The following is a 115,343-nucleotide window of genomic DNA, read 5'->3' as shown; positions in this document are numbered from 1 at the left end:
CCTGCGCCAACTGAATGAAGAACTTGGCCTGGCCTGGAACGCCTTGAACAACGCCAACACCCAGATACCGATTGCCCAGCAGTATGTGGACCGCAGCGCCAGCGTGCGCAATGCTTACCAGAAGCAGTTCAGCCTTGGCGAGCGGACCCTGCTCGATCTGCTCGACAGTGAAAATGAGCTGTTCAGCGCTTCGCGTCGCCTGGCGGAAATCAAGAACGTGCAGCTGTTCACCCAATACCGAATCAAGGCAACCATGGGCCAGTTACTCAAAAGCCAGGGTGTAGTCGCGCCGTTGGCATCCGTTGTGCAGACTGACGTGAAACCCAAGGTCCAGTTGCCTGGGATGAATTGAGTCATCCATCCAGTTTGATCAGTAAAGAGTGCAGAGCGTGGAATCAGAAGTCAGTCGAGTCGAACTAGTCCATGACCCGCGCACGCTGCACGACGACCCGTTGCTGGACGGGTTGCTGGCACTCTGCATGCTGCATCAGAAGCCCGCCAGCGCGGCGATGCTCACCACCGGCCTGCCGCTGCCCAAGCAGCGGCTGAGCGTCGAATTATTGTCGCGCGCGGCGGCCCGGGCTGGTTTGCAGGGGCGGGTACTGCAACGCCGGCTCGAGCAGATTCCGGCCATTGCGATGCCTGCGCTTTTGCTTCTCAAAGAAGGCCGTAGCGCCGTGCTGCTGGGCTGGACGGAGGATGATCGGGCGCGGTTGCTGCTCAGTGAAAGCGACGGTGGCGAAGTGACGGTCAGCCGTGAGCTGCTGGCGGATGACTACAGCGGCAAGGTTTTCTTCGCCCAGCCGCAACATAAATTTGACGTGAACCACGGCACGCTCATCCCCCGGGCGCGCTCCTGGTTCCGTGACACCCTCAAGCGTTCCCGCTGGCTGTACGCCGATGCCATCGCCGCCAGCCTGCTCATCAACATCATCGCCATGGCCGCGCCGCTGTTCGTGATGAACGTCTATGACCGCGTGGTACCGAACCAGGCCGAGGCGACCCTGTGGGTGTTGGCCATCGGCATCACGGGCGCCTACGTGTTCGACCTGATCCTGAAAATGTTGCGCAGCCTGTGCCTGGACCTGGCCGGCAAGAAAACCGACCTGATCATTTCGGCAACGCTGTTCGAGCGGATCGTCGGCATGGCCATGAAATACCGACCGGCGCGGGTCGGCAGCTTTGCCCAGAACATCCATGAGTTCCAGAGCCTGCGGGATTTCCTCGCGTCGCTGACCCTCACCAGCCTGATCGACCTGCCGTTCACGCTGTTGATCCTGATGGTCATTGCGATCATCGGCGGACACCTGGTGTGGATTCCGGTCGTGGCGTTCCCGCTGGCCCTGTTGATCGGCTACGCCTTGCAGAAGCCCCTGGTGGCAACCATGGAGCGGACCATGGCCCTGGGCGCCGAGCGCCAGTCCAGCCTGATCGAGACCCTGGCCGGCCTGGATGCGGTAAAGGTCAACAACGCCGAGAGCGAGCGTCAGTATCAGTGGGAGCAGACCATCGGCACCCTCAGCCGCCTCGAACTGCGGGTGAAGATGCTGTCCGGGCTGGCGATGAACATCACGTTGCTGATCCAGCAGTTGGCCGGCGTGGTCATGATCGTCTTCGGCGTCTACCTGATCATCGCCGGTAACCTGAGCATGGGTGGGCTGGTGGCCTGCTACATGCTCAGCGGCCGCGCCCTCAGCCCGTTGGCTTCGCTGTCGGGCCTGCTGACCCGCTACCAGCAGGCGCGGGTGACCATGACTTCCGTCGATCAGATGATGGAGCTGCCTCAGGAGCGCAATTTCGACGAGCGTCCGTTGAGTCGCAACGTCCTGCAGGGCGCCATCGAATGCCGCCAGTTGAGTTTCACCTACCCGAATCAGCAGAACGCTGCGCTGAAGAACATCAACCTGGTGATCAAGCCCGGCGAGAAGATCGGCATCATCGGCCGCAGCGGCTCGGGCAAGAGCTCCCTGGCCAAGTTGCTCGTGGGCCTTTACCAGCCGGACGACGGCGCCTTGCTGGTGGACGGCGTGGACATCCGCCAGATCGATGTCAGCGAATTGCGCTACAACGTCGGCTACGTGCCCCAGGACATCCAGCTGCTGGCCGGTACCCTGCGGGACAACCTGACCTCCGGTGCCCGTTACGTCGAGGATGAGCTGGTGCTCCAGGCGGCGGAGTTGGCGGGTGTGCATGAGTTCGCACGGCTGCATCCGCAGGGCTATGAACTGCAAGTGGGTGAGCGCGGGCAGAACCTGTCCGGCGGCCAGCGTCAGAACGTCGCCCTGGCTCGTGCGCTGCTGCTCAATCCGCCCATCCTGTTGCTGGATGAACCCACCAGCGCCATGGACAACACCGGTGAGGAACGTTTGAAACAACGCCTGGCTGCCGTGGTGGAAAACAAGACGGTGCTGCTGGTGACGCACCGGGCATCCCTGCTGTCGCTGGTGGACCGTCTGCTGGTGGTCGACCGTGGGCAGATCCTGGCCGACGGCCCGAAAGCTGCCGTAATGGAAGCGTTGAAGAAGGGGCAGATCAGTGTTGCTTAAGTCGGGTTTCAAGGGGGCCGTAGGCCGTTACTTCAAAGGCTCCGACTCGCTGCACGGCCAGCCGCTGCCCGAGGTCAACAAAGCCTTGATCGAGGATGCTCCCCGTGTGGTGCGTCTGACGATCTGGGGCATCATTGGCTTCTTCGTGTTCCTGGTGCTGTGGGCCAATTTCGCCGTGGTCGACGAAGTGACCAAGGGCGACGGCAAGGCGATTCCCTCGTCCAAGATCCAGAAAATCCAAAACCTGGAAGGCGGTATCGTCGCCGAGCTGTTCGTCAAGGAAGGGCAGATCGTCGAGGCCGGTGCGCCGTTGATTCGCCTGGACGACACGCGGTTTGTCTCCAACGTCGGGGAAACCGAGGCCGACCGCCTTTCCATGCTGTTGCGGGTCGAGCGCCTGAGCGCCGAGGTCGAGGACCGGCCACTGAATTTCCCGGCCGATGTGCTCAAGGCCGTACCGGGCCAGGCGGCCAGCGAAGAGTCGCTGTACATCAGTCGTCGCCAACAACTGCACGATGAAATCGGCGGGTTGCAGGAACAGTTGGTCCAGCGCCAGCAGGAATTGCGCGAATTCGTTTCCAAGCAGGCGCAATACCGTTCCGGCCTGGCGTTGCAACGCCAGGAAATCAACATGTCCGAACCGCTGGTGGCCCAGGGCGCGGTTTCGCCGGTGGAAGTGCTGCGACTCAAGCGCGCTGAAGTCGAAACCCGTGGACAACTGGACGCCACGACGCTGGCGATCCCCCGTGCCGAATCGGCGATCAAGGAGGTGCAACGCAAGATCGACGAAACCCGCGGCAAATTCCGCAGCGAAGCCCTGACACAGCTCAACGAGGCACGCACCGATCTGAATAAGGCCCAGGCCACTGGCAAGGCCCTCGAAGATCGGGTGAGTCGCACCCTGGTCACCTCGCCGGTGCGGGGTATCGTCAACAAGATGCTGGTGAACACCATCGGCGGGGTGATCCAGCCCGGCAGCGACCTGGTGGAAATCGTGCCGTTGGACGATACGATTCTGGTAGAAGCGAAAATTCGTCCCCAGGACATCGCCTTCCTGCACCCCGGCCAGGACGCCACGGTGAAATTCACCGCCTATGACTACACCATCTACGGTGGACTGAGGGCCAAGCTGGAACAGATCGGCGCCGACACCATCACCGACGAAGACAAGAAAACCACTTACTACATCATCAAGCTGCGCACGGAGCGTAGCCACTTGGGCACTGATGAAAAACCGCTGCTGATCATCCCTGGCATGGTGGCCTCGGTGGACATCATCACCGGCAAGAAAACCGTGCTCAGCTACCTGCTCAAACCGATCATCAAGGCACGGGCCGAGGCACTGCACGAGCGATAAGGCTGCGCCTCATCCTGTGGGAGCGGTGATCCCCCCGTGGGAGCGGTACCCCCTGTGGGAGCAAGGCTTGCCCGCGATGGCGGTGAGTCAGCGACAGATAGGTGTCTGATCTGGCGCTATCGCGAGCAGGCTCGCTCCCACATCAGGTTCTTCATTTTCAGGCTGAAAATCATATATATATTCCTTATCGGTATTTAATTTAATGTTCTTATATCGATAAAGTCATCCCCCTGCGTACCTGCCGACCAATCGGCGCGCCGCACGACCTGAACCCTAACGGCATCGCCGTCAGTTTTGATCGATGCGCGCCCGTGAAGCGTGCGTGGGAGTGATGTATGCCAGCCGTCTCTTATTCTCCAGATCCAAGCGCCGTCGCGCCGCAATCCTTCGAAATCCGCCCGTTCAACGGCGCCGTCGGTGCCGAGATCGTCGGCCTGGACCTGTCCCGGCCAGTCAACGATCAGGATTTTTCCCGTATCCATCGCGCTCATCTGGACCACCACGTACTGGTGTTCCGCAACCAGCGCATCACCCCCGAACAACATATCGCCTTCAGCCGCCGCTTTGGCGTGTTGCAGATTCATGTGCTCAAGCAATTCCTGCTGGCCGGGCATCCGGAAATCCTCATCGTTTCCAACATCATCGAGAACGGCCAGTCCATCGGCCTGGGCGATGCCGGCAAGTTCTGGCATTCCGATCTCTCCTACAAGCCACTGCCCAGCCTGGGTTCGATGCTGCACGCCCAGGAACTGCCGAGCGAAGGCGGTGACACGCTGTTCGCCGACATGCACAAGGCCTGGGATGGCCTGCCCGAGGCGCTGCGCAAAGCGGTCGAAGGTCGATTGGCGGCGCATTCCTATACGGCGCGCTACAGCGAAAGCAAATTTGAAGGCAACTGGCGACCGACGCTGACCCCGGAACAGTTGGCCCAGGTCGCTGAAGTCGTGCACCCGATCGTGCGCACCCATCCGGAAACCGGGCGCAAGGCGTTGTTCGTCAGTGAAGGCTTCACCACCCGCATTCTCGGTCTGCCGGAGGACGAGAGCCAGGCGCTGTTGGCCGAGTTATATGCCCACAGCGCGCTTCCCCAGAACATCTATCGCCATCAATGGCAGCCCCACGACCTGGTGTTCTGGGACAACCGCTCGCTGATCCACCTGGCCGCCGGTTGCCCGAGTCATCTGCGCCGCAAGCTGTACCGCACCACCATCCAGGGCGACGCCCCTTTCTGATCGGCTGCGCCTCGCGCAAAGAGCCCGGAGAATCATCATGTCCAAACGCATTGCCTTTGCACCTTTGGCCGCCGCCATCGGCCTGGGATTCAGCCTGCTGGCCGGCAGCCTCGTTGCCCCCGCCGGCGCCCACGCCGAAGGCGAGATTCGTATTGCCGAGCAATTCGGGATCGTTTACCTGCTGCTCAATGTCGTGCGCGACCAGCAGTTGATCGAGAAACATGGCAAACAGGAAGGGATCGACATCAAGGTCGACTGGACCCAGTTGTCCGGCGGTGCGGCGGTCAACGACGCGCTGCTCTCGGGGTCCATCGACATTGCCGGGGCCGGTGTCGGGCCACTGCTGACGATCTGGGATCGCACCCGTGGCAAGCAGAACGTCAAGGGAGTGGCTTCCCTGGGTAACTTTCCCTACTACCTGTTGAGCAACAACCCCAAGGTCAAGACCATTGCCGATTTCACCGAGCAGGACCGTATCGCGGTACCGGCGGTAGGCGTTTCGGTGCAGTCGCGTTTCCTGCAATACGCCGCTGCGAAGCAATGGGGCGACAAGGAATTCAACCGCCTGGACAAGTACACCCTCGCCGTCCCTCACCCTGACGCCACGGCTGCCTTGATTGCCGGTGGCACGGAGCTGACCGGGCATTTCTCCAATCCACCGTTCCAGGACCAGGCTCTGCAAAACCCGAGCGTTCATGTGGTACTCAATTCCTATGATGTGCTGGGGCCGAATTCGCCCACGGTGCTGTTCGCCACCGAAAAATTCCGCAACGAAAACCCGAAAACCTACAAGGCGTTCGTCGAGGCGCTGACCGAAGCGGCCGAGTTTGCCCAGAAGGACAAGGGCGCGGCGGTGGATACCTATCTGCGAGTGACTAAGGCCAAGATCGACCGGGCCACTTTGCTGAAGATCGTCGACAATCCGCAGATCGAATTCACCGTCACGCCGAAAAACACCTACCCGCTGGCCGAATTCCTGTACCGCGTCGGCGCGATCAAGAACAAGCCGGCAACCTGGGAAGACTATTTCTTCCAGGACGCCAAGCCGTTGCAGGGGAGCTGAGCGCCATGAACGCGACAGTGCAAGGCCACGCGGCCAGCAGGTTCGCCAGCGTCGATACGGCGCTGTTGTCGGTGGATAACGTCAGCCTGGAATACCGCACCCCACAGCGTGTGGTGCGGGCCACTCACCGGGTGAGTTTCGAGGTCGATCCGGCGGACCGTTTCGTGTTGCTCGGCCCATCCGGTTGCGGCAAGTCCACCTTGCTCAAGGCCGTTGGCGGTTTCATCACCCCCTGCGAGGGTGAGATTCGCCTGCAAGGGCAAACCGTTCGCGCACCGGGGCCAGACCGGGTCGTGGTGTTCCAGGAGTTCGACCAGCTACCGCCCTGGAAAACCGTCAAGCAAAACGTGACGTTCGCGCTGCTGGCTTCGCGCACCCTCAAGCGCCAGGAAGCCGAGGAGCGTGCGCTGCACTATCTGGACAAGGTCGGTCTGGCAGCGTTTGCCGATGCCTACCCTCACACCTTGTCCGGCGGTATGAAGGCCCGTGTCGCCATTGCCCGGGCATTGGCGATGCAACCGAAAATCCTGCTGATGGACGAACCCTTCGCCGCCCTCGATGCCCTGACCCGGCGCAAGATGCAGGAAGAATTGCTGCTGCTGTGGGAAGAGGTGCGCTTCACGCTGTTGTTCGTCACCCATTCCATCGAAGAGGCGTTGGTGGTGGGCAATCGCATCCTCTTGCTGTCGCCGCATCCGGGGCGTGTACGGGCGGAAGTCCACAGCCATCAATACGGTTTGCACAGCCTCGGAGGCGAGGCGTTCCAGCACACGGCACGGCGCATCCATGGGCTGCTGTTCAATGACGACCTGACGGCGCAAACCGAGCCTGAGCTGGATTTCACCGACATTCGTATCGCGTACTGAGGGGGAGTTTTTCATGAGCCAGTTATCGCCCGTGCGCGAAGAATACGAAGTCGACCTGCAACCCCTGGCCCACGTGTCGCTGGAGCGGGCACTGCCCCTGAGGCAGCGCCTCTGGCAACAAGGCTGGCTGCGCAAAAGCCTGATCCTGTTACTGCTGGCGCTCTTGTGGGAAGCGGTGGCGCGTTATCAGAACAACGACCTGCTGCTGCCGGGGTTCCTGCAAACGACCACCGCGTTGTACGACGGTTTGCTCAGCGGTGAATTACTGGGCAAGGTCTGGCTTTCCCTGGTGGTGCTGCTCAAGGGGTATCTGCTGGGGATTGTCCTGGCGTTCGGCCTGACCACGCTTGCGGTGTCGACGCAGTTGGGCCGCGATCTGCTCAGCACCCTGACCTCGATGTTCAACCCGCTGCCCGCCATCGCCCTGTTGCCATTGGCCTTGCTGTGGTTCGGCCTGGGGCAGAACAGCCTGATTTTTGTGCTGGTGCATTCGGTGCTGTGGGCGCTGGCGTTGAATATGTATGCGGGCTTTCTCGGCGTCTCCGACACGCTGCGCATGGCCGGGCGCAACTATGGGCTCAAGGGCCTGCGCTTCGTGTCGTTCATCCTGATCCCGGCGGCGCTGCCGTCGATTCTCGCCGGTTTGAAGATCGGCTGGGCCTTTGCCTGGCGCACGTTGATCGCGGCCGAACTGGTGTTCGGTGCTACCAGCGGCAAGGGGGGGCTGGGCTGGTACATCTTCCAGAACCGCAACGAGCTGTACACCGACAAGGTGTTCGCGGGGTTGGCGGTGGTGATCCTGATCGGGTTGTTGGTGGAGAACCTGGTGTTCGACAGTTTGGAGCGGGTGACGGTGAAGCGGTGGGGGATGCAGCGGTAATGGTGCGGTGTCAGGGCGGACGCCATCGCGAGCAGGCTCGCTCCCGCAGTGGATGGGTGTCGCTGCGAATAGTGCATTTAACACCGAACCCTGTGGGAGCGAGCCTGCTCGCGATAGCGGTAGCCAATTTACTGCAAGAACATCAGCCCGACGCCTGAACCTCAAGACGATCCATCGCCCGCTCCACCAGCAAATGCCCGCCATCGGCGATTCGACTGATCGCCAGGATTACGCTGCGGCGCGTGCCGTCGACATCATCGGCCAGGTCGGCGGCGATGGCGCTGATGGAGCGCAAGTCTTCGGAGGCATTGGCCAGCAGGGTTTCGATGTCGATGTCCGGGGCGACCCTGAAGAGATGGGATGTGTCCGCGGTTTTTTCATCGGTGGGCTTGGGGTTGAGGTAGTAATCGAGGGCGCGTTCGGCGGCTTCGTCGAGCTTCTTGGCTTTTGCGGATTTGTCGGAGACGTTGCCAGGGCTTTCTGGCGGATTCGGGGTAACCTTGAACATATTGTGTCGCTCCATCTGTAGTGGTGGAACTGACACCGTTCGCTTGCACGCGAAGGAGGTGGCAGTTGTACGTAGGTGTGCAAGACCGGGCAGACGGAACCCCGGCAGATTTCTCCTTGCGGAAAAACCTCCCACGCACAACCGCCATAAAAAGAGATGATCAAGAATTGATCGATCCTGATAGCAGTGTGCGTCGTCTTTTACCCGGACTTGCACGTCCGTGTCACCGTTTTTTCAGTGACAAACCCAGACTAGCGGTGGGCCCGAAGCCGGACAAGTTCACCAAAACCGCTACAACTTGAAGGAAATCTCCTAGGACGCTGCTGGCCGCAATTAGCCCGGTAAAACCGCTTCCTTTTCCATTAGACTTGCAGCCCTCAAGCACGTCTCCAGGACACGGAATGCCAATCCCTCCCAACCCGCTGCGCAAAGCCTTGGTCGTTTGGCTCTATGCCGCCGCCCTGGTGCATCTGCTCGTTGGTATCACGTTGAGCTGGGCAGGCCAGTCGGGATTGCTCGATGCGGGATTGCTCGATGGTTATCTGCAAACCCTCGAACAGGTTTTCTGGGGCGTCGATGGGGCACCCGCAGCCGCCCGTGCGCAACAGGTCTGGTGGCTGGCCTTGTTCGGGGCCACGTTACAAAGTTATTCGCTGTACATGCTGGCCCTCGTGCATATCGGCCATCGGCTGAGGCGTGCCATGCCGTGGGGCTGGTTGATCGCCGGCATCGTGCTCTGGGCGCCCCAGGACATGCTGATCTCGGCCCAGATGCGGGTCTGGTCCCATCTGGCGTTCGACGCCTTCGCCCTGTTGACGTTACTGCCGCCGCTGTTCTGGCTCTATTGCCATGATCGTCGCCATTTTCCCGATAACGCCTTGAGTCCATCGAACCATGCCTGAGATTTCTCCTCTCGACTGGGCCATTACCCTGTTGATTGCCCAAGCCATCCTGGGTGCGCTGGACACCCTGTATCACCATGAACTCACTGTCGCGCTGCCTTATCGCCACAGTGCCCGCCTGGAGCTGTCGATTCACGCGTTGCGTTCGTGCTTCTACGGGATTCTGTTCCTGGGCATCGCGCATCTGGCGTTCCAGGGCACATGGGCCATTGTGATTGCGTTGCTGTTCGCGCTGGAGATCGGCCTGACGCTGTGGGATTTCGTGGTGGAGGATCGCAGCCGCAAACTGCCGGCTATCGAGCGGATCATGCACACGGTGCTGGCGGTCAACGGCGGGGCCTTCTTCGCGTTGTACGGGGTGCAACTGGCGCAGTGGGCGAGTTTGCCGACCGGCCTGGGTTCGATCGACCTGGGCTGGCGCGGTTGGCTGCTGACGCTGTTCGCCATCGGCGTCAGCGCATCGGGCATTCGCGACGGGTTGGCGGCGCTGCGCATGCAACGCAAAGGCATGCCGGCCAATCCGTTTGCCGGCGGTGCCTATAAACGCGTGCTGGTGACAGGTGGGACCGGGTTCATCGGTGAAGCCTTGGTCAACCAGATGCTGGACGCCGGGCATACCGTCAGCGTGTTGGCCCGCGATCCATTGAGAGCGGCCTACCTGTTCGACGGTCGCGCCCGTTGCCTGCGTTCGCTGAGCAAGCTGGGCCACAATGAAGCCTTCGATGTCGTGATCAACCTGGCTGGCGCGCCGGTAGCCGGCCCGCGCTGGAGTCCAAAGCGCCAGGCACAACTGCTGGCCAGCCGGGTCAACACCACCGAAGCGCTGATGACCTGGTTGAAGAATGCTCGGAACAAGCCGGCGTTGTGGGTCCAGGCCTCGGCCATCGGTTTCTATGGAGTGCGCGATGCCAGTGAGAGCCTGGATGAGCATGCCGCCAAGGGCGACGGCTTCATGGCCGAACTCTGTGCCCGCTGGGAAGCCTCGGCGCTGCCCGCCACTGAGCTGGGCGTGCGTCAGGTGGTGATGCGCCTGGGCGTGGTATTCGGTCCGGGCGGTGCGCTGTTGCCGTTGCTGATTCCGTTTCGCCTGGGGTTTGGCGGGCGGATGGGCGATGGCCGGCAGATCATGAGCTGGGTGCACCGCGACGATGTGATTGCCGTCATCGCACGGGCCTTCGACGACGACAATCTCAGTGGAACCTACAATCTCGTGGCGCCGGAGACCGTCAGCCAGGCCGTGTTCGCCGAGCGCGTCGGCAAGGTCCTCAAGCGCCCGGTGTGGTTCCACATTCCTGCCGCGCCGGTACGCGCCCTGGCGGGCGAGATGGCCCAGTTGTTTTTCGATGGCCAGCGGGTGGTGCCGAACCGTCTGATCGAGGCCGGCTATGTATTCCGTTACCCGGCACTCGATGCAGCCCTGCGCGACCTGGCTTGAGGAGCGTCCATGAGCAAGCCGCTGATGTACCTGTTGGCTGGCAATGGCAGCGCCGCCGATTGGTGGGACGACGTGTTGCCGCACTTCGAAGATCACGAAGTGGTGCCGCTGGAGCTGCCCGGCTTCGGCAATCATCCGGACGCACCCTGCGAAGACCTGGCCGCCTACGCTCAGGCGCTGCTGGCGATGACGGTCAAGGGCAGTGCGATCGTCGCAGTCGGGGTGAGCGCGTTGCTGGTGCTGCATGCCTTGCAACGTCGACCGGGGCACTTTTGCCGCAGTGTGTTGCTGGCGCCGGTGGGCGCCTTCCTGTGGCAGCGACGGCTTCCGGCATTGATGTCGCCGCTGCCGGTTCGCAAGAGCATTCATTGGTTGTTGGCGAACTCGCCGACGCTGTTTGCCCGCAAGTTTTCCAACCAGACCTGGACGCCTGAGCAATACCAGCGCATGGGCGCCGGCTATGCCCGCTGCCGCGCCTTTGTGCCGCTCTGGGATCTGCTGCGTGCGGACACCGCGTTGCCGTTGCTGGAATGGATCACTGATCCGGTCGAGTTGGTCTGGGGTGATCAGGACAACCTGCTGGGCATCGAGCAGGCGGCCGCCTGGTCCGCCATTCTCGCCCGGGCCGACCTGACCATCAGCCTCAAACCCGGCTGGGGTCACTACCCCTGGATCGACGCGCCGGCCGAGTTCGCTGCGTGGCTGGAGTCGGGTGAGCTTGGGTTCGTCGCCCATACCAAGGGTGGTCGCTTGCAGCTGGCCGCATTGGCCGGACAGGCGGTGCCCCCCGCGCTGACGCTCAACGCGGCTGACGATCCGCGCCTGCCGGCATTTCTCGACAATCAACCGGACGCGAGCTGGGCGGTGCGCTCTTCCAGTTATGGTGAGGATCAGGCCGACGCGGCGAATGCCGGCTTGAGCAGCACCTTCCTGCGAGAACCGACCGGCAACGTGCCGGCGCGTATCGCCGAGTTGACGGCGGCGGGTGTCGAGGAAGTGGTGGTGCAGCGGTTCATCACACCGGTGCTGTCCGGGATCGCTTTTGTGCGTCACGTGTCAGTCGAGCTGGAGTGGGTCGAAGGTCATCTCGAGTCCTTGGCCGATGGTCAGGTGACCCCGGAACGCGCGATCATTTCCCGCCTCGGCGATTCCTGGAGCAGCGGCACGTTCAGGCCATCCCATGGCCTGACTGCCGACGTACTGTGGCGTTTCCTGCAGGGTGTGTTGCGGGTTTTCCACTACGTGCCCGGTGACGTCGAATGGGCCTGGGACGGTGCCCGGCTCTGGTTGTTGCAGTACCGGCCGATCAGCGATTACGGCTGGCGTCGACACCTGACCGCCGCCAACATCGCCGAGATCCTGCCGCCGCAACCCAGCGTAATGGTGGAATACGCCCAGCGGCGGGCAGCGGCGAGCATTCCGGCGGTCATGGCCCGTTGGGACTGCCGGGTGTTGCAGGACAACGAACCTTTCACGGCGGTGTTTGGCGGGGCTTCGTACATCAACAATGACTTGTTTCTTGCACGACTGGCAGATTGGGGCATCAGCTCCATCAACTACTCGGGTGAGGTTGGCGGTGCCACGCCGAATTTGCCTTGGCGACCGCTGCGCCTGATTCGTTCGCTGCCGTTGTTCCTGCGCATGCAGCGCGTAGCGCGCGGGCATCTGTCGACGCTCGAAAAAGGCTTGCGACGTTTCGATCGGGAGCTGACTGAGTTGATCGGGCAGGGCGCTGACGGACAACAATTGGCCGACTGGTTCACCCGGTTCTACGTGTTCGTAGTGCAGGGCAACCTGTGCATCGCCACCGCGCTGGCGAGCAGTGGCGGTGACGCATTGGGGCGGCCTCCGACCGCGTATGACAATCTGCAAGCCGCTCCTCATCGCCTGCCCTGGGAAACCGACCCGGCGACGCCGCGCCCGGCGCGGACCGAACTGCCCTTGCAGGCTTTTCCGCGTTGGCCCCTGGCGGTTCGCCTCGCCCATTCAGCCGGCCTGCCGGGTCTGCGCGGTTACTATTTGCAAGTGCGCGAGTGGTATCGCGACAACCTGATGCGAATGTTCTTTCGCTTGCATCACGCCATGCCGACGGATGATCGGGCCCACTGGTTCGCTCCGCACCCGGACATCCGTACGCGTGAGGGCAGCTTCTGGCAGGATGGTCGCGAAGGCACCGAGCAGGCCAGTGGATTCCTGATCTATCCGGGCCAGGCCCAAGGCATCCTCGGTGACGACATTCTTTTGGAGGACACCCTCGACCCCGGTCGTCATGCCCACTATCAGCAGGCTCGGGCGGTGATTGCGCGTATGGGCGGACGCCTGTCCCACGGTTCGACCTTGCTGCGTGAATTGCGCAAGCCTTCGGCGGTATTGCCTCAGGTGAACGTGGGCTGGCTGGGACGGGAAGTGGTGTATCGCGATGGTGAACTGACGCTGGTGGAGTAGGCGTGTTCGAAATTTGATCTGATAGGATTGCGCCTGGATCAATCCTGATTGAATACGAGTGCTCACTATGCAACTCCCGGACATGAACCTGCTGGTCGCCCTCGACGCGCTGCTCGATGAGGGCAGCGTGGTCGGTGCCGCGCGGAGGATGAACCTCAGCCCCGCCGCCATGAGCCGCACCCTGACGCGAATCCGCGACGCCATCGGCGACCCGATCCTGGTGCGCGCCGGTCGCGGGCTGGTGCCCACGCCCAAGGCGCTGGCCTTGCGCGAGCAGGTGCGCGACGTAGTGGAACAGGCGGCGCTGGTGTTTCGCTCGGCCGATGCCGTGGACCTGAGCACCTTGCGGCGACGCTTCAGCATTCGCGCCAACGATTTTTTTGTCGGTGTGTATGGCGGCAAGCTGTTCGACACCCTGGAGCGCCAGGCCCCCCATTGCGAGTTGCGTTATGTTCCGGAGGGCGACGGTGACGATGAGGCCCTGCGCGAGGGGCGTATCGACCTGAGCATCAGCAACACCCGGCCGGTGATGCCAGAGGTGAAGGTGCAGAACCTGTTTTCCACGCATTTCGTTGGCCTGGTGCGCGAAGACCATCCGCTGCTCGATGGCGAGATCACCGCCGAGCGATTCGCCGGTTTTTCCCATATCAGCATGTCACGGCGCGGTATCGCCCGCGGTCCCATAGACACTGCGCTCAATGCCCTTGGCCTGGAGCGGCGGGTGGCGGTCATTGCGCCGAGTTTCCATGCGGCGATGTTCACCTTGCCCGATTCAGACCTGATCCTGCCGGTGCCCAAGGAAGCCTTGCTGAGCGTCAAGCGCCTGGGGTTGCGCCTGCGTTCGTTTACCCTGCCGATCCCGCTGCCAACGCTGATGCTGACCCAGGCCTGGCACCCGCGCTACGACAACGACCCCGCCCACCGCTGGCTTCGGGAAACCCTCAAGGCCTGTTGCGAGGAGACGTGGACGGCGGCGCAGCCTGAATCAAACGCAGCCCAGTGAATCCTGTGGGAGCGGGCTTGCTCGCGAATGCGGTGTGTCAGACGCCATTGTTGTTGTCTGACACACCGCATTCGCGAGCAAGCCCGCTCCCACAAGGGGATTCATTGCTGCGCAGAACGCATTTATAAACTGCCAATAAGTCACTTTTTGTCAGTCCTCCCGCTTTTTAAACTGCTCCGGTATTCTTCCGGAGTTTTCCAATCCATGACCTCCCTCACGACCACGGCACTCCCCGCGGCAACCGCCGCGCCGTCGGCGTTCGGTCCGCGAGTCGTCATCGGCTTGGTGGGTGTGTTGCTGGCGGTGCTCGTTTCGGGGTTGAACGAGATGGTGACCAAGGTCGCCCTGGCGGATATCCGTGGCGCGATGGCCATCGGGTATGACGAAGGCACTTGGCTGGTGGGGTGTTATACCGCTACCTCGGTGGCCGCCATGGCCTTCGCGCCTTGGTGCTCGGTGACCTTTTCGCTGCGCCGCTTCACGCTGTGGGCCATCGGCTTGTTCGCCCTCCTGGGCGTGCTGTGTCCGTTGGCGCCGAACTACCAAAGCCTGCTGCTGATGCGGACCTTGCAAGGTCTGGCCGGCGGCGCGTTGCCGCCGATGCTGATGACCGTCGCCCTGCGTTTCTTGCCGCCCGGCGTAAAACTTTATGGCCTGGCCGGTTATGCCCTGACCGCCACGTTCGGTCCAGGCCTGGGTACACCCCTGGCAGGCTTGTGGACCGAATACGTCGGTTGGCAATGGACCTTCTGGCAAATCATCGTGCCCTGTCTGATCGCCATGGCTGCAGTGGCCTACGGCCTGCCTCAGGACCCGCTGCGCCTGGAACGCCTCAAACAGTTCAACTGGCGTGGCCTGCTGCTGGGTTTCCCGGCGATCTGCATGCTGGTGATCGGCGTGCTGCAAGGCAACCGGCTGGATTGGTTCGAGTCGAACCTGATCTGTACCTTGCTGGGTGGCGGCGTGGTGCTGCTGGTGCTGTTCATGATCAACGAATGGTCGCAGCCGGTGCCTTTCTTCAACTTGCAGATGTTGGGCATACGCAACCTGACGTTTGCACTGGTGACGCTGGCCGGTGTGTTGGTGGTACTGCTGGCGGTGATCATCATTCCGTCCAGTTACCTGGCCCAGGTCCAGGGATATCGGCCGGTGCAGACGGCGCCAGTGATGCTGTTGATGGCATTGCCGCAGGTGATTGCACTGCCGCTGGTGGCGGCGTTGTGCAATCTGCGTTGGGTCGATTGTCGCTGGGTGCTGGGGATCGGCCTGGGCATGCTGGCGTTGTCCTGCATCGGCAGTTCGCAGTTGACCTCTGCGTGGATTCGCGATGATTTCTACGGTTGGCAACTGCTGCAGATCTTCGGCCAGCCAATGGCGGTGCTGCCGTTGCTGATGCTCTCCACCGGCAGCATCTCGCCAATGGACGGCCCGTTCGCTTCGGCCTGGTTCAACACGGTCAAGGGCCTTGCCGCCGTGATCGCTACCGGTGTGCTGGATGCGCTGACCACATCGCGCCTGCATTTCCACTCCACGATGCTGGTGGACAGCCTCGGTAACTCACCGTTGGTCGACACCGACTCCGCCTCGCTCGCCCATCGCCTTCACGAGCAGGCCGTGGTGCTGACGTTCTCCGATCTTTACCTGTGCATGGCAGGCGTTGCGCTCGTCCTGATCCTGCTCATTTTCTGGCTGCCGACGCGGATCTACCCGCCTGGCGCGCCACGTTGAATCCGGGAGCTCCCATGAAGACTCAAGTGAAAAAACCAGTTGTGCTCGCCGTTGCCGCGGCGATTGCGCTTGGTGCGTTGGTTTACCTGCTGGCCCCTGGTAAACGTGTGCAGCAGAGCACCAACGATGCGTTCGTTTCGGCTGACTACACCCTGGTGGTACCGCGTGTGGCGGGTTTCATCAAGGAGGTGCTGGTGGAAGATCACCAGCAGGTGAAGGCTGGGCAATTGCTCGCGCTGATCGACGACCGAGATCTGCGCGCCGCGGCCCAGGCCGCCGACGCACAGACCCTGGTGGCGCGTGCCCAGCTGGAAAACGCCCGGGCAACCCTGGAGCGTCAGGCTTCGGTGATCGCCCAGGCCCAGGCCACGGTGGTCGCCGCCAAGGCGGAGATGGCCTTTGCCGAGCATGAGCGCAATCGTTACCAGCACCTGGCCGGCGTGGGTGCCGGGACGGTGCAGAATGCCCAGCAGGCCCAGACCCGGATCGACCAGGCCACTGCGCGGCTGGCCAATGCTACGGCGGTGCTGGCCGCCGAACGTAAGCAAGTGGAGATCCTGACGGCCCAGCGTGACGCTGCCGAAGGCGGATTGAAGAAGGCTCAGGCCGCGCTGGAAATCGCCAGTTACGAGCTGTCGTACACCCGCATCGTCGCGCCCCAGGATGGCATGGTCGGCGAGCGGGCTGTGCGGGTCGGCGCCTACGTGACGCCGGGCAGCAAGCTGCTGGCGGTGGTGCCGCTGGCCCAGGCCTATGTGGTCGGCAATTTCCAGGAAACCCAACTCACCGATGTGCAACCGGGCCAGCGGGTAGATGTACGCGTCGACACGTTCGGCGGTGAAACGCTGCATGGTCGCGTGCAGAGCATCGCCCCGGCGACTGGCGTGACCTTCGCTTCGGTCAAGCCGGACAATGCCACCGGTAATTTCACCAAGGTCGTGCAGCGCATACCGGTGAAGATTGTCCTGGATCCCGGCCAGCCCCTGGCCGAGCGGCTGCGAGTGGGGATGTCGGTGGAGGCGCGGATCGATACCGCCAGCATGGGGAGTGATGGGCGTGAGGTGACGCAGCGATGAAAAGATGGGTTGGCTGGTCGGGCCTCATCGCGAGCAGGCTCGCTCCCACACTGGATCTGCGCCATGCAGGAAGTTCGGAGCCAAGTCAGAATTCCCTGTGGGAGCGAGCCTGCTCGCGATGGTGCCAGTGGCGTCTCACACCTGCCAGTGCCTTGCTCATGATCAGCCTGTCAGCCTGCACCGTCGGTCCGGATTTCCACCGGCCCGAGCCGCTGCAGGTGACCCAATGGTCCAAGCCCGCCAACGCGGCCGTCAGCCAGGTGATTCCCACCGACATGAACGAACACTGGTGGGAGGTTTTCAATGACCCGACCTTGACCGCGCTGACCCGTCGCGCCTTGGCCGGTAATCTTGACTTGAAGCTCGCCGACAGTCGATTGCAACAGAGCCGTGCCGCTCGGCAGGTGATCACCTCGGCGCAGTATCCGAACAGCGCCGCCACTGGCGGTTATGGCCGTAAGCGCAACAGCGGCGAGGGGCTGAATGACCCGTCGGGGAACAATGGTGACGCGGCTTTTAACCTGTGGGAGGCAGGTGTCTCTGCGTCGTGGGAACTGGACATGTGGGGCCGTGTGCGCCGTGAAGCCGAAGCGGCGGACGCCCATCTGGAAGTCGCCCGCAATGACCGTCGTGGTGTGCTGGTGGCGGTGCTCGCCGAGACTGCCCAGGATTATCTGCAACTGCGCGGTGTACAAAGCACCCGTGCCGTCACCGAGCAGAACCTGGAGGTGGCGCGCCACAGTCTGAGGCTTACGCAACTGCGGCTGGCCGATGGTGTTGCCACGGACCTGGACGTGGCCGAAGCGGCAGCTCAGGTTGCGACCATCGAAGCCCGATTGCCCGCATTGCAACAACGCCAGTCGCAGCTGATCAACGCTCTAAGCTTGTTGCTGGGCCAGCCACCGCAGGCGTTGCAAGCCGAACTGTCGGACGACGCACCCGTGCCCCAGGCCCCGCGCCAGGTCGCCATCGGCCTGCCGTCACAGCTGGCCGAGCGTCGACCGGACATTCGTGAGGCCGAGGCCCGGCTGCACGCCGCCACGGCCACTATCGGCGTAGCAAAGGGGGATTTTTATCCGCGCATCACCTTGTCGGGCAACGTCGGTTCCCAGGCCCTGCAACTGGGTGATTTCGGCTCCTGGGGCTCGCGGGCGTTCGGCATCGGTCCGCAATTCAGCCTGCCGCTGTTCGACGGTGGGCGCCTGCGGGGTGTGCTGCATCTGCGCGAGGCCCAGCAACAGGAAGCGGCGATCGCCTATCAGCAGACCGTGCTCAAGGCCTGGCATGAAATCGACGATCAGCTGAGTGCCTACAATGCGAGCCAGCTGCGCCGCGACAGCCTCGCCGAAGCCGTGCGCCAGAACCGGATCGCCTTGCGTACCGCACAACAACAATACGTGGAAGGCGTGGTGGACTTTGTCACCGTCCTCACGGTGCAAGGCGCGTTGCTGGCCACCCAGGAACAACTGGTGGAAAGCTCCACTGGCGTTTCCCTGGCCATGGTGGGGTTGTACAAGGCGCTGGGCGGTGGTTGGGAATCGGTGTATCCGGCGGCGGAAGTGCTTACCAATAATCCGGTTTGATGGCGGGTGCCTTGTGGGTGGGAACCCGATTGGGAAATTGATGGGATTGGAGCTCGTCGCAGGTGACGACGCGGCGCATCCAGTGGGCGCACTCTTTTAAAGAACCTGGCGCCAGTCGTTTGGAGTCGGTTCGATAAGGGAGTACTACGCCGACTTTCAAATGAGGAAAATCCTCTCGAATCGCCCTCAATGCTGGAGCCATATCGGTGTCGCCGGAGACTAGCACGAGCTGCTCGATACGCTCTTCCCGCGATTTTGCTTCTTGTCTAGAAGCAGTTCGATACATGCTGATTGCAATGTGGACGTCGGTTTCCTTTTCTTCGAGCTTCCAGATAGGAACCGTATCCTGACGTGAAGCGCCGATCGTTCTGCTTACAAAACGGGGCGCGTTTGCGCGTTCGAGCTGATGACGTCCATAGTGAACGTTGACTTTGTTGGCCTTCAATGCGCGGACGTAGGCGTCTTGGGCTTCCTTGGATGCGACTCCTCGCGTTGCCAGCTCCGGCTTGACGGAGGACGTGAAGTAATCGACGGAGACGAGCGAACTCTTGGGATTCTCGACCCGGGCGATGTGCGTCAATAACTGCGTCAGGTTTAGCTACTTATAGGGTGTGCCGGCAAGCAGTCCATAAAAAACGTTATACCCGTCAACGAAAAAAGCGGTGCGCACAAACTCAATCCCCAAAAACGAAAAAACCGGCCGAAGCCGGTGTTTTCACCCCAACGGCCAGAGAACTTAATCTCTGCGTACGAGGTTGAGCAGTGAGAGGATCCTAATCCTGGAAAGATTCCGCGTCAACCGTGGACGATCTGGCTCTGGCACCGGCAAGACGAGTTTTGTGCGTCTTCACAACTGATGGTCAAGCTGTTCTGGAGCCAATGTGTGAGAACGTATTTCAATGGCCTTCCATAGCGTTGGTGGTTGCTGAGGGGCTTGGATTGTCCATCGTCCCTGGTTGATCAAGACGAGCGGATCTACCGAGATATTTGTGGGATTTGATCCCAGCCTCTGTCAGAAAAAACCAAGCGGTGTTTGAGCCCACTCATGGCTTTTTGAAACAAGAGTTTTCCACTCGCTTTTCCCGACTCCCTTGACGCTTCCCACTGCTGTCGTAGACTCCGCCCATCCGTCAGGGAGTAGCGGTTATGTTGCGTTTGGGTAGTTGGGTAATGGGATTGGCCTTCGTAGCGTGTGGCGTCCAGGCGCAGACGCCTGCAGCGGACGATCCGCTGCTGGAGAACAATGTCACCGCGAGTGCACCGGGTGGCAGCGAGGCGCGGGGGGTGCTTCGGGCGCGGGACCAGGCGGTGCTGGCCAGCGAGTTGGCCGGGCGTATCGTGGAGTTGCCGTTCAGTGAGGGCGAGTCGTTCAAGAAGGGCGATACGCTGGCGCGTTTCGATTGTTCGGCCTATCAGGCCCAGCTCAATGCGGCCCAGGCGGCGGCCCGGGGGGCCAGTGAAGAGTTGGCCCATAACCGCCAGTTGGCGTCGTTGAAATCGGTTGGGCGTTTTGAAGTGTCGCGGGCCGAGGCCCGGGTCAGCGAGGCGCAGGCGCAATCCCAGGTTTACCAAGTCCAGGTCAAGCGCTGCAGTGTCGTTGCGCCGTTCGACGGGCAGGTCGTATCGCGCAAGGTCCAGCGTTATGAAAGCGTGGCGGCCGGTGCGCCGTTGCTGGATGTGGTGGATAACCGCACCCTGGAAATCCATCTGCTGGTGCCGTCCCGCTGGATGGGCAGGCTCAAGCCGGGTCAATCCTTTACGTTCATTCCCGATGAAACCGGCAAGCCGCTGCAAGCGACGGTCAAACGGCTGGGCGCACGTATTGACGAGGGCAGCCAGACCCTATTGTTGGTGGCCAGCCTGCCCGACGCCAATGGTCTGTTGTCCGGCATGAGCGGTACGGCACGTTTCGCGGAGCCCAAGTGAACGCGACGCTGACGGGCAGCACCGAGCAGGTCTTCGCCCGCTTCCTCGACCTGGAACGCCAGACGCGAGCCGCGCGTACTCCGGCGCAATTGAGCTACAGCCTGGTCAATGATGGGCAGGCATTGTTCGGGTTTCGCCACGCTGCGTTATTGATCGCTGGCAAGGTGCAGGCGGTGACCGGCGTCAGCGCCGTGGAGCCTAATGCGCCGTTCGTGGCGTTTGTCGAGCAGGCAGTAGCGCAGTTGTTCAAGCAGGGCCTGCTCGACCAGGCCCGGGTGATCGCCGCCGATGGGGTGAGCGAAGCCGTCCGGGCGGACTGGGCAAGCCTGTCGGCCGGACAGGTGTTCTGGTTGCCATTGATCGATCAGCAGGGCCAGGTCTTCGGCGGATTGTGGCTGGCCCGTGACCTGCCATGGACTCCCCCCGAACAGGTGCTGCTGTCCCAGCTGGGCGATACCTACAGCCATGCCTGGCTCGCGTTGCAACCGCGCAAACCCTGGCGCCTGCGCTGGACGCGCAAGCGCCAGGTCGCATTGGCGGTGGTGCTGTTGCTGGGGTTGCTGATTCCGGTGCGCCAGTCGGTATTGGCGCCGGCCGAGGTGGTGCCTCTGGGTGGACAGGTCGTGGCGGCGCCGCTGGATGGCGTGATCGCCGAGTTCTTGGTCAAGCCCAACCAGACCGTCAAGAACGGCGAGTTGCTGCTGCGCTTCGAAAGCACCAGCCTCAAGGCCCAGGCCGATGTGGCCGAGCGTGCCCTGGGTGTGGCCGAGGCAGAGCTCAAGGCCAATTCCCAACGCTCATTCGCCGATGCCGAATCGAGCTCCAAGATCGATCTGCTGGCCGCCCGCGTCGAACAGAAACGCGCCGAGCGCAACTACGCCATCGAGCTGCTCAAGCGCAGCGAAGTGCGTGCCGAGCGAGATGGAATCGCGGTCTTTCCCGATGCCGAGCGCTGGCTTGGCAAGCCCGTGCAGACCGGTGAGCGGTTGATGGAGATTGCCGACCCGAACCAGGCCGAGTTGCGTATCGAATTGGCGGTGGGCGATGCGATTGCATTGACCCCCGGTGCGCAGGTAGCGCTGTTTCTCGACAGCGATCCGTTGCAGCGGCACCTGGCCTGGCTGGAACGCTCGGCCTACGAAGCGCAGCCCACTGCCGCCGGACAACTGGCGTATCGCCTGGATGCGCGTTTCGATGCGGCGGCGCCGCGTATCGGCTTGCGGGGCACGGCGAAGATCTTCGGTGACCGCGCGCCCCTGGCGCTGTACCTGTTGCGGCGGCCCCTGGCCGGCCTGCGCCAGAGCGTAGGCTTGTAGCATGAGCCTGCCGAGCCTGCGACCGGACCTGCAGTTGTCCCCGGCGGCTCCGGACCCGGACGGGTCCCCTCAATGGACCTTGGCCGATCCGGTGCGCGGTCGTTATTTCAAGCTCGGCGCGGCAGCGATGCGCATGCTGCGGCATTGGTCCCTGGGCGATCCGGAGCAGGTGCTGCACGCGGCGAATCGGGAGCCGGGCCTGCCGCTTACCCAGGAGTCGCTGGAGCAACTGCTGGGTTTTCTGCGCGGGCACGACCTGATCAGTGCGATGGATCCGCAACAGCGCGACAGCTACCTGTTCAAGCAGGTCGCCCAGCGCCAGAGCCTCTGGCAGATCCTGCTGCATCAGTACCTGTTTTTCCGCATCCCACTGTGGCGCCCGGATGCCTTTCTCAATCGGGCCTGGCCGTGGCTCGCGCGATTCGGTCCTGGCTTGCTGCGTTATGGCCTGCCCCTGACCCTGGGGCTGGGCATTTTCCTGGTTTCGCGGGACTGGCAGCGGTTCGTGGCGACCTTCCCGCATCTGTTCAGCCTCGGTGGTGCGCTGGCATTCGGCGTAGCATTGTTGTTCGCCAAACTGTGCCATGAGTTCGGCCATGCCTTCATGGCCAAGCGAGCCGGGTGTCGCGTGCAAAGCATGGGCGTGGCATTCATGGTGCTGCTGCCGATGTTCTATACCGACGTCAGCGATGCCTGGCGGATCAATGACCGCCGGGCCCGCTTGCTGATCGGTGCCGGCGGGGTCCTGGCGGAGTTGTTACTGGCGTGCATCGCATTGCTGGCCTGGTCGTTGCTGGGTGACGGGCCGGCGCGTACGGCGGCGTTCATGCTGGCCAGTGCCACCTGGATCACCACGCTTCTCATCAACCTGAACCCGTTCATGCGTTTCGACGGTTATTTCCTGCTCAGTGATTTCTGGGCGGTGGATAACCTCCAGGGCCGTGCGTTCGCCCTGTGCCGCTGGCGTCTGCGCGAAGCCTTGTTCGGTTACGGAGCGTCGGCGCCGGAACCCTGGTCGCCGAAGATGCGTCGTCGCTTGCTGGTGTGGGGGTACGGCGCCTGGTTGTGGCGGGCGGCGTTGTTCCTGGGTATCGCCCTGGCGGTCTATCACCTGTTCTTCAAGGTGCTGGGCATTTTCCTGATGATGGTGGAATTGGTGTGGTTCATTTTTATGCCCATCGTGAATGAATGGCGACAATGGTGGAGCCGTCGCGAACAGGCCCATGGTCCACGGGTGCTGCTGACCGGCCTGGTGTTGGCGGGGGTGGTCCTGCTGCTGTTGTTGCCATGGCGCAGCGCCGTGGACGTGCCGGCCATGCTGGAGGCCGGTCGCACCAGTGCCTTGCATGCCCCGGTGGCGGCGCGGGTCAAGCAGGTGAATGTGCACGACGGCCAGACCGTTGCCCAAGGCGATGTCCTGATTGAGCTGGAGTCGCCGGACATGGCCTCGCGCCTGGCCATCGTGCGTCGGGAAATCGAGATCCAGCAGCTGCAGATGCGCCGCCAGGCCGGGCGTAGCGAAACCGCTGCCGACGCTGGCATTGTCGAACAGCAATTGGCTGAAGCAGTGGCCGAATACCGAGGCCTGGTCGCTCAGCGCGAGCGTCTGTTATTGCGGGCACCGCACGCCGGCCAAGTGCGCGATCTGTTGCCACAATTGTCGGTGGGGCGCTGGCTGGCGCCGACACAGGTTCTGGCGCGGGTGGTGCAAACCGATTCACGATTGCGCGGCTACCTGACCGAAGCCGAGCTCTGGCGGGTCGAGAGCGGCGCGACAGGGCGCTTCATTGCCGATGATCCGGTGCACGCCTCGATAGCCGTACGCCTGGATGAAATCGACACCAATGGCGCGGCCTGGGTCGAGCAGCAGGCGTTGACGTCCGATCATCATGGGCCGATAGCCGTACGCCGTGATGCGCAGCAACGGGCCGAGCCGGTGCAGGCTCAATACGGTGTGCGTTTGAGTGCCATCGAGGCTACGAACGCGCCGGTACAGCCGCTGCGCGGTGTCGTGGTGTTGCAAGGGCAGGGCGAGTCGGTACTGGGAGCGGCCTGGCGACGCTTGGCGGCGCTGGGCGTCAGGGAAAGCGGATTCTAAGGAGCGGGCATGGAATCAGTCGCGGCAGAAGGATTGGTGATACGACCATCGCGGTTCAGCGACGGGCCGTTCTTGCAAAGTCTGTATCAGGCGGCGCGGCCGGATCTGCAATGGATCGATGGCGACCCCGAGCAGGTGCGGCAGGTCATCGACCAGCAGTTTCAGGTGCAGGAACAAGGGTTGGGGGAGAACTTTCCTGACGCCATGCATTACGTCGTGGAAAAGCTCGGCACGGCCATCGGCGCCCTGAGCACCGATTTCGGGCCCAACGAGATCCGAGTGCTGTACCTGGCTTTCATCCCCCAGGCTCGCGGCCAGGGTTACGGTCGTGCGGTGCTGCAGGGGGTGCAGAAAGCCGCGCAACAGATCCGCTGTCCGGTGGCGACGGTGGTCTGGACCCATAATCCCCACGCTCGTCGGCATTACCTGGCAATGGGTTTCGAAGTCCAGGAAAGCAACCTGGCGGCAGAGCGTTTGGTCTGGTATCCGAAAGGCAACTGAGCAGTTGCTGTCGACTGCGGGGGCGAGCTTGCCGGTGATGAGGGTGGGCCATTGGACATGGATGCAAACTGACCCTCCGCCATCGCGGGCATGTTCGCTCCCGCAGGGCATCAGCCTCGTTCAGTTGAATGCGATGTGGAAGTAGCCCACCGTCGGATCCCGACCTGCAGCGGGTACCCTCGACACGAACACCCCTTCGAGCGTGCCCAGCCCGGGCATCTCCAGGTCACAGAGTCCATCCACGAACTCGGTGCTTTCCAGACTGTTGAGTTCCACGTTGAACGGCATCCGTTCGGCGTTCGGCATCCTGGCCCGGGGTGTTTCTTCCAGATGTTCGATCCGCACCGGCAAGCGACTGCCGTCCGGCAGGACCAGGCTTCGGGTCTGGCCCAGCAGCGGCTGGAAATGGTGGCTATGAACCTTTTGCAGCATGTCGTCACTCCACAAGGCCGGAGGGCCGTGGCCCTCCGGTGGGTCGTCAGTTGCGGGAAGGGAAGATACCTTCGAGGGCGATGCTGAAGTTGATCGCCAGGAATGGGTTCATGATCGGCAGGGGCAAGCCGGCTCCGGCGGGAGAAACCGTACCGCTGACGGTCGTGCTCACGCCCTGCAGCGGCACCGGCGAGGCGCCTATCTGGTCGGAATAGATCGCCGCCGAACCTGGCCCTGTACCCGAGGTGCCGATGAATGAGTTGGTGGCCGTGGGTGTGTTCACCGGATTGCTGGCCGGGTTCGCCAATTGCAGGGTAGTCGAGGCGGTAAGGCCGGTGAGTGTGTGGGTGTGGGCAGGCAGGTTGTTCAGCGTCGGGGTGACGTTTTCGGTGCCGGAGACTTCACCGATCACACGGGGAGTCAGGCCCAGGCCGTTGCCCATGCCCATGAGCATGCGCCCTTGCAGGTTGGGCAGCATGAAGGTGGTCTGGCCGTTGCCCCCGTAAGTCACGCCGAGCAAGGAAAACAGCGCCGAGTTTTGCGCGATGCTGATGGTCTGCCCGTTGCACAGCGCCCAGCCACGGGGAGCGAAATTAAAGGCGAACGGCTGGATGGTACCCATGAATACTTCCATAAAATCCTCATCCCTCAGGTTATTGGTCTGGCGGTACCTGGCGGATACGACGAGTAAGATGCGATCAGTCCGACTCCTCACTTCCAGGCCTGGTCACGCACGGCTGAGCGTAGACGGGGATGTTTCGTTCTGCCGGGCCAAGGCGCCGAAAAAAGCAGCCGTGCGGCTTAAACGATTCAGGTTTCCCGGCGCTCCCTACCGTCCATCTTTTTTACGGTTTCAGGTGGATTTGATATCAAAGTACTACTAGGCGACATTTGTTTCCTCGGCTACGCTTTGCGCTACAAAGGGACTACAAATGGTGAAGGGATTTGTCGCAGTTTCACTTTATCTCCGGCCTGCCACGCTCGGGCTCGACCCTCCTCTCCGCGATTCTGCTGCAGAATCCACGCTTCCATGCCGGCATGACCAGTCCCGTTGGCTCACTGTTCAGTGGCGTCCTGCAACAATGCAGCGCCGGCAGTGAGTTTGGCTCGGTGATCGACACCGAGCAGCGTCGGCGTCTGTTGCGTGGACTGTTCGACTCGTACTACGCCGACAAGGCCGACAAGCCTGTCATCTTCGATACCAACCGCCATTGGTGCGCCCGGCTGCCGGCCTTGCAGGATCTTTTCCCTCAGGCCAAGACCATCGCGTGCGTGCGCAACGTCGCCTGGATTCTCGACAGCCTGGAGCGGCTCTATCGCGCCAACCCGTTCGAGAACACCAAGCTGTTCAACGACGATGACGAGCGCAACACCGTCTACAGCCGCTGCGAAACCCTGGCCCAGCGTAATCGCCTGGTGGGGTTTGCCTGGACAGCGCTCAAGGAAGCCTATTACGGGGAAAACGCCGAATCGCTGCTGATCGTTGATTACGACCTGCTGAGCCAGGCCCCCGAGCGAGTGATGCGGCTGGTCTACGAATTCATCGGCGAGCCGTGGTTCGAGCACGATTTCAATCACTTGACCTACGACGCGCCAGCCTTCGACCAGGCCCTGGGCGTGGCCGGGCTGCACAAGGTCAAGCCCAGGGTCGCGCCGCAGGCCCGGCGCACGCTGCTGCCGCCGGATCTGTTTGAAAAATATGCCGAGTTGTCGTTCTGGCGCGACGGGTCCGCCAGCGCTGCCAATGTCATCCGTGTGAAAACCGACGCCGCGATCAGCTGATCGCGGTTTTCTTTCATTCGCGTATTCAAGAAGTTCGAGTCCAGGTGATCGTCATGTGGTGGAGCAAAGGTAAATCGCGGGTAACCGAGGGCGCACAGGCCCTGGCATCGCCAATGATCATGTCCCTGGAGCCGCGAATGTTGTTCGACGGCGCGGTGGCCGCCACCGTGGCCGACGCGGCGCAGCCGGACGCCCAGCCCACGGCCGAAGCCGCCAAGACGCCCACCGCCGATCAGTCGGCCGATAGCAGCCATGCGCCCCAGGGGCAGGTGGATGCCACCCAGGCCGCCGTTCCGGGCAAGTCCGTGGTGTTTGTCGACTCACGGGTCAAGGATGCCGCCAACCTGCTCGAGGGCGTGGCGCCCGGTACCGAGGTGGTGCAACTGGATGCCACCAAGGATGGCCTGCAACAAATCGCCGATTACCTGGACACCCACCAGGGCATCAGCTCGGTGCAGATCATCGCCCACGGTAACGCCGGGGACCTGTGGCTGGGCAACAGCTATTTGTCGGCGGACAACGTCCAGGCCCGCAGCGAAGTGCTGGCGCAGATCGGCCAGGACATGAATGTTGGCGGCGATATCCTGATCTATGGCTGCTACACCGCCGAAGGTGATCGCGGCCTGAGCCTGGTGGATTCCCTGGCGCAGTTGACCGGCCGTGACGTGGCGGCATCCAACGACCGCACGGGCCTGGGCGGTGACTGGGAACTGGAAATCGCCACCGGCAACATCGAAAGCGCCAATGTGCTATCGGCCAAGGCCATGAGCGAGTACCAGTGGGGCCTGGCCACCTGGACCGCCACCAACAATGCCAATTCCGGCGTGGGCTCCTTGCGCGCGGCCTTGGGTTCTGCGCAGAACGGCGACATCGTCACATTCAACAGCAGCATGACCGTCGCCCTGACCCAGGTACTGGTGGTGAACAGGAACGTCACCATCGATGGCGACCTCAACAATGACAACGTTGCCGATGTCACCCTGGATGGCCAGTTCCGTACCCAGGTCATCAGCGTGTCGTCCGGTACCACGGCCACCCTCGACGGCCTGGTGATTACCCGTGGCATCGTCTCGGGTAATGGCGGTAATGGCGGCGACGATGCGCTGGTGGCCAAGGGCGGCGGGATCTATAACGCCGGCACCTTGACCCTGCGTAACGTCACGGTCACTGCCAACGTGGCGGCAGGCGGCGGTGGCGGTGGCGGTGTGACGCCGGAATACGCCGGTGGTGGCGGCGGCGGTGGTGGCGCGATCGGCGGAGGGATCGGCGGTCGCGGTGGCGATACGCTCAACTCCTCGGGCTCCCTTGGCTCGACCAACCAGGGCGGTGCCGGTGGTGGCTTCTTCAATATCGGTGGCCGTGGCGGCTCCTCTACCGGCGGTGCCGGCGGCGCTGCCTATCCCGGCTACAGCACCGGTTCTGCCGGTGGCTCGGCCTCCAGCGCCGGGTTATCCATTGGTGGCGGTGGCGGCGGCGACGGCTATAACGACATCGGCGGTGCCGGCGGTGGCGCAGTCGGCGGTATCTACAACGACACCGGCGCGACCCTGCGGATCATCGGCAACTCGGTCATCTCCAACAACGTCGGCGCAGGCGGCGGTGGTGGCGGTGGTGGTGCCGGCGGGGGCTACACCCAGGCGGGCGGCGCGGGCGGTGTCGGTGTCGGCGCGATCTGGAACAAGGGGGCGGTGCTGATCACCGCCGCCAACTTCGCGGCAATGAGTGGCAACGCCGGCGGCAGCGGTATTGGTGGGACGAGTGCCGGCACGGCCGGTGTCACTCCGGCGTCAGTGGCCAATGTCTATGGTGACGGCGGTACCATCAATACCAACTATGTACCGGACGAAACCCCACCTACCGCGACCATCGTGGTTGCTAACACCAGCTTGAACTCCGGCGCCACGTCGCTGGTGACCATTACCTTCTCCGAAGCCGTGACGGGCCTGAGTGCCTCGGATCTGACGGTGCAGAACGGCACCATCGGTACGCTGACCAGCGGCGACGGCGGTGTCACCTGGACCGGCACCCTGACCGCGGCCAGCAATATCACCGATACCACCAACCTCATCACCCTGAACAACACCGGGGTCTCCGACCTGGCCGGCAACGCCGGCGTGGGCACCACCGATTCGAACAACTACGCGGTCAACGACACCGTGCTTCCCACCGCCTCCATCGTGGTGTCCGACACCGCACTCAGGGCTGGTGAAACCTCCCTGGTGACCATCACCTTCAGCGAAGCGGTAACCGGTCTCACCACTGCCGACCTGACGGTCGCCAACGGCACGCTCACCGGCCTGAGCAGTGCCGACGGCGGTATCACCTGGACGGCCACCCTGACCCCGGACGCCAGCGTCACTGACACCAGCAACCTGGTGACCCTGGACAATACCGGCGTTGCGGACCTGTCCGGCAACGCCGGTACGGGAACGACCAACTCGAACAACTATGCCATCGACACCGCCCGTCCAACGGCCACTATCGTGGTGGCGGATACAGCGCTGAGCGTTGGTGAAACCTCCCTGGTGACCATTACCTTCAGCGAGGCCGTGACCGGCTTCACCACCGCCGACCTGACTGTCGCCAACGGCACGATCACCGGCCTGAGCAGCGCCGACGGCGGCATCACCTGGACCGGGACATTGACTCCGAGCGCCAGCATCAGCGACACCACGAACCTGGTCTCGTTGAACAGTGGCAGCATTGCCGACCTGTCCGGGAACGTGAATACCGGCACGACCGACTCCAACAACTATGCGATCGATACGCTGCGCCCGACGGCTACCATCGTAGTGGCCGATACGGCGTTGAGCGCCGGCGAAACGTCCCTGGTGACCATCACCTTCAGCGAGGCCGTGACCGGTTTCACCCTGGCCGACCTGACGGTTGCCAACGGCTCCCTGAGTGGCCTGAGCAGCAGCGACGGCGGCATCACCTGGACCGCCACTCTGACGCCGAGCGCCAGCGTCACTGATGCGACCAATCTGATCATCCTGGCCAATACCGGTGTACTGGACGCGGCCGGCAACGCCGGCACCGGCACCACCAACTCCAACAACTACGCGATCGACACCCAGCGCCCGATTGCAACCATCGTGGTCGCCGATACGGTACTGAGCGTGGGTGAAACCTCGCTGGTGACCATCACATTCAACGAAGCCGTGACGGGCCTGACCACCGCCGACCTGACGGTCGCCAACGGCACGGTCACCGGTCTGAGCAGTGGCGACGGCGGCATTACCTGGACGGGAACCTTTACACCGACGGCGGGCATCAGCGATACCACGAACCTGATCACCCTGAACAACACCGGGGTGGCTGACGCCGCGGGCAACGCCGGCAGCGGGACCACCGATTCCAACAACTACGCCATCGACAACGTGCGTCCGACCGCCACCATCGTGGTCGCCGACAGCACGCTGAGCGCGGGCGAAACGTCGGTGGTCACCATTACCTTCAGCGAAGCCGTCACCGGTTTCACCCTGGCCGACCTGACCGCGGCCAACGGTGTGCTGAGCGGGCTGAGCACCAGCGACAACATCACCTACACCGCGACGTTCACCCCATCGGCCGGCATTTCCGATACCAGCAACCTGATCACCCTGGATAACACCGGCGTCACGGACGGAGCGGGCAACGCGGGCAGCGGCACCACCAATTCCAACAATTACGCGGTCGATACCCAGCGCCCGACCGCCACCATCGTCGTGGCCGATACGGCGTTGAGTGTCGGTGAAACATCATTGGTGACCATCACCTTCAGCGAGGCGGTCAGTGGCTTCGACAATTCTGACCTGACCGTCGCCAACGGCACGCTGAGTGCAGTCAGCAGCAGCGATGGCGGCATTACCTGGACCGCTACCTTTACCCCTGCCCTGGGCGTCGTCGACACCACCAACGTGATCGTGCTGAACAACGCCGGCATCAACGACGCGGCGGGCAACACCGGTACCGGCACCACCAGTTCGAACAACTACCAGGTCGACACCAACGTGCCGACGGCGACCGTGGTCATCGCCGACTCGTCGCTGAGCATCGGTGAAACCACGACGGTGACCATCACTTTCAACGAAGCGGTGAATGGGTTCGACAACAGCGACCTGACGATCCGCAACGGGACGCTGAGCAATGTCTCATCCATCGACGGAGGCGTTACCTGGACCGCGACTTTCACCCCGAGCGTCGGTATCTCCGATACCAGCAACGTCATCACCCTGGACAACACCGGGGTGCGCAATGGCGCGAACAACGCCGGCGTAGGCACCACCGACTCCAACAACTATGCGGTCGATACCGTGCGCCCCACCGCGACTATCGTCGTCGCCGACACGGCCATTGCCGCTGGCGAGACCTCGCTGGTGACCATCACTTTCAGCGAGGCGGTGACCGGTTTCACCAGCGCCGACCTGACGGTCGCCAACGGTTCGATCTCCGGACTGAGCAGCAGCGATGGCGGCATCACGTGGACGGCCACGTTCACGCCGACCGGTGGTATCACCGACACCAGCAACGTCATCACTCTCGCCAATGGCGGCGTCGCCGACCTGGCCGGCAACGTGGGCAGCGGCACGACGGACTCCAACAACTACAGCGTCGACAGCCAACGCCCGGTCGCCACCATTGTGGTGGCCGATTCCAACTTGAGTGTCGGCGAAACGTCATTGGTGACCATTACCTTCAGCGAAGCGGTGACTGGCTTCACAAATGACGACCTGAGCGTTGCCAACGGAACCCTGAGCGCCGTCAGCAGCAGCGACGGCGGCATCACCTGGACGGCCACGTTCACCCCGGCTCCCGGTACCCGGGATGCGACCAACCTGATTACCCTGGACAACAGCGGTGTGAGCGATGCGGCTGGCAATGCGGGTACTGGCACCACCAATTCCGGTAACTATGCCATTGATACCCAGGTGCCGACCGCGACCATTGTGGTAGCCGATACTTCCCTGAGCATCGGCGAGACGTCGCTGGTGACCATCACCTTCAACGAAGCGGTGAGTGGTTTCGACAACAGTGACCTGACCATCAGCAACGGGACGCTGAGTAACGTTTCGTCTTCCGATGGCGGCGTCACCTGGACGGCGACCTTCACCCCGAGCGTCGGCGTTTCCGATACCAGCAACCTGATCACCCTGGACAATACCGGGGTGCGCAACGTTTCGAACAACGCCGGCGTCGGCACGACCGATTCCAACAACTATGCCGTCGATACCGTGCGTCCCACCGCGACTATCGTCGTCGCCGACACGGCCATTGCCGCTGGCGAGACCTCGCTGGTGACCATCACTTTCAGCGAGGCGGTGACCGGTTTCACCAGCGCCGACCTGACGGTCGCCAACGGTTCGATCTCCGGACTGAGCAGCAGCGATGGCGGCATCACGTGGACGGCCACGTTCACGCCGACCGGTGGTATCACCGACACCAGCAACGTCATCACCCTCGCCAATGGCGGCGTCGCCGACCTGGCCGGCAACGTGGGCAGCGGCACGACGGACTCCAACAACTACAGCGTCGACAGCCAACGCCCGGTTGCCACGATTGTGATGAGCGATTCGACGTTGAGACCGGGTGAAACCGCACAGGTGACCATCACCTTCAGCGAGGCGGTGACCGGTTTCACCAACGACGACCTCAGCGTTGCCAACGGCACCCTGAGCGCTGTCAGCAGCAGTGACGGTGGCATCACCTGGACAGCCACCTTCACGCCGACCGTGGGTCTGAGCGACGCCACCAACCTCATTACGCTGGACAATGCCGGCGTGAGCGACGCGGCCGGCAATGCGGGGACCGGTACCACCAATTCGACCAACTATGCGGTCGAGACCCGAGTGCCGACGGCCACTGTCGTGGTTGCGGACAGCTCGCTCACAGTGGGCGAAACCTCCCTGGTGACCATCACCTTCTCGGAAGCGGTCAGCGGTTTCGACAATTCGGACCTGAGCGTTGCCAACGGCACGTTGAGCAACGTTTCGTCTTCCGATGGCGGAGTGACCTGGACCGCCACCTTCACGCCGGCAACCAGTGTCAGCGACACCAGCAACCTGATCAGCCTGGACACCAGCGGCGTGACCAACGTATCGGGCAACAGCGGCGTCGGCGTGGTGGACTCCAACAACTACGCAGTCGACACAGTGCGTCCGGGCGCCACCGTCGTGGTGGGCGACAACACCCTGGGCATCGGCCAGACCACTACCGTGACCATCAGCTTCACAGAGGCGGTGACCGGGTTCGACCTGTCAGACCTCAGCGTTGCCAATGGCGTGTTGTCCAATCTGTCCAGCAGTGACGGCGGCCTGACCTGGACCGCGACCTTGACGCCGACAGCGGGCGTCAGCGACACCACCAACCTGATCCTGCTCGATGCCAGCACGGTGCAGGACGTCGCCGGCAATGCCGGCGTGGGTATCGCCATCTCCGGCAACTATGCGCTCGACGCCACCCGGCCGACCGCGACCATCGTCGTCGCCAATCCGAATCTGGGCGTCGGCCAGACGACCCAGGTGACGTTCACCTTCAGCGAAGCGGTGACCGATTTCGACCTGTCGGACCTCAGCGTCACCAACGGTGAACTGACCAACCTGACCACCAGCGATGGCGGCAGGACCTGGACCGCGACGTTCACCCCGACGGTGAACCTGACTGACCCGAGCAACTTCATCGCCCTGGATACCAGCAATGTCAGTGACCTGACAGGCAACGCCGGGGCCAGCGTGGCGGTGTCCAACAATTATGCAATCGACACCGTGGTGCCTAACGACGTGAAGCCACCACCGGAGTTTTTGACAACGGACCCGATTACGGTCGTTCCACCGTCCGACGTGCCGTTGCAGCCGATCATCTTTAACCCGCCGACAGGCGACCTGGGATCGCCGTTGGGCTTCCCTCCGTTGTTTGAGCAGCGGGATGTGGGCGGCGGCCTGCGGCCGATAGGCGACATCTTCATCAACCGTGGCGAACTGGCGCCGAGCTATATTGCCCAGGTCTTCAGCAACGACGCCGGCGGCGATGGCTCGGGGCATGGGTTCCTGGGCTTTGGGGGCGGCGATGGCGGTGTGTTTGGCATCAGCACGATCTCGAGCCTGTTCAATCAGGACTCCGGTTCCGAAAGCGAGTCGCTGGACGCCTTCGACAACCCGTCGATGCAGGGCGGGGATGTGTCCCAGGGGATACGGGGAATGTTCGGGGCACCGACGCTGGGCCAGCAATTGCAGCACCTCAAGGACACTGAACAGCGTCAGGTCGACAGCCTGGCAACGGCTCTACAACAGGTGGGTATCAGTCGGGTACTGGCCTGAAGAATTCAAAAAAAATTGTGCGGCAGCCAGGGGCAATCCAGGGAATGAATAGAAGTCAGAAGTTATTCGGTATGAGTCTGCTGGCGTTGGTGGTCAGCGGGTGTGCAGTCACCAGTGAACCGATCGATCGCAGCGCCAGTGAACAACGCGCCAAGACCGACTTGCAGAACATGTACAAGGATCAGGAACCCCTCAGTGGTCCGCTGACCCTGCACCAGGCCATGGCCCGGGCAGTGAAGTACAACCTGGAAGGCCGCCTGAAGGTCATGGAAGAGGCCCTGGCCAAGCGGCAACTGGACCTGGCCAGTTTCGACATGCTGCCGCGCATGGCGCTGGACGCGGGTTATGTCGGTCGTAACAACGTCAACGCCTCCAGTAGCCAGAGCGTCGAGACCGGCACCCAGTCCCTGGAACCGTCGACCTCCCAGGACCGCGACCGTGAAGTGGCGGACCTGACCATGGTCTGGAACGTGCTCGACTTCGGTGTCAGCTACATTAGCGCCAAGCAGGCCGGCGACCAGCGCCTGATCGTACAGGAGCGCCGGCGCAAGGTGATCAACACCATCGTCCAGGACGTGCGCTCGGCCTACTGGCGAGCCATGGCCGCCGAGCGGTTGCTCAAGCAGATCGACAGCCTGATGGCCCGTGTCGAGGCGGCGCGCAACAACAGCCAGAGCATGAGCGAGCAGCGCATCGGTGACCCGGTGCAAGCCTTGGGTTACCAGCGTTCGCTGATCCAGGCGACCCGCCAGCTCGAAGAGCAACGGCGTGCGTTGTCCCTGGCCAAGACCGAACTGGCGACCCTGATCAACTTGCCGCTGGGCACCGAACTGACCTTGGCGACGCCGGATGAATACGAGATCCCGGAACTCAAGGTCGACATGGCCCGCCTGGAACAGGAAGCCCTGACCAGCCGCCCTGAACTGCGCGAGCAGGACTACCAGACACGTATCACTGCCGCCGAGACCCGCAAGGCCATGCTGCGCTTGTTGCCGGGGCTGGAGTTTTCTGCCGGCGGGCATTACGACAGCAACTCGTTCCTGGTGGAGCAGGGCTGGGCCGACTATGGCGTGAAAGTCACCTGGAACCTGTTCAATGTGATCTCCGCGCCGGCGGCCATCGACGTGGCCAAGGCCGGTGAAGAAGTGGCGGCGGCGCGTCGCCAGGCGATGTCGATTGCGGTGCTGGCGCAACTGTATGTCGCCAATGCCAACTATCGTGATGCGCTGCGCCAGTTCAAGACCAACCAGCAACTGTCGGACATCGACGGGCAAATCGTCGGTCAATTGCGCAGCCGTCATCAGGCCGCCGGCATCGGTGAGCTGGACCTGATCCAGGGCGAGCTCAACACCTTGCAGGCCGATCTGCGGCGGGACCTGTCCTATGCCGACCTGCGCAACGCCTATGGCCAGATCTTCGCCAGCGCTGGCCTCGACCCGTTGCCCGACGAAGTGAAATCCACCGAGGTGCAGTCGATTGCCACGGCGCTGGCCAATCGTGAAGCCGCCTGGGCACAGGGCGACATCACGGTTCCCAAGGCAGCGGTGACGCCCTGACAGGGCGCTGCCATGACGCGCCCTGCGTTCTCACGGCTGCCGGTGGCGGTGAACCTGCCCTTGCTATTGCAAGCACTGGCGGCCATTGAAGACGAGTGCTGGCAGGGGCATTTCAACAATGCCTACCACACCGGCGACTGGAGTGGCGTGGCGCTGGTTTCGGCTGCCGATGCGTTGACCGAATTGTCACCCGGACGCGGCCAGCCCTTGTTCCGGGCGCCCTGGACAGCTGACGGTCGTTGGCAGGAAGCGTTGCGTGATTGGCCTCTGGATATCGTCTCGGCCCGATTGCTGCGACTCGGGCCCGGCGGACGGATTCACGAGCACCGTGACTATGACTTGGGTGGGCCGGACGGTGACCTGCGTCTGCACATCCCCTTGCTCAGTCCGCCTGAAGTGGATTTCTGGCTGGATGGACAACGCATTCCGATGAAGGCCGGAGAGTGCTGGTTCCTCGACTTGTCGCGGCCCCATCGCGTGGATAATCGAGATGCGTTGCCAAGGGTTCATCTGGTACTCGATTGCCGTCCTGACCCATGGCTGGAGCAGCAGATTGTCCAAGGGCTACCTGCCACACCGGCCGCTGGCACCGGCCAAAGCGACTTGATGCGTTTTCAGCAGCAGGTGCAAACCGATCTGCAACTTGCCCGGACCCTGCGAGGGTTGCACGACGTAGAGGCTTTCGCCGAACGTGTCATCGAGTCGGCTGCCCGGTGCGGGCTGCATGTCACTCGCGAAGAACTGCGCGCGGCCATGCGCAACGGCCGTCGGCAGGGGCGTGAGCAATGGAAGGCCTGAGCCTGGACGGCTGGCTGCCGATCCGCGTATGGCAGGAGAGCGGGCAGTGGAAGGTCGATTGGTGCTGGTTCGGGGATCGACGATTGTCGCAGCCGTTTTTCGGCGACGCGGTGGAGCAGGCCATGCGCTTGCCATTCAACCAGGTGTTTCGTCGTCAGACGCCTTTGAGCAGCCTGGCGCAATGGCAACGGCAAAGTCCTGGTCTTGATCCCGGTGTGTTCATTTTCCACGCCTCCCGATGCGGTTCGACATTGGTCAGCCAGATGCTTGCACAACTGCAAGACCACATCGTCATCTCCGAGCCTGCGCCGCTGGATACCCTTCTGCGTTGCGAGTTGCCGCACGCTGAGCGGTGCCTGGCACTCAAAGGGTTGTTGTCGGCCTACGGGCAACGCCGACGAGGTATCGAGCAGCGGCTGGTAGTCAAACTCGACGCCTGGAATATCGGTGAATTGCCACTGCTGCGCGAGTGCTTTCCCGATACCCCCTGGCTGTTCGTGTATCGCGATCCCGTGGAAATCGCCGTTTCTCACTTGCGCCGTCCCGGCATGCACATGGTGCCCGGTATGATCGGAGCGAGTGTGCTGGACGATGAATTGCCATTCGCCGGGCAGGAAGATTTCATCCCGCGACGACTGGGGCGTCTGCTGCAAACAGGCGTGGAGCACTGCCGGGCGTTTGCCGGAAGGGTGGTCAACTACGGCGAATTACCCGGGGCGATGGCGGGCAGGCTGGCGGATTTTTTCCGGCTGGATGATGCACAACTCAAACAGGCTTTTGCTGCAGTCGGACAACACGCCAAACAACCGTTTCAGGCATTTACCGGTGATAGCGAGGACAAGCGTCGGGAGGCTTCGCCGCTGTTGCGCGAGCGGGTGATGCATTGGGCTCAGGAGCCCTACGAGGCGCTTGAGCGCCTGAGAAAATCCTGAGGCCACAGGGATGGGCGTACTTTAGGCTCAGTTTTAAAAAGTCTTGAGACGAAGGTCAGGCAAGGCGAAAACCGGCGAGGAAGCGCAGTTTACTGGAGTAAATGAGCATTCCGAGCCGGTTATCAACGCAGCATGAACGAGTATCAAGGCTTTTCAGACAGAGCCTAAGGCTTGTTGGGCGACAGCTCTGCCATCCCCTTGAGCAATTCGATCGGCAGTGGAAACACGATGGTAGAGCTCTTGTCCCCGGCAATGGACCCCAGCGTCTGCATGTAGCGCAGTTGCATGGCACCCGGCTGGCGCCCGAGCATTTCGGCGGCCTGCATGAGTTTTTCCGAAGCTTGCAATTCGCCTTCGGCGTGGATCACTTTGGCCCGTCGCTCCCGTTCGGCTTCGGCTTGCCGGGCGATGGCGCGGATCATCGATTCGTTGAGGTCCACATGTTTGATCTCGACGTTCGCCACCTTGATACCCCAGGCGTCGGTCTGGGCGTCAAGCACCTGTTGGATGTCGCCGTTCAACTGCTCGCGTTCGGCCAGTAATTGATCCAGGTCGTGTTTACCGAGGACGGCGCGCAGGGTGGTCTGGGCCAGTTGGCTGGTGGCCATGAGGAAATTTTCCACCTGGATAATTGCCTTCTGCGGGTCGAGTACTCGGAAATACAGCACCGCGTTGACCTTCACCGAGACGTTGTCGCGGGTGATCACGTCCTGAGGCGGTACGTCGAGCACAATGGTGCGCAGATCGACGCGGATCATTTGCTGGACCACCGGAATCAGCAGGATCAGCCCCGGTCCTTTGACTTGCCAGAACCGCCCCAGTTGGAACACTACCGCCCGTTCGTATTCGCGCAGGATCCGGAATGTGGACGCCGCCAGCGCGATCAACAGTATCAGCAGCAGCGTAAAACCGATTTGCATACCCATCTCATGCTCCTTGTGAATCGGCGGGGGCCACTTCCAGCAGCAGCCCCTTTCGAGCGATGACGCGTACCGCTTGCCCGATTCGCAGCGACGTCGCACAAGCCACCTGCCAACGCTCGCCTTCCAACCGGACCCAGCCATGGTGATGATTACCGGCCTGCAGCTCAGTCACCGTGACGACGCTGCCCAACAAGGCGGAATCGCCGCTGACAGGTTGGCGCGGGTGGGTCTTCAATGCACGAACCAACAGGACGATCAGCAACAAGGCGCTGACCAGCCCCAACCCGATCATCAAGGGTACAGGCACGTCGGCGTTGGTCAGGATGATCGCGCCGATGACACACGAGACAATGCCCCCCAGCCCGGCCACGCCGTAATTGGGCAAGGCCGCTTCAACGACCAGCAGTGCCGCGCCCAGGGCAATCAACCAAAACCCCATCGAGTTGGCGGCCGCCAGCCCGAGGTCCTCGGCGCCGAACGCAGGTGTGCTCATGACCAGCAAGGCGACCAACACGAAGCGAATGTTCACCGGACCCTCCACAGCACCGACTCGGGTGGCTTCACTTACAGTCTAGCCGAGTCATGGATTGATCGAACTCCGAACAGTCTGGCGGTCATTCAAGGGCTAGACTACCAAGAGACTAAACTGCCAAGAGACTAAACTGCCAAGAGAAAAACGCGTCCTGCCATCCTTGAAGTCCAGGAGCCCCCATGGAAAAGCCAGTCCACAACCTCCCTGCGTTGTTCAAGCAACTGGGTCTGCCCGACGATGCCGAGAGTATCGATAAGTTCATGGTCAGCCATTCACCCCTCAAGCCCGGCCTGCACCTGGCCGACGCCTTTTTCTGGAGCGAGGGCCAGCGGCAGTTGCTTCGGGAGGAAATTCTCGAGGACGCGGATTGGGCGGTGCTGGTGGATCAGTTGGATGTGTTGCTCAGGAAAGGGCGTGAGGGGTGATTCGTATTGACTAATATTTTGGTTATTAATAAATAGCTTCTTATTCCTTAAAGAATATAACTCTCCTGCCTATACTCGTGCCTGAACTGACACGCAGGAGAGCACCCATGCGCAACGAATCGATTCGCTACCTGATTGTGCCGGGCTGGCAAGGATCGCCGGAAAATCATTGGCAAACCCACTGGCAGAACAGCCTGCCCAACAGCGTCCGGGTCGAGCAGGCCGATTGGTTGACGCCCCGGCGCGAAGACTGGGTCGCCGCACTGGCCGAAGCCATCGCCGCCGACAGCACGCCAGTGATCCTCATCGCCCATAGCCTGGGTTGCATCACGGTTGCCCATTGGGCCGCCACTGCGCCGTTGCAACTTCTCAGGCAGGTGCGTGGGGCGTTGCTGGTGGCGCCCGCAGATGTCGAGCGCCCGGCCTGCGCTCCGGCGTTGCGCAATTTCGCGCCGATTCCCTGCGACCTGTTGCCATTCCCAAGCCAAGTGGTCAGTTCCGACAACGACCCTGCCATCAGCGCCCCCCGTGCGCTGGAACTGGCGCGCCGCTGGGGAGCCGAGGCCGGGATCCTGTCGGGGGCGGGACACATCAATGTGAAGTCCGGCCACCATCGTTGGGAGCAGGGTTTCGCGTATCTCTACCGGCTGCAAAACCGCCTGGAGCACCATGCCCTGCGTCGCGCGTGAACCGCCCGTGAATATAAGTGCCCTCCCGTCTTGCCGACGGTGCAGGGCTGGAGTCTGCCATGAGTTCGCATGAGCATTTCGGTCAGTCATTGCTGACCTTTCCCGATGCGGAAAAAAGCCCCCTGAGCATCCGCGCCAAGGCGCTGGTGTTTGTCGACCCGCGTTCGCGGCAGTTGCGCCAGGAATTGGAAACATTGGCACCGCGCTCGGTCTCGGTGTTGATCCGCGGTGAAACCGGTACCGGCAAGGAATTGCTGGCCCGTCACATCCATCGCGAGAGCAATCGCGGTGGGTTGTTTGTGTCAGTCAATTGCGGCGCCATCAGCCCGACCTATGCCGACGCCGAATTGTTCGGTTATGCCGCCGGCAGCCATAGCGGCTCAGCCAGCAGCCGGGCCGGGTGGTTCGGCTCGGCCAATGGCGGCACGCTGTACCTGGATGAGATCGGCGATCTGCCGCTGCCGATCCAGGTCAAATTGCTGGCCGCCCTGGAAAATCACGAAGTCACCCGTGTGGGCGCCCATCAACCCAGCCCCGTGGACGTGCGACTGGTCGCCGCCACCAGCATCGACCTGGCGCAAGCAGTGGCCGCCGGGAAATTTCATGACCGGCTGTATCACTACCTGAGTGAAGGCCGGCTCGAGTTGCCGCCCTTGCGCGAACGGGTCGGCGATATCCTGTCCCTGGCCGAATATTTTTTGGGCATCTACAGCCAGCGCCTTGGCCTGGCCGTGCCGCTGATCAGCGAAGCGGCGCAACGTGCGCTTGAACGGCACAGTTGGCCCGGCAACACCCGCGAGTTGGAGAACGTCATTCATTTTGCGTTGTTGGTGAGCATTGGGGATTACATATTGCCGGAACATCTTAATTTGCCGCGTTTAACGGAAGCTCGGATATCCGATTCGCATGTCTAGCAGGAGCAGAGGGCACCATATAAATTATTGATATATGTGAATCTATAAAAGATATTGTTAAGGAATAAAAAATATCGGTATCTTCCGTACCACGCCAGCGATAGCACTTCGCTGGCACCTTCACATAGGCCGTCGTCAATGACGACAGTGATATTCGATAAGGACACTGCATGAAAAAGGTTCTGTTGTTCACCGCATTGGCGGCAGCCCTGACCTCGGGCCTGACCCAGGCGGCGGATAAACTGGTGGTGGCGGCGACTCCGGTGCCCCACGCTGAAATCCTCGAACTGATCAAGCCGGCCCTGGCCAAGGAAGGCGTCGACCTGCAGGTCAAGGTCTTCACCGACTACGTCCAGCCCAACGTACAGGTAGACCAGAAGCGCCTGGACGCCAACTACTTCCAGACCTTGCCCTACCTGAAGAACTTCAACGAAGGCAAAGGTACGAATCTGGTGACTGTGATCGGCGTTCACGTCGAACCGTTCGGTGGCTATTCGAAGAAGTACAAGAACCTGGCCGATCTGCCAAACGGCGCGACCATCGCGCTGCCTAACGAAGGTAGCAATAGTGGGCGTGCTCTGCTTCTGCTGCAGAAGGCTGGCCTGATCGAGCTCAAGGATCCGAAAAACGCCCTGGCAACGCCGAAAGACATCGCCAAGAACCCGCACAACTTCAAGTTCAAGGAACTGGAATCGGCCATGCTGCCACGGGTCCTGGACCAGGTTGACCTGGATCTGATCAACACCAACTATGCCTTGGAAGCAGGTCTTAACCCAGCCAAGGACGCTCTGGTGATCGAAGGTTCGGATTCGCCCTACGTGAACTTCCTGGTAGCCCGTCCTGACAACAAGGACAACCCGGCCATTCAGAAACTGGCCAAGGCCCTGACCAGTCCTGAAGTGAAGGCGTTCATCGAGAAGAAATACAGCGGCGCGGTATTGCCGGCGTTCTGATCGGACTACGCGTGCTTGAAACCTTCAACGCCGACGGCTTGCCAGCGTCGGCGTTTTTTATTGCCTGGATTCCTCTATGCAGGCCGTGTCTTCAATGCCCGGCGCAAGGCCATCAACAGTTTGACGATATCTTGTGGGTCCAGGGGTTGCGGAGCTTTCACGTTAGCCATTTTTATCGTCCTTGTGATGGAAGCCATGGAGTCTGGCCTTGAGCTGTGATTCCTTGGAGAGGTTGCTAGAAAATTAGACCCATCCTACAGCGCAAAGGAAAATAGCCTTCTTACTCGGCCTCTGCAAATACCGTCAGTCAATCCGGCCAGTTCCACGCAGGAGCATCCAGCATGCCCTGGCCCACTACGCCGGTCTGGCCCAGGTCTTTCTCCAGCATGATGCAGTTGCAATCGTCGTCCTGCTGCAAGGCGGCGATCAGGCGCGTGGCGTGGGATACGACCCAGACCTGGCAATTGGCCGAAGCCCGGATGATCAGCCGCGCCAAGGCAGGCAACAGGTCCGGGTGCAGGCTGGTTTCCGGCTCGTTGAGCACCATCAGCGAGGGCGGTCGCGGCGTGAGCAGGGCGGCCACCAGCAGCAGATATCGCAGGGTGCCGTCCGACAGCTCGGCGGCGGATAGCGGACGCAGCAGGCCATGCTGCTGGAATGCGATGGCGAAACGTCCGCCCTGGAGTTTTTCGATGTCCAGGCGGGCGCCGGGAAATGCATCGCCGATGGCGGCATGCAGCGCCTCGACGTCGCCGATTTCAAGGATGGTCTGCAGGGCGGCCGCCAGGTCGCGGCCGTCGTGGTGCAGCACCGGCGTGCGGGTGCCCAGTTGCGGCTGGCGCACCGGAGCCTCGGCGTCGCTGCGAAAATGATCATAGAAACGCCAGCGACGGATGAACTCGCGCATCTGCAAGACCTCCGGGGACGTGCGCAGGCTGCCAACCTGGTCGAACAGACTGTCGAAGGTGCTGGTGTGCTGGGTCAGGACATCCCATGAGCGGCCCTCCCGGGCGCGCACCATCGGCCCGTTGCGGTCCACCAGCAGGCTGGCGGGACGAAAGACCGGCCCGGCCCAGATGGTTTCGCGCTTGATCTGCGGATCCAGCGAAAACGCCGAGCGACTGGGTTCCGGCAGGCCCAGGGCGATCGAATAGGAAAAATCTTCGGCGGCGAATCCCAGGCGCAGGCGTTTTCTGGCCTGGCGTACGTTGCCCTGGACGGGGACCTCGCCGTTGCGCATGCGTCGGCTGATGTGTTCCGGCCCGGCCCAGAAGGTCGAATCCAGTCCGCCTTCACGAGCCAGGGCGTTGACGACCCCGCCTTGGGCCGTCTCCGCCAACAGCCGCAGGGCGCGATACAGGTTGGATTTTCCGCTGCCGTTGGGACCGGTGATCAGGTTCAGGCGGCCGAGGGGAATGACCAGTTCATTGATGGATCGGTAGTTGGCCACCGCAAGGGTCTTGAGCATGAGAGATTGTCCTGCTGGCTGGACTTGCAGGCGCCGACTCGCTTGGCTTGCCATTGCCTGCGCAAAAAAAGAGCAGTTTGCCTGATTGCTTCTGCATTGTGATTCTGTGCAACCACTGAACCCTGCTCTAAGCTCACAGTCGTATCGTCACTGGCACGTCCGTACAACGCAAAGGAGTCTGCATGGCTGGTCCCCGCATCAAACTGGTAGTTGGCCTGGGCTTGTGTGCGTTGTTGGTGGGGTGTGGTGATAAAAAGCCCGAGGAAAAAGCATTGCCACGGGTGTTCGTACAGCAGGCCATGCCCACCGAGTATGCGGCCTCGGTGACCCTGACCGGCGACGTCCAGGCTCGGGTGAAGACAGACCTGTCGTTCCGCGTGGGCGGCAAGATCATCGAGCGCAAGGTCGACGTGGGCGACCGTGTCTCGGCCCGGCAGGTACTGGCCCGACTCGACCCGCGGGACTTGCAGACCAATGTCGACTCCGCCGAGGCCCAGGTGGCCGCCGAGCAGGCGCGGGTCAAGCAGAGTGCGGCGGCGTTCGTGCGCCAACAGAAGCTCTTGCCCAAGGGCTACACCAGCCAGAGCGAATACGACGCGGCCCAGGCGCAACTGCGCAGCAGCCAAAGTGCGTTGACGGCTGCCCAGGCTCAACTGGCCAACGCGCGGGAGCAATTGAGTTACACCGCATTGATTGCCGACGCCCCGGGTATCATCACGGCGCGGCAGGCGGAGGTTGGTCAGGTGGTACAGGCCACGGAGCCGATTTTCAGCCTGGCCCGCGATGGCGAGCGCGATGCGGTGTTCAACATCTACGAATCCTTGCTGAGCGAGCCACCCTCTGATCCGGCGATCGTCATCAGTCTGTTGGACAACCCCGCGATCCAGACCACCGGCAAGGTGCGCGAGATCACCCCGGCGGTGTCCGCCGAGACCGGCACCGTGCAGGTCAAGGTCACCCTCGACGATCTGCCCGAAGGCATGCGCCTGGGATCGGTGGTCAGTGCCACCGCCAAGTCCGCCGGCAGGACAGCGGTGGAGCTGCCATGGTCGGCCCTGACCAAGGACCTTCGCGAGCCGGCCGTGTGGCTGGTGGACGACGAGGGCAGGGCACGGTTGCGAACCGTCACCGTCGGCCGCTACCTGACCGGCAAGGTCATCATCAGCGACGGCCTCAAGGGCGGCGAAAAAGTGGTCACCGCCGGCGGGCAATTGCTGCACCCCGGCGTACGGGTCGAGATTGCCGAAAATACCTATGAAAAACCCCCGACGGGAGTCCAGCCATGAAGCGCTTATGGATGATCTCGGTCGGATTGTTGCTCGCGGCCTGTTCGAAAGAAGAAGTGCCGCCGGAGCCGGTGCGCCCGGTATTGTCGGTTGAGGTCCGGGCCTTGGATCAACAGGCGCTGGGGCGGTTTGCCGGCAATATCCTGGCGCGTTATGAAAGCAACGTCGGTTTCCGTGTGCCGGGACGGATCGCCAGCCGCAACGTCGATGTCGGTGCCGAAGTGAAGAAGGGCGATTTGCTCGCCACCCTCGACCCCACTGATCAGCAGAACCAGTTGCGCGCCGCCCAGGGCGACCTGGCGCGGATCGAGGCGCAGTACATCAATGCCCAGGCCAATGCCCGTCGGCAACAGCAGCTGTTCGACCGGGGCGTCGGTGCCCAGGCGCAGTTGGATATGGCTCAGACCGAGTTGAAAACCACCGGCGCCTCCCTGGAACAGGCCCGGGCCTCGGTGGAGCAGGCCCGCGACCAACTCAACTACAGCGAACTGCGGACCGACCACGACGCTGTCGTTACCGCCTGGAACGCCGAGGCCGGGCAAGTGGTGACAGCCGGCCAGCAAGTGGTGACCCTGGCGCGACCGGACGTCAAGGAGGCGGTGATCGACCTGCCGGCCGGGCTGGCCGAGCGTCTGCCCGAGGACGTGGTATTCGAAGTCACCGCGCAACTGGACCCGGCCACCCGCACCACCGCCATCGTGCGCGAGATCGAGCCCCAGGCTCAGAGCGCCACCCGCACCCGCCGGGCGCGCCTGACCCTCACTGATACCCCGCCGGGCCTGCGCCTGGGCACGGCCATCAGCGTGACCCTGAGCTCGGCCATCGAGCCACGGATCGAACTGCCGCTCAGTGCCTTGCAAGAGGTCGATGGCAAAGCTCGGATCTGGCTCGTTGACCCGCAGAACCAGACCGTCTCGCCCCGTGATGTGCGCATCCTTGAGCGAACGGCCGACACGGTGCTGGTGGCCAACGGTATCAAGCCCGGCGACCGCGTGGTCAGCGCCGGTGTGAACAGCCTTCAGCCGGGGCAGAAAGTGAAACTTGACGAGGACGTACGATGAAAGGGCCCTTTAACCTCTCCGAATGGGCCCTGCGGCATCAGTCATTCGTCTGGTACCTGATGTTCGTTGCGCTGTTGATGGGCGTGTTTTCCTACATGAACCTGGGGCGCGAGGAAGACCCGTCGTTCACCATCAAGACCATGATCATCCAGACGCGCTGGCCCGGCGCGACCCAGGAGGAAACCCTCAGGCAGGTCACCGACCGCATCGAGAAGAAACTCGAGGAGCTCGATTCCCTCGATTATGTGAAAAGCTACACCCGGCCCGGGGAGTCGACGGTGTTCGTGTATCTGCTCGATACCACCAGTGCCAAGGACATTCCCGAGATCTGGTACCAGGTGCGCAAGAAGATCAACGACATTCGCGGTGACTTTCCCGAGGGCTTGCAAGGCCCTGGGTTCAACGACGAGTTCGGTGACGTCTATGGTTCGGTGTATGCCTTTACCGGCGATGGCCTGTCGATGCGCCAGTTGCGTGACTACGTGGAGCAAGTGCGCGCCGAGATCCGCGATGTGCCCGGCCTGGGCAAGGTAGAAATGATCGGTGAGCAGGACGAGGTGTTGTACCTGAACTTCTCCACTCGCAAGCTCGCCGCCCTGGGCATCGACCAGCGCCAGGTGGTGCAGAGCCTGCAATCGCAGAACGCGGTGACCCCCGCCGGAGTGATCGATGCCGGCCCCGAGCGTATTTCCGTGCGCACCTCGGGGCAGTTCCAGTCGGAGAAAGACCTGGCCAACGTCAACTTGCGGCTCAATGACCGCTTCTATCGACTGGCCGACATCGCCGAGATCAGCCGCGGTTACGTCGACCCCGCCACGCCGATGTTTCGTTTCAATGGCACACCGGCGATTGGCCTGGCCATCGCCATGAAGAAGGGCGGCAACATCCAGGATTTCGGCAAGGCCCTGCATGCGCGCATGAACGAACTGACCGCCGATCTGCCGGTGGGCGTAGGCGTGCACACGGTGTCGGATCAGGCCGAAGTGGTGAAGGAAGCAGTGGGCGGCTTCACCAGTGCCTTGTTCGAGGCGGTGGTGATCGTACTGGTGGTCAGTTTCATCAGTCTGGGCATCCGAGCCGGACTGGTGGTGGCCTGCTCGATTCCGCTGGTGTTGGCGATGGTCTTTTTGTTCATGGAGTACAGCGGCATCACCATGCAGCGAATCTCCCTCGGCGCGTTGATCATCGCCCTCGGCCTGCTGGTGGACGACGCGATGATCACCGTGGAGATGATGGTCACCCGCCTTGAAAAAGGCGAAACCAAGGAACAGGCCGCGACGTTCGCCTATACCTCTACCGCGTTTCCGATGCTCACCGGGACCCTGGTGACCGTGGCGGGTTTCGTGCCTATCGGCCTGAACGCCAGCTCCGCCGGCGAGTACACCTTTACCCTGTTTGCCGTGATCGCCGTGGCGATGCTGGTGTCATGGGTCGTCGCGGTGCTGTTCGCCCCGGTGATCGGCGTGCATATCCTCAGCACCAACGTAAAACCCCACGACAATGAACCGGGACGGATCGGTCGGGCGTTCAACGGTGGTCTGTTATGGGCGATGCGCAACCGCTGGTGGGCCATCGGCATCACCGTGCTGCTGTTCGTGCTGGCGGTGTTCTGTATGCGTTTCGTGCAGAACCAGTTCTTTCCCTCTTCGGACCGGCCGGAGATCCTGGTGGACCTCAACCTGCCGCAAAACGCTTCGATGGATGAAACCCGCAAGGCCGTCGACCGCCTGGAAGCGACCCTCAAGGACGATCCGGACATCGCGCGCTGGAGCACCTACATCGGTGAGGGCGCGATTCGTTTCTACCTGCCGCTGGACCAGCAATTGCAGAACCCGTACTACGCGCAGTTGGTGATCGTCAGCAAGGGCCTGGAGTCGCGCACGGCACTCACCGAGCGTTTGCAAAAGCGTCTGCGCGAAGACTTCGTCGGCATCGGCAGCTACGTGCAGTCACTGGAAATGGGACCTCCGGTGGGACGGCCTATCCAGTACCGGGTCAGCGGCAAGGACATCGACCAGGTGCGCAAGCACGCCATCGAACTGGCTACCGAGCTGGACAAGAACTCGCACATCGGCGAAATCATTTACGACTGGAACGAGCCGGGCAAGGTGCTGCGCGTCGACATCGCCCAGGATAAGGCTCGGCAACTGGGCTTGTCTTCCGAGGACGTCGCCCGGTTGATGAACAGCATCGTCAGTGGGTCGCCGGTGACTCAGGTCAATGATGATATCTACCTGATCAATGTAGTCGGGCGTGCTGAGGATGCTGAACGTGGGTCGCCGGAAACCCTGCAGAACCTGCAGATCGTCACCCCAAGTGGTACCTCGATTCCGCTGCTGGCATTCGCCACCGTGCGCTATGAACTGGAGCAACCCTTGGTGTGGCGGCGCGACCGCAAGCCGACCATCACCATCAAGGCCGCCGTGCGCGATGAAATCCAACCCACCGACCTGGTGAAGCAACTGCAACCGGACATCGATAAATTCGCCGCCGGCTTGCCGGTGGGCTACAAGGTCGCCACCGGCGGTACCGTGGAAGAGAGCAGCAAGGCCCAGGGCCCGATTGCCAGCGTCGTGCCATTGATGTTGTTTTTGATGGCGACGTTCCTGATGATCCAACTGCACAGTGTGCAGAAGCTGTTTTTGGTGGCGAGTGTCGCGCCCCTCGGCTTGATCGGCGTGGTGTTGGCGCTGGTGCCGACGGGCACGCCCATGGGCTTTGTGGCGATCCTCGGAATCCTCGCGTTGATCGGCATCATCATCCGTAACTCGGTGATCCTGGTGACCCAGATCGATGAGTATGAGCGTGCCGGCTACACGCCTTGGGACGCCGTGGTGGAGGCCACCGAGCACCGGCGCCGGCCGATCCTGTTGACGGCGGCCGCGGCTAGCCTGGGGATGATCCCCATTGCACGGGAGGTGTTCTGGGGGCCCATGGCCTACGCGATGATTGGCGGGATCATCATTGCTACCCTGTTGACCTTGTTGTTCCTGCCAGCGTTGTATGTGGCCTGGTACAAGATTCGAGAACCGCAGCGTGATTGAAGGGGGCTGCTATGCAGCCCATCGCGAGCAGTTCGGCGTTTTACTTACGCAACAACCGCAACCCATTGAACACCACCAGCAAGCTGACCCCCATGTCGGCAAACACCGCCATCCACAGGGTGGCGAATCCGGTGAAGGTCACGCCGAGGAAGATTGCCTTCACCACCAGGGCCAGAGCGATGTTCTGCTTGAGGATGGCCGATGTTTGTCGGGACAGCCGAATGAAGGCGGGGATCTTGCGCAGGTCGTCGTCCATCAGGGCGACGTCGGCCGTTTCGATGGCGGTATCGGTGCCGGCAGCCGCCATGGCGAAGCCGATCTCCGCACGGGCCAGGGCAGGGGCGTCGTTGATACCGTCGCCGACCATGCCGACGCGATGCCCTTTGGCGTACAAGTCTTCGATGGCCCGCAGCTTGTCTTCCGGCAGCAAGTCACCCCGAGCCTGATCCATGCCCACCTCCCCGGCAATCGCCTCGGCGGTATGGACGTTGTCGCCGGTAAGCATCAGAGTCTTGATGCCCAGATCATGCAATTGCCGGATGGCTTCGCGGCTGGAGTCCTTCACCGTGTCGGCCACGGCGAACAAGGCCAGTGGGCCCGAGCTGTCGAGCAGCAGCACCACGGACTTGCCCTGTTTTTCCAGGGCGAAGAGTCGCTCTTCCAGTTCTGGCGAACACAGGCCCAGGTCTTCCACCAGACGATGATTGCCCAAGTGATAAGTGGTGCCGTCGATATCGCCGCGCACACCGCGTCCCGGTAATGCCTGGAAGTTATCCACAACCTGCGGTTTACCCGCAGCAGCTATCGCTTTTGACACCGGATGGTCGGAGCGGGCGGCGAGGCTGGCAGCCAGGGCCGGCGCGCTGGTCTCCACCGTCGGGTCCAGCGGCAGGTAATCGGTTTGCACCGGTTTGCCGTGGGTGATCGTGCCAGTCTTGTCCAAAGCCAGGTAATCCAGTTTGTAACCGCCCTCCAGATACACGCCGCCCTTGATCAGGATGCCCTTGCGCGCCGCTGCGGCGAGGCCGCTGACGATGCTCACCGGGGTGGAAATCACCAGCGCACAAGGACAGGCCACCACCAGCAACACCAGCGCTCGGTAGAGCCAGTCGAACCACGGCGCTGCCATGAACAGCGGCGGGATAAGGGCCACCGCCAGTGCCAGGGCGAACACTGTCGGAGTGTAGATTTTCGAGAATTGATCGACGAAGCGCTGGGTCGGTGCCCGTGAACCCTGGGCTTGTTCCACGGCGTGGATGATCCGGGCCAGGGTGGAATGCTCGGCCTTCGCCGTCACGGTGTATTCCAGCTCACCGGCCTGGTTGATCGTGCCGGCGAACACCTTGTCGCCTACGGCTTTCTCCACCGGCAGGCTTTCGCCGGTGATGGGCGCCTGGTCGATAGTGGATCGGCCGGCCACCACATCACCGTCCAGACCAACGCGCTCACCAGGGCGAACCCGCACCCGCGCGCCTGGGGCGATGGTCTTGACCTCTTGCACTTGCCAGGCGCCATCGGCCTGTTGCACGGTGGCCTGTTCCGGCGCCATCTGCATCAAGCCGCTGATGGCATTGCGCGCTCGGTCAAGGGATTTGGCTTCGATCAGTTCGGCCACGGTGAACAGGAACATCACCATCGCCGCTTCCGGCCATTGACCGATCAACACCGCGCCGGTCACGGCGATGCTCATCAGGGCGTTGATGTTCAAATTGAGGTTCTTGAGGGCGATCCAGCCTTTCTTATACGTACCGAGGCCGCCGCTGAGGATCGAAACCAAGGCGATGATGGCAACCACCCAATTCGGTGCGGCCCCCGTGAAATGGATCACTTCGGCGCCCAACGCGGTGACACCGGACAGCGCCAGCGGCCACCACGGTTTGGTCGGGGCAGGCAGGCTGGCGGTTTCTTTCTCCTGGCCCGGCGTCAGTGGCTCGGCCTGCATGCCCAGGGACTTGATCGCCTCGATGATCGGCGTGTCGTCAGGCAGCGCGTGGGTCACGTCGAGTACGCGGTTGATCAGGTTGAATTCCAGCCGCAGCACGCCCTTGAGCTTGCCGAGTTTGTTCTGGATCAGCGTCTGTTCGGTGGGGCAGTCCATGGCTTCGATGCGAAAACTGCTCTGGCGCGAACCTTTCGTCGGCGCTTTGCCAAGATCGATTACCGCCGGGGGCGCCTTCGAGGCGCAGCAGGAATGCCCGTGGTCATGGCCGTGGCCGGGTTTGTGGGTATGGAGGGAATCGCTCATCAGTGACATCCATGAAAAAGTGCTTGTTGCGCAGTAAAGACCCTGTAGCCACTATAGGGTCAAGCACTTATTCTGGAGGCTGCATGATGAAAATCGGAGAACTGGCCAGACTCACCGACTGCCAGGTCGAAACGATCCGCTACTACGAACGCGAGGGTCTATTACCGGAGCCGGCCCGCAGCGACGGCAACTACCGCGTCTACACCCAGGCCCATGCCGAGCGGCTGACATTCATCCGCAACTGCCGCACCCTGGACATGACCCTGGACGAAATCCGCAGCCTCCTGGCCCTGCGCGACAGCCCCCAGGACCAGTGCGAAAGCGTCAATGCACTGATCGACGAGCACATCCTCCACGTCAAGGCCCGCATCGACGGGCTGCTGGCCTTGCAGGCACAACTGATCGACCTGCGCCATCGCTGCGGTGAGGGACCGGACCTGGATCAATGCGGGATTCTGCAGCGCCTGGAAGTGAGCGGAGCGGTGGCGCCGGAGGTGGAGCATTCACATGTGGGGCGCAGTCACGGGCATTGAGTGCCCTTGCGCCGGAACTTGAAGGTCATGAAGATCCAATGTGGGAGCGGGCTTGCTCGCGAAGGCGGTGTATCTGACAAGATTCCTTTATCCGATACACCGCCTTCGCGAGCAAGCCCGCTCCCACAGAGATGGATAGCGGTGTGCTTCAGACCGCCATCGGTGCAGTCATCGGCGCATGGTGCTGGTAGCCTTCGAGGGAGAAGTCGCTCGGCTCCACCCGCTCCAGCCACTCCGGCTGGTAAACGCCGGTCTTGGCAAATTCCGGCACGCGTTCGGAAATCACCAGCCTGGGCATCGGGAACGGCTCGCGCTTGAGCTGTTCATTGAGCATGTCCAGGTGGTTTTCGTAGACGTGGGCGTCACCGATGAAGTAGGTGAACCAGCGCGGTGTGTAGCCGGTCAGGCGACCGATCAGGCTCAGCAGGGCGGCACCTTCGGTGAGGTTGAATGGCGTACCCAGCCCCAGGTCGTTGGAGCGGATGTAGAGGGTCAGGGAAATTTCCTTCGTCTCGACGTTCGGGTGGAACTGGTATAGCAGATGGCACGGCGGCAGGGCCATTTCATCGAGTTGGGCGCAGTTCCAGCCGTGGAACAGGATGCGCCGGCTGCCCGGGTCCTTGATGATGGTGTCGACGCATTGGCGCACCTGGTCGATGGCCTTGTACAGCACCACGTAGGCCTGGCCATTTTCCTCGCCTTCGGCGATTTGCCGGTAGCCCTGGGCCAGGGTCTGCTCGATGGCCGCCGGGTTGTTCAGGGGAATCTGCTTGTAGGCCGGCCACTTGCGCCACTGTACGCCGTAGATCTCGCCCAGGTCGTCTTCGCCCTGGCGGAACGGGTTGGCCAGCCACTGGGCGTTTTCATTGGCGTTCTGGTCCCAGACCTTGCAGCCCAGGGTGCGGAATTCGGCGGCGTTGTTGACCCCACGCAGGAAGCCGCACATCTCGCCGATGGCCGATTTGAAGGCCAGCTTGCGGGTGGTGATGGCCGGGAAGCCGTCCTTCAAGTCATAGCGCAGCATGGCGCCCGGGAAACTGATGGTGTTCACGCCAGTACGGTTGGCTTGCTTGGTGCCGTTCTTGATGACGTGGGCCACCAGATCAAGATATTGCTTCATGGGTTACCTGTGTCCTTGAACCCGGAGCGGCGCCCCGGGGTTCGAATTTAAGCCTTGGCCGCCGCTGCCGGCGCGCGGTGATAAGCCAGCCAGATCAGTACCAGTCCACCGATGATCATCGGCAGGCACAGTACCTGGCCCATGGTCAGCCAGTTCCAGGCCAGATAGCCGAGCTGGGCGTCCGGCACGCGGACGAATTCAACGATGAACCGGAAGATCCCGTAGAACAGCGCGAACATGCCCGACACCGCCATGGTCGGTCGCGGCTTGCGCGAGAACAGCCAGAGAATCAGGAACAATGCCACGCCTTCCAGGGCGAACTGATAAAGCTGCGACGGGTGGCGCGGCAACTGCGCCGGATCGCTGAACGGCGGGAAGACCATCGCCCACGGCACGTCGGTCGGCTTGCCCCACAATTCGGCGTTGATGAAGTTACCGATGCGCCCGGCGCCCAGACCGATCGGCACCATGGGGGCGACGAAGTCCATCAGCTCGAAGAACGACTTGTTGTTGCGCTTGCCGAACCAGACCGCCGCCAGCATCACGCCGATGAAACCGCCGTGGAACGACATGCCGCCCTTCCAGACCTCGAAGATCAGCGTCGGGTTGGCCAGGTAGGCGCTCAGGTCGTAGAACAGCACATAGCCCAGGCGCCCGCCGACGATCACGCCCATGGACAGCCAGAACACCAGATCGGACAGCTTCTCCTTGTTCCAGGTCGGATCGAAACGGTTGAGCCGGCGCGACGCCAGCAGCCAGGCGCCGCCGATGCCGATCAGGTACATCAGGCCGTACCAGTGGATTTTCAGCGGACCGATGGCCAGGGCCACCGGATCGATCTGCGGGTAAGGCAGCATGGACATTCCTCGTAAACGTCAAAAATACCCGGGCGACCCTGCCACCTCGGGATTAAGCCAGGATTGCGTCAGAACAGAAAACTTACGCCGACGCAGAACAGCAAGGCGGCGAACAGTCGTTTGAGCAAGCGCGGCGACAAGCGATGGGCCAGCCGCGCGCCGAAGCGGGCGAAGACCATGCTGGTCAGGGCGATGCCCAGCAGCGCCGGCAAATACACAAAACCGAGACTATGAGCCGGCAACAGTGGATCATGCCACCCCAGAATCATGAAACTTGCGGCACTGACCAAGGCAATCGGCAAGCCACAGGCCGAAGAGGTCGCCACCGCCTGCTGCATCGGCACACTGCGCCAGGTCAGGAACGGCACGGTCAGCGAGCCGCCGCCGATGCCGAAAATCGCCGAGGCCCATCCGATCACCGAGCCGGCCAGGGTCAGCCCGGCCTTGCCCGGTACCGTGCGGCTGGCCTTGGGCTTGAGATCCAGGCCCAACTGCGCGGCAACGATCAGGGCGAACACGCCGATGATCTTCTGCAGATGCGGGCCGGCAATCGCTTCGGCGGTGATTGCACCGAAACCGGCGCCGATCAGGATTCCCAAGGTCATCCAGGTGAAAATCGGCCAGCGCACCGCGCCTTTGCGCTGATGCTCGCGCACGGCATTGACCGAGGTAAAGATGATCGACGCCAGGGACGTGCCGACGGCCAGATGCGTCAACACCTGCGGGTCGAAGCCCTGCAAGGTGAAGCTGAACACCAGCACCGGGACAATGATGATCCCGCCCCCCACCCCGAACAGCCCGGCCAGCACGCCTGCGCAGGCGCCAAGCAGCAGATAGAGCACAAATTCCACCAGACTCTCCCCGCCCATCCCCGAAATAAGAGCGGCATGGTAACGGATCCAGGGCTCCAGGCTCTACTGAAGGCGATGGATGCCGGGGCGATGTGTGGGTAGAGTGACCCATGGAGCGGAACCTCTGTGGCGAGGGAATTAATACCCTCGCCACGAAAGCGGATTGTTCGGTTCATTTTTTTACAGGACGACCTGATGTGCCTGATCGTATTTGCCTGGCGACCCGGCCACGCCCAACCGCTGATCGTAGCGGCCAACCGCGACGAATTCTACGCCCGCCCGACCCTGCCCCTGGCGCAGTGGGAAGACGCGCCTGAGGTCCATGCAGGCCGCGATCTGGAGGCTGGCGGTACCTGGCTCGGCGTTGGCGCCGGCGGTCGCTTCGCGGCCCTGACCAACATCCGTGATCCGGGCCAGCTCCCGGCGCTCAAGTCCCGGGGCGAACTGGTGGCGCGGTTCCTCACTGGTCAACTGCCGATTGCCGACTATCTGAGCGAAGTTGTGCCCCGAGCTGCGGAATACGGCGGTTTCAATCTGTTGCTCGGCGACGGCACCGAGCTGTGGCACTACAACGCTCGCGATACGCGGCCCCAGCGCTTGGCCGAGGGCCTCTACGGTTTATCGAATGCCGGGCTGAACACGCCGTGGCCGAAACTGCTCAAGGCCCGAACGGCGCTGGGCGAGGTGCTGGACGATCCGCAGCCACAGGCGTTGCTGGCGCTGCTCAACGATCCGCAACCCGCGCCAGTCGCGGACCTGCCGGACACGGGCGTGGGATTGGCGACCGAGATGCTGCTGTCGAGCGTGTTCATTGCCAGCCCGGCGTATGGGACGCGAGCGAGTACGGCGTTGATCGTCCATGCCGATGGGACGCGGCACATGATCGAGCGCAGCTTCGGGCCGCATGGGGGGCATTTGGGGGAGGTGGAGATCAGGATTTAGTCTCGGGATGAAAGTGCTGGCCCCTTCGCGAGGGAGCCCGCTCCCACAGGGGACCTTCGGTTGTTCACAAGATATGTGTCCACCAAAGATCTACCGTGGGAGCGGGCTTGCTCGCGAAGGGGCTGTCGCTGATTCAGAGCGTCTTGTTCGAAGCCGGATTGATCATCCGTGCCAGCCCGAGGTTCTTCAGCGCCAGTTGCAAGGAGCTGTGGATCACCTGCGGGTTGTCGATGCTCATCACTTCCGCCAGCAGTTCCTGGGCCTTGCTCAGGTTGATCTGGCGCAGCATCCACTTCACTTTCGGCAAGTTGGTGGCGTTCATCGACAGGCTGTCGAAACCCATCGCCATGAGCAGCACCGCGGCCGCCGGGTCGCCGGCCATTTCGCCGCAAATGCTGACCGGCTTGCCTTCGGCATGGGCGTCGCGGACCACGGTCTGCAAGGCTTGCAGCACGGCCGGGTGCAGGTAGTCGTACAGGTCGGCCACCCGCGGATTGTTGCGATCCACGGCCAGCAGGTACTGGGTGAGGTCGTTGGAGCCCACCGACAGGAAATCCACCTGCCGTGCCAGCTCCTTGGTCTGGTACACCGCCGCCGGAATCTCGATCATCACGCCCACGGGCGGCATCGGCACGTCGGTGCCTTCGTCGCGCACTTCGCCCCAGGCCCGATGAATCAGGTGCAGGGCTTCTTCCAGTTCGTGGATGCCGGAGATCATCGGCAGCAGGATGCGCAGGTTGTTCAGGCCTTCGCTGGCCTTGAGCATGGCGCGGGCCTGAACCAGGAAGATTTCCGGGTGGTCGAGCGTCACGCGAATGCCGCGCCAGCCGAGGAACGGGTTCTCTTCCTTGATCGGGAAATAGGACAGGGCCTTGTCGCCGCCGATGTCCAGGCTGCGCATGGTCACCGGTTGCGGATGGAACGCGGCCAGTTGCTCACGATAGATCGCCAGTTGTTCCTTCTCGCTGGGGAAGCGCTGGTTGATCATGAACGGCACTTCTGTGCGGTACAGGCCCACACCCTCGGCCCCGCGCTTCTGTGCCCGGGCCACGTCGGCCAGCAGGCCGGTGTTGACCCATAATGGCATGCGATGGCCGTCGGGCGTCACGCAAGGCAGATCCCGCAGCGCATCCAGGCCCAGGGACAGTTGCTTTTCTTCCTCCACCACATCGGCGAACTGCTTGCGCAGCACTTCGCTGGGGTTGGTATAGACCTCGCCGTGGTAGCCGTCGACGATCATCTGGATGCCGTCGACCTTGGAGTACGGCAGGTCCACCAGCCCCATCACCGTCGGGATGCCCATGGCTCGCGCCAGGATCGCGACGTGGGAGTTGCCCGAACCCAGGACCGAGACCAGGCCCGCCAGCTTGCCTTCGGGCACTTCGCCGAGCATGGCCGGGGTCAGTTCTTCGCTGACCAGGATGGTGTTGTCGGGGTAGACCAGGGTCTGCTGGCGCTCCTGCTGCAGGTAGGCCAGCAGCCGGCGACCGAGGTCCTTGACGTCGGAGGCGCGCTCGCGCAGGTAGGCGTCGTCCATCAGTTCGAAGCGGTTGACGTGGTCGGTCACCACCTGACGCAACGCGCCCTGGGCCCACTGGCCGGTCTTGATGACCGTGGTCACCTCGCTGCCCAGGGAGGCGTCGTCGAGCATCATCAGGTAGACGTCGAACAATGCACGCTCTTCAGGGCGCAACTGTGTAGCGAGTTTTGCCGAGAGGGCGCGCATGTCGGCCCGCACGCCTTCGATGGCGGTCTTGAACAGCGCCAGTTCGGCATCGATATCGCTGATGGCCTTGTCCGGCACCACGTCCAGGTCGGCGGGCGGCAACATGACCACCGCCGTACCCACCGCTGCGCCCGGCGAGCCCGGCACGCCGACGAACTTGGCTTCCTGGATGCCCTTGCCCTGGCGCCCCAGGCCGCTGATCGAGCCGGTGGCCTCGGCGTGGGCGATAACCCCGGCCAGTTGTGCGCTCATGGTCACGAGGAAGGCTTCTTCACCTTCGTCGAACTGGCGGCGCTCCTTTTGCTGGATGACCAACACGCCGACGACGCGGCGGTGGTGGATGATCGGTGCGCCGAGGAACGAGGCGTAGCGTTCCTCGCCGGTTTCGGCGAAGTAGCGGTAACGCGGGTGATCCGCGGCATTTTCGAGGTTAAGAGGCTCTTCACGCGTGCCGACCAGGCCGACCAGACCCTCATTGGGCGCCATGCTGACCTTGCCGATGGAGCGCTTGTTCAAGCCCTCGGTGGCCATCAGTACGAAACGGTTGGTCTCGGGGTCCAGCAGGTAGACCGAGCAGACCTGGCTGCCCATGGCCTCTTTGACGCGCAATACAATAATCCCCAACGCCGCCTTGAGATCCTTGGCGGCGTTAACTTCCTGGACGATCTTGCGCAGCGTATTGAGCATGGCTCGGGGTCGAACTCCGTCGTCAGTCGCGCGTCAGCAGGCGCGGGGCAAGCTCTTTGAGGGCGCGTCGGTACACCTCGCGCTTGAATGTCACCACCTGGCCCAACGGATACCAATAACTGACCCAGCGCCAGCCATCGAACTCCGGTTTACCGGTCAAATCCATCCGCACCCGCTGCTCGTTGGAGAGCAGACGCAGGAGAAACCATTTCTGCTTCTGGCCGATGCACAGCGGCTGGCTGTGCGTCCTGACCAGGCGTTGCGGCAAACGATAGCGCAACCAGCCACGGGTGCAGGCGAGAATTTCGACATCTTCGCGCTCCAGCCCTACTTCTTCGTTCAACTCGCGGTACAAAGCCTCTTCCGGCGTCTCCTGGGGGTTGATCCCACCCTGGGGAAACTGCCAGGCGTCTTGATTGATACGGCGAGCCCATAGCACCTGCCCAGCATCATTCGTAAGAATGATCCCCACATTGGGACGGAAACCATCGGGATCGATCACGGCAACAACCTCGCAAACGCATGTCGCCGCATTGTTCCACAAAGGTTGTGAAAGCAGCAACGAGCCTGACCACACTGGCCACTAGCTTATGTGCACTGGTGTGAAAAGTCCGTATTCTGGGCACCTTTCTTTAGAATTTTCAGCGAGTAACTGCAATGCGGCTGGCTTTATTCGACTTGGACAACACATTGTTGGGCGGCGACAGCGACCACGCCTGGGGCGATTACCTGTGTGAGCGTGGCTTCCTGGATGCCGTTACCTACAAGGCGCGTAACGATGAGTTCTACCAGGATTACCTGGCCGGCAAGCTCGACAACGCCGAGTACCTGAATTTTTGTCTGGAGATTCTCGGGCGCACCGAGATGGAAGTGCTGGCCCAATGGCATCTGGACTACATGCGCGACTGCATCGAGCCGATTGTGTTGCCCCAGGCCATCGAATTGCTGAAGAAACACCGCGACGCCGGCGACAAGCTGGTAATCATCACCGCCACCAACCGTTTCGTTACTGCGCCGATTGCCGAGCGCCTGGGCGTCGAGACCCTGATTGCCACCGAATGCGAGATGATCGACGGCCGCTACAGCGGACGCAGCACCGACATCCCTTGCTTTCGCGAGGGCAAGGTGACCCGCTTGAACCGCTGGCTGGAGGAAACCGGACATTCCCTGGAAGGCAGCTACTTCTATAGCGATTCGATGAACGACTTGCCGTTGTTGGAGGTCGTCACACATCCGGTGGCGGTGGACCCGGATCCGAATCTCAAGGCCGAGGCCGAGAAGCGCGGTTGGCCGGTGATTTCTTTGCGCGGCTGAGATTGCTATCGCGAGCAGGTTCGCTCCCACAAGGGTATTGCGTCGTTCACAAAACCCCTGTGGGAGCGGGCTTGCTCGCGAAAAGGGGCAACGCGGTTCCCGGCCCTAAACCGGCTTGGCCCCCATCAACCCCGCAATGGCAATCAGGCAGACAAAACCGAACAGCGCCAAGGCCAGCGTAAACCGGCCGTTGCCCGCCGCTGGCAACGTGCGCAGTCTGTTCAAGCGCACCAACAACCAGAACCCCGCCAACACCGCCACCGTGTAGAGCACGCTGGACGCCAGCAACCAGGTTTGTCCCAGCGGCCAGCCCACCAGATGCACCATCCACCAACCCGTGAACGGCATGCTCAACAGCGCCAGGCCCATCAATAGCCAGACGAACACCCGGGGGCGTTGCAAGGTTCGGGTATGAGCCATCGCATCCCCACGGCGCCGGGCGCGCCAGACCCAGACGGCCAGTCCCGCCGCGCCGATCAACAGCAGCGCGGTCGCCACGATATGGGTGATTCTGAGGGCGGTTAATGTTTCCATCGTTCGCTTCCTTATTGCTTGCCCTTGAGCGTAGTCCCTCAGCCAAGAAACAGCTGGTACGCCGGGTTATCGCTTTCATCCCAGTACGGATAACCGATCTGCTCCAGGGCAGCGGGGACCAGGTGGCGTTCATCGTGGGGAACCTGCAGCCCCGCGACCACGCGGCCATCCGCCGCGCCATGGTTGCGGTAGTGGAACATCGAGATGTTCCAGCGCCCGCCAAGCTTGTTGAGGAAGTTGAACAGCGCTCCCGGGCGTTCGGGGAATTCGAAGCGCAGGACCACTTCGTCGACGACATGTGCCGCGTGCCCGCCCACCATGTGGCGGATGTGCAACTTGGCCAGTTCGTTATCGGTCAGGTCCAGCACCGGGAAACCTTGCTCGCTAAGACTGGCAATCAGTGCGCTGCGCGGGTCGTTTTCCGGGTGCGTCTGCACGCCGACGAAAATGTGCGCCTCGCTGCCGGTGTTGTATCGGTAGTTGAATTCGGTGATCTGGCGCTTGCCGATGGCTTCGCAGAACGCCTTGAAGCTGCCCGGTTGCTCGGGAATGGTCACCGCGATGATCGCTTCGCGCCCCTCGCCCAGTTCGGCGCGTTCGGCTACGTGGCGCAGGCGGTCGAAGTTCACGTTGGCACCGGAGTCGATAGCAACCAGGGTCTGACCGCTGATGCCGCGCGATTCGACGTACTTCTTGATGCCGGCGACACCCAATGCGCCGGCAGGTTCGGTGATCGAGCGGGTATCGTCGTAGATATCCTTGATTGCAGCGCAGATCTCGTCAGTGCTGACGGTGATGACTTCGTCTACATGATGCTTGCAGATATCGAACGTATGCTGGCCGATCTGCGCCACGGCGACTCCGTCGGCAAACAGTCCCACGGTCGGCAGTACCACGCGTTCACCCGCTGCCAGTGCCGCTTGCAGGCAATTGGAGTCGTCCGGCTCGACACCGATGATCTTGATCTCTGGTCGCAAGTATTTCACATAGGCCGCGATGCCAGCGATCAGTCCGCCGCCGCCCACCGGGACAAAAATCGCATCCAGGCGCCCAGGGTGCTGGCGCAGGATCTCCATCGCCACCGTGCCCTGCCCGGCAATGGTGTGAGGATCGTCGTAGGGGTGAATGTAGACGTAGCCTTTTTCTTCGACCAGTTTCAAGGAATAGGCCAGGGCCTCGGGAAACGAGTCGCCATGCAAAACGACCTTGCCGCCGCGGGAACGCACACCTTCAACCTTGATTTCCGGTGTGGTCTTGGGCATCACGATGGTTGCTTTCACGCCCAGTACCTTGGCCGCCAGGGCCAGTCCCTGGGCGTGGTTGCCCGCCGAAGCGGTGACCACGCCGCGTGCACGCTCTTCATCGCTGAGCTGGGTCAGTTTGTTGTAGGCCCCGCGAATCTTGAACGAGAACACCGGTTGAAGGTCTTCGCGTTTGAGCCAGACGCTGTTACCCAGCCGCTCGGAAAGCTGGCGGGCGGTCTGGAGCGGGGTTTCCACGGCCACGTCGTAGACGCGCGAGGTGAGGATCTTTTTGACGTACTGTTCGAGCATCGGAAAGCATCACTGGGCGGGTTGGGCAGGGCCAAGGAGTCTAACCCGGCTTTTGGCCGGGCGACCACACGAATCCCGAGGTTTTGTTGGGTTATACTCGCGCCCCTCTCTACTCCCAGCCCGTTTCCGGAGCCAGCATGACCCAGGATCAACTCAAACAGGCCGTGGCCCAGGCCGCCGTCGACCTCATCCTTCCCAAGCTGGATGACAAGAGCATCGTCGGGGTCGGCACCGGCTCGACGGCCAACTGCTTCATCGACGCGCTGGCGCAGCACAAGGGTGCGTTCGATGGCGCGGTCGCCAGCTCCGAAGCCACCGCCGCACGCTTGAAGGGCCACGGGATCCCGGTGTACGAGCTCAACACCGTGAGCGACCTGGAGTTCTATATCGATGGCGCCGATGAAAGCGATGCGCACCTGAACCTGATCAAGGGCGGCGGCGCAGCCCTGACGCGGGAGAAGATCGTCGCGGCCGTGGCCAAGACCTTCATCTGCATCGCCGACGCCAGCAAGCTGGTGCCAGTGCTGGGCACATTCCCGTTACCGGTGGAAGTCATCCCGATGGCCCGCAGCCATGTGGCCCGTCAACTGGTGAAGCTGGGCGGCGACCCGGTGTATCGCGAGGGCGTGCTGACCGATAACGGCAACATCATCCTGGATGTGCATAACCTGCAGATCACCAACCCGGTGGAGCTGGAGAGCCAGATCAACACCATCGTCGGCGTGGTCACCAACGGTCTGTTCGCGGCGCGCCCGGCGGATGTGTTGCTGCTGGGGACGGCGGAAGGGGTGAAGACCCTGCGTGCGGAGTAAGCCACGGCTGCCATTTATTGGCTGCGCTCAAAATCCTGTGGGAGTGGGCTTGCTCGCGAATGCGGTGGGTCCAGTCGGTAGATTTGTTGCCTGCTCCAGCGAGTTCGCGAGCAAGCCCGCTCCCACAGTGGAAACCGTGTGGGCTCATGGTTCGTGGGTCAGCGTTGTGGTTTCTTGAACACGTAAAACAGATTCGGCTCGCTCACCACATACAGGGTGCCGTCATCGTCCATGGCGAGCCCTTCGGCCTGGGGCACGGTTTTCTGCAAACCCTGGCGGCCCTTGCTCAACGACAACGTGCTCAACGGCCGCCCGTCGATATCCAGCTCGATAATCAATCGGGATTCATCGGACAGCGCCAGCAGATGGCCGCTGCGTTCATCGTATTGCAGGCTCGATAGGTCGCGTACGAACAGCCCGGCATCACGCTTGGGGTTATTGATGACGTGAACCGCATAGGACTTTTCCGGTTTATGGTGAGGAAATCCCTGCACTTCATAAATCAGCATCGGGTCGCGTTCCTTGGCCACGAACAGCCGCTTGCCCACGGAATCGTAGGCCAGCCCTTCGAAGCCCTTGTTGCCGCTCATGTGCACGCCCAGGGTCATCTGTTCGGCGTCGGCCGCATCGAGGAACCGAGTGTCTTCGTCCAGATGGATCTTGATCAGGCGCTGCTGGCGTTCGTCACTGATGACGTAGGTGTTTTCACTGATGAATTCCACCGCTTCCGGATCACCAAAGCCGATCAGCGCCATGCGCCGCAGGATTCTGCCGTCCAATGACAGCTCAATCAGTTCGGCATTCTTGTTGGTGACGGTGAACAGGCTTTTGCGGACCGGATCGAACGTCAGCGCCGAGACATCGTCGTTCAGCCCCTCGATAACCTGTGCTTCCACGGTCACCCGGTATTGATCCAGGGCAATGGCTTGTTCATTGGTGGGCTGCCAGAGGGTGTTGAGATTGAACCAGGCGCGCTCGAACAGGCGCAGATACTGGCCAGCCGCGATCAGGAGGATCAGAGCGGTCGCCAGCAGAATCAGGATCAGGGGTTTGGGGCGGACAAGTCGGCGCATGTGGGTGGCTCGGATAAGAACAGGTGGCTGGAAATACCACGACTGCCTGAACTGAAGCTTAATGGCGGTATGCCACACCCTACAACGAAGGAAGAATCGCCTTACAGAGTCAGCTGATCAGCGTTGTTTTTCGAAACGATAGAACAGGTTGGGCTCGCTGACCATGTACACGTTGCCCGCCTCATCCACGGTGACGCCTTCGGCGCGGGGAATGGTGTCTTTCAATCCATTGAAGCCACCCAGCAAGGTCATGAAACTGGCCTGCTCGCCTTTTTCATCCAACTCCAGCAACAGGTGGGAGTCGGACGAAAGTACCAGCATGTGACCGGTCCGGGGATCGATCGCCAGCGCCGAAAGGTTGCGCAGGTCCAGTTCATTGCTGACATGGATCTGCTTGTCGCCTTTGAGCAACTGGCTGCCATCGCTCTTCCAGGTGAACAACGCCGGCGGACGCTCTTCGCCCAATACCAGTTGGTGGTTGCCTGGATCCCAGGCCACCGCTTCGAATCCCTTGTTCTGGTTTTTTGAAGGCCCGAGGTCGTACCGAGGGAAATCGGCAATGTTCAGCTCGCGGGTATCGGTGTCGACCCGAATGATCGACAGGGTATGCGAGCGCTCGTCGGTAATGGCCAGCAGCCCGTTGCCCATGGATGTCACGCCTTCGGGGTTATCCCAACCCACCAATGGCATCTTGCGCAGTACGTCCCCCTGCAACGACAGTTCCACCAGGAATGCATGCTTGCCCATGACGGCAAACAGGGTCTTGGTTTGCGGGTCGTAGGTTACATCGGAGGCTTCATCTTTCTCCATGCCTGGTAGCGGCTTGGCATCGATCACGGCGCGGTAGTCGGGCAGCCAGACGCTTTCCTGGCGTTGGGCGGGGCTTTGGAAATGTTCCGAAAGCCAAAGCAAACCCCGATCATCCCAATGCATCGCAAACGCCAGGCCATAAGCCGCAGCCATTGCCAGCAGTGACCAGGCATACCAGGGCAGGGCAAAACGAGAGCGGCGGGCAGGTTTGACGCGGGGCAGGGCTTGGGTCTTGGCCATCGGGGGATGCGTTCCGGATGATTCGGGCTGGGAATGGTTGGCTCAGATGCCGCATTCCCCGGAATTATCCGGATGGCATGTGAAAAAAACGGTAAAACCAGGAATGAGCTCCTCCAGCCCTGTGGAGCGAGCCTGCTCGCGATTGCGTTCTGACTGATAAATCGCTATCGCGAGCAAGCGCGTTCCCACAGAAAAGCCAGCGGCGTTGCCTTCAGCGGACGCTGCTTTCGAAGCGGCTCGCGCCTGGCAATTCCAGCACCAGTTCATCCCCCACATTCAACGGACCGACGCCCGCCGGGGTGCCGGTGAGGATCACGTCGCCGGCCTGCAGCGAGAAGCAGCCGGCCATGTACTGGATCATCGGCACGATGGGGTTGAGCATCAGGCTGCTATTGCCGTCCTGGCGTACTTCACCGTTGATGGTCAGGCGCACGGGAATGTCGGTCAGGTCGGCGAAGGTTGCGTTGGATACGAAGGGGGCGATCACCGCCGCGCCGTCGAAGGACTTGGCGATTTCCCACGGCAGGCCCTTGGCCTTGAGTTCGGCCTGTTTGTCCCGAAGGGTCAGGTCCAGCGCCGGGGCGAAGCCGGAGATCGCGTCCAGCACTTCTTCGACACTGGGCCGGGTCGACAATGGCTTGCCGATCAGCACGGCGATTTCAGCTTCGTAATGCACCGAGCCGCGTTCCACAGGAATGCTGAAACCGCCCTCCAGCGGTACCACGCAGCTGCCTGGCTTGATGAACAGCAAGGGTTCGGTGGGCACCGGGTTATCCAGTTCCTTGGCGTGCTCGGCGTAGTTGCGGCCGATGCAAACGACTTTCCCGACTGGAAAATGGATGCGGGTACCGTCGACGTACTGGTGCTGATAACTCATTACCGACTCCTTTTCCTGGAATTCATCAGGTGTTCATACACATCAAATCGCGAAAATTTTGCCTGGATTCATGATGCCGTTCGGATCGAATACGGCCTTGATGGCTTTCATGTATTCAATCTCCGCTGGCGAGCGACTGTAGGTCAGGTAATCGCGTCTGGTCATCCCCACGCCGTGTTCGGCGGAAATCGAGCCGTTGTACTTCTCGACGATTTCAAAAACCCATTTGTTCACCGTTGCGCACTTGGTGAAAAATTCGTCCTTGCTCAGGTTGTCCGGCTTGAGGATGTTCAGGTGCAGGTTACCGTCGCCGATGTGACCGTACCAGACGACTTCGAAATCCGGATAGTGCTGGCTGACGATCCCGTCTATTTCCCGCAGGAACGCCGGGACTTTTGAAACCGTCACCGAGATGTCGTTCTTGTACGGGGTCCAGTGGGAAATGGTTTCCGAAATGTACTCGCGCAATTTCCACAGGTTCTGCAGCTGGGTTTCGCTCTGGCTCATCACGCCGTCCAGTACCCAGCCCTGTTCCACACAGTGCTCGAAGGTTTCCAGGGCCTGGTTGGCGACTGCTTCGGTGGTGGCTTCGAATTCCAGCAAGGCGTAAAAGGGGCATTCGGTTTCGAACGGCGCCGGCACGTCGCCACGGCCTAGGATTTTGGCCAGAGCCTTGTCGGAAAAGAACTCGAACGCGGTCAGGTCGAGCTTGCCCTGAAACGCATGGAGCACAGGCATGATCGAGTCGAAATCCGGCGTTCCGAGCACCATGGCCGTCAGGTTTCTCGGCGCCCGGTCCAGGCGCAGGGTGGCTTCGACCACGAAACCGAGGGTGCCTTCGGCACCGATGAACAGCTGTCGCAGGTCATAGCCGGTGGCGTTCTTGATCAAGTCCTTGTTCAATTCCAGCAGGTCGCCCTTGCCGGTCACCACCTTTATCCCTGCGACCCAGTTGCGGGTCATGCCGTAGCGAATGACCTTGATTCCGCCGGCATTGGTGCCGATATTGCCGCCAATCTGGCTCGAGCCGGCCGAAGCGAAGTCCACCGGGTAATACAGCCCGTGTTCCTCGGCCGTGTTCTGCAACTGTTCGGTGATCACCCCTGGCTGGCAGACGGCGGTGCGATCGGTGAGGTTGACGTCGAGAATCTGGTTCATGTAATCGAACGACACCACCACTTCACCGTTGGCCGCCACGGCCGCCGCGGAAAGACCGGTGCGTCCGCCCGATGGCACCAGGGCGATCCGGTGTTGGTTGGCCCAGCGCACGATGGCCTGGACCTGTTCAATGGTCTTGGGGAAAACGATGGCCGTCGGCGCCGGAGCGAAGTGCCTGGTCCAATCCTTGCCATAGGCTTCGAGGGAGTCGGCGTCGGTCAGAACCTTGCCGGGTTCGACCAGGGTCTTCAGCTCTTCTATCAGGACAGGATGGGTCATCGACAGAACTCTCGAACAATTCATGGTCACCCTGAGAACGCTTCATGTCGCAGAATGAGTGTTTACAGGTCGCATATGCTAGCATACCGCCCCCGTGGAACAGTGCCGAAGGGCGTTCTGCGGCGACGGCGGTCACGCCGGTCGGGCCAGCATTGAGCTGTCCGATTCCCTGCCATTTTTTCCGGGACACAGGTTTACGCAGATGAGCAAGACTTCTCTCGATAAGAGCAAGATCAGGTTCCTTCTCCTCGAAGGCGTCCACCAATCGGCTGTCGACGTCCTCAAGTCGGCGGGCTACACCAGTATCGAGTACATCACCAGTTCTCTGCCGGAAGCCCAGCTCAAGGAAAAGATCGCCGATGCTCACTTCATCGGCATTCGCTCCCGTACCCAGTTGACCGAGGAGATCTTCGACCACGCCAAGAAGCTGGTGGCGGTTGGCTGCTTCTGCATCGGTACCAATCAGGTCGACCTCGACGCGGCCCGTGAACGCGGCATTGCAGTGTTCAACGCGCCGTACTCCAACACCCGTTCCGTTGCCGAACTGGTGCTGGCCGAAGCGATCCTGCTGCTGCGCGGCATCCCCGAGAAAAACGCTTCCTGCCACCGTGGCGGCTGGATCAAGAGCGCGGCCAACTCCTTCGAGATCCGTGGCAAGAAGCTGGGCATCGTCGGCTACGGTTCGATCGGTACCCAACTGTCGGTCCTGGCCGAAGGCCTGGGCATGCAGGTGTTCTTTTACGACACCGTGACCAAGCTGCCATTGGGCAACGCCACCCAGGTCAATGACCTGCACGAGCTGCTGGGCATGTCCGACATCGTGACCCTGCACGTTCCGGAAACCCCGGCGACCCAGTGGATGATCGGCGAGAAGGAGATCCGCGCCATCAAGAAGGGCGGGATCCTGATCAACGCCGCGCGGGGCACCGTGGTCAAGCTCGAGGCCCTGGCCGAAGCGATCAAGGACAAGCACCTGATCGGCGCCGCCATCGACGTGTTCCCGGTGGAACCGCGTTCCAACGACGATATCTTCGAAAGCCCGCTGCGTGGCCTGGACAACGTGATCCTGACCCCTCACATCGGCGGCTCCACCGCTGAAGCCCAGGCCAACATCGGTCTGGAAGTGGCGGAGAAACTGGTCAAGTACAGCGACAACGGTACGTCGGTATCGTCGGTGAATTTCCCGGAAGTGGCTCTGCCGGCGCACCCTGGCAAGCACCGTCTGCTGCACATCCACGAAAACATTCCGGGTGTGATGAGCGAGATCAACAAGGTCTTCGCGGAAAACGGCATCAACATCTCCGGTCAGTTCCTGCAGACCAACGAGAAAGTCGGTTACGTCGTGATCGACGTCGATGCCGAATACTCTGACTTGGCGCAGGAAAAGCTGCAGCACGTCAATGGCACCATTCGTTGCCGGGTGCTGTTCTAACAAACAGCGCTGATGTGGATGACAGAAAAAACGGGAGCCCGCAGGGGCTCCCGTTTTTTCTTACTGGCACACACGGAATCTTGTGGGAGCGGGCTTGCTCGCGAACAGGCCGCTACATTCAACGAATATGTTGACGATACACCGCATTCGCGAGCAAGCCCGCTCCCACATGTAGGTCATCGTGTCCGGAAGGGCTCGGTTATTTCACATTGACCGTGATCTTCTTGGAAACAATGGGGGGATCGAACGGCATATGCCCGGAATCGCCCAGTTCCAGCTGCAAGGTGTGCTTGCCCGGTGTCAGCTTGATGGTGGCCTCGGTTTGCGCCTTGCCGAAGTGCATATGGTTGGCGTCGGTTGGAATCGGTGCGCCCGCGGGGGGAAGTTTGTCGACATCGATCAGCAAATGGTGGTGCCCGGTATTCTTGGTGATATCGCCCGCCGGGGCCAGGGCGATTTTCTTGACGCCGAACCTGACTTTGAACTCCTGAGGAACGGTGGCGCCGTCTTCCGGGGAAACGATGAACACTTCCGCGCCTTTGGGAGCAGGGGTCGCAGCTGTCGCCAGCATCGAAGTCCCCAACAACAGGCTGGCCAACACGGCACGTGACATAAAGCTTTTCATTTTTTTCTCCTGTTTTTTCCATGAAATCCGCAGGGTCGTGACAACTTCGTGACCATTCGTTGTCGAAGCCTGCGACAACCATAGCAAAGCGAGCCTGAAACGAGCGTCGCTTGTACAAATACCAAGGAGTGACCATGCGTTTGTTGCCTGGCCTGATTTGCCTGCTACCCCTTCTGAGCCCGTTGGCCCATGCCGAACTGATCGATGACGTCAACGACCGTGGCGAACTGCGCATTGCCCTCGAGGCCAATACTCCTCCATTCAACTTCAAGGAGGACGGCAAACTCACCGGCTTTGAAGTGGAACTGGGTCAGATGCTGGCCGGTGAGCTCGATGTGCGCGCCGACTTCGTGGTCACTGATGCCGCGGACATGTTGACCGGTGTAGAAAGCGGCAAATACGACGTCGCCATCAATCACATAGCAATGACCCCGGAACTGGCGGAACGTTTCGACACCAGCGCCACGTACGTCCAGCCGGATGCTCAAATGTTCGCGAGCCAGGATCAGGCGCAACGTCCCATGGTGCTGACGCAGTCTTTCCAGGCGCAGGAAAAACATGGACCGGCACCAAGCCTGGTGATTCCGTTCCAGAAGGGGAATCCGGCCTTCAAGGCCAGCCTGGACAATGCCCTGACGCGCATCAAGGATGACGGTCGACTGGAGCAGTTGTCGCAAAAATGGTTGGGCAAGCAGGAGTGACAGCACAGAGGGCCTGGCCTGTCACGCCTGCCCTCAGCTTTTACGCCAGACACTTGCCAGCCAAGGCTGTTGCGCCCGCGGCAGCCCAGTCGGCCGGTAGTAGTGCTCCAGCTCCACGAAACCCGCTTCGCCAAGCAACGCACGCCAGGCCGTGAGGTCGTGGTAGGCACCAAAACGCTGGCCGTTCCAGCCCTCCTGATTGTCGCCCCGGGGGTTGGAGCTGAAGAGCACACCGCCGGGCTTGAGCGTGGCGTGTAATTGCTTGAGTACCCTGGGCAGTTCCTGGACGGGAACATGGAACAGCACGGCGTTGGCGAAGATCCCGTCGAAACGTTCGTCCGGCAGGTCGAGTTTCAGGAAGTCTTGCTGCCAGACCTCGCACCCGCTGTCCTGCCGTGCCATGCGGACAAACGCTTGCGAGCCGTCGAGACCGACCGCGACATGGCCCAGTTGCGTGAACGTTTGCAGGTCCCGTCCGGGCCCGCAGCCGAAGTCGAGGATGTGAAACGGACCCTGGGCTTGGATATGTCGCAGCAACGCATCGATGTTCTGGCTGACATCGTGGTCACGAGTACCCTCTCGAAAGCTCTCGGCGACCGCGTTGTAGTTGTCCAGGGTCGTGGAGGTAATGGCTTGCAGGTCTTCGGGGGTGCGTTTCATGATCGTGGACTGGATAGGGGAGCGTGGGCAGACTATACCGCACATCCCGGGTTACCTCCTGTGGGAGCAAAGCTTGCTCGCGAGCAGGCGACACGGTTTTAACTTCAATACCATGTCGTCGCTCATCGCGAGCAAGCTTTGCTCCCACAGTTCCTACAAACTCAGCGCTTGTTCAACCCCCGTGCCAGTCGGTCTCCGCCCAGCTGGATCAACGCCACCAGAGCCACCAGCAACACGATGACCGTGAGCATGATCTGGCTGTCGAAGCGCTGGTAGCCGTAGCGGTAGGCGATGTCTCCCAGGCCGCCGGCCCCGATGGCGCCGGCCATGGCCGAGGAGTTGATCATGGTCACCAGGGTGATGGTAAACCCGCCGACGATACCTGGCAGCGCTTCGGGCAACAGCACATGCCAGACGATATGCCAGCGCCGGCAGCCCATGGCCTGGGCGGCCTCGATCAGGCCATGATCGACTTCCCGCAGGCTGACCTCGGCAATACGGGCGAAGAACGGCGTGGCGGCGATGGTCAATGGCACCACGGCGGCCCACACTCCGTAGGTGGTGCCGACGACCAGGCGCGTGAATGGAATCAGCGCTACCATCAGGATCAGGAACGGTATCGAGCGGAACAGGTTCACGGACGCACCCAGGGCGCGATTCAGGGCTGGCGCCTCGTAGATCCCGCCCTTGCCGCTGGTGACCAGGATCACCGCCAGCGGAATCCCGGCCAGCAAAGCGATCAGCGACGACACACCCACCATCAGGAATGTGTCGATAAAACCCTGCAGCAGGCGATCAAACCACATAACCCAGCACCTCCACCCGTTGCGCCCAATGCCCGGCCCGTTCGCGCAGTTCTTCCGCACCCAATGAAGAGCCGCTGACCGCCAGCAATAATTGCCCCAGCCCATGGCCCTGGATCCGTTCGATGCCACCCTGCAGCAACCGCACCCTTGCGCCGAGGGCGCTGAACAAGGCCGCGAGGTCCGGTTCATCCTGTGCCGTGCCGGTGAATTGCAAACGCAACACGGTCGCGGCGTCCGCCGATGCCGGCTGCGCTTGCAGGCGGTTCTGCAATTCTTCAGGCAGTGCATGCTGCAGCGGTGCCAGCAGTGTCTGGCTGACCTCGTGTTGCGGATTGCCAAAGACTTGCCAAACCGGCCCTTGTTCGACGATCCGCCCTTGCTCGAGCACCACCACCCGGTCGCACGCTTCGCGAATCACCGCCATCTCATGGGTGATCAACACAATGGTCAGGCCCAGCCGCTGGTTGATTTCGCGTAGCAGGCCGAGGATCGATTGAGTGGTTTCCGGATCCAGGGCCGAGGTGGCTTCGTCGCACAGCAGGATCTGCGGGTCATGCACCAGCGCCCTGGCGATGCCGACACGCTGTTTCTGGCCGCCCGAGAGCTGCGCCGGGTAAGCCTCGTGCTTGCCTTGCAGGCCGACCAGTTCAAGCAACTCACGGACTTTGCGCCGACGCTGCTCCTTCGGCACACCGGCCACCTTCAATGGCAGCTCCACGTTCTGCCACACGGTTTTGGCCGACATCAGGTTGAAGTGCTGGAAGATCATGCCGATACGCCGGCGCAGTTCCACCAGCCGGTCTTCATCGAACCCGCCGATGTCCACTTGATCGATCAGCACCCGCCCGCTGGTAGGTTGTTCCAGGCGGTTGATGGTGCGGATCAGCGACGATTTTCCGGCTCCGCTGCGACCGATGATGCCGAAGACCTCTCCGCGTTGGATCGCCAGGTCGATACCTTGCAGTGCCGCCACCGGGCCCTGGCTGCCGTTGTAGGTTTTGCCCAGACCGATGAAGCGGATGTGAGCGCGATTCAAGTGCGGATGCAGCTCGGTACGTTCGGCGCTCGGCAGCGCAGGTATTTCAGGTCGGAGTCGAGCATTGACGGCGTTCATGATCAGCCTTCCCAGCCGGCCTGGTAGAGCTTGCCGTGAGCCTTGTCCAGGGCAGCGCGCACGGCAGGCGAGTGTTGATAGATATCGACGAACTTGATCAGCCGCGGGTCGTTCTTGCTCTTGGGCTGGATCACGAACTGGATGACGTATTCCTTATGATCGAGACCGTCGAACAGCAGAGCGGAGGTGGCATCGAAGGTATTCGCCAGTCGGATGTAGGCGGGGTAGCCCTGTACCAGGTCGGCGTCTTCATAAGCGCGCACCAGTTGCACGGCTTCGACCTGCAGGATCCTCAGTTTCTTCGGGTTGGCCACGATGTCATCTTCGGTGGCCTTGTAGCCCACGCCCGGCTTGAGCGTGATCAGCCCGGCCTTGGCCAGCAGTTGCAAGCCACGCCCACTGTTGATCGGGTCGTTGGCAATGGCGACGCTCGCGCCCTCGGGCAGTTCGTCGAAGCTTTTGTACTTTTTCGAATAGAGGCCGACGTTGTTGATGATTCCTGGCGCGAACGGCACCAGGTCGAATCCGGCGGCGGCCTTGGCGTTTTCCAGGAACGGGATGTGCTGGAAGTAGTTCACGTCGATGTCGCCTGAAGCCAGGCTGACGTTGGGCGCGATCCAGTCGCTGAACTCCACCAGCTCGACCTTCAGGCCTTGCTTGTCGGCCTCTGCCACGGCGGCTTCCAGGGGGATGGCGAATGCGGCGGTGGTACCGATTTTCAATGGCGCATCGGCGGCAAACAGGGTCGAGCTGAACAGGCCGAAGGCCAGAGCCAATGCTTTGACTGGCAAAGAAAGGGAGTGCTGGGTCATGGTTTTTTCCAGTCGATGATTAAATGGGTTCATAGGCCTTTGTGGCGATAGTCCGCGCCCGTGTGTCGCGCCGGCAGATGCGCCTCGGCGTGAAACAGCTTTTCCCGCAGAGTGCCGCTGTCGTATTCGGTCTTGTACGAGCCGCGTCGCTGCAGTTCAGGCACCACCAGATCGATGAAATCCACATAGCTCTGGGGTGTCACGATGCGGGTCAGGTTGAAACCGTCGAGGCCGGTCTCGGCGATCCAGGATTCGAGCTCATCGGCCACCTGGACTGGCGAGCCGATTACCGTGATGTAGCGACCGCCCAACGCGTGCTGTTCCAGCAGCCGGCGTCGGGTCCAGTCGTTATGCTGCAGGATCCGGGTGGCGGACTGGATGGCGTTGCTCTTCACGTACTGGATCGGCTCGTCCAGTTCGTATTGCGAAAAATCGATGCCGGTTGACGCGGAGAAATGCGCCACCCCGGCTTCGGCGCTGGCATAGCCGAGGTACTCGGCATGCTTGGCCCAGGCGTGCGCTTCGGTCTCGCCGACGATCACGTTCAGCCCCATGAACACTTTGATGTCCGCCGGATCGCGCCCGGCCTGAACGGCGCTGGCGCGGACCTTGTCCACCTGGCCTCGGGTGGCCGTCTTGTTCTGGCCACTGATGAACACGCATTCGGCATGACGCCCGGCAAACACCAGGCCCCGCTCAGAACTGCCGGCCTGGAACAACACCGGCGTGCGCTGGGGCGAGGGTTCGCAGAGGTGGTAGCCCTCGACCTGATAGAACTCGCCCTGGTGACGGACCTTGTGCACTTTCTCTGGCTGCGCATAGATCCTTCGCTGGCGGTCGTTGAGCACCGCGTCGTTTTCCCAACTGCCCTCCCAGAGTTTGTAGAGCACTTGCAGGTACTCGTCGGCCTGGTCGTAGCGGCGGTCATGTTCGACCTGGGCCGTCAGGCCCATGGCCTTGGCCGCGCTGTCCAGGTAGCCAGTAACGATGTTCCAGCCGACCCGACCGCGACTCAGGTGATCGAGAGTGCTCATGCGCCGGGCAAACAGGTACGGCGGCTCATAGGTCAGGTTGGCCGTGAGGCCGAAACCGAGGTTGCGGGTGACGGCGGCCATCGCCGAAACCAGCAGCAGTGGGTCGTTGACCGGCAACTGGATCGACTCTTTCAGCGTGACGTCCACCGATTGCTGGTACACGTCGTAAACCCCGACCACATCGGCGATGAACAAGCCATCGAACAACCCGCGCTCCAGCAGTTGCGCCAACCCGGTCCAGTATTCGAGGGTGTTGTATTGGGTCGACGTATCCTGGGGATGAGTCCACAAGCCGTGATTGATATGCCCGATGCAGTTCATGTTGAAGGCGTTGAGCAGGATTTTTTTCTTGCCCTGGCCCATCAGATGGTCCCCCGTAGCGGCGGCTTCTCATCGTTGAGATAGAAGTTGCCCACGGCGTGATATTTCCAGCGCACGGGATCATGCAAGGTGTGCACCCGGGCGTTGCGCCAGTGGCGATCGAGGCCGTGTTCGGCCAGGGTCGCCTGGCTGCCGGCCAGTTCGAACAGCGTGGAACTGGTGGCCAGGGACACTTGCGTGCTGATGGCTCGTGCTTCGGCCACGGTAATCGAGGCCGCTGCGACTGTTTCGGCGTTCGGGTCGACCTGGGCCCGGTCGAGAAACTCGCCGGCGCGTTCGAGCAAAGCCTCGGCGGCGTGCAGGTGGCTGCTCAACCGGCCGAAGCTCTTGAGCGTGAGCGGGTCCTCGGTGGCGATGTCGCTGGTGGCGTCGATCCAGGGCCGCGTCCGGGTGCGGACAAAGTGCAGGGCATCCTCGTAAGCGGCGCGGGCGATACCGGTGTCGATTGCCGCATGGAGAATCTGTGCCAGCGGGCCTACCGGTGTGGGGCGTTCGAAGGCGCTCTGGAACGGCACGATGTCCTCGGCAGCGACCTGGACATCCTCGAACACCACCGAACCGCTGCCGGTGGTGCGCTGGCCGAAACCGCTCCAATCGTCGATGACTGTCAGGCCTTTGCTGTCGCGCGGGACGAACGCGAGTTGTTGCACGCCGTTTTCATCCACTACCGACGTAGGGATGCGCTGGGCGTAAATCGCTCCCGTGGCGTAGAACTTGCGGCCGTTGATGCGATAGTCATCGCCATCACGGCGCAGTTGGGTGATGCGGTCATGGGCGGTCCGGGTACCGAGTTCCGCCAGGGCATTGCCAAACCGCTGCCCGGCCAGCACTTGGGCGTACAGACGCTGTTTCTGCGCATCGCTGCCGTTTACCCGCAGGACTTCCAGTGCATAGAAATGATTCTGTGGAATCTGCCCGAGGGAACCGTCGGCCTGGGCGATCAGCGCAACGACCTTGGCCAGCGTGACGTTGGAAACGCCTGCACCGCCATAGGCCTTGGGCACGCTGATGCCCCACAGGCCGGAGCGGGAAAACGCCTCCAGCTCCGGGTAAGGCAGGCGACGTTCGCGATCGCGCAGTGCACTGTCGCGCTTGAAGTCCTCGGCCAGGTCGCTGGCGACGATCAGGGCTTGTTCATCGCTGGTGATCACCGCGACGTGTTGGGAAAGCGTCATATGCTGCTCCAGAGGTCGGGTCGTCAGATCCAGGAATGCCGGGCCGGCAAGGTACCGTTCAGGTGGTAGGCACCGATTGCGTGGTACTTCCAGCGCACCGGGTCGTGCAGCGTATGGACCCGTGCGTTACGCCAGTGACGATCGAGGTTGAATTCGGCGAGGGTGGCGCGGCTGCCGGCCAGCTCGAACAGCTTCTCGCTGGCGAGCAGAGCGATTTCGGTGCTGAGCACCTTGGCTTCAGCCACGGCGATCGAGGCACGGGCGGCGGATTGCGCAGTGACAGGGGCTGCGCTGACCTGGTCCAGCACCTGGCCGGCCTTGCGCAACAACGCTTCGGCGGCGTGCAGGTCGATTTTCAGCTTGCCGATGTCTGCGATCACATACGGATCGTCGCTGGCCCGCTCGACCTTGGCGTCGATCCACGGACGAGATCGCTCGCGCACGAAGGCGATGGCATCATCGATGGCGCCACGGGCGATGCCCACATCAATGGCGGCCTGGATCAGTTGTGAAATGGCGCCTTGTACGTTAGGGGTTTCGTTGATGCGCCAGTTGTCCAGCACCAGCTCGGCATCGACCCGCACGTTGTTCAGCAACACGGTACCGCTGGCCGTGGTGCGCTGGCCGAATCCCGACCAGTCGTCAACGATCCGCAGGCCCGGCGTGCCGCGCCGCACGAACGCCAACACTTGCCGACCCTCGTCATTCAGCGCCTTGACCGCCACCCAATGGGCGAACAGGGCGCCGGTCGAATAAAATTTCTGCCCGTTGATGACATAGCCGTCACCGTCAGCGGTGATGCGTGCCTTGAGTTCAAGGGTGTTGCGCACGCCACGTTCGGGCCCGGCATTGCCGATGCGCCATCCCGCAAGCACGCTTCGCAAAAGGATGTCTTTCTGTCGTTCGGTGCCCGTGCCGAGGATCAACTGGAGCACGCCGAACTGGTTCTGCGGAATCTGCCCGAGGGCCGGGTCGGCGGCGGAAATAATCGCGAATACATCGGCAAGGGTGACGAACGAGACTTGCGGGCCGCCGTATTCACGAGGGATTGCAATGCTGCCCAGCCCGCTGCGTGTGAACTGTTCGATCTCTGCCCAGGGCAGTTTGCGCTGTTGATCGCGTCGCGCAGCCTGTTGACGGGCGACCTCTGCCAGCGCGTGGGCCGCCTTGATGGCTTCAGCGTCGCTGCGCAGCACCTGGGCGGGCAGCAACGGCGGCGCGACGTCCAGGTCGCTCTGGACTTTTGCTTGGGCCAAATCAGACATTACCGCCGCTCCGTGGCTGCTGGCAGAGCTTTGGCGTAATGCGCCGGAGTGATTGTGTTTCGTTCCATTACCCACCTCACATCTCAAGAAAACGCCGCGATAAATGCGGCTCAGGAATGTCCGGTGGTCCGGTTCATATACCCTAAGCGTGTGTAAATTATTTTTGAAATAACTTTTAGGGATATGAATAGAGAGCTTTTTGCGAACGAACGTGTGGCGAGGTATTTATCCCCTCACCACCGGGGCGATCAGGATTTGGTTCGTGGTTCGGCAGCCATCAGCGGCTCTATCAGCGATTTCTTCAGGTAGGAGGCAGCGCACCCGATCTTCAATGTGCGGGGAGGTGCCCAATGGGAGTTGTTGCCCACACGGTCAAGAATGCAGTACGTCACTTCCAGGCGCAGGTCTTCCCCCGCTTCGAGGATGACTTGCGCAGGGACCCAGACGTTGATCGGATGGCCTACCTCGCACGGTTTGATCCGGGGCAGGTCCATGCGTACGTCACCCCAGCGCACGGTAATCGCATCGTCGGCCGCCATGTTCAGGTAGGGCTCGATGGTCAGTGGGACGCCGCGTTTGATCTGGCTCGGGTTCACGCCGTGGCGTCGGATGGCGGCTGGAATGCGTACGGGGGCCAGCCCCTGGTTCTCATCACCGCTGAGGGCAGACGGTTGGCCGCCGGGGCAGTCGAGCTTGACCTGCACCCGTTGCGTTGCCGACAGCGCCGGCCCGCGCCCGACCTGCATCACGCGATAGTGGATGCGCGAGGTACCGTTGATGATGAAGCTCTCCGGAATACGCAGCGTGACACTGGTCTGTACATCAGCTTCGGTCAGCAGGCGGGAACCAACGTAGCAGTTGTCCCAGAACAATTCGATCAGGTCGCCGGCGTCCATGCCGGGGTAAGGAGCGATGGTCACTTCCAGGCGTGCGGCACTGGTGAGGTTGATGCCGGTCCGGTGGGCGTTGACCAGGGTGGGCGCGGCCAGTTCGGGAATATTCGACGTACATGTCATGGTGTTCTCCTTGATACCTGAAAAACGAAGTCCGTTTCGGAAAGATCAAAGGCGTTTCTGATCGCGACATAATTTTCTAATTGCGGTCATAACCGGTCCCTTCGGTTTCACTGCCGCGAAGAATTAAATAACGTCCAGCGCCTGTGGGGCTCTAGATAAGGGGCCGGTAGTTGTGATGTCAATAGAGGTGTTTATCTAATAATTAATTATGTGAGGCTTCAGAGATTTCCTACGTTCTAGGGGCGACAATACACTGCGCTGTGTTGCCTTTTCCTCGGAACGTCCCTTATCCGGTCATGTGGGTAGGCGAGGTTGGATGGAGTATGGGCGCAGAGATGTTCAGCGAGAGGCAGGTATATACCGCACATGAAAATAGCGGATGTGCTGAAGCGAAGTTTAATTTTGCTGCTTTAAGAGAGAGGTGTGTGAGTTGCTATTCATTGTGATCGAACTTCCATCCCTGGAAGTAACGAAAGCGTCGATGAATTATTGAGGCGTGCGTCCGTCCGCAAGAAACTTGCTGAGGAACTGGCGAGTGCGTTCTTCCTTGGGTGCGGCGAACAAGGCCTTGGCTTCGCCTTGCTCCACGATCACGCCCTTGTCGAAAAACACCACGCGGTTCGCCACGTCCCGGGCAAAGCCCATTTCGTGGGTCACAATGACCATGGTGCGTTTTTCCTCGGCCAGGCCACGAATGGTCGCCAGCACTTCACCTACCAATTCCGGGTCGAGAGCCGAAGTCGGTTCGTCGAACAGAATCACCTGCGGTTCCATCGCCAATGCCCTGGCAATGGCCACGCGTTGCTGCTGGCCGCCCGAGAGACGCCGTGGGTAGGCACTTTCCTTGCCGGCCAGCCCAACCTTGGCCAAGAGCTTGCGGCCCAGGGTTTCGGCGTCGGAGCGTGGTGTTTTTTTCACCACGATCGGACCCTCGGTGACGTTTTCCAGTGCGGTGCGGTGGGGGAACAAGTTGAAGTTCTGGAATACGAAACCCACCTGCTGGCGCAGGCGCCGGACCAACCCCTGTTGCTGGTTCAATGGACGGCTGCCATCGATCTCAATATCGCCGACCTTGATCCGACCGCTGCTGGGTTCTTCCAGGAAGTTCAGGCAGCGCAAGAAGGTCGTCTTGCCTGAACCGCTGGGGCCGATGATTGCAACGACTTCGCCTTCTTCGATCTTCAGGTCGATGCCGTTGAGCACCACCTGACCCTTGAACTGCTTTGTCAGTTTTTCCACGACAATCATGGGTCAGGACTCCTGGTCGTGCCGATTGACCCGTGCTTCCAGGACGTTCTGCAAGTGCGACAGCACACTCGCCAGGACCCAGTAAATCAGCGCGGCGGCAAGATACATGGTGAAGATTTCGAAAGTGCGGGCAGTAATCAGCTGCGCCTGGCGGAACAGTTCAGGCACCTGGATGGTTGCCGCCAGCGCGGTGTCCTTGACCAGGGAAATGAAACTGTTGCCCAGCGGTGGCAAGGCTGTGCGCGCCGCTTGCGGCAGGATGGCACGACGCAGGGTCTGCGCCCGGGTCATGCCGATGCTGGCCGCCGCTTCCCACTGGCCCCGCTCGATGGAACTGATGGCGGCTCGCAGGATTTCGCATGCGTAGGCGGCCATGTTCAGCGAAAAGCCGATCAGTGCCGCCGGCAACGGATCGAGCTCGACGCCCAGTTGCGGAAGCCCGTAATAAATCACGAACAATTGCACCAGCAGCGGCGTGCCGCGAAAGAACGACACGTAGACCCGGGCAACCCAGCTTACCAGCCTGAAGCGGGACAAGCGCATCAACGCCAGGCCGAACCCCAGCAGCAAGCCGAAGAACATGCCGCCAAGGCTGAGGATGACTGTGTAATACGCGCCCTTGAGCAAAAAGGGCGCGGAGTCCAGCGCGAGTTGAAAAGCCTCTTCCATTATTGAGTGACGTCAGCGCTGAAGTATTTTTCCGAAAGCTTTTTCAGCGTGCCGTCGGCGCGCAGCTTGTCGATGGCCTTGTTCACGGCTGCCAACAGCTCAGGCTCGCCTTTGCGCAATGCAATACCGGCCTCCTGGCGCGAAAAGGCTTCGCTGGTGACGGTGGTGTCCTTGGCTTTCCTGGCGTATTCCAGCGCGGCCAGACGGTCGATCAGGATGGCGTCGATGCGCCCGACACGCAGGTCCTGGAACTTGGTCGGATCGTCATCGTAGGTTTTGACCTGGGCGCCCGGTACTTCAGCCTTGACCCATTGTTCGTAGTTGGTCCCCAAGCCCACGCCGACTTTTTTACCGTCCAGGTCAGCGGCCTTCTTGATGTTCAGCTCGTCGGCTTTCTTGGTCAGTACCAGCGCTTGAATCCCGGAAATGGTGTACGGCTCGGAGAAGTCGTATTTTTTCTTGCGTTCCTCGGAAATGGTCACCTGGTTGACCACGGCGTCCAGACGCTTGGATTCCAGCGCCGCGAGGATGCCGGCCCAAGGGGTCGTCTGCAGTTTGACATTCACGCCCAATTCCTTGGCTAGTGCTTCGGAAAACTCCACTTCGAAGCCGGTCAGTTTGCCGCTGTCATCAACGAAGCTGAAGGGTGGATAAGTGCCTTCCAAGCCGATCTTGATTTCACCGGCATCCTTGATTTTCTGCAGTTGCTCACCGGCAACCGCCTGTCCCAGCAGCCCGGCGCTCAACGCCAGGCCCAACGAACCTACCAACAGGTTGCGACGTAATGCGGAAAAATTCATGACAAGCCCCTGTGTTTTCTTATGACGACGTTATGTTGGATGAGGAAGGCATAGCCGCGATCCAAAAAGACTGCCACATCCTGCCTTAAAGCAGCCCGGGCGTCTCGCGGCAAATAGGCCTTCGGCCAAACTATAAGATGGGTTTTATAGATTGGAAAATAATATTAAAAATTACTTATATTCCAATATGGAATTTGCAAATCCTGTGTTTATTCAGACTTCAGAACGCGGCGTCATAGGCAAACAACGCCGGAGCCCCCCCGGTATGCAGAAAAATGATCGGACCCTCGTCGAAGCGGTCACGGCCGATACCATCGAGCAGGCCGGCCATGGCCTTGCCGGTATAGACCGGGTCCAGCAACAGTCCTTCCTGGCTGGCCAGCAGCTTGACCGCCGCCAGGGTACCGGCGTTGGGCTCGCCATAGCGTGGAGCGAAATATTCGTCCCACAGGTTTACCTTGAAGGCTGGCGAAAGCGCGACATCGAGCAATTGGGCGACGCGCTCTGCGAGCCCCTGGACCTTGGGAAACTGGTCTTCTTCGCTGCGTGAAACCGTTACGCCAATCACCGGGAGCTGTGGCAGTGATTCACTCAAGGCCAGGGCCAGTCCGCTGTGGGTGCCGGCACTGCCCGAGGCCAGCACCACGGCGGCGAACTCCAGGCCGGTGTCCTTGATCTGCTCGGCCAGCTCCAGGCCGGCGCGCACATACCCCAGCGCGCCCAAGGCGTTTGAGCCGCCAATAGGCACGAGGTAGGGTTTTTTGCCGTTGCTGCGCAGCCGCGTCGCCAGGGCCTGCAGTTGCTCTTCGGCGTTGTCCAGGTTGTCCACGAGTTCGACTTTGGCATCGAACAGTTCCAACAACAGTCGGTTGCCGTTGCCCAGGTAGTTGCGGTCGTCGGTGCCGATGGGGTTTTCCAGCAAGGCCACACAACCCAGGCCCAGCCTGGCCGCCAGCGCGGCGGTCTGGCGTACATGGTTGGACTGGATCGCGCCGGCGGTGATGAGGGTGTCGGCACCCTCGGCCAGTGCATCGGCGGCGAGGTATTCGAGCTTGCGCAGCTTGTTGCCACCCAGGGCCAGAGGGGTCAGGTCGTCGCGCTTGATGTAGATGGCCCGACCGAGCCAAGTGGAGAGACGTTCGAGTTTTTCCAGCGGGGTCGGATGGCCGAGCAGGTCCAGGCGGTTAAAGCGCGCCAGCTGTTGTTTGATCATGGGTCCGTACTGATTGCAGTAGATGTCCGGACTATAGGCAGGTAGATATTGGTGGGCAACTGGCAATCGTTGAGCGGGGAGTAAACGGGAGGTGTCTACAGGTTGCCAAACCACACTGGACTTTGTGGTAGTGAGATGTGGTGGAGCTACTGAACGAACGCACGCCAAGCAGCGTCATACCCTCCCGTGGATCGGTGTAGGAAACTGCCGTCGAGCCCTGCGATTAGTCCTTAGCTACCTAAGTATGTTTAACTTGAACGTTCATTCAGATTAAACCACCGGTTTGCTGCCCGCTCACAATAGGAGGCTTGCCTTTGCCGAGTCCGTTTTCGACTGTCGCGATTCCCCTGGCCGGGGTGCTTCGCTCATGAATACCTCGTCTCTTCCATCCAGCGGTCTGGTCCGCATGAATCCGCCGGTTTTCTATTTCGCGGCGACGTTTATCCTGGTGTTCGGTCTGGTGGTGATCGCCGTGCCCGAACAGGCCGGCGCCTGGTTGCTGTCGGCGCAGAACTGGGCGGCCAACACGGTCGGCTGGTATTACCTGCTGGCGATGACCCTGTACCTGGTCTTCGTGGTGGTCACCGCTTTGTCCGGCTACGGCAAGATCAAGCTCGGTGCCGACCACGACGAACCCGAATTCAGTTATCTGTCCTGGGCCGGCATGCTGTTCGCCGCCGGGATCAGCATCACGCTGTTTTTCTTTTGTGTTTCCGAGCCGCTGACTCATCTGGCGCAGCCGCCTCAAGGGGAGGCCGGTACGGCGCAGGCGGCGCGCCAGGCCATGCAGATCCTTTTCTTGCACTGGGGGCTGCACGGTTGGGGCGTGTTTGCGTTTGTCGGCATGGCCCTGGCGTATTTCGCTTATCGGCACAATCTTCCGCTGGCGCTACGTTCGGCGCTGTACCCGTTGATCGGCAAACGCATCAATGGGCCCATCGGTTATACGGTGGACGGCTTTGGCATCATCGCCACCGTGTTCGGGTTGGGGGCGGACATGGGGTTTGGCGTCTTGCACCTCAACTCCGGCCTCGATTACCTGTTTGGCATCGCTCATACCCAATGGATTCAGGTTGGCCTGATCGCACTGATGATGGGCGCTGCGATCATCGTGGCGGTAGCCGGCGTCGACAAGGGCGTGCGGGTCATGTCCGACATCAACATGCTGCTGGCCTGCGCGTTGCTGTTGTTCGTGCTGTTCGCCGGGCCCACCCAGCACCTGCTCAATACCTTGATCCAGAATGTGGGCGATTACCTCGGCGCGCTGCCGATGAAGAGCTTCGATTTGTACGCCTACAACGAACCCAGCGACTGGCTGGGTGGCTGGACGGTGTTCTACTGGGCATGGTGGATTGCGTGGTCACCGTTCGTGGGGTTGTTCATCGCACGGATATCCCGAGGGCGCACCATTCGCGAATTCGTGTTTGGCGTGCTGCTGATTCCCTTGGGCTTCACCCTGGCGTGGATGTCGATTTTCGGCAACAGCGCTATTGACCAGGTGCTCAACCAAGGCATGAGTGCCCTGGGCATGTCAGCCTTGGACAATCCTTCGATGAGCCTGTATCTGCTGCTGGAAACCTACCCTTGGAGCAAGACGGTCATCGCGGTCACGGTGTTCATCAGCTTTGTATTCTTCGTCACTTCCGCCGACTCCGGCACCGTAGTGCTTTCGACACTCTCGGCCAAGGGCGGTAACCCCGATGAAGACGGACCGAAATGGCTGCGGGTGTTCTGGGGCGCCATGACCGCCCTGGTGACCAGCGCACTGTTGTTTTCCGGCAGCATCGATGCCTTGAAGTCGGCGGTGGTGCTGACATCGTTGCCGTTCTCGCTGATTCTGCTGCTGATGATGTGGGGACTGCACAAGGCGTTTTTCCTCGAGTCGCAGAAAAAAATCGCGCAAATGCATTCCCTGGCACCTGTATCGGGCTCACGCCGGGGCAAGGGCGGTTGGCGACAGCGCTTGAGTCAGGCCGTGCATTTCCCGTCCCGGGACGAGGTGTACCGTTTCCTCGACAGCACGGTTCGCCCGGCCATCGAGGAAGTCAAAGCGGTATTCGCCGAAAAGGGGCTGGCAGTGATGACCCACCCGGATCCGGCCAACGACAGCGTCAGCCTGGAGATCGGCCATGGCGAGCAGCATCCTTTCATCTACCAGGTGCAGATGCGCGGCTACTTCACGCCCTCCTTCGCCCGGGGCGGCATGGGCTCCAAGGAGCTCAACAATCGCCGCTACTACCGTGCCGAAGTGCACCTGAGCGAGGGCAGTCAGGACTACGATCTGGTGGGCTACTCCAAGGATCAGGTGATCAACGACATCCTCGATCAGTACGAACGGCACATGCAGTTTCTGCATCTGGTTCGTTGACCGACGAATCTCAGACCAGGCCGCCGTTAGCCCGCAGGATCTGCCCGTTGACCCAGCCGGCGGCCGGGCTCGCCAGGAAAGAAACGATACTGGCGATATCTTCCGGCTGGCCGAGGCGTTCCAGGGGCGGCATCTTGGCGTACTGCTGGACTTGCTCTTCGCTTTTACCGTGCATGAACAATTCGGTAGCGACCGGGCCGGGGGCGACGGCATTGACGGTAATCTGCCGGCCGCGCAGTTCCTTGGCAAATACCTGGGTCAGGGATTCGACGGCGGCCTTGCTGGCGATGTACACCGAGTAACCGGGCAGGTTGAGGCCAACGGTGCTGCTGGAGAAATTCACGATCCGGCCGCCATCGTTCAGGCGGGTCGCGGCTTCGCGCAGTGTGTTGAAGGTGCCTCGAGTGTTGATGGCGAATGTCTGGTCGAACAGCTCATCGCTGTGTTGTGCCAGTGGCATGACCTGCAGGATACCGGCGTTGTTGACCAGCAGGTCGACCTTGCCCAGGTGCGTTTCGGTTTCATCGAACATCCGCCGGACATCGGCGGCAGAGGACACATCGGCCTTGATCGCGATGGCCTGCTGACCGGCCTGGCGCAGCTGCACCACCAGCTTCGAGGCTTCGGTAGCGCTGTTGGCGTAGTTGATGGCGACGGCGAATCCTTCGCTCGCCAGTCGCTTGGCGATTTCAGCACCGATGCCGCGGGAGGCGCCGGTCACAATGGCAACTTTGGACTTTTGATCGGTCATGGCGGTGTTCCTGATTGAACTGAGGTGAGCGAAGGGTCACATGTTTACTCAGTGCGATAAATGCACGAGAGTTGCCGTGACTGTTCAATAATCACCAACAATCATGGCGAAAAGGTCGAATGGATCAAGTCAAGGCGATGAAAGTGTTCGTGCGCATCTATGAGCGCAGCAGCTTTACCCAAGCCGCCGAGGACCTGAACCTGCCCCGCGCGACGTTGACCCACACCCTCAATCAATTCGAAGCCTGGCTGGGCGTGCGCCTGATGGAGCGCAGCACTCGCAAAGTTCGACCGACCCTCGATGGCGAAGCCTATTACCCACGCTGCGTGCAGTTACTGGCGGAGTTGGAGGAGGCGGAACTGGCCTTTCGCAGCGTGGCGCCCAAGGGCAAGTTGCGGGTGGACCTGCACGGAACCCTGGCGCGGAGTTTTGTGATTCCGGCATTGCCACGGTTCATGGCCCGCTATCCGGACATCGAACTGTCCATCAGTGAGGCCGATCGTTTCGTAGACCTGATCGCCGAGGGGGTCGATTGCGTGTTGCGGGCCGGCACGTTGAGCGATTCGTCATTGATCGGTCGCCGCGTTGCCAGCCTGCAACAGATCACTTGCGCCAGCCCCGCGTACTTGCGCCAGTACGGCGAGCCGAAAAGCCTTGACGACCTGAGCCGGCACCGGGCGGTGAATTACCTGTCGCGTACCACCGGCAAGCTGTATCCGTTCCAGTTCATGGTGGAAGGCGAACTCAGGGAAGTGGCCATCGACGGAGCACTCTCGGTATTCGGTGCCGAAATCTATGCGGCCTCGGCCATCGCCGGCCTGGGCCTGATCCAATGCCCGCGCTATCGGATGCAAACCCAGCTTGAGCAGGGCCTGGTGCAGGAAGTACTCGCCGCCACTCCACCCCCGCCCATGCCGATATCGGTGCTGTATCCCCACAACCGCCATATGTCGTCAAGGGTGCGGGTATTTGTGGACTGGCTGGCGGAGGTGTTTGCCGCTGCTCATTAGCGTGGCCTTCGATGTTCCTGTGTGGGAGCCGTCCTTATTTCCCAGGGTACTGTGATGAAATGCTACCGTTAGCCCTTTCGCATCCACCCGAACGGAGGGTCTTCCGATGACTTATACCGCCGCCGGCAACCGCTACGAGTCCATTCCCTATCGCCGCGTCGGCCGTAGCGGCCTGGTGCTGCCAGCACTGTCGCTGGGGTTGTGGCACAACTTCGGCGACAGCACGCCAATCGACACGCAGCGCGCCTTGCTGCGCACGGCATTCGACCTGGGGATCAACCACTTTGACCTGGCAAACAACTATGGCCCGCCCTACGGCAGTGCCGAGATCAATTTCGGTCGGTTGCTGCGCGAAGATTTCAAGCAGTACCGCGATGAGCTGATCATTTCCAGCAAGGCCGGTTGGGACATGTGGCCGGGGCCTTATGGGCAGGGCGGCGGTTCGCGCAAGTACGTGCTCGCCAGTCTTGATCAGAGCCTGAAGCGCCTGGGGCTGGACTACGTGGATATCTTCTATTCCCACCGTTTCGATCCCGACACGCCGCTTGAAGAAACCGCCAGTGCCTTGGCGACTGCCGTGCAGCAGGGCAAGGCGTTGTATGTCGGCATTTCTTCTTATTCAGGCGTGAAGACGCGGGAAATGGCCGCGCTGCTGAAGGAGTGGAAGGTCCCACTGCTGATTCACCAGCCGGCTTATAACCTGCTCAATCGCTGGGTGGAGAAAGACCTGCTGGAGGCAACCGAAGAGCTGGGCACCGGCGTGATCGCTTTTACTCCCTTGGCCCAAGGCCTGCTCACTGACAAATACCTCAAGGGCATTCCGGATGATGCGCGGATCAACCGCCCGGGAGGTGGCTCGTTGCAGGCTTCGCACCTGTCGCAAAGCAACATTGCCCACGTACGAGCCCTCAACGAGATCGCCCAACGGCGCGGGCAGAGCCTGGCCCAAATGGCTTTGGCCTGGACGCTTCGCGATCCTAGGATCACCTCGGCGCTGATCGGTGCCAGCCGTCCGGAGCAGATCATCGAGAACGTCGGCGCCCTCAAGAAACTGGATTTCAGCGCGGAGGAACTGGCGCAGATCGATCGTTTCGCCCAGGAAGGCGGGATCAATCTCTGGGAGAAGCCTTCGTTGGCGGAGTGACGTTGCGGGAGCAAGCTGTAGGAAAGGCTGTGGGAGCAAACCTGTGGGAGCAAGGCTTGCCCGCGATGAACGATAACGCATAAATCGCGTCGTCCGCATCGCCAGCAAGCTGTGCTCCCACAGTGCTTCCTCACCACAGATGGTTGTATTCACCTGAAAAACGGCACATCCCCCAGTATCGTCGCCCGGTGCATTACCCGCCGCGCCGGGCGATAGTCATCCACCGCGAAGTGCTGGGTCACGCGGTTGTCCCAGAACGCCACGTCGTTGGCCTGCCAGCGCCAACGGATGGTGAATTCCGGGCGGGTGGCGTGGGCGAACAACAACTTCAGGATGACCTCGCTTTCGCTTTCCGACAGCTCGTTGATGCGGGTGGTGAAACCTTCATTGACGAACAGCGAACGACGCCCGCTGACCGGGTGGGTGCGAATGACCGGATGGGACAACGGTGGGTTCTTGCGGCGCGCCTCTTCCCAGCGCACCCGATCTTCGGCGGTCGTGCCAAACCGTTCCAGCGGAAACGAACGGATAAAGTCGTGGGTTGCCGTCAGGCCTCCCAGCATACCTTTCAAAGGCGATGACAAGGCTTCATAGGCTGCGATCCCGCTGGCCCACAAGGTGTCGCCGCCGAACGCCGGTAGCAGTTTGGCGCTGAGCACCGCGCCCAGGGCAGGGGTCGGCAGGAAGGTCACGTCGGTGTGCCAGATGGCGTTGTCGCGAACATCGGTGACGGCGGTGTCGAGCACCAGGACTTCAGGCTGTTCCGGCACGTTGGGGTAGATCGGATGAATATGCAGGTCACCGAAGTAAGCGGCGAAACGCGCCTGCTGCCGCGGATCGATCGGCTGGTCCCGAAAGAACAGCACCTGATGTTCAAGCAATGCCTGCTCGATGGTGTCGCGATCCTGTGGGCTCAAGGGCTTGCTGATATCGACCCCGCTGATCTGCGCGCCGAGGGCGCTGCTCAACGGGGTAATGGTCGCACGGTTCATCGCAGTGTCTCGTTTGGCGCCGAATCGTCGGCGTGGTCATTGGGTATCAATGGGCCTGGCCGTGCCATGGCACCAGTCTGCGTTGCAGGGCGCGCAAGCCCATTTCCATGGCGAAGGCGATCAATGCGATCACCAGGATTCCCAACACCACCACATCGGTGACCAGGAACTGCGCGGCTGACTGCACCATGAAGCCCAGGCCGCTGGTGGCGGCGATCAGTTCGGCGGCCACCAGCGTCGACCAGCCCACGCCCAGGCCGATGCGAATCCCGGTCAGGATGTCCGGCAGGGCACTGGGTACGATCACATGGCGAATCAACTGGATACGCGTGGCACCCAGCGATTGCGCGGCCCGCAGTTTGGCCGGGTCGACGGTGCGCACGCCGGTCGCGGTGGCGATGGCAATCGGGGCGAAGATCGCCAGATAAATCAGTAGCACCTTCGACAGCTCACCAATGCCGCACCAGATCACGATCAATGGCAGATAGGCCAGGGGCGGGATCGGCCGGTAAAACTCGATCAAGGGATCGAGCACACCCCGGGCGATGCGGTTGGCGCCGATGGCGATGCCCACCGGTACCGCCGTCAAAATGGCGAACAACAGGCCCAGGCCGATTCGCTGAAGGCTCGCGCCCAAGTGTTGCCAGAGTGTGGCGTCCATATAGCCGCTGGTCGCCAGCAGCCAGCCTTTTTGCAGCACCGCGAAGGGCGAAGGCAGGAACAACGGTTCGATCAACCCGCTGGCGGTGACGGCCCACCAGGCCGACAGCAAGGCGATCAACGTCAGGCTGCTGATCCAGCGGATACTCAATTTGAATCCTGAGCCGATGGCTGGGCGCCTGGTCGTCGGTTCACGGACCAGGGCAGGCACTTCATAGCTGCTCATGCGCGCTCCTGTCGCCGAACGGCGCTGCGTTGAGAGAACACTTTGGCGAGTACATGCTCGCGGGTTTCGATAAAGCGTGGATCGGACTTGATTGACCGAGCCGATTCCCCGTCCCCATAACGTCGACCGAAGTCCAGGCTCAAGCGCTCGACGATGTGCCCCGGATCGGGTGCCAGCAGAATCAGGTCGGTGGCGAGGAAGACCGCCTCCTCGATGTCATGGGTGATGAGGAACACCGGTTTGGCAGTGCGTTGCCAGACTTGCAGCAACAATTCCTGCATTTGCTCACGGGTGAAAGCGTCCAGGGCGCCGAAAGGCTCGTCCATCAATAGCAGGCGTGGGTCGGCCGCCAACGCTCGGGCAAGGCCGACACGTTGTTTCTGCCCGCCGGAAAGCTGCCAGATGCGGCGCTGTTCGAAACCGGCCAGATCCACCAGGGCGAGCATTTCGCGAGCGCGGGCTTCACGCTGTGCCTTGGCGACGCCGGCCAGCTCCAGGCCGAACCCAACGTTAGCCAGCACGTCTTGCCAAGGCAGTAGCGCGTCGTCCTGGAACACCACGCCGCGCTCGGCACCCGGCCCCGATACGGGTACGCCGTCCAGGCTGATCTGTCCGGCGCTGGGCTCGACGAATCCGGCGATCAGGTTCAACAGCGAGGTCTTGCCACTGCCGGACGGGCCAAGGGCAACCAGCAATTGTCGGGGCCCCAGGGTCAGTGAAATATCCGCCAGCACAGGTTCCGCTGCACCGGGGTACTGTGCGCTGATGCGCTCCAGCTGTAGCAAGGCCATCGCAATGTCTCCCGAATGTAATCATTGAGTGATGTATTTGGCGCTGACGTACGGCGCGTAGTCCGGCAGTACGGCTTCGACTTTGCCTTGCTCCTTGAGGAACGCCGCGGTGTTGGTGATCGCCTGAGTGGTCGGTGCGCCGAGGCTCACCACCTGATCGGCGGCCAGCGGATAGACGTTGCCTTGCAGCAACAGCGGGATGTCAGTGGCCTTGGCGCCGGAGAGTTTCACCAGTTTGTCGATGTTGGACGCGTTGGCCAGCCAGGCCTGTGGATCCTTGCGGTATTGGGCGTAGGCATCCAAGGTCACTTTGGCGAAGGCCGTCACGATTTCCGGATGCTTCTGGGCGAAGTCCTTGCGTACGATCCAGGCGTCAAAGGTTGGCGCGCCGAACTGGGCCAGTTCGGCGGAGGTGATCAGCACCTTGCCGTTTTCCTTGGCCACGCCAAGGGCCGGGTCCCAAACGTAGGTTGCATCGATATCGCCGCGCTTCCAGGCCGCGATGATGGCCGGTGGCGCGAGGTTCAGTACGGTGACTTTCGACGGGTCGATGTTCCAGTGCTTCAACGCGGCCAGCAGGCTGTAGTGGCCAGTGGATACGAACGGCACGGCGATCTTCTTGCCGATCAGGTCTTGCGGGCTCTTGATCCCGGCACTGTCACGGACCACCAGAGCTTCGGCGGCGCCGATCTGCGTGGCGATGAGAAAGGTTTCCACGGGGACCTTGCGAGTAATGGCAGCGGTCAGCGGGCTTGAACCGAGGTAGCCGATCTGTACATCGCCTGAGGCGATGGCGGTGATGACGTCGGCGCCGTTATCGAATTTGCGCCAGTCGATCCTGGCTTGGGTGGCTTTTTCATAAGTACCGTCGGCTTGGGCGACTTTGGCCGGATCGACGGTGGTCTGGTACGCGACGGTCAGGTCGGCTGCTTGGGCGAAAAGACTCGCTGCGGCCAGGGAGGCGGCCGCGAGAAGGCGAAGGGGGAAACTCAAAGTCATGGCAAAGCTCCTCAACAGGCCACTGGATGCTGGGTGTTGGAGGAGACTAAATGATCTAAGAATTCAGAAATAAATAACTTTTTAGAATGAGCTTATCAGCGAAAAAACTCAGCGTGCGGCATGTCTTTATGGCGAGGGTGCTTGCTCCCTCGCCATAAAGAACCGTCAGTTACTGATCGCCAGAATGCTCGCCTGGTAAGAACCCACGAACACATCGAAATCCCCGACCTCGTTCTGCTCCAGCTCGCTCTGCTGGGCCAGTGATTGGCGTGCGGCCTCTTCGAATGCCGCCTGCTCCGAGGCAGCCAGAGACTCGGCGCGGAAGAATTCGGCGTGGGCTTTGCTCTGGCGCAGGGAGAACTGGGCGAAGCTTTCCTGATGTTCGGCCATGGCCGCTAGTACCTGCGCGGATGGGGTCAATGACGGGTCCATCACCTTCGCCAGTTGTGCCTCCAGTGCCTGGCGGTGGGCATCGCCACCCTGACTCTGGTCCAGCAACGCCGCCAGCGGCGCGATCTTTTCCAGCAGTTCGATGGCCCAGGACTGCATGTCCACCGATTGGCCCTGACGCTGCAGTTGCAGGCCTGGCTTGCGGCCTTCCTTGACCACCGTCAGGAAGTTGCTGGTGGCGTTGCCGCATTCGTTGTTTTCCAGTTGCGGGCTGTCGTTGAGGCCGCAATACAACAGAAATGCATCGAGGAAACGCGACTCGGTGACGTCGATACCCATTGGCAGGAACGGGTTGATGTCCAGGCAGCGCACTTCGACATACTGGATGCCCCGGGCCATCAAGGCCTGGATCGGGCGCTCGCCGGTATAGGTCACGCGTTTGGGGCGGATGTTGGAGTAGTACTCGTTTTCGATCTGCAGGATGTTGGTGTTGAGCTGGATCCATTCGCCGTTGCGATGAGTGCCGATTTCAACATAGGGCGCATAGGGCGTTGCCACCGCTTTGCGCAGGCTGTCGGTATAGCTCGCCAGGTCGTTGTAGCACGGCGTCAGGCCGGCCTGGGCGTTGCTCTGGTAACCCAGGTCGCTCATGCGCAGGCTGGTGGCGTAGGGAAGATAGAGGGTGTCCGGGTCCAGTTGCTCCAACTGGTGCGGACGACCGCGCAGGAAGCCAGCGTCCAGGGCCGGGGAGGCGCCGAACAGGTACATCAGCAGCCAGCTGTAGCGACGGAAATTGCGGATCAGTGCGATGTAGGCCGACGACTGGAAGTCACGGTCACTCATTTCGGCGGCTTCCGCTTGCCGAAGCAGCGGCCAGAGTTTTTCGGGCAGGGAGAAGTTGTAGTGGATCCCTGCGATGCACTGCATGGTCTTGCCGTAGCGCAGCGCCAGGCCTTGGCGGTAGACGTACTTGAGCCGACCGATGTTCGAGGTGCCGTAATACGCGATCGGAATCTCTTCTTCCGCCGGTAGCGGGCACGGCATCGACGGACTCCACAGGTATTCGTCACCGAGCTTGCTGTAGACGAACCGATGGATGCTGTCGAGGCTGGCCAGGGTATCGGCAGGGTTCGACAGGGCGGGCGTGATGAACTCCAGCAGCGACTCGGAATAGTCGGTGGTGATCTGTTCATTGGTCAACGCCGAGCCCAGGGCCTCGGGATGCGGGGTCAACGCCAGTCGCCCGGTGTCCGTGACACGCAGGCATTCACGTTCGATACCGTGCAGGCACTGCTCGAGCAGGGAGAGGTTGGCGCGCTCGCCGAGCAGGGCCAGGCGGCGGTTTAAGAGGTCGCTCAAGTTGAATTCCTTCACGCGTCAGTCGCCCCAATATGGGGGTGGGCAAGGCGCTCTACAAGGGTGAAGTTAAAACTGGCGTTTTCGCCTGGTTTTCAAGCGCCACATCCCTGTGGGAGCGGGCTCGCTCGCGAATTAAGGTACGCCAGTCGACATTCGAGTCACTGACACACCGCGTTCGCGAGCAAGCCCGCTCCCACAGAAAATCCGACGCTGCACTGTTGCGCCGAAATTACCCCAAATCGACGACAGGGAGCTATAGGGCAGCGAACGTGCCTTGCGCTTTTGCGACCAGCTTGTCGCCTTGCATCACCTCGGCCTCGACCACCAGCGTGCGCCGGCCTGGATGAATCACCCGGGCCGTGCACAACACTTCGCCCTCGGACACGGCGCGAATGTAGTTGATCTTGCATTCGATGGTTGCGCTCTGCTGGTCGAAGCCATGGACGCTGGAGCAGGCCAGGCCCATGGCGATGTCCACCAGGCTGAACAGCGCGCCGCCATGCAGCTTGCCGCCCCGATTGCGCAGCGGCGCCTCAAGGCCCAGGGCGACTTGTGCCACCCCTTCCTCAAGGCTGTGCAGACGGCAGCCGAGCAGCTTGAAAAACGCGCTCTCCACCAACCCGGCCGGCACGTCCATCAGCGTTTCTTCAACTGCTTGGCGTTGGCGAACAGCGAGGCCATGGCATTGTTCACCGGGGCCGCCGTGGCGGTTTCCTTGCGTGGTGCGGTGTTCTGCGGACGTGGCGTCGAGCCCGGACGGGCACCACGGGCGCCGTCGACTTTTTCACCTGGCGTGTCGCTCATGCGCATCGACAGGCCGACGCGTTTGCGCGGGATATCGACTTCCATGACCTTCACTTTCACCACATCGCCGGCCTTCACGGCTTCGCGTGGATCCTTGATGAACTTCTCCGACAGCGCCGAGATATGCACCAGGCCGTCCTGATGCACGCCGATGTCGACGAACGCACCGAAATTGGTGACGTTGGTCACCACACCCTCGAGGATCATGCCGGGCTGCAGGTCCTTGAGATCCTCGACGCCTTCCTGGAACTCGGCGGTCTTGAACTCGGGACGCGGGTCACGGCCTGGTTTTTCCAGTTCCTGAAGAATGTCGGTCACGGTGGGCAGGCCGAAGGTTTCATCGGTGAATTTCTTCGGATCCAGGCGCTTGAGGAACGCCGCGTCGCCGATCAGCGAGCGGATGTCGCGGTCAGTCTGGGCAGCGATGCGTTGCACCAGCGGGTAGGCCTCGGGGTGGACGGCAGAGGAGTCCAGCGGGTTATCGCCATTCATGACGCGCAGGAACCCGGCGGCCTGTTCGAAGGTTTTTTCACCCAAGCGCGGGACCTTCTTCAACGCAGCGCGGGTCTTGAAGGCGCCATGCTCATCGCGGTGGGTCACGATGTTCTGCGCCAGTGTGGTGTTCAGGCCGGAAATCCGTGCCAGCAGCGCCACCGATGCAGTGTTCACGTCCACGCCCACGGCGTTTACGCAGTCCTCCACCACGGCGTCCAGGCCACGGGCCAGTTTCAACTGGGACACGTCGTGCTGGTATTGACCCACACCGATGGATTTCGGATCGATCTTCACCAGTTCCGCCAGCGGGTCCTGCAAACGGCGGGCAATGGACACCGCGCCACGGATCGACACGTCCAGGTCCGGGAATTCCTTGGCGGCCAGCTCCGAGGCCGAGTAAACGGAAGCGCCGGCCTCGGAGACCATGACCTTGGTCAGTTTCATGGCCGGGTATTTCTTGATCAGCTCGGCGGCCAGTTTGTCGGTTTCCCGGCTGGCAGTGCCGTTGCCGATGGCGATCAGGTCCACCGAATGCTTGGCGCACAGGGCGGCGAGCACCGCGAGGGTCTGGTCCCACTTGTTATGCGGCACGTGGGGGTAGACCGTGGTGTGGTCCAGCAACTTGCCGGTGGAGTCCACCACCGCCACCTTGCAGCCGGTACGCAGGCCCGGGTCCAGGCCCAGGGTGGCACGCGGGCCGGCCGGGGCGGCCAGCAGCAGATCGTGCAGGTTGTGGGCGAAGACGTTGATCGCTTCGGCCTCGGCATTGTCCCGCAGTTCGCCCAGCAGATCGGTTTCCAGGTGCGTGTAGAGCTTGACCTTCCAGGTCCAGCGGACGACCTCGGCCAACCATTTGTCGGCGGGACGGTTCTGGTTCTGAATGCCGAACTGCTGGCCGATCATGCCTTCGCAAGGGTGCATGGTGCCCGGCAACTCGTCACCGACCTTCAGCGCAGAGCTGAGGATGCCTTCGTTGCGGCCACGGAAAATGGCCAGGGCCCGGTGGGACGGCACGGTCTTGAGGGGTTCGTCGTGTTCGAAATAGTCACGGAACTTCGCGCCTTCCTCTTCTTTGCCGGCAATCACGCGGGCGCTGAGGATGGCTTCCTGTTTAAGGAAATTGCGCAGCTTTTCCAACAGGTTGGCGTCTTCGGCGAAACGCTCCATCAGGATGTACTTGGCACCTTCCAGTGCCGCCTTCACGTCGGGCACGCCTTTTTCAGTGTCCACGAAGCGAGCGGCTTCGATTTCCGGTGTCAGGGCCGGGTCGTTGAACAGACCGTCGGCCAATTCGCCGAGACCGGCTTCGAGCGCGATCTGGCCCTTGGTGCGGCGCTTTTGCTTGTAGGGCAGATACAAATCTTCGAGACGGGTCTTGGTGTCCGCCAGCTTGATGTCACGTTCCAGTGCCGGGGTCAGCTTGCCCTGTTCCTGGATACTGGCCAGGATGCTGATGCGCCGTTCGTCGAGTTCGCGCAGGTAGCGCAGGCGCTCCTCCAGATGACGCAATTGGGTGTCATCGAGGCTGCCGGTCACTTCTTTCCGGTAGCGGGCGATGAAAGGCACCGTGGAGCCTTCATCGAGTAGCGCGACGGCCGCTTCGACCTGTTGTGGGCGTACGCCGAGCTCCTCGGCGATGCGGCTGTTGATGCTGTCCATAAAACCACCTGACAAAATGTGAAATCAGGCTCGCCGCCACTTGAACAGGGCTTGACGAGACTGGTTGAGCGGCCTGGCATGCGCCGCTGCCTGGGTCAAAAGGCTGTCAGTTGACCCTCGAAATTCAAAAAGTGCTGCCTGGCCTGGGAAAAGCGCGCCGCAAATACGATCCGACATTTCCTGGCACAAAAGGCCGCGCATTATAACCGGCGTTCCGTCTTTCGGGGGCGCCGTGGTCTGTAGGCTCGATACCCGTATCAGTGGAGATAGAGGAAAAATCTGCTAACAATGCACACGGTGCGTATAACGGCAGCTAGGCCATAATGCGCGCCGAGATCAAAGGAGCTTCCTATGAGCAGCACTGCACAAACTGCTGAAGGCGAAAAAATTCTGATCGTTGACGACGATCCTGGGCTGAGCAGCCTGCTGGAGCGTTTTTTCGTCAGCAAGGGCTACCGCGCCCGCACCGTACCGAACACCGAACAGATGGATCGGTTGCTGGCCCGCGAGGTCTTCAACCTTGTGGTCCTCGACCTGATGCTCCCTGGCGAGGACGGCCTGACCGCCTGCCGCCGCCTGCGTGGCGCCAACAACCAGATCCCGATCATCATGCTCACCGCCAAGGGTGACGAGCTGAGTCGTATCAAGGGGCTGGAGCTGGGGGCCGACGATTACCTGGCCAAGCCGTTCAACCCGGACGAGCTGATGGCTCGGGTCAAGGCGGTCCTGCGTCGCCAGTCGGCCCCGGTTCCTGGCGCGCCGGGCAGCGAAGACGAAAGCGTGACCTTCGGCGACTATGAACTGTCCCTGGCCACCCGCGAGCTCAAGCGCGGCGATGAAGTCCACATGCTCACCACCGGCGAGTTCGCCGTGCTCAAGGCACTGGTGATGAATGCTCGTCAGCCGTTGACCCGTGACAAGCTGATGAACCTGGCCCGTGGCCGTGAGTGGGATGCGCTGGAGCGTTCCATCGACGTTCAGATATCCCGCCTGCGCCGGATGATCGAGCCCGATCCTTCCAAGCCGCGTTATATCCAGACCGTCTGGGGCGTGGGGTATGTCTTCGTGCCGGATGGTGCTGCCAGTAAGTAATGGCGATTTGTAGGAGCGGGTTGGCTGGTTGAAGGGTTTCCTCCAGGCGACTCGCAGTCCGTCAGTGTGCGAGCATCGCTCGCTCCTGCAAGTGTGTAGCGGTTATCCATGAAAACCCCTGTTTGGTTCCCCCAGAGTTTCTTCTCCCGCACCCTCTGGCTGGTGCTGATCGTCGTGCTCTTTTCCAAGGCGCTGACGCTGGTCTACCTGCTGATGAACGAAGACGTGCTGGTGGATCGCCAATACAGCCATGGTGTCGCCTTGACCCTGCGGGCCTATTGGGCAGCCGATGAAAACAACCGGGCGAAGATCGCCGAGGCGGCGACGCTGATCCGGGTGGTCGGTGCCGGAGTACCGGAAGGGGAGCAACACTGGCCCTACAGCGAGATCTACCAACGACAGATGCAGGCCGAGCTGGGTGCCGACACCGAGGTCCGATTGCGCATGCATTCGCCTCCGGCGCTGTGGGTGCGTGCGCCGAGCCTGGGGGATGGTTGGCTGAAGGTTCCGCTGTACCCCCATCCTTTGCGGGGCCAGAAAATCTGGAACGTACTCGGCTGGTTCCTCGCCATTGGGCTTTTGTCGACAGCGTCGGCGTGGATCTTCGTCAGCCAGCTCAACCAGCCATTGAAGCGCCTGGTCTATGCGGCTCGCCAACTGGGCCAGGGGCGCAGCGTGCGGCTGCCCATCAGTGACACCCCGAGCGAAATGACCGAGGTCTACCGTGCTTTCAATCAAATGGCCGAAGACGTCGAGCAGGCCGGACGAGAACGTGAATTGATGCTCGCCGGTGTTTCCCATGACCTGCGCACGCCATTGACCCGGCTGCGCCTGTCGTTGGAGTTGATGGGCGAACATACCGACCTCACCAATGAAATGATTCGTGACATCGAGGACATGGACGCGATCCTCGATCAGTTCCTGGCGTTCATTCGCGATGGGCGTGACGAGTCGGTGGAGGAAGTAGATCTCAGCGAGCTGGTCCAGGAGGTGGTTGCGCCCTATAACCAGAACGACGAAAAAGTGCACCTGCGGCTGGAGCCGATCCAGCCGTTCCCGCTCCGTCGGGTGTCCATGAAGCGATTACTGAACAACCTGATCGGTAATGCCTTGAACCACGCTGGTTCGGGCGTCGAGGTGGCGGCCTATGTGTCCGGCGACACCAGCGCGCCTTATGTTGTGCTGAGCGTCATGGACCGGGGGGGCGGCATCGATCCGTCCGAGCTGGAAGCTATTTTCAACCCCTTCACTCGCGGTGATCGTGCCCGTGGCGGGAAGGGTACGGGACTGGGCCTGGCAATCGTCAAGCGCATCGCCTCGATGCACGGTGGCAATGTAGAGTTGCGCAACCGAGTGGGTGGAGGGCTTGAAGCGCGGGTGCGGTTACCGTTGGGGTTGATGCTGCCACGGGATGCGGTGTAATCGATCTGGATGTGGAGCACCTGTGGGAGCAAGCCTGCTAGCGATGGCCTGTAGCCCAGTTGTGTTGCTTTGACTGAGACACCGCAATCGCGAGCAGGCTCGCTTCCACAAAGGTTTTGTGTTGAGTCAGCCTTTCCCTTTGGTCCGGGTCATGTTCGGCCCGCCGTTCTTTTCCAGGTGCTCGATGATGATCCCGGCCACGTTTTTGCCGGTGGTGGTCTCGATGCCTTCCAGGCCGGGTGAAGAGTTGACCTCCATGACCAGGGGGCCATGATTGGAGCGCAGGATATCCACGCCGGCGACGGACAAGCCCATGACTTTCGCCGCGCGCAAGGCGGTCATGCGTTCTTCCGGGGTGATCTTGATCAGGCTGGCGCTGCCGCCACGGTGCAGGTTGGAGCGAAACTCCCCGGGGCGGGCCTGACGCTTCATCGAAGCGATGACTTTGTCACCCACCACGAAGCAGCGGATGTCCGCGCCGCCGGCTTCCTTGATGTATTCCTGGACCATGATGTTCTGCTTCAGGCCCATGAACGCCTCGATTACCGATTCGGCCGCAGTCGCGGTTTCACACAGGACCACGCCGATGCCCTGGGTACCCTCCAGCACCTTGATCACCAGCGGTGCGCCGTTGACCATGGCGATGAGGTCGGGAATATCGTCGGGGGAGTGGGCAAAGCCGGTTACCGGCAAGCCGATACCACGCCGCGACAGCAATTGCAGGGAGCGCAGCTTGTCTCGGGCGCGGGCGATCGCTACGGATTCGTTGAGGGGGAATACGCCCATCATTTCGAATTGCCGCAATACCGCGCAGCCATAGAATGTGACCGATGCGCCAATTCGCGGGATCACTGCATCGAACCCTTCCAGGGGCTGGCCCCGATAATGGATCTGCGGCTTGTGGCTGGCGATGTTCATATAGGCGCGCAGGGTGTCGATCACCACCATTTCATGGCCACGTTCGGTCCCGGCTTCAACCAGGCGGCGAGTGGAATACAGACGCGGGTTACGCGACAGCACAGCGATCTTCATGCAACACCTGTGGCAGAGGTAGTGGACACCGGGAATACCGGCTTGTCTTGAACGTATTTGATGCCTGGATTGACGACCAACTGGCCGTCGACCAAGGCCTTGGAGCCCAGCAACAGGCGATATCGCATGGATTTGCGGCAGGCAAGGGTGAATTCGACCCGCCAGACCCGATCACCCAGCGCCAGCGTGGTGCTGATCACGTAGCGCACCTGGGCGTGGCCGTTGGAGCTTTTTATCGTCTTGCGCGCCACCAGTGGGGCTTCGCAACGGCGATGACGCAGTTGCACCACCGTGCCCAGGTGCGCGGTGAAACGCACCCATTTTTCACCGTCACGCTCGAACGGCTCGATATCGGTGGCGTGCAGGCTGGAAGTGCTGGCCCCTGTGTCGATTTTTGCCCGCAGGCCCGCCACTCCCAGCTCCGGAAGCGCCACCCACTCGCGAAGACCGACAACGGTCAAATGGTCAAATGTCTTCAATAAAAAGCAACCTGCAATCAGTACGTCGGATCGTGGAGCCCGCGAATCGCGGTGGCTCACAGAGTAATCACAAACTGACGACAGTTATCTACGCAGCTGTTTGCGCTTGTAACTTTTGTCAGCTTATCTGGCCGGCAAAGCCGACTCGGTGAGCATTCTATCTGTCGGGCCGGATTCGTGCGCTCGACAAAAACGGTAGTACAGTTCTGACTATCAGTAGAGAGAGGAATTGCAGTGACACAAAAACAGGAAGAGGACGACAAAGTCCGTCTCGATAAATGGTTGTGGGCGGCGCGATTCTATAAAACCCGTGCGCTTGCCAAGGCCGCTATCGAAAGTGGCAAAGTCCATCACCGAGGCGAGCGCTGCAAGCCGGGCAAGGAGCCGCGCATCGGCGACGAGTACGTCATACGCGTCGGTTTCGATGAGAAAACCGTGGTGGTCGAGGCATTGTTGATTGTCCGGCGCGGGGCGCCTGAAGCGCAGACGCTCTATCGCGAAACCGAAGCCAGTATCGCCAGGCGCGAAGCCGCTGCTGCGCAGCGCAAGGCCGGTGCCCTCGGGGTCAGCACCGATGGCAAACCGAGCAAGAAACAGCGACGGGATCTGTTCAAGTTCCGGGGAAGCAGTAGCGAATAGAAGAGGCCGGCAGCGGATTAACGGGGACGTTGGGCATACCGTCCGGCGCTTTGCTTGGAAGCCACCCGGAATGGCCATAAAATGCCGCCCATTCCTTTGCCTTCACTTCAGATACCAGACCTTATGACTGATTTTCCGGATAACGACTGCACCCAACGTTTCATTTTCGACGACAGCGACGTCCGGGGCGAGATGGTGGCGCTGGAGCGCAGCTACGCCGAAGTGCTTGCCAAGCACCCCTATCCGGAGCCGGTCGCGCAACTGCTCGGCGAACTCATGGCGGCAGCGGCGCTGTTGGTCGGCACCCTGAAGTTCGATGGCTTGCTGATTCTCCAGGCCCGTTCCGAAGGCCCGGTGCCGATGCTGATGATCGAGTGTTCCAGCGAGCGCGAGATCCGTGGCCTGGCCCGCTATCATGCCGAGCAGATCGCACCCGACGCGACCCTGGCCGACCTGATGCCCAACGGCGTCCTGGCACTGACAGTCGATCCGACCCACGGCAAACGTTACCAAGGCATTGTCGACCTTGACGGCGCCTCCCTGGCCGAATGCTTCACCAACTATTTCGTCATGTCCCAGCAGACCAATACACGCTTCTGGCTGTACGCCGACGGGCGGCGCGCGCGGGGCCTGCTGCTGCAACAACTGCCCGCCGATCGCATTCGCGATCCGGAAGAACGTGACGCCAACTGGCAGCACCTTACAACGCTGGCCAGCACCCTGAACGCCGATGAGCTGCTGGGCCTGGACAACGAAACGGTTCTTCATCGCCTCTACCACGAGGAAGCCGTACGGTTGTTCGACAGTCTGCCGCTGCGCTTCCGATGCAGTTGCTCTCGTGAACGATCCGGCAATGCGCTGGTCAGTCTGGGTCTGCAGGATGCGCAGCAGCTGGTGATCGAGCATGGCGGCGCCGTCGAGATCGATTGCCAGTTCTGCAATGAACGTTATCTGTTCGACGCAGCTGACGTTGCGCAATTGTTCGCTGGTGCGGGTGTCGAGTCACCGTCAGATACTCGTCACTGAACCGTTTCAGCTCAGGTAAATCTCCTGGCAAACGCCGGTTTTACGCCGTACTGACGGGAGGGCCCTACCTTTTTTGGGCTTTTCTGGCATAATCCGGCGCACTTTTTTCGGGTAGTAGTGCGCGACTTCCTACTACAAAACGTTTGGAGCACTCGGCTACGGGCCGATGGGGAATCTCATGACGCAAGCCAATAACACCGTGTACACCGATCTGAGTGTCGATGATCTGGTCAAAGAAGCCTTGAATCGCGGTGAAGGCGAGCTTGCCGATACTGGCGCGCTGGTAGTCCGTACCGGTCATCGTACCGGCCGCTCGCCAGCCGACCGTTTCATCGTGGAAGAGCCGAGCACCCAGGACGCCATTGCCTGGGGCCCGATCAACCGCAAGTTCCCGGCCGACAAATTCGATGCCCTGTGGGCTCGCGTCGAAGCGTTCAACAACGCTCAAGAACATTTTGTCTCCCATGTCCATGTAGGTGCGTCCGATGACCACTACCTGGCCGTGAAGATGACCACCCAAACTGCCTGGCAAAACCTGTTCGGTCGTTGCCTGTTCATCAATCCGGCCCAGTACAATCCCGCTGGTCGCCAGGAATGGCAGATCCTCAACGTCGCCAACTTCGAATGCGTTCCTGAGCGCGACGGTACCAACTCCGACGGTTGCGTGATCCTCAACTTCGCTCAGAAAAAAGTACTGATCGCAGGCATGCGCTACGCCGGCGAGATGAAAAAGGCCATGTTCTCGGTGCAGAACTTCCTGCTGCCGGCCGCCGACGTGCTGCCGATGCACTGCGCCGCCAACATTGGCGAAGAGGGCGACGTGACCCTGTTCTTCGGCTTGTCCGGCACCGGCAAGACCACCCTGTCCGCCGACGAAAGCCGCTACCTGATCGGTGACGACGAGCACGGTTGGGGCGAGGGCGTGGTGTTCAATATCGAAGGCGGTTGCTATGCCAAGTGCATCGACCTGTCGGAGAAGAACGAACCGGTTATCTGGAAAGCCATCAAGCACGGCGCCGTGCTGGAAAACGTTGTGCTGGATAGCGCCAAGAAGGCGGACTACGCCGACGGCAGCCTGACCCAGAACAGCCGTGCCGCCTATCCGCTGGAGCACGTCGAAAAGCGTTCGGCGAAAAACCTCGGCGGCGAGCCTAACGCCGTGATCTTCCTGACCTGCGACCTGACCGGCGTACTGCCGCCTGTCTCGATCCTCAGCGAAGAGCAAGCTGCCTACCACTTCCTGTCCGGCTACACTGCGCTGGTAGGCTCGACCGAAATGGGCTCGGGCAGCGGCATCAAGTCGACCTTCTCCACCTGCTTCGGCGCACCGTTCTTCCCACGTCCGGCTGGCGAATATGCTGAGTTGCTGATCAAGCGTATTCGTGGCTTCGGTTCCAAAGTTTACCTGGTCAATACTGGCTGGACCGGTGGCGGCTACGGCGTTGGCAAGCGCTTCAACATCCCGACCACCCGCGCAGTTATCGCCGCTATCCAGAGCGGCGCGCTGGTCGGTGCTGAAACCGAGCACCTGGACATCATCAACCTGGACGTGCCGCTGGCTGTCCCAGGCGTCGAAACCAGCCTGTTGAACCCACGCAACACGTGGGCCGACAAGGCTGCGTACGACGAAGCCGCCAAGGCGCTGGCCGGCCTGTTCATCGAGAACTTCAAGAAGTTTGAAGTGAGCGACGCGATCAAGGCTGCCGGACCACAGCTGTAAGGCTTGGTTTGCGAATGAAAAAGCCGCCTCCCAGGGCGGCTTTTTCATGGGCGTTATTTGTGTGAAAGATGGAATGCATGACGCGGGCAGGGCTATCCAGACTGGAAATACTCCATCTCAATGGCGTAACAACGGCCAGAATATTACCCCTTATCGATTCAACCTCAACGTAGCCGCTGGCGCATCACCTCCAACATCTCGCTTCCGTCCTGAACCAGCAGATACAGGGCATGCACGATGCTGGGAATATCCTTCACATCGGCGTGTTTGAAGCACAGGCAATGCAGGGTTTCGAGCAGATCGCTGGATGCTCGGATTCGTTGGGCGGCGGCGTCGCAAAGATGATGGACGTCGGCCTCGGTGTCGATAGCCAGGGCAGGTGTGCTTCGTAGCGACTGGTATCGCTCGAAAGACGGAATGGATGTGTGCATGAGGACCTCTTCAGTACGATTTCAAATCGCGCCGAGGACTATAGAGAGCTCTGTCCGGACATCGCAAGATGGCTTGGGGGGACGGATTGTGTAGGGCGTTTACCGGCGTCCTACGGACGAAAAAGCGCTTTTCTCTCGGTTTCTATTAGCTATCCCCTTCCTCTGCCCGACAATCAGCCAGGTCCTACGCGGCTTCTGTAAGGATGGCTTCAGAGTCGGTAGGCCGCTTCCGACGAATTTGTAATAGGCAGAGGGCTTTCAGGAAAAGCGCGTTGAAACACAAGGCTCACCAGGCGATGACGAAGCCTGGAAAGCCGCAGTCGGGGTATCGAGCGTCGCGAGCAATGGTGGTTCTTCGGGAAGCTTCATGCATCCGCTGAGTAACAGGCATACGGCTACAGCAAGAGATTGGATCAGAGAACGCGGCATGGTTGTTCCTCACTGGAATGATCGGTCAGCTATCGATGCCGGAGTGCGTCGCGAGGCCGCCTCCAGATCCATCAGCCCTTGGCCATAAGCTTCACTATTGGCATAAATACCCGAGCGGTTGGCTGTCGCCAGCAGATGCTCACGCACCTGTTGCGGACTGAGTTCCGGATAAAGGCTCTGCAGCGTAGCCAGCGCCCCGCTGACGAGTGCCGTGGCAGGGGAGGTGCCGGCGGTTTGCACGTAACGCCCTTCCTTATCCACCGTGAGCAGGCCCGCCTGTGTGCCGGAATCGCCGCCCGGTACGGCAATGCACCAGGCGGCCGCGACGCCGCAGTAGTTCGATTTGCCATTGATACTGCTGCCGTCGTTTTTCAGCGCCACCACCGCTATCCAGCCTTTCTCCAGCTCTCCAAGTGCCGCGGGCAATCCGGGTTCGGCCAAGGGCTCGCGCTTGAGTTCATTACCGGTGGGGAAGACAAACACGGCGCCGGCGGCTACCAGCTTGCGAGCAACATCCAGGGAGTCGGGCATGACCTGCTTGTAACGGGCCTCATTGATCTCGGTGGCGGGAATGGCGTTGGCCCAGGAGTTGTTGAACAGACGAGCGCCCTTGTCGAAGCCGCTTTGCCAGGATTGGGCAATTTCACTGTCGAAGAAGAAAGGTTCGTTGTCGTCGCCAAAACGAAAGGGGATCAACCGTGCATCGAATGCGATGCCGTGCATGCCCTGGCTGTCCTTGTTGGCGGCGAGGATGCCGGCCATCTGTGTGCCATGGCCGATACGGTCAACGGTACCGGCACGGTTTTCGACATGGTCGAATCCAGGATCGGCCAGTCTGCCTTCGAACTCATCCAGGCCGGCATTGAGGCCCGAGTCGACCAGCGCCACCACCACATGCTGGCCGGTGCCGCCACGGGCGTACAAGGCGGAGGCTTTGACGACGGCCAAGCCCCGCTGAGCGTGATACTCCGGTGTTTCGAAAGCGACCGGCTCCATGGTGGTTTGCTCAGGGACGGCCAGGCATCCCGCCAGCAGTGAAAGCGACGTAATGCCCAGGGTGTTCAGAGCGGAGCATAGGTATGGCAATGGTTCGTTCCTTGAAAAGTGCCTCGAGCGTCTGGCTTCCTGCCATGACGCGATGCGTGAAATTGAAGGCGCACCTTAGCGCGCAAGTTGGGCGGGGACGAGACATCAAAATGCCCGGGTTTGTATCTCTTCATGGCAACCCAGGCAGGCCTCCCGCGCTACATCCATCCGCTGAATGGCCGCCATCACACGAATAAATTTCAAAAAGCTACAGCGGCTGACTAAGGTGAAGGCTGTCTTTGGTCGCCAACAAGAGAGCTGACATGAGCCAGACACCCTTCGATATTCAGCGCGCCGCCGTGGTTGGGGCAGGCACCATGGGCCGGGGCATCGCGATGTGCCTGGCCAATGCTGGCGTGGCGGTACAGTGGGTCGACAACAACCCGCAGATGCTTGAGCAAGCGCTGGCTGCGGTGGCCGAGACCTATGCTCACGGCGTTCGCCAGGGCCGTATCGACCAGGGCGAAGCCGATGCCCGGATCGCCCGGGTGAAGCAGGCCGATGACTATGCGGCGATCCGCGATGTGGATCTGGTGATCGAGGCGGTTTATGAGAATCTCGAACTCAAGCAAGCGATCTTTCGTGAGTTGGATCGCTTGCTAAAGCCCGAGGCCATTCTGGCGAGCAATACATCGGCGCTGGACATCGACGCCATCGCTGCCGCTACTCGACGGCCTGATCAGGTCCTGGGTCTCCACTTCTTCAGTCCGGCACACATCATGAAGCTTTTGGAGATCGTCCGTGGCGCGAACACGTCCAAAGCGGTATTGGACGCCGCCGTTGCGCTGGGCAATCGCATGGGCAAAGTCAGCGTCATAGCCGGCAACTGCCATGGGTTCATCGGCAACCGCATGCTTCATCCTTATGTGCTGGAAGCGCGCAAGATGCTGCTGGAAGGCGCGTTTCCTCATCAGGTCGATGCGGCGCTCCAGGGCTTCGGCTTTGCCATGGGGCCGTTCCGCATGTACGACGTGGTCGGAATCGATCTGGAATGGCGTGCTCGCGAACTGGCGGGCAAGGGCCAGGATGCGCCCGAATTCCAGGTAGATAACCGCCTGTGCGAACTGGGACGGTTCGGGCAGAAAAGCGGCAATGGGTACTATCACTACGAACCGGGCAGCCGACAGGCCGAGCATGATGTAGAGGTGGATGCGCTGGTGCAGCGGGTTAGCGAAGAGCTGGGTTTCCAGCGACGCGAGATCAGCACGGAGGAAATTCTCGAGCGTTGTCTGCTGGCGCTGGTCAACGAAGGCGCGAAGATCCTGCAGGAGGGCATCGCCGGGTCGGCCCACGATATCGACCTGGTGTATCTCAACGGTTATGGTTTTCCAGCGCAAAAGGGTGGGCCGATGGCCTGGGCGGATGAGCAAGGGCTCGAGGATATTCACGCGCGCCTTCTCGAACTCGAGACGAAGCAGGGGGACCATTGGCAGCCTGCGCGCCTGATCGGGGAGCTTGTCGCCCAGCACAAGGGGTTCGCGCAGCGATAACCGCATCACGCAACGATCACTGAATAACCGCAAAGGACAACCGATGCCCCAACGTACCGAATACCCGTACCTGCATCCCATCACCACGCGCTGGCATGACAACGATGTGTATGGCCACGTCAACAACGTCACGTACTACAGCTTTTTCGATACGGCGGTGAACACTTATCTGATCGAGGTGGGTGGCCTGGATATCCATGATGGCCAGGTGGTGGGGTTCGTGGTGAGTTCGGCCTGCGATTACTTTGCATCCATCGCCTTTCCCGACCGGATCGAAGTCGGCCTGCGAGTCGGCAAGCTGGGCAACAGCTCGGTGCAATACGACCTGGCTGTGTTCAAGGCGGGGGAGGAAGAGGCTTGTGCTGCGGGACGCTTCGTACACGTGTTCGTGGACCGGGCATCGAACCTGCCGGTGACGATTCCAGAGCAGCTGCGTACGGCGTTGGAACGTTTGGTGGCCTGAAACGAGAGATCGCAGCCTCCGACGGGCGAAGGCTGCGATCTTCAACGGCTGGAGTCTGTCAGCCGTTAGTCGCGGTAGTAGCGATGGTGCTTCTTGCGATGCCCGTAGGCATGGCCGCGACCCGGGTGGCCGTCACGGTAGTAGCGGCGGTCACCACGGCGACCGTCATAATGACGGTCGTCATCATCGTCCTTACCCATGTAGTTGCCCAGCGCGCCGCCGGCACCGCCGCCCGCAGCAGCGCCGATCAGGCTGCCGGTGGTGCCGCCCAGATTGCGGCCTACCACGTTACCGCCGGCTGCGCCCAGCGCACCGCCGATGGCTGCTTCGCCGCGGCTGTGTCTGTCCGCACCGACCGCACTGCCACCCGCGCCGCCAATGGCCGCGCCAATGGTGGAGCCGGTGCTGCCGCCCAGGGATTGGCCGACAACCGAACCCAATACCCCGCCCAATGCGCCGCCCACGCCTGCTTCGGCAGTACCGCCAGCGGAGGCGATGCCACTGACCAGGCCAAGGGACAACAAGAGAATGGAGGAGAACTTCATAGAGGAGCCTCAAAGGGATGACGGCGCGATCCTGAGGCTGGCTTCGCTTGGTTACAATCGAAATCCGACGAGTAACACGACTTGTGCACAATTCTCTAACTTATTGTTTTTTAGTCGGAACTTAAGCATTTTCAGTCGGTCTTTAGCTACTTGGGAATGGCCGCTTTACAGGTAAAGCGGCCTTTTTTTGTGCTCAGGCCGACCTGGCCAGGATCACTCCATCTTCGCTCGCAGCTTCCAGGCGGATCGCGACGAATTTCGACGTCGGTGTGTGGCTGCCATCGCCAATGCTCTCCAGTGGCACCAGCGGATTCACCTCGGGGTAGTAGGCAGCGGCCTGTCCGGCGGGGATATCGAACGCCAGCAGGGTAAAACCCTTGACCCGCCGCTCGTGACCGTCATCCCACAGTGAAACGATGTCAACCTTCTGTCCGGGCTTGAAGCCCAGGCGAACGATATCGGCTTCATTGACGAACAACACGTCACGTTGGCCTTTCACGCCACGATAGCGGTCGTTCAGACCATAGATAGTGGTGTTGTACTGGTCGTGGGAGCGCATGGACTGCAGGATCAGATCCGGTAGCTGTCCGGTGGCGCGGGTGCGCTCATGTACCAGATCTGCCGGCAGTTTGTTGGGCTTGAAATTGGCGCGGCCCGAAGCGGTATTCCAGCGACGCGCACCGGCGCTGTTGCCCAGATAGAAGCCTCCGGGATTGAGTACCTTCTCGTTGAAATCCTTGAAACCAGGGATGGTGTCGGCGATCAGGTCGCGGATGCGGCTGTAGTCGGCCACCAGCCAGCTCCAATCCACGGGGCGATTGCCCAGCGTGGCGGCGGCGATACCGGCGATGATCCAGGGCTCGGAGCGCATCTGGTTCGACAGCGGTTCCAATTGGCCCATGGACGCATGGACCATGCTGAAAGAGTCTTCCACGGTCACCGCCTGCGCGCCTTCGGCCTGCCGGTCGATGTCGGTACGACCCAGGCACGGCAATATCAATGCCTCTTTGCCGTGGGCCAGATGACTGCGGTTGAGCTTGGTACTGATCTGTACCGTCAGGTCGCAATTGCTCAAGGCCTGGAAGGTGCGGTGACTGTCCGGCGTAGCCTGGGCGAAGTTGCCCCCCAGGCCGATGAACACCTTCGCCCGGCTGGTGGCCATGGCGTGGATCGCCTCGACCACGTTGTGACCGTTCTCGCGCGGCACCTTGAACTGAAAGCGACGTTCCAGCGAATCCAGGAACGCTACCGGTGGGCGTTCGTTGATGCCCATGGTCCGGTCGCCCTGAACGTTGCTGTGGCCACGAACCGGGCACAGGCCCGCACCCGGCCGGCCGATGTTGCCGCGCAGCATCATCAGGTTGGCGATTTCCTGAATGGTTGCCACCGAATGACGATGCTGGGTAATTCCCATGGCCCAGCACATGATCACGCTCTTGCTCCTGGCGTACATGCGGGCCGCTTGCTCGATCTCGGCCAGGGTCAGGCCCGATTGCTCGACGATCTGTTCCCACGGGGTGTCGTCGACCACGGCCAGGTAATCCAGCACGTTGGTGCTGTGCTCATTGAGGAAAACGTGGTCGAACACCGCGGGAGCGCCAGTGTTCTGCGCTTCACGTTCCCATTGCAGCAGGAATTTTGCCATGCCGCGCAATATCGCCATGTCGCCACCCAGGGCCGGGCGGAAAAAGGCGGTGTTGGTCGGTTTGTCGCCGTTGGTCAGCATTTCCAGCGGGTGTTGCGGGTGCTGGAAACGTTCCAGGCCCCGTTCTTTCAGCGGATTGATGCAGACCACCTGCGCCCCGCGCTTTACGGCTTCGCGCAGCGGCTCGAGCATGCGTGGGTGGTTGGTGCCGGGGTTCTGTCCCCAGACGAAAATCGCGTCGGCGTGTTCGAAATCGTCGAACGTCACCGTGCCCTTGCCCACGCCGACGCTCTGGGACAGCGCCACACCGCTGGCCTCGTGGCACATGTTCGAGCAGTCGGGGAAGTTGTTGGTGCCATAGGCGCGCACGAACAGTTGATACAGGTAGGCCGCTTCGTTGCTGGCCCGGCCCGAGGTGTAGAACTCGGCCTCGTTCGGACTGGACAGCCCTTGCAGGTGTTTGCCGATCAGGGCAAACGCCGCGTCCCAACTAATGGGTTTATAACGATCGGTTTCGGCGTCGTAGCTCAACGGTTCGGTCAGCCGCCCCTGGTATTCGAGCCAGTAATCGCTCTGCTCCAGCAGCGAACTCACGCTGTGCCTGGCGAAGAATGCGCCGTCGACACGACGCTTGGTCGCTTCCCAGTTCACGGCCTTGGCGCCGTTTTCGCAGAACTTGACCACGCCACTTTCCGGCGAGTCGCCCCAGGCGCAGCCCGGGCAGTCGAAACCGCCGTTCTGATTGGTCTTGAGCATCATGCGGATGTTTTTCAGCGCATTATCGCTGGTCAGCCAGGCCTGAGCGACGCTGATCAGCGCGCCCCAACCACCGGCCGGGCCCTTGTAGGGTTTGTAGCGTGGTACGGGTTTCTGGTCGGCTTGTTGATGATTGCTCACGCTTGTTTCTCCATCGCAGGGCTGTAGACCCGCGGCGCACTTTTTTGCGGCAGGTGGATGAGGTTGAGGTTGTGTTGGCGAGCCCACTGCACGGCAAGGCCCGTGGGCGAGGACAGGCTGACCAGGGTCTGGATGCCGGCGCGTAGCACCTTCTGGATCAGTTCGAGGCTGCAACGGCTGGTGACGATCGCCAGGCCACCGGCGACCGGAATCCGTTGCCGGACCAGCGCACCGATCAGCTTGTCGAGAGCGTTATGCCGGCCGATGTCTTCGCGCCCGAGCAGCAATTGTCCTTGAGCGTCCATGAACAACGCCGCGTGGACTGCGCCACAATGCTGGCCCAGGGGTTGGAACTGGCCAATGCGTTGACGCAGGCCATCGAGCCATTGCGCCGGTGGCAGCGGGGCGCCGGGCAATGCCTTGAGGTTGGGCAGCGCCTGTTCCACCGCTTCTACGCCGCACAAGCCGCAGCCGCTGGTACCGGCCAGTTGGCGGCGTTGTTGCTTGAGGTTCCAGAACGCACGGTTGGCGATGGTCACCTGGGCGTGATGCGCCGACCCCGCACCTGTCAGTTGCAGGTCATAGATGTCCGACGCGTCTTCGATGATGCCGCTGCCCAGGCTGAAGCCGACGATGAAGTCTTCCAGGTCGGTAGGTGTCACCAGCATGACGGCCTGGCTGATGCCGTTATAGGCAATCGCCAACGCCACTTCTTCAGCCAGCGCGGTGCTGTCCGATTGGGAGTGGTCCAGATTGCAGTAGCGATAGCTCTGGCTGGCGGCTGGTCCGGGTGCATCGACCGAAGGTACCTGGCAGACAGGAGGCTTGTCGTTCATGGGCATCACTGAAAGTAGGAATAGTGCTAAGACTAAATGCGGCAATCTGCCACGTCTAATCGCTATTACTGATCTTTCAATAGATGACGTCGATCAAGTTGTTGTCATTGATTTCTGGTAGAGGGCAAAACAAGCTTCCGCCAGCGCCGAGCGTGGCGCGCCGCGACGCATGATGAGCCCCAGCGGGACCAGCGTTTGCGCGCTTTCGATGGGCTGGATGCGCAGGTCTTCGGTCAACACGTTCAGGCCGCTGTCCAAGGGCATCACCGCGCAGCACAGGCCACCGTGAACCGCTTGTAGCAATTGATGCACGGCGTCGGTTTGCAGCAATGGTTGAGGCGTCAGGCCTCGGCTGTGGAAGTTGTAGTCGATGGACTGACGAAAGTGCATGCCGCTGGTGAGCATTCCCAGGGGTAACTCCATCAGCGCCTGCCAGCTCAGTGGCTGTTCCCCGAAAAAGAAATAACGCTGGTCGTAAAGCAGTCCCATGCGGGTGTAGCTGAAAGACAGTGCCTCAAAACGCTCGTTATCCAAACGCTCGAGGTAGGAAATACCCAAGTCTATGCGGTTATTCGCCAGTTGCTCGAGGATCTGCTCGGAGCTCAGGGATGACAGTTCAAAGCGCAGGTTCGGGTGTTCTGCATGCAAGCGCTGCATCATCGTCAACGGGCTGAAGTCCGACAACGGCACCACGCCCAGGCGCAGCGTACCCACCAGGTTGCCGCGACAGGCCGCCGCTTCGGCCTGAAGGCCGTCATAGGCCGCCAGTACCGTGCGCGCCCAGGCTAGCACTCGTTCCCCGGGAGCAGTGAAACCTTCGAAGCGCTGGCCTCGATTGACCAGCGGCAGACCCAGCTCTTCCTCAAGGCTTCGCAGGCGCATTGACAGAGTGGGTTGGGTGATGTGGCAGCGGGCGGCGGCTTGGCCGAAGTGGCGGGTTTCGTCCAGTGCGATGAGAAATTTCAGCTGCTTGATGTCCATCTTCGCTCCAGGGCGCAGGAAGGTTCGGATTCTAGCGCTTGCAAGGCACGGGGTCATTGGTCGGCTGGGGGTCGGGTTCGTTCGGCTTGGTCTAGTCTTTGTGTTTGGACACTCGAACCAAGGAGAGAATGCGATGAGCCTTTTCAGTTTCTTGAAAGAAGCCGGTGAAAAAATTCTCGATGCGCTGACACCCGATAAGGCACAAGCCAACAGCGAAGCGCTGACCAGGCATGTGCAAGATGCGCTGACAGGTATCGATACCTCGAAGATTCAAGTGAAGCTCGAAGGCGAGAAAGTCATCGCCACGGGTGAGGCCGCGAGCCAGGAAGAGAAGGAAAAAATTCTGCTGGCATTAGGCAACGTCGCCGGCATCAGCGGGGTCGATGATCAGATTACGGTCACAGGTCCGGTCGCTAAGGAAGCCAGGTTTGTCACCGTCGAGAAAGGTGACACATTGAGCGCCATTTCCAAGCGCGTTTACGGCGATGCGAACAAGTACCAGAAAATCTTCGAGGCCAACAAACCGATGCTCAAGCACCCGGACAAGATTTACCCGGGGCAGGAGCTGCGCATCCCGGAATAGATCCCGGGACCGCGTCGCCTTCATCGCGAGCAAGCCCGTCCCAGGGTTTTTTGGCGTCCAGGGGAGCGAGCCTGCTCGCGACAGAGCGACATCGTTCTAAAGCCCTGCGATCAAATCACGGTAATCCCCCAGCGCCTCGAACTCCCCCGTATCCTTCGGCCCTTTGCGGCTGTCCGGTTCACTGACCGCCAGCAGATGCGCCACGCCGAAATCCCTGGCGCTGCGCAGTACCGGCAAGGTGTCGTCGATAAACAGGCTGCGGGCCGGGTCGAAGTTCAGGTCGGCGTGCAGCGCGTCCCAGAATTGCGGGTTTTCCTTGGGAAAACCGTAATCGTGTGAACTGATCAAGCGCTCGAAATAAGGCGCCAGTTCGATGCGTTCCAGCTTCAGGGATAACGAATCGCGGTGGGCGTTGGTGATCATCACCACGCGTTTACCGGCTCGTTGGATTGCCGCCAGAAATGTATCGGCATCCGGGCGCAAGGCGATCAGGTGCGCGGTTTCCAGTTTCAGCTCGCGCACCGGCAGCTTCAGCTCGGTGCTCCAGAAATCCAGGCAGTACCATTGCAATTGCCCGGCGTTGCGCTCGAACAGCGGTTGCAGCTCCATTTCGGCCATGGCCCGGCTCACACCGTGTAGCTCGGCGTAGCGCTGAGGCAGGTGTTCCATCCAGAAATGATTGTCGTAATGCAGGTCCAGCAGGGTGCCGTCCATGTCCAGCAGAACCGTATCGATCTCGTGCCAGGGCAACAAGGCCATAAAACTTCTCCAGCGGTAATCGGATATCCGACACAAACAATCAGAATAGGCCGGGTATAGTAGCTCGCTATCGCCCAGGGAGCCGTTTATGCGCCAGAAGCCCACCATACTCGATCGACGGATCGTCGCCACCAGCCGCCTGTTTTGCGTGGAAGAATTGAAACTGCGTTTTTCCAATGGTGTGGAACGCACCTATGAGCGTTTGGCGGGCAAGGGCACGGGGTACGGGGCGGTAATGATCGTGGCGATGCTCGATACAGAGCATGCGGTGTTGGTGGAAGAGTATTGCGGCGGTACCGATGCCTATGAATTGTCCCTGCCAAAGGGGCTCATCGAACCCGGGGAAGATGTGCTGGCGGCAGCTGAGCGGGAGCTCAAGGAGGAGGCCGGGTTCGGCGCACGGCAATTGGAACACCTGACCGAACTGTCCCTCTCGCCCGGTTACATGAGCCAGAAGATTCAGGTCGTGCTGGCAACCGATTTGTACGAAGAGCGGCTGGAGGGCGACGAGCCAGAGCCGATGCGCGTAGACAAAGTCAATCTGCGCGAACTGTCGGCCCTGGCGCAAAACCCCCAATTCACCGAGGGCCGCGCCCTGGCGGCGCTGTATCTGGCCCGTGACCTGCTGACCCAGCGAGGAGCATTCCTGGCATGAACTACCCCCACCCTTTGATGGCCCCTGTAGTCGAGCTGGCGCTGAAGGCCGGTGAGGCGATTCTCCCGTTCTGGCGGGCCAACGTGCAGGTCGATCACAAGGCCGACGAGTCGCCGGTTACCGCGGCGGACATGGCCGCTCACGATGTCATCGTGGCCGGGCTGAAGGCGCTGGCTCCCGAGATCCCGATCCTCTCCGAAGAGGATGCCGATATTGCCCAGGGCCTGCGTGCAGGTTGGCAACGCTGGTGGCTGGTGGACCCGTTGGACGGGACCAAGGAGTTCATTTCCGGCAGCGAGGAATTCACCGTCAATATCGCCCTGGTCGATCAGGGGCGCGTGGTGTTTGGCGTGGTGTCCATGCCTACCACGGGCCGCTTCTATGTTGGCGGCGCCGGGCTTGGAGCGTGGCGTGGCGACAAGGGGAGCGAGCCGTTATCGATCGGTGTGCGCACTACGCTGGCGCCAGGCGAGACGTTCACGGTGGTGGCCAGCCGTCGACACACCAGTGCGGAACAGGAGCGCCTGTTGAGCGGCTTGAGCGAGAGCCTGGGGCAATTGCAACTGACCAATATCGGCAGTTCGTTGAAATTCTGCCTGGTGGCTGAGGGAGCGGCGGATTGTTACCCACGGTTAGCGCCCACTTCCCAGTGGGATACGGCCGCCGCCCAAGGTGTGCTCGAGGGCGCCGGTGGCGAGGTGCTGGATCTGAGTGGTGAACCGTTCTGTTATCCAGCCCGTGAATCGCTGTTGAATGAATCGTTCCTGGCGTTGCCGGCGAGAGCAGCGTGGCGTGGGAAGCTATTGGCGCTGGCTTGCTCTTGAACCGATCCTGTGGCGAGGGGATTAATCCTCTCGCCACAGGGGGGCGGTATTCAGCGGTGGAGCACGTACTGCCCCTCGAATCGAACCGCCGCTTCATCGCTGGCATCATTCAACACCTGCGTCTGTAAAGTCAGCCGCGCCCGTCCATAACGCCGGTAAGTGGCCAAAAAGCGTTTCCAGACCTGTTCATCAGGCGCGTCGCAGACGACGGTCGCGTCGCCGGTGACCGGCAGCGGATAGCTGATCTGTCCTTCCTGAATCACGATATGTCCATCCTCGATGCCGTCTTCGCGCAGGGCCAGGTGCAACCAGCCCCAGCCGCCCAGTACTGCGCCGCAATACAGGCTGCCGCCGAACATGGTGCTCTTGTGGTTGACGTTGGCCGCAAGTGGCAGGAACAGGCGAAGTTGCCGGGCGTGCCAATCGAGCACCTTGAGACCCATGTCCCGGGTCAATGGGATGTCGTGGTGCAGAATCGATTCCAGGTAACGACTGTCGCGGTTCATTGCAGGCCTCTTGCGTGAAAGAAGGAGGACGATGACTCAATCGGACTCATCGGCCGCGCCCTGACTGCTGTCGCCGAAGGTCAGGCCATGTTTGCGCAGCTTGTCATGCAAGGTCTTGCGCGGAATGCCCAAGGCTTCGGCGAGACTGCGCACCGAGCCGTGGGGACGAGCCAGTTCGGCGGCGATCAGGGTTTTCTCGAAGTTTTCCACCTGCTCGCTCAGGCCGCCGTTGACGATCGCCACGGGCGTGCCCGGGGCGCCGTCCGGCGCACTGTTGTCCAGAGCCAGTTCCAGGCCCAGGGCAAAGCGCTCGGCGGCGTTTTGCAATTCCCGAACGTTGCCCGGCCAACTGTGGCGCAGCAACAGTGCCCGTTGCGCCGGTTGCAGTTCATGAGGTGGCAGGCCGTGGCGGGCACTGGCTTCGTCGGCGAAGTGCTGGAACAGCATCAGTGCATCCTCGCCTCGCTCGCGCAACGGCGGTATGCGCAGCGGCGCGACATTCAGGCGGTAATACAGGTCGGCACGAAAGCGGCCTTGATCGGCGGCCTGACGCAGGTCTTCCTTGGTGGCGGCAATGACGCGTATATCCAGCGGGATCTGTTGATTGCCTCCCAATCGCTCCACCACCCGTTCCTGCAACAGGCGCAGCAGCTTGACCTGTACATCCAGGCTCATGCTTTCGATTTCATCGAGAAACAGCGTGCCGCCATTGGCGAACTCGAACTTGCCGATGCGGCGTTTTTGCGCACCGGTGAAAGCGCCCGGTTCGTGGCCGAACAGCTCGCTTTCCACCACCGATTCGGCCAGGGCCCCGGCGTTGATCGCCACGAATGGGCCGTTGCGTCGACTCGAGAGGTCATGCAGCGCACGGGCGACCACTTCCTTGCCGGCCCCGGTTTCACCCAGGATCAAAACGTCGGCGCGGGTCGCCGCCAGTGCGCCGATCTGCTCGCGAAGGCGCAGCATCGGCACCGACTGGCCGACCAGCCGGGCACTGAGCTCCTGACGGTCGCTGAGGGCCAGGCGCAGGCTGCGGTT

Annotated in this window: 99 protein-coding genes and 1 pseudogene (2 of these 100 only partly in view); 49 read left to right on the top strand and 51 right to left on the bottom strand. The window is 61.4% G+C overall.

The window, feature by feature from the left end; translation table 11 throughout:
* The 7 genes from AD666_RS04955 to AD666_RS04925 form a co-directional block, all read left to right on the top strand.
* Positions 1-352 carry the 3' portion of a TolC family outer membrane protein gene (locus AD666_RS04955; RefSeq protein ID WP_053148160.1) on the top strand. The gene continues 998 nt to the left of window position 1, outside the view, so only the last 352 of its 1,350 coding nucleotides appear in the window; its start codon lies beyond the left edge, outside the window; the stop codon is at positions 350-352.
* Positions 353-389: 37 nt separating this feature from the next.
* Complete coding sequence (locus tag AD666_RS04950) at positions 390-2,546, top strand: type I secretion system permease/ATPase (protein ID WP_053148159.1); 2,157 nt, start codon at positions 390-392, stop codon at positions 2,544-2,546.
* Positions 2,536-3,903 (top strand): HlyD family type I secretion periplasmic adaptor subunit, encoded by a 1,368-nt coding sequence (locus tag AD666_RS04945; RefSeq protein WP_053148157.1) that lies wholly within the window; start codon positions 2,536-2,538, stop codon positions 3,901-3,903. The genes AD666_RS04950 and AD666_RS04945 overlap by 11 nt, the downstream gene beginning before the upstream one ends.
* A gap of 335 nt (positions 3,904-4,238) precedes the next feature.
* A complete protein-coding gene (locus AD666_RS04940; protein WP_053148154.1) occupies positions 4,239-5,135 on the top strand; it encodes a TauD/TfdA family dioxygenase in 897 nt (298 codons plus the stop codon).
* A 37-nt stretch (positions 5,136-5,172) separates the two neighbouring features.
* Complete coding sequence (locus AD666_RS04935; RefSeq protein ID WP_053148152.1) at positions 5,173-6,198, top strand: ABC transporter substrate-binding protein; 1,026 nt, start codon at positions 5,173-5,175, stop codon at positions 6,196-6,198.
* Positions 6,199-6,203: 5 nt separating this feature from the next.
* Positions 6,204-7,064 carry an ABC transporter ATP-binding protein gene (locus AD666_RS04930; RefSeq protein WP_053148150.1) on the top strand — a complete coding sequence of 287 codons (861 nt, stop codon included), beginning with the start codon at positions 6,204-6,206 and terminating at the stop codon, positions 7,062-7,064.
* A 13-nt stretch (positions 7,065-7,077) separates the two neighbouring features.
* Positions 7,078-7,944, top strand: a complete 867-nt coding sequence (locus AD666_RS04925) for an ABC transporter permease (protein WP_053148148.1) — start codon at positions 7,078-7,080, stop codon at positions 7,942-7,944.
* 142 nt (positions 7,945-8,086) lie between these two features.
* Here the strand turns inward: AD666_RS04925 and AD666_RS04920 are convergent, their stop codons facing one another.
* Entirely contained in the window at positions 8,087-8,452 is a 366-nt protein-coding gene (locus tag AD666_RS04920; RefSeq protein WP_053148146.1) for a DUF6124 family protein, read from the bottom strand.
* Between the two features lie 401 nt (positions 8,453-8,853).
* Here AD666_RS04920 and AD666_RS04915 point away from each other — a divergent pair, with 401 nt between their 5' ends.
* The 7 genes from AD666_RS04915 to AD666_RS04885 all read left to right on the top strand — a co-directional run bounded on the left by AD666_RS04915 (position 8,854) and on the right by AD666_RS04885 (position 18,624).
* The gene (locus AD666_RS04915) at positions 8,854-9,354 is read left to right on the top strand and encodes a hypothetical protein (protein WP_053148137.1); all 501 of its coding nucleotides are present in this window, start codon (positions 8,854-8,856) and stop codon (positions 9,352-9,354) included.
* Complete coding sequence (locus AD666_RS04910; RefSeq protein ID WP_053148136.1) at positions 9,347-10,789, top strand: TIGR01777 family oxidoreductase; 1,443 nt, start codon at positions 9,347-9,349, stop codon at positions 10,787-10,789. Before AD666_RS04915 ends, AD666_RS04910 begins: the two co-directional genes overlap by 8 nt.
* 9 nt (positions 10,790-10,798) lie before the next feature.
* Positions 10,799-13,234 carry a PEP-utilizing enzyme gene (locus AD666_RS04905; RefSeq protein ID WP_053148134.1) on the top strand — a complete coding sequence of 812 codons (2,436 nt, stop codon included), beginning with the start codon at positions 10,799-10,801 and terminating at the stop codon, positions 13,232-13,234.
* Between the two features lie 67 nt (positions 13,235-13,301).
* Positions 13,302-14,237 carry a LysR family transcriptional regulator gene (locus AD666_RS04900; protein ID WP_053148132.1) on the top strand — a complete coding sequence of 312 codons (936 nt, stop codon included), beginning with the start codon at positions 13,302-13,304 and terminating at the stop codon, positions 14,235-14,237.
* A 204-nt stretch (positions 14,238-14,441) separates the two neighbouring features.
* Complete coding sequence (locus AD666_RS04895) at positions 14,442-15,965, top strand: MFS transporter (protein ID WP_053148130.1); 1,524 nt, start codon at positions 14,442-14,444, stop codon at positions 15,963-15,965.
* Positions 15,966-15,979: 14 nt separating this feature from the next.
* Entirely contained in the window at positions 15,980-17,041 is a 1,062-nt protein-coding gene (locus AD666_RS04890) for an HlyD family secretion protein (protein ID WP_053148128.1), read from the top strand.
* Entirely contained in the window at positions 17,038-18,624 is a 1,587-nt protein-coding gene (locus AD666_RS04885) for an efflux transporter outer membrane subunit (protein WP_053148126.1), read from the top strand. The genes AD666_RS04890 and AD666_RS04885 overlap by 4 nt, the downstream gene beginning before the upstream one ends.
* Here AD666_RS04885 and AD666_RS04880 read toward each other — a convergent pair.
* Positions 18,605-19,294, bottom strand: a pseudogene (locus AD666_RS04880) (NYN domain-containing protein). The gene AD666_RS04885 and the pseudogene AD666_RS04880 overlap by 20 nt on opposite strands.
* Before the next feature lie 476 nt (positions 19,295-19,770).
* On the opposite strand from AD666_RS04880, the gene AD666_RS04875 reads away from it, so the two are divergent.
* The 4 genes from AD666_RS04875 to AD666_RS04860 are packed head-to-tail and all read left to right on the top strand — an operon-like array spanning position 19,771 to position 24,465.
* Complete coding sequence (locus AD666_RS04875) at positions 19,771-20,550, top strand: efflux RND transporter periplasmic adaptor subunit (RefSeq protein ID WP_053148122.1); 780 nt, start codon at positions 19,771-19,773, stop codon at positions 20,548-20,550.
* On the top strand, positions 20,547-21,866 hold the full coding sequence (locus tag AD666_RS04870) for an efflux RND transporter periplasmic adaptor subunit (protein WP_053148120.1): 1,320 nt from the start codon (positions 20,547-20,549) through the stop codon (positions 21,864-21,866). The genes AD666_RS04875 and AD666_RS04870 overlap by 4 nt, the downstream gene beginning before the upstream one ends.
* A 1-nt stretch (position 21,867) precedes the next feature.
* The gene (locus AD666_RS04865; protein WP_053148118.1) at positions 21,868-23,964 is read left to right on the top strand and encodes an efflux RND transporter periplasmic adaptor subunit; all 2,097 of its coding nucleotides are present in this window, start codon (positions 21,868-21,870) and stop codon (positions 23,962-23,964) included.
* 9 nt (positions 23,965-23,973) lie between these two features.
* Positions 23,974-24,465 (top strand): GNAT family N-acetyltransferase, encoded by a 492-nt coding sequence (locus AD666_RS04860; RefSeq protein WP_053148116.1) that lies wholly within the window; start codon positions 23,974-23,976, stop codon positions 24,463-24,465.
* 120 nt (positions 24,466-24,585) lie between these two features.
* Here AD666_RS04860 and AD666_RS04855 read toward each other — a convergent pair whose 3' ends face one another.
* Positions 24,586-24,897, bottom strand: coding sequence for a hypothetical protein (locus AD666_RS04855; RefSeq protein WP_053148114.1), 312 nt, complete (start codon positions 24,895-24,897; stop codon positions 24,586-24,588).
* Positions 24,898-24,943: 46 nt separating this feature from the next.
* Complete coding sequence (locus AD666_RS04850; protein WP_053148112.1) at positions 24,944-25,531, bottom strand: phage tail protein; 588 nt, start codon at positions 25,529-25,531, stop codon at positions 24,944-24,946.
* Positions 25,532-25,842: 311 nt separating this feature from the next.
* Here AD666_RS04850 and AD666_RS04845 point away from each other — a divergent pair, with 311 nt between their 5' ends.
* The 5 genes from AD666_RS04845 to AD666_RS04825 are packed head-to-tail and all read left to right on the top strand — an operon-like array spanning position 25,843 to position 37,260.
* The gene (locus AD666_RS04845; protein ID WP_053148110.1) at positions 25,843-26,679 is read left to right on the top strand and encodes a sulfotransferase; all 837 of its coding nucleotides are present in this window, start codon (positions 25,843-25,845) and stop codon (positions 26,677-26,679) included.
* A gap of 53 nt (positions 26,680-26,732) precedes the next feature.
* A complete protein-coding gene (locus tag AD666_RS04840; RefSeq protein ID WP_053148108.1) occupies positions 26,733-33,974 on the top strand; it encodes an Ig-like domain-containing protein in 7,242 nt (2,413 codons plus the stop codon).
* A gap of 44 nt (positions 33,975-34,018) precedes the next feature.
* A complete protein-coding gene (locus tag AD666_RS04835) occupies positions 34,019-35,530 on the top strand; it encodes a TolC family protein (RefSeq protein ID WP_053148105.1) in 1,512 nt (503 codons plus the stop codon).
* A gap of 12 nt (positions 35,531-35,542) precedes the next feature.
* Positions 35,543-36,328: an aspartyl/asparaginyl beta-hydroxylase domain-containing protein gene (locus AD666_RS04830; RefSeq protein ID WP_053148103.1), complete on the top strand. Its 786-nt coding sequence runs from the start codon at positions 35,543-35,545 to the stop codon at positions 36,326-36,328.
* Positions 36,316-37,260 carry an aspartyl beta-hydroxylase gene (locus tag AD666_RS04825; protein WP_053148100.1) on the top strand — a complete coding sequence of 315 codons (945 nt, stop codon included), beginning with the start codon at positions 36,316-36,318 and terminating at the stop codon, positions 37,258-37,260. The genes AD666_RS04830 and AD666_RS04825 overlap by 13 nt, the downstream gene beginning before the upstream one ends.
* 164 nt (positions 37,261-37,424) lie before the next feature.
* Here the strand turns inward: AD666_RS04825 and AD666_RS04820 are convergent, their stop codons facing one another.
* Entirely contained in the window at positions 37,425-38,186 is a 762-nt protein-coding gene (locus AD666_RS04820; RefSeq protein ID WP_053148098.1) for a slipin family protein, read from the bottom strand.
* Between the two features lies 1 nt (position 38,187).
* A complete protein-coding gene (locus tag AD666_RS04815; RefSeq protein ID WP_371259565.1) occupies positions 38,188-38,676 on the bottom strand; it encodes an NfeD family protein in 489 nt (162 codons plus the stop codon).
* A 218-nt stretch (positions 38,677-38,894) separates the two neighbouring features.
* Here AD666_RS04815 and AD666_RS04810 point away from each other — a divergent pair, with 218 nt between their 5' ends.
* The 4 genes from AD666_RS04810 (at position 38,895) to AD666_RS04795 (ending at position 41,696) form a co-directional block, all read left to right on the top strand.
* On the top strand, positions 38,895-39,140 hold the full coding sequence (locus AD666_RS04810) for a DUF2789 domain-containing protein (RefSeq protein ID WP_053148094.1): 246 nt from the start codon (positions 38,895-38,897) through the stop codon (positions 39,138-39,140).
* A 107-nt stretch (positions 39,141-39,247) separates the two neighbouring features.
* On the top strand, positions 39,248-39,829 hold the full coding sequence (locus AD666_RS04805) for an alpha/beta hydrolase (RefSeq protein WP_053148092.1): 582 nt from the start codon (positions 39,248-39,250) through the stop codon (positions 39,827-39,829).
* A 59-nt stretch (positions 39,830-39,888) separates the two neighbouring features.
* A complete protein-coding gene (locus tag AD666_RS04800; protein ID WP_053148090.1) occupies positions 39,889-40,743 on the top strand; it encodes a sigma 54-interacting transcriptional regulator in 855 nt (284 codons plus the stop codon).
* Positions 40,744-40,913: 170 nt separating this feature from the next.
* Positions 40,914-41,696, top strand: coding sequence for a MetQ/NlpA family ABC transporter substrate-binding protein (locus tag AD666_RS04795; protein ID WP_053148088.1), 783 nt, complete (start codon positions 40,914-40,916; stop codon positions 41,694-41,696).
* 307 nt (positions 41,697-42,003) lie between these two features.
* On the opposite strand, the gene AD666_RS04790 is transcribed toward AD666_RS04795, so the two are convergent.
* Entirely contained in the window at positions 42,004-43,164 is a 1,161-nt protein-coding gene (locus AD666_RS04790) for an AAA family ATPase (RefSeq protein ID WP_053148086.1), read from the bottom strand.
* A 182-nt stretch (positions 43,165-43,346) separates the two neighbouring features.
* Here AD666_RS04790 and AD666_RS04785 point away from each other — a divergent pair, with 182 nt between their 5' ends.
* The 3 genes from AD666_RS04785 to AD666_RS04775 are packed head-to-tail and all read left to right on the top strand — an operon-like array spanning position 43,347 to position 48,555.
* Positions 43,347-44,450, top strand: a complete 1,104-nt coding sequence (locus AD666_RS04785; protein ID WP_053148083.1) for an efflux RND transporter periplasmic adaptor subunit — start codon at positions 43,347-43,349, stop codon at positions 44,448-44,450.
* Entirely contained in the window at positions 44,447-45,511 is a 1,065-nt protein-coding gene (locus AD666_RS04780) for an efflux RND transporter periplasmic adaptor subunit (protein WP_053148081.1), read from the top strand. The genes AD666_RS04785 and AD666_RS04780 overlap by 4 nt, the downstream gene beginning before the upstream one ends.
* Positions 45,508-48,555 (top strand): efflux RND transporter permease subunit, encoded by a 3,048-nt coding sequence (locus tag AD666_RS04775; protein ID WP_053148079.1) that lies wholly within the window; start codon positions 45,508-45,510, stop codon positions 48,553-48,555. Before AD666_RS04780 ends, AD666_RS04775 begins: the two co-directional genes overlap by 4 nt.
* Positions 48,556-48,595: 40 nt before the next feature.
* Here AD666_RS04775 and AD666_RS04770 read toward each other — a convergent pair whose 3' ends face one another.
* A complete protein-coding gene (locus AD666_RS04770; protein ID WP_053148077.1) occupies positions 48,596-50,800 on the bottom strand; it encodes a heavy metal translocating P-type ATPase in 2,205 nt (734 codons plus the stop codon).
* An 86-nt stretch (positions 50,801-50,886) separates the two neighbouring features.
* On the opposite strand from AD666_RS04770, the gene cadR reads away from it, so the two are divergent.
* Positions 50,887-51,333 (top strand): Cd(II)/Pb(II)-responsive transcriptional regulator, encoded by a 447-nt coding sequence (gene cadR, locus AD666_RS04765; RefSeq protein ID WP_053148075.1) that lies wholly within the window; start codon positions 50,887-50,889, stop codon positions 51,331-51,333.
* Between the two features lie 148 nt (positions 51,334-51,481).
* Here cadR and AD666_RS04760 read toward each other — a convergent pair whose 3' ends face one another.
* From AD666_RS04760 to AD666_RS04750, 3 genes are all read right to left on the bottom strand, one after another.
* Positions 51,482-52,453 carry a thymidylate synthase gene (locus AD666_RS04760; protein ID WP_053148072.1) on the bottom strand — a complete coding sequence of 324 codons (972 nt, stop codon included), beginning with the start codon at positions 52,451-52,453 and terminating at the stop codon, positions 51,482-51,484.
* Positions 52,454-52,500: 47 nt separating this feature from the next.
* The gene (gene lgt / locus AD666_RS04755) at positions 52,501-53,310 is read right to left on the bottom strand and encodes a prolipoprotein diacylglyceryl transferase (protein ID WP_053148071.1); all 810 of its coding nucleotides are present in this window, start codon (positions 53,308-53,310) and stop codon (positions 52,501-52,503) included.
* Between the two features lie 68 nt (positions 53,311-53,378).
* Positions 53,379-54,161 (bottom strand): sulfite exporter TauE/SafE family protein, encoded by a 783-nt coding sequence (locus AD666_RS04750; protein WP_053148176.1) that lies wholly within the window; start codon positions 54,159-54,161, stop codon positions 53,379-53,381.
* Between the two features lie 195 nt (positions 54,162-54,356).
* On the opposite strand from AD666_RS04750, the gene AD666_RS04745 reads away from it, so the two are divergent.
* Positions 54,357-55,103, top strand: a complete 747-nt coding sequence (locus tag AD666_RS04745) for an NRDE family protein (protein ID WP_053148069.1) — start codon at positions 54,357-54,359, stop codon at positions 55,101-55,103.
* Positions 55,104-55,236: 133 nt separating this feature from the next.
* On the opposite strand, the gene ptsP is transcribed toward AD666_RS04745, so the two are convergent.
* Positions 55,237-57,516 (bottom strand): phosphoenolpyruvate--protein phosphotransferase, encoded by a 2,280-nt coding sequence (gene ptsP / locus AD666_RS04740; protein WP_053148067.1) that lies wholly within the window; start codon positions 57,514-57,516, stop codon positions 55,237-55,239.
* Positions 57,517-57,538: 22 nt separating this feature from the next.
* Positions 57,539-58,018: an RNA pyrophosphohydrolase gene (locus AD666_RS04735; protein ID WP_053148065.1), complete on the bottom strand. Its 480-nt coding sequence runs from the start codon at positions 58,016-58,018 to the stop codon at positions 57,539-57,541.
* A 155-nt stretch (positions 58,019-58,173) separates the two neighbouring features.
* Between AD666_RS04735 and AD666_RS04730 the strand changes: the two genes are divergently transcribed.
* Entirely contained in the window at positions 58,174-58,830 is a 657-nt protein-coding gene (locus AD666_RS04730) for an HAD family phosphatase (RefSeq protein ID WP_053148063.1), read from the top strand.
* Positions 58,831-58,935: 105 nt separating this feature from the next.
* Here the strand turns inward: AD666_RS04730 and AD666_RS04725 are convergent, their stop codons facing one another.
* Both AD666_RS04725 and ilvA read right to left on the bottom strand, forming a co-directional pair.
* Positions 58,936-59,364: a DUF2269 domain-containing protein gene (locus AD666_RS04725; protein WP_053148061.1), complete on the bottom strand. Its 429-nt coding sequence runs from the start codon at positions 59,362-59,364 to the stop codon at positions 58,936-58,938.
* 38 nt (positions 59,365-59,402) lie between these two features.
* Positions 59,403-60,917 (bottom strand): threonine ammonia-lyase, biosynthetic, encoded by a 1,515-nt coding sequence (gene ilvA / locus AD666_RS04720; protein ID WP_053148059.1) that lies wholly within the window; start codon positions 60,915-60,917, stop codon positions 59,403-59,405.
* 137 nt (positions 60,918-61,054) lie between these two features.
* Between ilvA and rpiA the strand changes: the two genes are divergently transcribed.
* Positions 61,055-61,729: a ribose-5-phosphate isomerase RpiA gene (gene rpiA / locus AD666_RS04715; RefSeq protein WP_053148057.1), complete on the top strand. Its 675-nt coding sequence runs from the start codon at positions 61,055-61,057 to the stop codon at positions 61,727-61,729.
* 158 nt (positions 61,730-61,887) lie between these two features.
* On the opposite strand, the gene AD666_RS04710 is transcribed toward rpiA, so the two are convergent.
* From AD666_RS04710 to AD666_RS04695, 4 genes are all read right to left on the bottom strand, one after another.
* Positions 61,888-62,802, bottom strand: coding sequence for an SdiA-regulated domain-containing protein (locus tag AD666_RS04710; RefSeq protein WP_053148055.1), 915 nt, complete (start codon positions 62,800-62,802; stop codon positions 61,888-61,890).
* Between the two features lie 117 nt (positions 62,803-62,919).
* Positions 62,920-63,852 carry an SdiA-regulated domain-containing protein gene (locus AD666_RS04705; protein ID WP_053148053.1) on the bottom strand — a complete coding sequence of 311 codons (933 nt, stop codon included), beginning with the start codon at positions 63,850-63,852 and terminating at the stop codon, positions 62,920-62,922.
* Positions 63,853-64,063: 211 nt separating this feature from the next.
* On the bottom strand, positions 64,064-64,729 hold the full coding sequence (locus AD666_RS04700) for a fumarylacetoacetate hydrolase family protein (protein WP_053148051.1): 666 nt from the start codon (positions 64,727-64,729) through the stop codon (positions 64,064-64,066).
* Positions 64,730-64,771: 42 nt separating this feature from the next.
* The gene (locus AD666_RS04695) at positions 64,772-66,166 is read right to left on the bottom strand and encodes an FAD-binding oxidoreductase (RefSeq protein WP_053148049.1); all 1,395 of its coding nucleotides are present in this window, start codon (positions 66,164-66,166) and stop codon (positions 64,772-64,774) included.
* Between the two features lie 202 nt (positions 66,167-66,368).
* Here AD666_RS04695 and serA point away from each other — a divergent pair, with 202 nt between their 5' ends.
* Entirely contained in the window at positions 66,369-67,598 is a 1,230-nt protein-coding gene (serA, locus tag AD666_RS04690) for a phosphoglycerate dehydrogenase (protein WP_053148047.1), read from the top strand.
* 199 nt (positions 67,599-67,797) lie between these two features.
* Here the strand turns inward: serA and AD666_RS04685 are convergent, their stop codons facing one another.
* Entirely contained in the window at positions 67,798-68,223 is a 426-nt protein-coding gene (locus AD666_RS04685; RefSeq protein WP_053148045.1) for a DUF4399 domain-containing protein, read from the bottom strand.
* 134 nt (positions 68,224-68,357) lie between these two features.
* Here AD666_RS04685 and AD666_RS04680 point away from each other — a divergent pair, with 134 nt between their 5' ends.
* Entirely contained in the window at positions 68,358-68,924 is a 567-nt protein-coding gene (locus AD666_RS04680) for a transporter substrate-binding domain-containing protein (protein ID WP_053148043.1), read from the top strand.
* Between the two features lie 33 nt (positions 68,925-68,957).
* Here the strand turns inward: AD666_RS04680 and AD666_RS04675 are convergent, their stop codons facing one another.
* The 12 genes from AD666_RS04675 to AD666_RS04620 form a co-directional block, all read right to left on the bottom strand.
* Positions 68,958-69,584, bottom strand: coding sequence for a bifunctional 2-polyprenyl-6-hydroxyphenol methylase/3-demethylubiquinol 3-O-methyltransferase UbiG (locus tag AD666_RS04675; RefSeq protein ID WP_053148042.1), 627 nt, complete (start codon positions 69,582-69,584; stop codon positions 68,958-68,960).
* Between the two features lie 161 nt (positions 69,585-69,745).
* Positions 69,746-70,390, bottom strand: coding sequence for a methionine ABC transporter permease (locus AD666_RS04670; protein ID WP_053148040.1), 645 nt, complete (start codon positions 70,388-70,390; stop codon positions 69,746-69,748).
* On the bottom strand, positions 70,380-71,504 hold the full coding sequence (locus tag AD666_RS04665) for a methionine ABC transporter ATP-binding protein (protein ID WP_053148039.1): 1,125 nt from the start codon (positions 71,502-71,504) through the stop codon (positions 70,380-70,382). The genes AD666_RS04670 and AD666_RS04665 overlap by 11 nt, the downstream gene beginning before the upstream one ends.
* A 2-nt stretch (positions 71,505-71,506) precedes the next feature.
* Positions 71,507-72,316, bottom strand: a complete 810-nt coding sequence (locus AD666_RS04660; protein ID WP_053148037.1) for a MetQ/NlpA family ABC transporter substrate-binding protein — start codon at positions 72,314-72,316, stop codon at positions 71,507-71,509.
* Between the two features lie 29 nt (positions 72,317-72,345).
* On the bottom strand, positions 72,346-73,713 hold the full coding sequence (locus AD666_RS04655) for an LLM class flavin-dependent oxidoreductase (protein ID WP_053148035.1): 1,368 nt from the start codon (positions 73,711-73,713) through the stop codon (positions 72,346-72,348).
* Positions 73,713-74,906 carry an SfnB family sulfur acquisition oxidoreductase gene (locus AD666_RS04650; protein ID WP_053148033.1) on the bottom strand — a complete coding sequence of 398 codons (1,194 nt, stop codon included), beginning with the start codon at positions 74,904-74,906 and terminating at the stop codon, positions 73,713-73,715. The genes AD666_RS04655 and AD666_RS04650 overlap by 1 nt, the downstream gene beginning before the upstream one ends.
* 23 nt (positions 74,907-74,929) lie before the next feature.
* Positions 74,930-76,171, bottom strand: a complete 1,242-nt coding sequence (locus tag AD666_RS04645) for an SfnB family sulfur acquisition oxidoreductase (protein ID WP_053148031.1) — start codon at positions 76,169-76,171, stop codon at positions 74,930-74,932.
* Positions 76,172-76,419: 248 nt separating this feature from the next.
* On the bottom strand, positions 76,420-77,187 hold the full coding sequence (locus tag AD666_RS04640; protein ID WP_053148029.1) for a hypothetical protein: 768 nt from the start codon (positions 77,185-77,187) through the stop codon (positions 76,420-76,422).
* 486 nt (positions 77,188-77,673) lie between these two features.
* Positions 77,674-78,435 carry an L-cystine ABC transporter ATP-binding protein TcyN gene (gene tcyN, locus AD666_RS04635; protein ID WP_053148027.1) on the bottom strand — a complete coding sequence of 254 codons (762 nt, stop codon included), beginning with the start codon at positions 78,433-78,435 and terminating at the stop codon, positions 77,674-77,676.
* Positions 78,436-78,438: 3 nt separating this feature from the next.
* A complete protein-coding gene (tcyL, locus tag AD666_RS04630) occupies positions 78,439-79,104 on the bottom strand; it encodes a cystine ABC transporter permease (RefSeq protein WP_053148026.1) in 666 nt (221 codons plus the stop codon).
* Complete coding sequence (gene tcyJ / locus AD666_RS04625) at positions 79,104-79,904, bottom strand: cystine ABC transporter substrate-binding protein (protein WP_053148024.1); 801 nt, start codon at positions 79,902-79,904, stop codon at positions 79,104-79,106. Before tcyJ ends, tcyL begins: the two co-directional genes overlap by 1 nt.
* 220 nt (positions 79,905-80,124) lie before the next feature.
* Complete coding sequence (locus AD666_RS04620; RefSeq protein ID WP_053148023.1) at positions 80,125-81,117, bottom strand: D-cysteine desulfhydrase; 993 nt, start codon at positions 81,115-81,117, stop codon at positions 80,125-80,127.
* A gap of 406 nt (positions 81,118-81,523) precedes the next feature.
* On the opposite strand from AD666_RS04620, the gene betT reads away from it, so the two are divergent.
* The gene (gene betT / locus AD666_RS04615; protein ID WP_172679596.1) at positions 81,524-83,485 is read left to right on the top strand and encodes a choline transporter BetT; all 1,962 of its coding nucleotides are present in this window, start codon (positions 81,524-81,526) and stop codon (positions 83,483-83,485) included.
* Positions 83,486-83,495: 10 nt separating this feature from the next.
* Here betT and AD666_RS04610 read toward each other — a convergent pair whose 3' ends face one another.
* Positions 83,496-84,236 (bottom strand): SDR family oxidoreductase, encoded by a 741-nt coding sequence (locus tag AD666_RS04610; protein WP_053148019.1) that lies wholly within the window; start codon positions 84,234-84,236, stop codon positions 83,496-83,498.
* Positions 84,237-84,355: 119 nt separating this feature from the next.
* Here AD666_RS04610 and AD666_RS04605 point away from each other — a divergent pair, with 119 nt between their 5' ends.
* The gene (locus tag AD666_RS04605; RefSeq protein WP_053148017.1) at positions 84,356-85,246 is read left to right on the top strand and encodes a LysR family transcriptional regulator; all 891 of its coding nucleotides are present in this window, start codon (positions 84,356-84,358) and stop codon (positions 85,244-85,246) included.
* 106 nt (positions 85,247-85,352) lie between these two features.
* The gene (gene mgrA, locus AD666_RS04600) at positions 85,353-86,390 is read left to right on the top strand and encodes an L-glyceraldehyde 3-phosphate reductase (RefSeq protein ID WP_053148015.1); all 1,038 of its coding nucleotides are present in this window, start codon (positions 85,353-85,355) and stop codon (positions 86,388-86,390) included.
* A gap of 149 nt (positions 86,391-86,539) precedes the next feature.
* On the opposite strand, the gene tauD is transcribed toward mgrA, so the two are convergent.
* The 7 genes from tauD to AD666_RS04565 all read right to left on the bottom strand — a co-directional run bounded on the left by tauD (position 86,540) and on the right by AD666_RS04565 (position 94,765).
* A complete protein-coding gene (gene tauD / locus AD666_RS04595; protein WP_053148013.1) occupies positions 86,540-87,382 on the bottom strand; it encodes a taurine dioxygenase in 843 nt (280 codons plus the stop codon).
* Positions 87,383-87,428: 46 nt separating this feature from the next.
* On the bottom strand, positions 87,429-88,268 hold the full coding sequence (gene tauC / locus AD666_RS04590) for a taurine ABC transporter permease TauC (RefSeq protein WP_053148011.1): 840 nt from the start codon (positions 88,266-88,268) through the stop codon (positions 87,429-87,431).
* Positions 88,265-89,059: a taurine ABC transporter ATP-binding subunit gene (tauB, locus tag AD666_RS04585; RefSeq protein WP_053148005.1), complete on the bottom strand. Its 795-nt coding sequence runs from the start codon at positions 89,057-89,059 to the stop codon at positions 88,265-88,267. The genes tauC and tauB overlap by 4 nt, the downstream gene beginning before the upstream one ends.
* Before the next feature lie 21 nt (positions 89,060-89,080).
* Entirely contained in the window at positions 89,081-90,058 is a 978-nt protein-coding gene (gene tauA, locus AD666_RS04580; RefSeq protein WP_053148003.1) for a taurine ABC transporter substrate-binding protein, read from the bottom strand.
* A gap of 165 nt (positions 90,059-90,223) precedes the next feature.
* Positions 90,224-91,807 (bottom strand): glutamate--cysteine ligase, encoded by a 1,584-nt coding sequence (gshA, locus tag AD666_RS04575; RefSeq protein ID WP_053148001.1) that lies wholly within the window; start codon positions 91,805-91,807, stop codon positions 90,224-90,226.
* A 253-nt stretch (positions 91,808-92,060) separates the two neighbouring features.
* Entirely contained in the window at positions 92,061-92,444 is a 384-nt protein-coding gene (locus AD666_RS04570; protein ID WP_053147999.1) for a PaaI family thioesterase, read from the bottom strand.
* A complete protein-coding gene (locus AD666_RS04565; protein ID WP_053147997.1) occupies positions 92,444-94,765 on the bottom strand; it encodes a Tex family protein in 2,322 nt (773 codons plus the stop codon). The genes AD666_RS04570 and AD666_RS04565 overlap by 1 nt, the downstream gene beginning before the upstream one ends.
* A gap of 351 nt (positions 94,766-95,116) precedes the next feature.
* On the opposite strand from AD666_RS04565, the gene ompR reads away from it, so the two are divergent.
* Both ompR and AD666_RS04555 read left to right on the top strand, forming a co-directional pair.
* On the top strand, positions 95,117-95,857 hold the full coding sequence (ompR, locus tag AD666_RS04560) for a two-component system response regulator OmpR (RefSeq protein ID WP_003196691.1): 741 nt from the start codon (positions 95,117-95,119) through the stop codon (positions 95,855-95,857).
* Between the two features lie 108 nt (positions 95,858-95,965).
* Positions 95,966-97,279 carry an ATP-binding protein gene (locus AD666_RS04555; protein WP_053147995.1) on the top strand — a complete coding sequence of 438 codons (1,314 nt, stop codon included), beginning with the start codon at positions 95,966-95,968 and terminating at the stop codon, positions 97,277-97,279.
* A gap of 126 nt (positions 97,280-97,405) precedes the next feature.
* Here the strand turns inward: AD666_RS04555 and rimK are convergent, their stop codons facing one another.
* Together rimK and AD666_RS04545 are read right to left on the bottom strand one after the other, a co-directional pair.
* Positions 97,406-98,311: a 30S ribosomal protein S6--L-glutamate ligase gene (gene rimK, locus AD666_RS04550; protein ID WP_053147993.1), complete on the bottom strand. Its 906-nt coding sequence runs from the start codon at positions 98,309-98,311 to the stop codon at positions 97,406-97,408.
* Positions 98,308-98,772 (bottom strand): ATP-dependent zinc protease, encoded by a 465-nt coding sequence (locus AD666_RS04545; protein ID WP_172679595.1) that lies wholly within the window; start codon positions 98,770-98,772, stop codon positions 98,308-98,310. The genes rimK and AD666_RS04545 overlap by 4 nt, the downstream gene beginning before the upstream one ends.
* A 252-nt stretch (positions 98,773-99,024) precedes the next feature.
* Here AD666_RS04545 and AD666_RS04540 point away from each other — a divergent pair, with 252 nt between their 5' ends.
* The 3 genes from AD666_RS04540 to AD666_RS04530 all read left to right on the top strand — a co-directional run bounded on the left by AD666_RS04540 (position 99,025) and on the right by AD666_RS04530 (position 102,175).
* A complete protein-coding gene (locus AD666_RS04540) occupies positions 99,025-99,429 on the top strand; it encodes an RNA-binding S4 domain-containing protein (RefSeq protein ID WP_053147990.1) in 405 nt (134 codons plus the stop codon).
* A 123-nt stretch (positions 99,430-99,552) separates the two neighbouring features.
* A complete protein-coding gene (gene hslO, locus AD666_RS04535; protein WP_053147988.1) occupies positions 99,553-100,455 on the top strand; it encodes an Hsp33 family molecular chaperone HslO in 903 nt (300 codons plus the stop codon).
* Positions 100,456-100,633: 178 nt separating this feature from the next.
* A complete protein-coding gene (locus tag AD666_RS04530) occupies positions 100,634-102,175 on the top strand; it encodes a phosphoenolpyruvate carboxykinase (RefSeq protein WP_053147986.1) in 1,542 nt (513 codons plus the stop codon).
* A gap of 164 nt (positions 102,176-102,339) precedes the next feature.
* Here the strand turns inward: AD666_RS04530 and AD666_RS04525 are convergent, their stop codons facing one another.
* The gene (locus tag AD666_RS04525) at positions 102,340-102,606 is read right to left on the bottom strand and encodes a hypothetical protein (protein ID WP_053147985.1); all 267 of its coding nucleotides are present in this window, start codon (positions 102,604-102,606) and stop codon (positions 102,340-102,342) included.
* Between the two features lie 438 nt (positions 102,607-103,044).
* The gene (locus tag AD666_RS04520) at positions 103,045-104,121 is read right to left on the bottom strand and encodes a S8 family peptidase (RefSeq protein WP_053147983.1); all 1,077 of its coding nucleotides are present in this window, start codon (positions 104,119-104,121) and stop codon (positions 103,045-103,047) included.
* 263 nt (positions 104,122-104,384) lie between these two features.
* Between AD666_RS04520 and AD666_RS04515 the strand changes: the two genes are divergently transcribed.
* Both AD666_RS04515 and AD666_RS04510 read left to right on the top strand, forming a co-directional pair.
* Positions 104,385-105,611 carry a 3-hydroxyacyl-CoA dehydrogenase gene (locus AD666_RS04515; RefSeq protein ID WP_053147981.1) on the top strand — a complete coding sequence of 409 codons (1,227 nt, stop codon included), beginning with the start codon at positions 104,385-104,387 and terminating at the stop codon, positions 105,609-105,611.
* A gap of 43 nt (positions 105,612-105,654) precedes the next feature.
* Positions 105,655-106,074 carry a thioesterase family protein gene (locus tag AD666_RS04510; protein ID WP_053147979.1) on the top strand — a complete coding sequence of 140 codons (420 nt, stop codon included), beginning with the start codon at positions 105,655-105,657 and terminating at the stop codon, positions 106,072-106,074.
* Positions 106,075-106,139: 65 nt separating this feature from the next.
* On the opposite strand, the gene AD666_RS04505 is transcribed toward AD666_RS04510, so the two are convergent.
* The 4 genes from AD666_RS04505 to AD666_RS04490 form a co-directional block, all read right to left on the bottom strand.
* The gene (locus AD666_RS04505) at positions 106,140-106,619 is read right to left on the bottom strand and encodes a glycine zipper domain-containing protein (RefSeq protein ID WP_053147977.1); all 480 of its coding nucleotides are present in this window, start codon (positions 106,617-106,619) and stop codon (positions 106,140-106,142) included.
* Positions 106,620-106,812: 193 nt separating this feature from the next.
* On the bottom strand, positions 106,813-109,161 hold the full coding sequence (locus tag AD666_RS04500) for an FdhF/YdeP family oxidoreductase (RefSeq protein WP_053147975.1): 2,349 nt from the start codon (positions 109,159-109,161) through the stop codon (positions 106,813-106,815).
* Positions 109,158-109,997: a formate dehydrogenase accessory sulfurtransferase FdhD gene (gene fdhD, locus AD666_RS04495; protein WP_053147973.1), complete on the bottom strand. Its 840-nt coding sequence runs from the start codon at positions 109,995-109,997 to the stop codon at positions 109,158-109,160. Before fdhD ends, AD666_RS04500 begins: the two co-directional genes overlap by 4 nt.
* Positions 109,998-110,090: 93 nt before the next feature.
* Positions 110,091-110,978, bottom strand: a complete 888-nt coding sequence (locus AD666_RS04490; protein WP_053147970.1) for a LysR family transcriptional regulator — start codon at positions 110,976-110,978, stop codon at positions 110,091-110,093.
* A gap of 133 nt (positions 110,979-111,111) precedes the next feature.
* Between AD666_RS04490 and lysM the strand changes: the two genes are divergently transcribed.
* Positions 111,112-111,561, top strand: coding sequence for a peptidoglycan-binding protein LysM (gene lysM, locus AD666_RS04485; RefSeq protein ID WP_053147968.1), 450 nt, complete (start codon positions 111,112-111,114; stop codon positions 111,559-111,561).
* Between the two features lie 96 nt (positions 111,562-111,657).
* Here the strand turns inward: lysM and yrfG are convergent, their stop codons facing one another.
* Positions 111,658-112,320, bottom strand: coding sequence for a GMP/IMP nucleotidase (gene yrfG, locus AD666_RS04480; RefSeq protein ID WP_053147967.1), 663 nt, complete (start codon positions 112,318-112,320; stop codon positions 111,658-111,660).
* Positions 112,321-112,408: 88 nt separating this feature from the next.
* Between yrfG and nudE the strand changes: the two genes are divergently transcribed.
* Complete coding sequence (nudE, locus tag AD666_RS04475; RefSeq protein WP_053147966.1) at positions 112,409-112,975, top strand: ADP compounds hydrolase NudE; 567 nt, start codon at positions 112,409-112,411, stop codon at positions 112,973-112,975.
* Positions 112,972-113,799, top strand: coding sequence for a 3'(2'),5'-bisphosphate nucleotidase CysQ (gene cysQ, locus AD666_RS04470; RefSeq protein WP_053147964.1), 828 nt, complete (start codon positions 112,972-112,974; stop codon positions 113,797-113,799). Before nudE ends, cysQ begins: the two co-directional genes overlap by 4 nt.
* A 50-nt stretch (positions 113,800-113,849) precedes the next feature.
* Here the strand turns inward: cysQ and AD666_RS04465 are convergent, their stop codons facing one another.
* Together AD666_RS04465 and AD666_RS04460 are read right to left on the bottom strand one after the other, a co-directional pair.
* Positions 113,850-114,305: a thioesterase domain-containing protein gene (locus tag AD666_RS04465; protein ID WP_053147962.1), complete on the bottom strand. Its 456-nt coding sequence runs from the start codon at positions 114,303-114,305 to the stop codon at positions 113,850-113,852.
* Positions 114,306-114,341: 36 nt separating this feature from the next.
* Positions 114,342-115,343 carry the 3' portion of a sigma-54 dependent transcriptional regulator gene (locus tag AD666_RS04460; protein ID WP_053147960.1) on the bottom strand. Its footprint extends 390 nt past the window's final position, so only the last 1,002 of its 1,392 coding nucleotides appear in the window; its start codon lies off the right edge, out of view — the gene reads right to left on this strand; it ends in the stop codon at positions 114,342-114,344.

Origin of the sequence: Pseudomonas sp. Pf153, from assembly GCF_001269775.1 — a bacterium.
In the GTDB taxonomy this organism is placed as follows: Bacteria; Pseudomonadota; Gammaproteobacteria; order Pseudomonadales; family Pseudomonadaceae; genus Aquipseudomonas; species Aquipseudomonas uvaldensis.
The sequence above is the reverse complement of the archived record's forward strand: the minus strand, read 5'-3'. Positions and strand labels throughout refer to the sequence as shown.

Excerpts from the sequence above, each read along its gene's own strand:
- AD666_RS04940 (WP_053148154.1), top strand. The coding sequence starts at position 4,239 with ATGCCAGCCGTCTCTTATTCTCCAGATCCAAGCGCCGTCGCGCCGCAA.
- AD666_RS04935 (WP_053148152.1), top strand. The coding sequence starts at position 5,173 with ATGTCCAAACGCATTGCCTTTGCACCTTTGGCCGCCGCCATCGGCCTG.
- AD666_RS04930 (WP_053148150.1), top strand. The coding sequence starts at position 6,204 with ATGAACGCGACAGTGCAAGGCCACGCGGCCAGCAGGTTCGCCAGCGTC.
- AD666_RS04925 (WP_053148148.1), top strand. The coding sequence starts at position 7,078 with ATGAGCCAGTTATCGCCCGTGCGCGAAGAATACGAAGTCGACCTGCAA.
- AD666_RS04920 (WP_053148146.1), bottom strand. The coding sequence starts at position 8,452 with ATGTTCAAGGTTACCCCGAATCCGCCAGAAAGCCCTGGCAACGTCTCC.
- AD666_RS04915 (WP_053148137.1), top strand. The coding sequence starts at position 8,854 with ATGCCAATCCCTCCCAACCCGCTGCGCAAAGCCTTGGTCGTTTGGCTC.
- AD666_RS04910 (WP_053148136.1), top strand. The coding sequence starts at position 9,347 with ATGCCTGAGATTTCTCCTCTCGACTGGGCCATTACCCTGTTGATTGCC.
- AD666_RS04905 (WP_053148134.1), top strand. The coding sequence starts at position 10,799 with ATGAGCAAGCCGCTGATGTACCTGTTGGCTGGCAATGGCAGCGCCGCC.
- AD666_RS04900 (WP_053148132.1), top strand. The coding sequence starts at position 13,302 with ATGCAACTCCCGGACATGAACCTGCTGGTCGCCCTCGACGCGCTGCTC.
- AD666_RS04895 (WP_053148130.1), top strand. The coding sequence starts at position 14,442 with ATGACCTCCCTCACGACCACGGCACTCCCCGCGGCAACCGCCGCGCCG.
- AD666_RS04890 (WP_053148128.1), top strand. The coding sequence starts at position 15,980 with ATGAAGACTCAAGTGAAAAAACCAGTTGTGCTCGCCGTTGCCGCGGCG.
- AD666_RS04885 (WP_053148126.1), top strand. The coding sequence starts at position 17,038 with ATGAAAAGATGGGTTGGCTGGTCGGGCCTCATCGCGAGCAGGCTCGCT.
- AD666_RS04875 (WP_053148122.1), top strand. The coding sequence starts at position 19,771 with ATGTTGCGTTTGGGTAGTTGGGTAATGGGATTGGCCTTCGTAGCGTGT.
- AD666_RS04865 (WP_053148118.1), top strand. The coding sequence starts at position 21,868 with ATGAGCCTGCCGAGCCTGCGACCGGACCTGCAGTTGTCCCCGGCGGCT.
- AD666_RS04860 (WP_053148116.1), top strand. The coding sequence starts at position 23,974 with ATGGAATCAGTCGCGGCAGAAGGATTGGTGATACGACCATCGCGGTTC.
- AD666_RS04855 (WP_053148114.1), bottom strand. The coding sequence starts at position 24,897 with ATGCTGCAAAAGGTTCATAGCCACCATTTCCAGCCGCTGCTGGGCCAG.
- AD666_RS04850 (WP_053148112.1), bottom strand. The coding sequence starts at position 25,531 with ATGGAAGTATTCATGGGTACCATCCAGCCGTTCGCCTTTAATTTCGCT.
- AD666_RS04840 (WP_053148108.1), top strand. The coding sequence starts at position 26,733 with ATGTGGTGGAGCAAAGGTAAATCGCGGGTAACCGAGGGCGCACAGGCC.
- AD666_RS04835 (WP_053148105.1), top strand. The coding sequence starts at position 34,019 with ATGAATAGAAGTCAGAAGTTATTCGGTATGAGTCTGCTGGCGTTGGTG.
- AD666_RS04830 (WP_053148103.1), top strand. The coding sequence starts at position 35,543 with ATGACGCGCCCTGCGTTCTCACGGCTGCCGGTGGCGGTGAACCTGCCC.
- AD666_RS04825 (WP_053148100.1), top strand. The coding sequence starts at position 36,316 with ATGGAAGGCCTGAGCCTGGACGGCTGGCTGCCGATCCGCGTATGGCAG.
- AD666_RS04820 (WP_053148098.1), bottom strand. The coding sequence starts at position 38,186 with ATGGGTATGCAAATCGGTTTTACGCTGCTGCTGATACTGTTGATCGCG.
- AD666_RS04815 (WP_371259565.1), bottom strand. The coding sequence starts at position 38,676 with ATGAGCACACCTGCGTTCGGCGCCGAGGACCTCGGGCTGGCGGCCGCC.
- AD666_RS04810 (WP_053148094.1), top strand. The coding sequence starts at position 38,895 with ATGGAAAAGCCAGTCCACAACCTCCCTGCGTTGTTCAAGCAACTGGGT.
- AD666_RS04805 (WP_053148092.1), top strand. The coding sequence starts at position 39,248 with ATGCGCAACGAATCGATTCGCTACCTGATTGTGCCGGGCTGGCAAGGA.
- AD666_RS04800 (WP_053148090.1), top strand. The coding sequence starts at position 39,889 with ATGAGTTCGCATGAGCATTTCGGTCAGTCATTGCTGACCTTTCCCGAT.
- AD666_RS04795 (WP_053148088.1), top strand. The coding sequence starts at position 40,914 with ATGAAAAAGGTTCTGTTGTTCACCGCATTGGCGGCAGCCCTGACCTCG.
- AD666_RS04790 (WP_053148086.1), bottom strand. The coding sequence starts at position 43,164 with ATGCTCAAGACCCTTGCGGTGGCCAACTACCGATCCATCAATGAACTG.
- AD666_RS04785 (WP_053148083.1), top strand. The coding sequence starts at position 43,347 with ATGGCTGGTCCCCGCATCAAACTGGTAGTTGGCCTGGGCTTGTGTGCG.
- AD666_RS04780 (WP_053148081.1), top strand. The coding sequence starts at position 44,447 with ATGAAGCGCTTATGGATGATCTCGGTCGGATTGTTGCTCGCGGCCTGT.
- AD666_RS04775 (WP_053148079.1), top strand. The coding sequence starts at position 45,508 with ATGAAAGGGCCCTTTAACCTCTCCGAATGGGCCCTGCGGCATCAGTCA.
- AD666_RS04770 (WP_053148077.1), bottom strand. The coding sequence starts at position 50,800 with ATGAGCGATTCCCTCCATACCCACAAACCCGGCCACGGCCATGACCAC.
- cadR (WP_053148075.1), top strand. The coding sequence starts at position 50,887 with ATGAAAATCGGAGAACTGGCCAGACTCACCGACTGCCAGGTCGAAACG.
- AD666_RS04760 (WP_053148072.1), bottom strand. The coding sequence starts at position 52,453 with ATGAAGCAATATCTTGATCTGGTGGCCCACGTCATCAAGAACGGCACC.
- lgt (WP_053148071.1), bottom strand. The coding sequence starts at position 53,310 with ATGCTGCCTTACCCGCAGATCGATCCGGTGGCCCTGGCCATCGGTCCG.
- AD666_RS04745 (WP_053148069.1), top strand. The coding sequence starts at position 54,357 with ATGTGCCTGATCGTATTTGCCTGGCGACCCGGCCACGCCCAACCGCTG.
- ptsP (WP_053148067.1), bottom strand. The coding sequence starts at position 57,516 with ATGCTCAATACGCTGCGCAAGATCGTCCAGGAAGTTAACGCCGCCAAG.
- AD666_RS04730 (WP_053148063.1), top strand. The coding sequence starts at position 58,174 with ATGCGGCTGGCTTTATTCGACTTGGACAACACATTGTTGGGCGGCGAC.
- AD666_RS04725 (WP_053148061.1), bottom strand. The coding sequence starts at position 59,364 with ATGGAAACATTAACCGCCCTCAGAATCACCCATATCGTGGCGACCGCG.
- ilvA (WP_053148059.1), bottom strand. The coding sequence starts at position 60,917 with ATGCTCGAACAGTACGTCAAAAAGATCCTCACCTCGCGCGTCTACGAC.
- rpiA (WP_053148057.1), top strand. The coding sequence starts at position 61,055 with ATGACCCAGGATCAACTCAAACAGGCCGTGGCCCAGGCCGCCGTCGAC.
- AD666_RS04710 (WP_053148055.1), bottom strand. The coding sequence starts at position 62,802 with ATGCGCCGACTTGTCCGCCCCAAACCCCTGATCCTGATTCTGCTGGCG.
- AD666_RS04705 (WP_053148053.1), bottom strand. The coding sequence starts at position 63,852 with ATGGCCAAGACCCAAGCCCTGCCCCGCGTCAAACCTGCCCGCCGCTCT.
- AD666_RS04700 (WP_053148051.1), bottom strand. The coding sequence starts at position 64,729 with ATGAGTTATCAGCACCAGTACGTCGACGGTACCCGCATCCATTTTCCA.
- AD666_RS04695 (WP_053148049.1), bottom strand. The coding sequence starts at position 66,166 with ATGACCCATCCTGTCCTGATAGAAGAGCTGAAGACCCTGGTCGAACCC.
- serA (WP_053148047.1), top strand. The coding sequence starts at position 66,369 with ATGAGCAAGACTTCTCTCGATAAGAGCAAGATCAGGTTCCTTCTCCTC.
- AD666_RS04685 (WP_053148045.1), bottom strand. The coding sequence starts at position 68,223 with ATGAAAAGCTTTATGTCACGTGCCGTGTTGGCCAGCCTGTTGTTGGGG.
- AD666_RS04680 (WP_053148043.1), top strand. The coding sequence starts at position 68,358 with ATGCGTTTGTTGCCTGGCCTGATTTGCCTGCTACCCCTTCTGAGCCCG.
- AD666_RS04675 (WP_053148042.1), bottom strand. The coding sequence starts at position 69,584 with ATGAAACGCACCCCCGAAGACCTGCAAGCCATTACCTCCACGACCCTG.
- AD666_RS04670 (WP_053148040.1), bottom strand. The coding sequence starts at position 70,390 with ATGTGGTTTGATCGCCTGCTGCAGGGTTTTATCGACACATTCCTGATG.
- AD666_RS04665 (WP_053148039.1), bottom strand. The coding sequence starts at position 71,504 with ATGAACGCCGTCAATGCTCGACTCCGACCTGAAATACCTGCGCTGCCG.
- AD666_RS04660 (WP_053148037.1), bottom strand. The coding sequence starts at position 72,316 with ATGACCCAGCACTCCCTTTCTTTGCCAGTCAAAGCATTGGCTCTGGCC.
- AD666_RS04655 (WP_053148035.1), bottom strand. The coding sequence starts at position 73,713 with ATGGGCCAGGGCAAGAAAAAAATCCTGCTCAACGCCTTCAACATGAAC.
- AD666_RS04650 (WP_053148033.1), bottom strand. The coding sequence starts at position 74,906 with ATGACGCTTTCCCAACACGTCGCGGTGATCACCAGCGATGAACAAGCC.
- AD666_RS04645 (WP_053148031.1), bottom strand. The coding sequence starts at position 76,171 with ATGTCTGATTTGGCCCAAGCAAAAGTCCAGAGCGACCTGGACGTCGCG.
- AD666_RS04640 (WP_053148029.1), bottom strand. The coding sequence starts at position 77,187 with ATGACATGTACGTCGAATATTCCCGAACTGGCCGCGCCCACCCTGGTC.
- tcyN (WP_053148027.1), bottom strand. The coding sequence starts at position 78,435 with ATGATTGTCGTGGAAAAACTGACAAAGCAGTTCAAGGGTCAGGTGGTG.
- tcyL (WP_053148026.1), bottom strand. The coding sequence starts at position 79,104 with ATGGAAGAGGCTTTTCAACTCGCGCTGGACTCCGCGCCCTTTTTGCTC.
- tcyJ (WP_053148024.1), bottom strand. The coding sequence starts at position 79,904 with ATGAATTTTTCCGCATTACGTCGCAACCTGTTGGTAGGTTCGTTGGGC.
- AD666_RS04620 (WP_053148023.1), bottom strand. The coding sequence starts at position 81,117 with ATGATCAAACAACAGCTGGCGCGCTTTAACCGCCTGGACCTGCTCGGC.
- betT (WP_172679596.1), top strand. The coding sequence starts at position 81,524 with ATGAATCCGCCGGTTTTCTATTTCGCGGCGACGTTTATCCTGGTGTTC.
- AD666_RS04610 (WP_053148019.1), bottom strand. The coding sequence starts at position 84,236 with ATGACCGATCAAAAGTCCAAAGTTGCCATTGTGACCGGCGCCTCCCGC.
- AD666_RS04605 (WP_053148017.1), top strand. The coding sequence starts at position 84,356 with ATGGATCAAGTCAAGGCGATGAAAGTGTTCGTGCGCATCTATGAGCGC.
- mgrA (WP_053148015.1), top strand. The coding sequence starts at position 85,353 with ATGACTTATACCGCCGCCGGCAACCGCTACGAGTCCATTCCCTATCGC.
- tauD (WP_053148013.1), bottom strand. The coding sequence starts at position 87,382 with ATGAACCGTGCGACCATTACCCCGTTGAGCAGCGCCCTCGGCGCGCAG.
- tauC (WP_053148011.1), bottom strand. The coding sequence starts at position 88,268 with ATGAGCAGCTATGAAGTGCCTGCCCTGGTCCGTGAACCGACGACCAGG.
- tauB (WP_053148005.1), bottom strand. The coding sequence starts at position 89,059 with ATGGCCTTGCTACAGCTGGAGCGCATCAGCGCACAGTACCCCGGTGCA.
- tauA (WP_053148003.1), bottom strand. The coding sequence starts at position 90,058 with ATGACTTTGAGTTTCCCCCTTCGCCTTCTCGCGGCCGCCTCCCTGGCC.
- AD666_RS04570 (WP_053147999.1), bottom strand. The coding sequence starts at position 92,444 with ATGGACGTGCCGGCCGGGTTGGTGGAGAGCGCGTTTTTCAAGCTGCTC.
- AD666_RS04565 (WP_053147997.1), bottom strand. The coding sequence starts at position 94,765 with ATGGACAGCATCAACAGCCGCATCGCCGAGGAGCTCGGCGTACGCCCA.
- ompR (WP_003196691.1), top strand. The coding sequence starts at position 95,117 with ATGAGCAGCACTGCACAAACTGCTGAAGGCGAAAAAATTCTGATCGTT.
- AD666_RS04555 (WP_053147995.1), top strand. The coding sequence starts at position 95,966 with ATGAAAACCCCTGTTTGGTTCCCCCAGAGTTTCTTCTCCCGCACCCTC.
- rimK (WP_053147993.1), bottom strand. The coding sequence starts at position 98,311 with ATGAAGATCGCTGTGCTGTCGCGTAACCCGCGTCTGTATTCCACTCGC.
- hslO (WP_053147988.1), top strand. The coding sequence starts at position 99,553 with ATGACTGATTTTCCGGATAACGACTGCACCCAACGTTTCATTTTCGAC.
- AD666_RS04530 (WP_053147986.1), top strand. The coding sequence starts at position 100,634 with ATGACGCAAGCCAATAACACCGTGTACACCGATCTGAGTGTCGATGAT.
- AD666_RS04525 (WP_053147985.1), bottom strand. The coding sequence starts at position 102,606 with ATGCACACATCCATTCCGTCTTTCGAGCGATACCAGTCGCTACGAAGC.
- AD666_RS04515 (WP_053147981.1), top strand. The coding sequence starts at position 104,385 with ATGAGCCAGACACCCTTCGATATTCAGCGCGCCGCCGTGGTTGGGGCA.
- AD666_RS04510 (WP_053147979.1), top strand. The coding sequence starts at position 105,655 with ATGCCCCAACGTACCGAATACCCGTACCTGCATCCCATCACCACGCGC.
- AD666_RS04505 (WP_053147977.1), bottom strand. The coding sequence starts at position 106,619 with ATGAAGTTCTCCTCCATTCTCTTGTTGTCCCTTGGCCTGGTCAGTGGC.
- fdhD (WP_053147973.1), bottom strand. The coding sequence starts at position 109,997 with ATGAACGACAAGCCTCCTGTCTGCCAGGTACCTTCGGTCGATGCACCC.
- AD666_RS04490 (WP_053147970.1), bottom strand. The coding sequence starts at position 110,978 with ATGGACATCAAGCAGCTGAAATTTCTCATCGCACTGGACGAAACCCGC.
- lysM (WP_053147968.1), top strand. The coding sequence starts at position 111,112 with ATGAGCCTTTTCAGTTTCTTGAAAGAAGCCGGTGAAAAAATTCTCGAT.
- yrfG (WP_053147967.1), bottom strand. The coding sequence starts at position 112,320 with ATGGCCTTGTTGCCCTGGCACGAGATCGATACGGTTCTGCTGGACATG.
- nudE (WP_053147966.1), top strand. The coding sequence starts at position 112,409 with ATGCGCCAGAAGCCCACCATACTCGATCGACGGATCGTCGCCACCAGC.
- cysQ (WP_053147964.1), top strand. The coding sequence starts at position 112,972 with ATGAACTACCCCCACCCTTTGATGGCCCCTGTAGTCGAGCTGGCGCTG.
- AD666_RS04465 (WP_053147962.1), bottom strand. The coding sequence starts at position 114,305 with ATGAACCGCGACAGTCGTTACCTGGAATCGATTCTGCACCACGACATC.